Source organism: Nitrospira sp. (assembly GCA_037045225.1).
Classification (GTDB): domain Bacteria; phylum Nitrospirota; class Nitrospiria; order Nitrospirales; family Nitrospiraceae; genus Nitrospira_A.
This window is the reverse complement of sequence record JBAOHZ010000009.1, coordinates 1,438,815-1,552,919: the sequence shown is the minus strand read 5'-3', so window position 1 is coordinate 1,552,919 and position 114,105 is coordinate 1,438,815. Positions and strand designations below refer to the sequence as shown.

General features: G+C 59.3%; 111 protein-coding genes and 1 pseudogene. 83 read left to right on the top strand and 29 right to left on the bottom strand.

Going from position 1 to position 114,105, the window contains the following annotated elements:
• Positions 1 to 18: 18 nt before the first annotated feature.
• From V9G17_07955 to V9G17_07935, 5 genes are all read right to left on the bottom strand, one after another.
• Entirely contained in the window at positions 19 to 777 is a 759-nt protein-coding gene (locus tag V9G17_07955) for an MCP four helix bundle domain-containing protein (protein MEI2752525.1), read from the bottom strand.
• A gap of 99 nt (positions 778 to 876) precedes the next feature.
• Positions 877 to 2,547 (bottom strand): ABC transporter ATP-binding protein, encoded by a 1,671-nt coding sequence (locus tag V9G17_07950; protein ID MEI2752524.1) that lies wholly within the window; start codon positions 2,545 to 2,547, stop codon positions 877 to 879.
• 139 nt (positions 2,548 to 2,686) lie between these two features.
• Entirely contained in the window at positions 2,687 to 4,354 is a 1,668-nt protein-coding gene (locus tag V9G17_07945) for an ABC transporter ATP-binding protein (protein MEI2752523.1), read from the bottom strand.
• A 134-nt stretch (positions 4,355 to 4,488) separates the two neighbouring features.
• The gene (locus tag V9G17_07940) at positions 4,489 to 5,979 is read right to left on the bottom strand and encodes a TolC family protein (GenBank protein ID MEI2752522.1); all 1,491 of its coding nucleotides are present in this window, start codon (positions 5,977 to 5,979) and stop codon (positions 4,489 to 4,491) included.
• 91 nt (positions 5,980 to 6,070) lie between these two features.
• A complete protein-coding gene (locus tag V9G17_07935) occupies positions 6,071 to 7,507 on the bottom strand; it encodes a biotin/lipoyl-binding protein (protein MEI2752521.1) in 1,437 nt (478 codons plus the stop codon).
• A 176-nt stretch (positions 7,508 to 7,683) separates the two neighbouring features.
• On the opposite strand from V9G17_07935, the gene purE reads away from it, so the two are divergent.
• The 3 genes from purE to V9G17_07920 all read left to right on the top strand — a co-directional run bounded on the left by purE (position 7,684) and on the right by V9G17_07920 (position 11,520).
• On the top strand, positions 7,684 to 8,238 hold the full coding sequence (purE, locus tag V9G17_07930) for a 5-(carboxyamino)imidazole ribonucleotide mutase (protein ID MEI2752520.1): 555 nt from the start codon (positions 7,684 to 7,686) through the stop codon (positions 8,236 to 8,238).
• The gene (locus tag V9G17_07925; GenBank protein MEI2752519.1) at positions 8,235 to 9,401 is read left to right on the top strand and encodes a 5-(carboxyamino)imidazole ribonucleotide synthase; all 1,167 of its coding nucleotides are present in this window, start codon (positions 8,235 to 8,237) and stop codon (positions 9,399 to 9,401) included. The genes purE and V9G17_07925 overlap by 4 nt, the downstream gene beginning before the upstream one ends.
• A gap of 256 nt (positions 9,402 to 9,657) precedes the next feature.
• Complete coding sequence (locus V9G17_07920; GenBank protein ID MEI2752518.1) at positions 9,658 to 11,520, top strand: ATP-binding protein; 1,863 nt, start codon at positions 9,658 to 9,660, stop codon at positions 11,518 to 11,520.
• 18 nt (positions 11,521 to 11,538) lie between these two features.
• Here V9G17_07920 and V9G17_07915 read toward each other — a convergent pair whose 3' ends face one another.
• The 4 genes from V9G17_07915 to V9G17_07900 all read right to left on the bottom strand — a co-directional run bounded on the left by V9G17_07915 (position 11,539) and on the right by V9G17_07900 (position 15,091).
• Positions 11,539 to 12,240, bottom strand: a complete 702-nt coding sequence (locus V9G17_07915; protein MEI2752517.1) for a rhomboid family intramembrane serine protease — start codon at positions 12,238 to 12,240, stop codon at positions 11,539 to 11,541.
• Between the two features lie 24 nt (positions 12,241 to 12,264).
• Positions 12,265 to 13,119, bottom strand: coding sequence for a phosphohydrolase (locus V9G17_07910; GenBank protein ID MEI2752516.1), 855 nt, complete (start codon positions 13,117 to 13,119; stop codon positions 12,265 to 12,267).
• Positions 13,120 to 13,214: 95 nt separating this feature from the next.
• Positions 13,215 to 14,270, bottom strand: coding sequence for a TIGR00730 family Rossman fold protein (locus tag V9G17_07905; protein ID MEI2752515.1), 1,056 nt, complete (start codon positions 14,268 to 14,270; stop codon positions 13,215 to 13,217).
• Between the two features lie 110 nt (positions 14,271 to 14,380).
• On the bottom strand, positions 14,381 to 15,091 hold the full coding sequence (locus V9G17_07900) for a CBS domain-containing protein (GenBank protein MEI2752514.1): 711 nt from the start codon (positions 15,089 to 15,091) through the stop codon (positions 14,381 to 14,383).
• A 226-nt stretch (positions 15,092 to 15,317) separates the two neighbouring features.
• Between V9G17_07900 and V9G17_07895 the strand changes: the two genes are divergently transcribed.
• The 4 genes from V9G17_07895 (at position 15,318) to V9G17_07880 (ending at position 19,105) form a co-directional block, all read left to right on the top strand.
• Positions 15,318 to 16,826 (top strand): DUF692 family multinuclear iron-containing protein, encoded by a 1,509-nt coding sequence (locus V9G17_07895; protein MEI2752513.1) that lies wholly within the window; start codon positions 15,318 to 15,320, stop codon positions 16,824 to 16,826.
• On the top strand, positions 16,823 to 18,007 hold the full coding sequence (locus tag V9G17_07890; protein MEI2752512.1) for a tRNA-dihydrouridine synthase: 1,185 nt from the start codon (positions 16,823 to 16,825) through the stop codon (positions 18,005 to 18,007). Before V9G17_07895 ends, V9G17_07890 begins: the two co-directional genes overlap by 4 nt.
• Positions 18,008 to 18,012: 5 nt before the next feature.
• Positions 18,013 to 18,645 carry a Maf family protein gene (locus tag V9G17_07885; protein MEI2752511.1) on the top strand — a complete coding sequence of 211 codons (633 nt, stop codon included), beginning with the start codon at positions 18,013 to 18,015 and terminating at the stop codon, positions 18,643 to 18,645.
• A gap of 181 nt (positions 18,646 to 18,826) precedes the next feature.
• On the top strand, positions 18,827 to 19,105 hold the full coding sequence (locus tag V9G17_07880; GenBank protein MEI2752510.1) for a hypothetical protein: 279 nt from the start codon (positions 18,827 to 18,829) through the stop codon (positions 19,103 to 19,105).
• A gap of 225 nt (positions 19,106 to 19,330) precedes the next feature.
• Here the strand turns inward: V9G17_07880 and V9G17_07875 are convergent, their stop codons facing one another.
• A complete protein-coding gene (locus tag V9G17_07875) occupies positions 19,331 to 19,534 on the bottom strand; it encodes a hypothetical protein (GenBank protein ID MEI2752509.1) in 204 nt (67 codons plus the stop codon).
• 348 nt (positions 19,535 to 19,882) lie between these two features.
• Between V9G17_07875 and V9G17_07870 the strand changes: the two genes are divergently transcribed.
• The 16 genes from V9G17_07870 to V9G17_07795 all read left to right on the top strand — a co-directional run bounded on the left by V9G17_07870 (position 19,883) and on the right by V9G17_07795 (position 42,416).
• Positions 19,883 to 20,557: a hypothetical protein gene (locus tag V9G17_07870; protein MEI2752508.1), complete on the top strand. Its 675-nt coding sequence runs from the start codon at positions 19,883 to 19,885 to the stop codon at positions 20,555 to 20,557.
• Between the two features lie 157 nt (positions 20,558 to 20,714).
• The gene (gene pdhA, locus V9G17_07865) at positions 20,715 to 21,683 is read left to right on the top strand and encodes a pyruvate dehydrogenase (acetyl-transferring) E1 component subunit alpha (GenBank protein ID MEI2752507.1); all 969 of its coding nucleotides are present in this window, start codon (positions 20,715 to 20,717) and stop codon (positions 21,681 to 21,683) included.
• A gap of 8 nt (positions 21,684 to 21,691) precedes the next feature.
• Entirely contained in the window at positions 21,692 to 22,669 is a 978-nt protein-coding gene (locus V9G17_07860; protein MEI2752506.1) for a pyruvate dehydrogenase complex E1 component subunit beta, read from the top strand.
• Between the two features lie 63 nt (positions 22,670 to 22,732).
• A complete protein-coding gene (locus V9G17_07855) occupies positions 22,733 to 23,935 on the top strand; it encodes a dihydrolipoamide acetyltransferase family protein (protein ID MEI2752505.1) in 1,203 nt (400 codons plus the stop codon).
• The gene (gene lipA, locus V9G17_07850; protein MEI2752504.1) at positions 23,932 to 24,840 is read left to right on the top strand and encodes a lipoyl synthase; all 909 of its coding nucleotides are present in this window, start codon (positions 23,932 to 23,934) and stop codon (positions 24,838 to 24,840) included. Before V9G17_07855 ends, lipA begins: the two co-directional genes overlap by 4 nt.
• 568 nt (positions 24,841 to 25,408) lie before the next feature.
• Positions 25,409 to 26,788, top strand: coding sequence for a sigma-54 dependent transcriptional regulator (locus tag V9G17_07845; GenBank protein MEI2752503.1), 1,380 nt, complete (start codon positions 25,409 to 25,411; stop codon positions 26,786 to 26,788).
• Entirely contained in the window at positions 26,789 to 29,515 is a 2,727-nt protein-coding gene (locus V9G17_07840) for a PAS domain S-box protein (protein MEI2752502.1), read from the top strand. It abuts the gene before it with no gap.
• 193 nt (positions 29,516 to 29,708) lie between these two features.
• A complete protein-coding gene (locus V9G17_07835; protein MEI2752501.1) occupies positions 29,709 to 30,170 on the top strand; it encodes a response regulator in 462 nt (153 codons plus the stop codon).
• Between the two features lie 145 nt (positions 30,171 to 30,315).
• Positions 30,316 to 31,722: a sigma-54 dependent transcriptional regulator gene (locus tag V9G17_07830; protein MEI2752500.1), complete on the top strand. Its 1,407-nt coding sequence runs from the start codon at positions 30,316 to 30,318 to the stop codon at positions 31,720 to 31,722.
• Between the two features lie 575 nt (positions 31,723 to 32,297).
• Positions 32,298 to 37,238, top strand: a complete 4,941-nt coding sequence (locus V9G17_07825) for a hypothetical protein (GenBank protein ID MEI2752499.1) — start codon at positions 32,298 to 32,300, stop codon at positions 37,236 to 37,238.
• A gap of 159 nt (positions 37,239 to 37,397) precedes the next feature.
• Positions 37,398 to 38,387 (top strand): carboxypeptidase regulatory-like domain-containing protein, encoded by a 990-nt coding sequence (locus V9G17_07820; GenBank protein ID MEI2752498.1) that lies wholly within the window; start codon positions 37,398 to 37,400, stop codon positions 38,385 to 38,387.
• An 80-nt stretch (positions 38,388 to 38,467) separates the two neighbouring features.
• Positions 38,468 to 39,391 carry a formylglycine-generating enzyme family protein gene (locus tag V9G17_07815; protein ID MEI2752497.1) on the top strand — a complete coding sequence of 308 codons (924 nt, stop codon included), beginning with the start codon at positions 38,468 to 38,470 and terminating at the stop codon, positions 39,389 to 39,391.
• A gap of 32 nt (positions 39,392 to 39,423) precedes the next feature.
• Complete coding sequence (locus V9G17_07810) at positions 39,424 to 40,395, top strand: SUMF1/EgtB/PvdO family nonheme iron enzyme (protein ID MEI2752496.1); 972 nt, start codon at positions 39,424 to 39,426, stop codon at positions 40,393 to 40,395.
• A 122-nt stretch (positions 40,396 to 40,517) separates the two neighbouring features.
• The gene (locus tag V9G17_07805; protein MEI2752495.1) at positions 40,518 to 41,216 is read left to right on the top strand and encodes a hypothetical protein; all 699 of its coding nucleotides are present in this window, start codon (positions 40,518 to 40,520) and stop codon (positions 41,214 to 41,216) included.
• Positions 41,217 to 41,366: 150 nt separating this feature from the next.
• Positions 41,367 to 41,873 (top strand): hypothetical protein, encoded by a 507-nt coding sequence (locus V9G17_07800; protein ID MEI2752494.1) that lies wholly within the window; start codon positions 41,367 to 41,369, stop codon positions 41,871 to 41,873.
• Between the two features lie 69 nt (positions 41,874 to 41,942).
• The gene (locus V9G17_07795; GenBank protein ID MEI2752493.1) at positions 41,943 to 42,416 is read left to right on the top strand and encodes a CopD family protein; all 474 of its coding nucleotides are present in this window, start codon (positions 41,943 to 41,945) and stop codon (positions 42,414 to 42,416) included.
• A 282-nt stretch (positions 42,417 to 42,698) separates the two neighbouring features.
• On the opposite strand, the gene V9G17_07790 is transcribed toward V9G17_07795, so the two are convergent.
• Positions 42,699 to 43,379, bottom strand: a complete 681-nt coding sequence (locus V9G17_07790; GenBank protein ID MEI2752492.1) for a CHASE3 domain-containing protein — start codon at positions 43,377 to 43,379, stop codon at positions 42,699 to 42,701.
• A 283-nt stretch (positions 43,380 to 43,662) separates the two neighbouring features.
• On the opposite strand from V9G17_07790, the gene V9G17_07785 reads away from it, so the two are divergent.
• From V9G17_07785 to V9G17_07700, 18 genes are all read left to right on the top strand, one after another.
• A complete protein-coding gene (locus V9G17_07785; GenBank protein ID MEI2752491.1) occupies positions 43,663 to 44,910 on the top strand; it encodes an FAD/NAD(P)-binding oxidoreductase in 1,248 nt (415 codons plus the stop codon).
• A 49-nt stretch (positions 44,911 to 44,959) separates the two neighbouring features.
• Positions 44,960 to 45,757 carry a sulfite exporter TauE/SafE family protein gene (locus V9G17_07780; GenBank protein ID MEI2752490.1) on the top strand — a complete coding sequence of 266 codons (798 nt, stop codon included), beginning with the start codon at positions 44,960 to 44,962 and terminating at the stop codon, positions 45,755 to 45,757.
• A gap of 57 nt (positions 45,758 to 45,814) precedes the next feature.
• Positions 45,815 to 46,003, top strand: coding sequence for a DUF2892 domain-containing protein (locus V9G17_07775; protein ID MEI2752489.1), 189 nt, complete (start codon positions 45,815 to 45,817; stop codon positions 46,001 to 46,003).
• Positions 45,990 to 47,078 (top strand): efflux RND transporter periplasmic adaptor subunit, encoded by a 1,089-nt coding sequence (locus tag V9G17_07770; GenBank protein ID MEI2752488.1) that lies wholly within the window; start codon positions 45,990 to 45,992, stop codon positions 47,076 to 47,078. The genes V9G17_07775 and V9G17_07770 overlap by 14 nt, the downstream gene beginning before the upstream one ends.
• Positions 47,079 to 47,175: 97 nt before the next feature.
• Positions 47,176 to 50,457, top strand: a complete 3,282-nt coding sequence (locus V9G17_07765; protein ID MEI2752487.1) for an efflux RND transporter permease subunit — start codon at positions 47,176 to 47,178, stop codon at positions 50,455 to 50,457.
• Positions 50,458 to 50,826: 369 nt separating this feature from the next.
• Positions 50,827 to 52,518, top strand: coding sequence for a glycosyltransferase family 39 protein (locus tag V9G17_07760; GenBank protein MEI2752486.1), 1,692 nt, complete (start codon positions 50,827 to 50,829; stop codon positions 52,516 to 52,518).
• A 315-nt stretch (positions 52,519 to 52,833) separates the two neighbouring features.
• A complete protein-coding gene (locus tag V9G17_07755; GenBank protein MEI2752485.1) occupies positions 52,834 to 53,259 on the top strand; it encodes a DUF2231 domain-containing protein in 426 nt (141 codons plus the stop codon).
• A gap of 51 nt (positions 53,260 to 53,310) precedes the next feature.
• Complete coding sequence (locus V9G17_07750) at positions 53,311 to 54,465, top strand: hypothetical protein (GenBank protein ID MEI2752484.1); 1,155 nt, start codon at positions 53,311 to 53,313, stop codon at positions 54,463 to 54,465.
• Positions 54,466 to 54,485: 20 nt separating this feature from the next.
• On the top strand, positions 54,486 to 55,625 hold the full coding sequence (locus tag V9G17_07745; GenBank protein MEI2752483.1) for an MlaE family lipid ABC transporter permease subunit: 1,140 nt from the start codon (positions 54,486 to 54,488) through the stop codon (positions 55,623 to 55,625).
• 150 nt (positions 55,626 to 55,775) lie between these two features.
• Positions 55,776 to 56,603 (top strand): ATP-binding cassette domain-containing protein, encoded by an 828-nt coding sequence (locus V9G17_07740; protein MEI2752482.1) that lies wholly within the window; start codon positions 55,776 to 55,778, stop codon positions 56,601 to 56,603.
• A gap of 10 nt (positions 56,604 to 56,613) precedes the next feature.
• Positions 56,614 to 57,576: an MlaD family protein gene (locus V9G17_07735; protein ID MEI2752481.1), complete on the top strand. Its 963-nt coding sequence runs from the start codon at positions 56,614 to 56,616 to the stop codon at positions 57,574 to 57,576.
• A 7-nt stretch (positions 57,577 to 57,583) separates the two neighbouring features.
• Positions 57,584 to 58,234 carry an ABC-type transport auxiliary lipoprotein family protein gene (locus tag V9G17_07730; GenBank protein ID MEI2752480.1) on the top strand — a complete coding sequence of 217 codons (651 nt, stop codon included), beginning with the start codon at positions 57,584 to 57,586 and terminating at the stop codon, positions 58,232 to 58,234.
• A gap of 61 nt (positions 58,235 to 58,295) precedes the next feature.
• Positions 58,296 to 58,772 (top strand): hypothetical protein, encoded by a 477-nt coding sequence (locus tag V9G17_07725; protein MEI2752479.1) that lies wholly within the window; start codon positions 58,296 to 58,298, stop codon positions 58,770 to 58,772.
• 173 nt (positions 58,773 to 58,945) lie between these two features.
• Positions 58,946 to 59,494 carry a hypothetical protein gene (locus V9G17_07720; GenBank protein ID MEI2752478.1) on the top strand — a complete coding sequence of 183 codons (549 nt, stop codon included), beginning with the start codon at positions 58,946 to 58,948 and terminating at the stop codon, positions 59,492 to 59,494.
• Positions 59,495 to 60,089: 595 nt separating this feature from the next.
• Positions 60,090 to 60,884 carry a sugar phosphate nucleotidyltransferase gene (locus tag V9G17_07715; protein MEI2752477.1) on the top strand — a complete coding sequence of 265 codons (795 nt, stop codon included), beginning with the start codon at positions 60,090 to 60,092 and terminating at the stop codon, positions 60,882 to 60,884.
• Between the two features lie 401 nt (positions 60,885 to 61,285).
• Entirely contained in the window at positions 61,286 to 62,260 is a 975-nt protein-coding gene (locus V9G17_07710) for a universal stress protein (protein MEI2752476.1), read from the top strand.
• Entirely contained in the window at positions 62,257 to 62,673 is a 417-nt protein-coding gene (gene rnk / locus V9G17_07705; protein ID MEI2752475.1) for a nucleoside diphosphate kinase regulator, read from the top strand. The genes V9G17_07710 and rnk overlap by 4 nt, the downstream gene beginning before the upstream one ends.
• 326 nt (positions 62,674 to 62,999) lie before the next feature.
• Complete coding sequence (locus V9G17_07700; GenBank protein MEI2752474.1) at positions 63,000 to 63,434, top strand: OsmC family protein; 435 nt, start codon at positions 63,000 to 63,002, stop codon at positions 63,432 to 63,434.
• A gap of 149 nt (positions 63,435 to 63,583) precedes the next feature.
• Here the strand turns inward: V9G17_07700 and V9G17_07695 are convergent, their stop codons facing one another.
• Positions 63,584 to 64,066, bottom strand: coding sequence for a YbaK/EbsC family protein (locus V9G17_07695; protein ID MEI2752473.1), 483 nt, complete (start codon positions 64,064 to 64,066; stop codon positions 63,584 to 63,586).
• Positions 64,067 to 64,792: 726 nt separating this feature from the next.
• On the opposite strand from V9G17_07695, the gene V9G17_07690 reads away from it, so the two are divergent.
• The 30 genes and pseudogenes from V9G17_07690 (at position 64,793) to V9G17_07545 (ending at position 86,731) form a co-directional block, all read left to right on the top strand.
• Positions 64,793 to 65,161, top strand: a complete 369-nt coding sequence (locus tag V9G17_07690; GenBank protein MEI2752472.1) for a cytochrome c — start codon at positions 64,793 to 64,795, stop codon at positions 65,159 to 65,161.
• Positions 65,162 to 65,182: 21 nt separating this feature from the next.
• On the top strand, positions 65,183 to 65,653 hold the full coding sequence (locus tag V9G17_07685) for a hypothetical protein (protein MEI2752471.1): 471 nt from the start codon (positions 65,183 to 65,185) through the stop codon (positions 65,651 to 65,653).
• Positions 65,654 to 65,924: 271 nt separating this feature from the next.
• Entirely contained in the window at positions 65,925 to 66,146 is a 222-nt protein-coding gene (locus tag V9G17_07680) for a DUF2892 domain-containing protein (GenBank protein MEI2752470.1), read from the top strand.
• A 114-nt stretch (positions 66,147 to 66,260) separates the two neighbouring features.
• Entirely contained in the window at positions 66,261 to 66,704 is a 444-nt protein-coding gene (locus V9G17_07675; protein MEI2752469.1) for a CBS domain-containing protein, read from the top strand.
• Positions 66,705 to 66,805: 101 nt separating this feature from the next.
• Positions 66,806 to 67,225 (top strand): annotated as a pseudogene (locus V9G17_07670) (hypothetical protein).
• Positions 67,226 to 67,531: 306 nt separating this feature from the next.
• Positions 67,532 to 68,701, top strand: a complete 1,170-nt coding sequence (locus tag V9G17_07665) for a cytochrome b N-terminal domain-containing protein (GenBank protein ID MEI2752468.1) — start codon at positions 67,532 to 67,534, stop codon at positions 68,699 to 68,701.
• Positions 68,702 to 68,751: 50 nt separating this feature from the next.
• Positions 68,752 to 69,102: a cytochrome c gene (locus tag V9G17_07660; protein MEI2752467.1), complete on the top strand. Its 351-nt coding sequence runs from the start codon at positions 68,752 to 68,754 to the stop codon at positions 69,100 to 69,102.
• A 188-nt stretch (positions 69,103 to 69,290) separates the two neighbouring features.
• Positions 69,291 to 69,872 carry a DUF3365 domain-containing protein gene (locus tag V9G17_07655; protein ID MEI2752466.1) on the top strand — a complete coding sequence of 194 codons (582 nt, stop codon included), beginning with the start codon at positions 69,291 to 69,293 and terminating at the stop codon, positions 69,870 to 69,872.
• 122 nt (positions 69,873 to 69,994) lie between these two features.
• The gene (gene soxC, locus V9G17_07650; GenBank protein ID MEI2752465.1) at positions 69,995 to 71,269 is read left to right on the top strand and encodes a sulfite dehydrogenase; all 1,275 of its coding nucleotides are present in this window, start codon (positions 69,995 to 69,997) and stop codon (positions 71,267 to 71,269) included.
• Entirely contained in the window at positions 71,262 to 71,822 is a 561-nt protein-coding gene (locus V9G17_07645; GenBank protein MEI2752464.1) for a c-type cytochrome, read from the top strand. The genes soxC and V9G17_07645 overlap by 8 nt, the downstream gene beginning before the upstream one ends.
• 390 nt (positions 71,823 to 72,212) lie before the next feature.
• Positions 72,213 to 73,058 carry a c-type cytochrome gene (locus V9G17_07640; GenBank protein MEI2752463.1) on the top strand — a complete coding sequence of 282 codons (846 nt, stop codon included), beginning with the start codon at positions 72,213 to 72,215 and terminating at the stop codon, positions 73,056 to 73,058.
• A 98-nt stretch (positions 73,059 to 73,156) separates the two neighbouring features.
• The gene (locus V9G17_07635; GenBank protein MEI2752462.1) at positions 73,157 to 73,573 is read left to right on the top strand and encodes an OsmC family protein; all 417 of its coding nucleotides are present in this window, start codon (positions 73,157 to 73,159) and stop codon (positions 73,571 to 73,573) included.
• Between the two features lie 9 nt (positions 73,574 to 73,582).
• Positions 73,583 to 74,752, top strand: a complete 1,170-nt coding sequence (locus V9G17_07630) for a sulfite oxidase (protein MEI2752461.1) — start codon at positions 73,583 to 73,585, stop codon at positions 74,750 to 74,752.
• Positions 74,749 to 75,384: a c-type cytochrome gene (locus V9G17_07625; protein MEI2752460.1), complete on the top strand. Its 636-nt coding sequence runs from the start codon at positions 74,749 to 74,751 to the stop codon at positions 75,382 to 75,384. Before V9G17_07630 ends, V9G17_07625 begins: the two co-directional genes overlap by 4 nt.
• A gap of 38 nt (positions 75,385 to 75,422) precedes the next feature.
• Positions 75,423 to 76,835, top strand: coding sequence for a c-type cytochrome (locus V9G17_07620; protein MEI2752459.1), 1,413 nt, complete (start codon positions 75,423 to 75,425; stop codon positions 76,833 to 76,835).
• A gap of 74 nt (positions 76,836 to 76,909) precedes the next feature.
• A complete protein-coding gene (locus tag V9G17_07615; protein ID MEI2752458.1) occupies positions 76,910 to 77,269 on the top strand; it encodes a DsrE family protein in 360 nt (119 codons plus the stop codon).
• Between the two features lie 27 nt (positions 77,270 to 77,296).
• The gene (ppk2, locus tag V9G17_07610) at positions 77,297 to 78,358 is read left to right on the top strand and encodes a polyphosphate kinase 2 (GenBank protein MEI2752457.1); all 1,062 of its coding nucleotides are present in this window, start codon (positions 77,297 to 77,299) and stop codon (positions 78,356 to 78,358) included.
• Positions 78,358 to 78,945: a c-type cytochrome gene (locus V9G17_07605; GenBank protein ID MEI2752456.1), complete on the top strand. Its 588-nt coding sequence runs from the start codon at positions 78,358 to 78,360 to the stop codon at positions 78,943 to 78,945. The genes ppk2 and V9G17_07605 overlap by 1 nt, the downstream gene beginning before the upstream one ends.
• 33 nt (positions 78,946 to 78,978) lie before the next feature.
• A complete protein-coding gene (gene trxC / locus V9G17_07600) occupies positions 78,979 to 79,413 on the top strand; it encodes a thioredoxin TrxC (GenBank protein MEI2752455.1) in 435 nt (144 codons plus the stop codon).
• Positions 79,414 to 79,737: 324 nt separating this feature from the next.
• Positions 79,738 to 80,046, top strand: coding sequence for a YtxH domain-containing protein (locus V9G17_07595; GenBank protein MEI2752454.1), 309 nt, complete (start codon positions 79,738 to 79,740; stop codon positions 80,044 to 80,046).
• 71 nt (positions 80,047 to 80,117) lie between these two features.
• Positions 80,118 to 80,273, top strand: coding sequence for a hypothetical protein (locus V9G17_07590; GenBank protein ID MEI2752453.1), 156 nt, complete (start codon positions 80,118 to 80,120; stop codon positions 80,271 to 80,273).
• Positions 80,274 to 80,559: 286 nt separating this feature from the next.
• Complete coding sequence (locus V9G17_07585) at positions 80,560 to 81,036, top strand: arsenate reductase ArsC (GenBank protein ID MEI2752452.1); 477 nt, start codon at positions 80,560 to 80,562, stop codon at positions 81,034 to 81,036.
• A 47-nt stretch (positions 81,037 to 81,083) separates the two neighbouring features.
• Positions 81,084 to 81,446 (top strand): arsenite efflux transporter metallochaperone ArsD, encoded by a 363-nt coding sequence (arsD, locus tag V9G17_07580; GenBank protein MEI2752451.1) that lies wholly within the window; start codon positions 81,084 to 81,086, stop codon positions 81,444 to 81,446.
• 26 nt (positions 81,447 to 81,472) lie between these two features.
• Positions 81,473 to 83,266 (top strand): arsenical pump-driving ATPase, encoded by a 1,794-nt coding sequence (gene arsA, locus V9G17_07575; protein MEI2752450.1) that lies wholly within the window; start codon positions 81,473 to 81,475, stop codon positions 83,264 to 83,266.
• Positions 83,267 to 83,625: 359 nt separating this feature from the next.
• Positions 83,626 to 84,108, top strand: a complete 483-nt coding sequence (locus tag V9G17_07570; protein MEI2752449.1) for a hemerythrin domain-containing protein — start codon at positions 83,626 to 83,628, stop codon at positions 84,106 to 84,108.
• Positions 84,105 to 84,491, top strand: a complete 387-nt coding sequence (locus V9G17_07565; protein ID MEI2752448.1) for a hypothetical protein — start codon at positions 84,105 to 84,107, stop codon at positions 84,489 to 84,491. The genes V9G17_07570 and V9G17_07565 overlap by 4 nt, the downstream gene beginning before the upstream one ends.
• Positions 84,492 to 84,606: 115 nt before the next feature.
• The gene (locus tag V9G17_07560) at positions 84,607 to 85,194 is read left to right on the top strand and encodes a hypothetical protein (GenBank protein MEI2752447.1); all 588 of its coding nucleotides are present in this window, start codon (positions 84,607 to 84,609) and stop codon (positions 85,192 to 85,194) included.
• Between the two features lie 3 nt (positions 85,195 to 85,197).
• Entirely contained in the window at positions 85,198 to 85,746 is a 549-nt protein-coding gene (locus V9G17_07555; GenBank protein MEI2752446.1) for a hypothetical protein, read from the top strand.
• Positions 85,747 to 85,769: 23 nt separating this feature from the next.
• Complete coding sequence (locus tag V9G17_07550; GenBank protein MEI2752445.1) at positions 85,770 to 86,291, top strand: hypothetical protein; 522 nt, start codon at positions 85,770 to 85,772, stop codon at positions 86,289 to 86,291.
• A 143-nt stretch (positions 86,292 to 86,434) separates the two neighbouring features.
• Positions 86,435 to 86,731 carry a hypothetical protein gene (locus V9G17_07545; GenBank protein MEI2752444.1) on the top strand — a complete coding sequence of 99 codons (297 nt, stop codon included), beginning with the start codon at positions 86,435 to 86,437 and terminating at the stop codon, positions 86,729 to 86,731.
• A gap of 137 nt (positions 86,732 to 86,868) precedes the next feature.
• On the opposite strand, the gene V9G17_07540 is transcribed toward V9G17_07545, so the two are convergent.
• From V9G17_07540 to V9G17_07490, 11 genes are all read right to left on the bottom strand, one after another.
• Positions 86,869 to 89,586 carry a GNAT family N-acetyltransferase gene (locus tag V9G17_07540; protein MEI2752443.1) on the bottom strand — a complete coding sequence of 906 codons (2,718 nt, stop codon included), beginning with the start codon at positions 89,584 to 89,586 and terminating at the stop codon, positions 86,869 to 86,871.
• Between the two features lie 419 nt (positions 89,587 to 90,005).
• Positions 90,006 to 90,368 carry a cytochrome c gene (locus V9G17_07535; protein MEI2752442.1) on the bottom strand — a complete coding sequence of 121 codons (363 nt, stop codon included), beginning with the start codon at positions 90,366 to 90,368 and terminating at the stop codon, positions 90,006 to 90,008.
• Between the two features lie 49 nt (positions 90,369 to 90,417).
• Positions 90,418 to 91,275 (bottom strand): universal stress protein, encoded by an 858-nt coding sequence (locus V9G17_07530; protein ID MEI2752441.1) that lies wholly within the window; start codon positions 91,273 to 91,275, stop codon positions 90,418 to 90,420.
• Between the two features lie 236 nt (positions 91,276 to 91,511).
• Positions 91,512 to 92,045 (bottom strand): nuclear transport factor 2 family protein, encoded by a 534-nt coding sequence (locus tag V9G17_07525; protein MEI2752440.1) that lies wholly within the window; start codon positions 92,043 to 92,045, stop codon positions 91,512 to 91,514.
• A 49-nt stretch (positions 92,046 to 92,094) separates the two neighbouring features.
• A complete protein-coding gene (locus V9G17_07520; protein ID MEI2752439.1) occupies positions 92,095 to 92,589 on the bottom strand; it encodes a BCAM0308 family protein in 495 nt (164 codons plus the stop codon).
• Between the two features lie 54 nt (positions 92,590 to 92,643).
• Entirely contained in the window at positions 92,644 to 93,297 is a 654-nt protein-coding gene (locus V9G17_07515) for a phosphoribosyltransferase (protein ID MEI2752438.1), read from the bottom strand.
• Positions 93,298 to 93,348: 51 nt separating this feature from the next.
• Positions 93,349 to 93,498 (bottom strand): hypothetical protein, encoded by a 150-nt coding sequence (locus V9G17_07510; protein ID MEI2752437.1) that lies wholly within the window; start codon positions 93,496 to 93,498, stop codon positions 93,349 to 93,351.
• 16 nt (positions 93,499 to 93,514) lie between these two features.
• Positions 93,515 to 93,646, bottom strand: coding sequence for an Hsp20 family protein (locus V9G17_07505; GenBank protein MEI2752436.1), 132 nt, complete (start codon positions 93,644 to 93,646; stop codon positions 93,515 to 93,517).
• Between the two features lie 629 nt (positions 93,647 to 94,275).
• Positions 94,276 to 94,956 carry a nucleotidyltransferase domain-containing protein gene (locus tag V9G17_07500; GenBank protein MEI2752435.1) on the bottom strand — a complete coding sequence of 227 codons (681 nt, stop codon included), beginning with the start codon at positions 94,954 to 94,956 and terminating at the stop codon, positions 94,276 to 94,278.
• A 74-nt stretch (positions 94,957 to 95,030) separates the two neighbouring features.
• Entirely contained in the window at positions 95,031 to 95,375 is a 345-nt protein-coding gene (locus V9G17_07495; protein ID MEI2752434.1) for a chaperone modulator CbpM, read from the bottom strand.
• Positions 95,376 to 96,308 (bottom strand): DnaJ C-terminal domain-containing protein, encoded by a 933-nt coding sequence (locus tag V9G17_07490; GenBank protein ID MEI2752433.1) that lies wholly within the window; start codon positions 96,306 to 96,308, stop codon positions 95,376 to 95,378.
• Positions 96,309 to 96,733: 425 nt separating this feature from the next.
• On the opposite strand from V9G17_07490, the gene V9G17_07485 reads away from it, so the two are divergent.
• Positions 96,734 to 96,952, top strand: a complete 219-nt coding sequence (locus V9G17_07485; GenBank protein MEI2752432.1) for a hypothetical protein — start codon at positions 96,734 to 96,736, stop codon at positions 96,950 to 96,952.
• Between the two features lie 13 nt (positions 96,953 to 96,965).
• Here V9G17_07485 and V9G17_07480 read toward each other — a convergent pair whose 3' ends face one another.
• Both V9G17_07480 and V9G17_07475 read right to left on the bottom strand, forming a co-directional pair.
• Positions 96,966 to 97,886, bottom strand: a complete 921-nt coding sequence (locus V9G17_07480) for a serine protease (protein MEI2752431.1) — start codon at positions 97,884 to 97,886, stop codon at positions 96,966 to 96,968.
• Positions 97,887 to 98,517: 631 nt separating this feature from the next.
• Positions 98,518 to 100,380 carry an AAA family ATPase gene (locus tag V9G17_07475; protein MEI2752430.1) on the bottom strand — a complete coding sequence of 621 codons (1,863 nt, stop codon included), beginning with the start codon at positions 100,378 to 100,380 and terminating at the stop codon, positions 98,518 to 98,520.
• A gap of 1,134 nt (positions 100,381 to 101,514) precedes the next feature.
• Between V9G17_07475 and V9G17_07470 the strand changes: the two genes are divergently transcribed.
• Together V9G17_07470 and V9G17_07465 are read left to right on the top strand one after the other, a co-directional pair.
• Positions 101,515 to 101,937 (top strand): hypothetical protein, encoded by a 423-nt coding sequence (locus V9G17_07470; protein ID MEI2752429.1) that lies wholly within the window; start codon positions 101,515 to 101,517, stop codon positions 101,935 to 101,937.
• A 169-nt stretch (positions 101,938 to 102,106) separates the two neighbouring features.
• Positions 102,107 to 102,568: a YbhB/YbcL family Raf kinase inhibitor-like protein gene (locus V9G17_07465; GenBank protein MEI2752428.1), complete on the top strand. Its 462-nt coding sequence runs from the start codon at positions 102,107 to 102,109 to the stop codon at positions 102,566 to 102,568.
• Positions 102,569 to 102,802: 234 nt separating this feature from the next.
• Here the strand turns inward: V9G17_07465 and V9G17_07460 are convergent, their stop codons facing one another.
• Positions 102,803 to 103,195, bottom strand: a complete 393-nt coding sequence (locus V9G17_07460; GenBank protein MEI2752427.1) for a cytochrome c — start codon at positions 103,193 to 103,195, stop codon at positions 102,803 to 102,805.
• Positions 103,196 to 103,648: 453 nt separating this feature from the next.
• Here V9G17_07460 and V9G17_07455 point away from each other — a divergent pair, with 453 nt between their 5' ends.
• The 4 genes from V9G17_07455 (at position 103,649) to V9G17_07440 (ending at position 106,667) form a co-directional block, all read left to right on the top strand.
• The gene (locus V9G17_07455) at positions 103,649 to 104,050 is read left to right on the top strand and encodes a hypothetical protein (GenBank protein MEI2752426.1); all 402 of its coding nucleotides are present in this window, start codon (positions 103,649 to 103,651) and stop codon (positions 104,048 to 104,050) included.
• A gap of 1,060 nt (positions 104,051 to 105,110) precedes the next feature.
• Entirely contained in the window at positions 105,111 to 105,749 is a 639-nt protein-coding gene (locus V9G17_07450; GenBank protein MEI2752425.1) for a DUF2238 domain-containing protein, read from the top strand.
• Positions 105,750 to 105,759: 10 nt separating this feature from the next.
• The gene (locus tag V9G17_07445; protein MEI2752424.1) at positions 105,760 to 106,401 is read left to right on the top strand and encodes a DUF2238 domain-containing protein; all 642 of its coding nucleotides are present in this window, start codon (positions 105,760 to 105,762) and stop codon (positions 106,399 to 106,401) included.
• An 89-nt stretch (positions 106,402 to 106,490) separates the two neighbouring features.
• Entirely contained in the window at positions 106,491 to 106,667 is a 177-nt protein-coding gene (locus tag V9G17_07440; protein ID MEI2752423.1) for a hypothetical protein, read from the top strand.
• Positions 106,668 to 106,767: 100 nt separating this feature from the next.
• Here the strand turns inward: V9G17_07440 and V9G17_07435 are convergent, their stop codons facing one another.
• Positions 106,768 to 107,205 carry a CBS domain-containing protein gene (locus V9G17_07435; GenBank protein MEI2752422.1) on the bottom strand — a complete coding sequence of 146 codons (438 nt, stop codon included), beginning with the start codon at positions 107,203 to 107,205 and terminating at the stop codon, positions 106,768 to 106,770.
• A gap of 263 nt (positions 107,206 to 107,468) precedes the next feature.
• Here V9G17_07435 and V9G17_07430 point away from each other — a divergent pair, with 263 nt between their 5' ends.
• The 3 genes from V9G17_07430 to V9G17_07420 are packed head-to-tail and all read left to right on the top strand — an operon-like array spanning position 107,469 to position 109,047.
• Positions 107,469 to 107,720, top strand: a complete 252-nt coding sequence (locus V9G17_07430; GenBank protein ID MEI2752421.1) for a hypothetical protein — start codon at positions 107,469 to 107,471, stop codon at positions 107,718 to 107,720.
• A 43-nt stretch (positions 107,721 to 107,763) separates the two neighbouring features.
• Complete coding sequence (locus V9G17_07425; GenBank protein MEI2752420.1) at positions 107,764 to 108,351, top strand: NAD(P)H-dependent oxidoreductase; 588 nt, start codon at positions 107,764 to 107,766, stop codon at positions 108,349 to 108,351.
• A gap of 60 nt (positions 108,352 to 108,411) precedes the next feature.
• Positions 108,412 to 109,047: a hypothetical protein gene (locus V9G17_07420; protein MEI2752419.1), complete on the top strand. Its 636-nt coding sequence runs from the start codon at positions 108,412 to 108,414 to the stop codon at positions 109,045 to 109,047.
• Between the two features lie 196 nt (positions 109,048 to 109,243).
• Here V9G17_07420 and V9G17_07415 read toward each other — a convergent pair whose 3' ends face one another.
• Complete coding sequence (locus tag V9G17_07415) at positions 109,244 to 110,179, bottom strand: hypothetical protein (protein ID MEI2752418.1); 936 nt, start codon at positions 110,177 to 110,179, stop codon at positions 109,244 to 109,246.
• A gap of 30 nt (positions 110,180 to 110,209) precedes the next feature.
• The gene (locus V9G17_07410) at positions 110,210 to 110,959 is read right to left on the bottom strand and encodes a hypothetical protein (protein MEI2752417.1); all 750 of its coding nucleotides are present in this window, start codon (positions 110,957 to 110,959) and stop codon (positions 110,210 to 110,212) included.
• A 656-nt stretch (positions 110,960 to 111,615) separates the two neighbouring features.
• Here V9G17_07410 and V9G17_07405 point away from each other — a divergent pair.
• Positions 111,616 to 112,482 (top strand): carboxypeptidase-like regulatory domain-containing protein, encoded by an 867-nt coding sequence (locus V9G17_07405; GenBank protein ID MEI2752416.1) that lies wholly within the window; start codon positions 111,616 to 111,618, stop codon positions 112,480 to 112,482.
• A 51-nt stretch (positions 112,483 to 112,533) separates the two neighbouring features.
• A complete protein-coding gene (locus tag V9G17_07400; GenBank protein MEI2752415.1) occupies positions 112,534 to 114,000 on the top strand; it encodes a hypothetical protein in 1,467 nt (488 codons plus the stop codon).
• The last annotated feature ends 105 nt before the right edge of the window (positions 114,001 to 114,105 follow it).

Below are 114,105 nucleotides of genomic sequence, written 5' to 3'. Positions count from 1 at the left end.
GCTCTGGAGGGCTTGTCGTTATCCCTCGCTCGGAAGGCTCCGTGGTGATTCCGGATGGGGCGATTCTTCAGAGCTTGAAGAGGGCCGTTCTTGTACGCGTGCTGGTCGGATGAGAACCAGGTTCAACAACGCAATGAAGAAACTCCCGCCGACGATCCAATACCCTGTCGAGAGGATCGTCTTGGTGCCTTCGTCGCGCATGTCTTTGGCGACCTCCGCGACCGTCTCCAGGAGTCGATCCAGCGCGAGACTGACCTGCATGACTTTCGGCCCACCATTGTCGGCGGCATGAATTTCGGCTTTGCGCCGGAGTTCCGCGGCTTCAGCTGCGGAGCCGGCCCTCCATTCCTGCGACAGCAAGTCCGTCGTTTGGCTGGCCACGTGGAAGTATTGATCGAGGCTTTCGCGAACCGCTTGAATGTCTTTTTCTTCGCTCCGCCCGCTCCGTGACACGCGCAGGCCGGCTGCGGCGTATCGATCCACCGCATGTTGAATGCGTGCGCGCTGGGCCGGCAACGATTCGGTAATCCGTTCGAAGGTGGTCTGGTTCTCGGCTTCCAACGACCGGATGATGGTGTTGCGATATCGAATGACGTCCGCCGAGATATGGGCGAGGTCCGCCGCACCCAGCGTGTACTCGGTGTACATGATGCGCAGATCCTGATCGATACGGCTGAGGGCCTGCCCGCTGACCCACCCCAACCCCGCAATCAGGAGGCTGATAATCAATTGGTTCGTGCTGGGAAAGGACAGTTTGAGGCGCGATGCCAGTGACACGAGCGTTCCTTTCGTCAGGCCGGAGGCAACACCTCGGCTCAGTCTAGCAGATCGCCACGGAAGAAAGAAGCGGCGTCGTGATGACGGTAGCCCGGATGATCAGTCCAGCAGCACGCGGCGTTCGACCAGTTGGCTGACTTCCGGATCGTTGGAGACAAAGACCACCGACCAGGGCTCTTCCTTGGAGCAGAGCCGACGGAGCAAGGTCAATCGGAGCCCCGGCTCGATATTGTGGAGACTGCCGTTGAAGATCAGCAGTTCCGGCCGGGTGACGATCATTCTGGCCAGGAGAATGCGAAGCACCTGGCTTCGAGTCAGGTTGGCACCGTTGCCGTGCACCAGGGTTTCCAGTCCCATGGGCATGGCGTCGATTTCTTCTTCAAGCTCCACGAAGCGGAGTGCCCAGCTGAGGTCTTCAAACCGGATCGAGGGGCGCTGCAACGTCATATTTTCTTCCAGCGTCCCATCGAACAGTGTGGGATGGGAATCCAGCATCAAGCCTCGGTGGCGGTTCACATAATTCAGCGAGACATCGCGCAGATCGACGTCGTTGTAGCGGATGACGCCGCTGGTCGGATGGTACAGCCCGGCCAGGATGAGCGCGAGCGATGTCTTGCTTCTGCTGGTTCCCGAGAGCACGCTGATCTTCTCTCTCGGGATAACTTCCAGGTTGAACCGTTCGAAGAGGAGCGCTCCGTCCGGGGCGGCGAACGAGACATCCTTACACGTCAGGCGCACTCCCCGTAGCGAGGGATTGGGGAGCCAGGCCGCCACTGGGCCGGACACATCTTCCTTCGGCATCTCGAAGAGCGTGGAGAGTTCCTGGAGTGAGGTGGCGACAGAGATGGCGGCATACATGCGCCGGGCGACAGTGTCGAGATTGAGCAACAGGGTTCCGACGATCACCTCCGCCCCGACGAACTGCCCGAGGGTGATGTCGCCGATCGACAGCAACCAGCCGCCGAGCCCGATCATGCCGCTGTGCGCCGTAGCCTGAAAAATGACCGCGCTCTTGTATTGCGCGCCGGTCAGGATATCGGAACGCGTTTTTCGCGCCATGACATAGGCCTGGACGAGCGCGTCGGTCTTCTTCAGGAGCAGCGGGAGGCTATCCGTGGATTTGAAGTGCAGTCGATTGATGCCGATGTCTTGGAGCCAATGAAATGTTTGGTAATGCAGCCGGGAGACTCGTTGTGTGATGCGGAGCCCGCCTCGGCCGAAAAACGTCAGCAGGAAAGCAAAGCCCGTGATGAGCAGCGTGTTATATCCCAGGAAATAGGGATGGTACATGATCAGGATCGCCATCCCGATGATCCCCGATACCGACACGTTGATGATGTCGACCAGCATGGCGACCAACGCCCGCGGCAACAACTCTGCTTCGATGAACGTATTGGTATGTTGAGGAAGAAAGACGTTCTCGCGGAAGCGGGGTAAGGCCTCGGTGAAGGCGAAGGCTAACCGTGCATAGAGACGCTGAACCAGGATCTCCACCGCCCGCGCCTGCAGGACGCGGAACGCGCCCATGCAGAGGAGCGCCCCGAACATGGTCGCCACCAACGTCACGATCATAACCGGCTGAATGGCAAATGCGAAGGTGTTCACCAGCTCCTGCACGGTGAGCGGGACGATCAACGCAAACAGGCCGATCACGATCGCATAGGATCCCACGATGGCGAGAATGCGGCGTTCAAGCCCGATCAGGAGATTCAGACGAGCAAGGATGGTCCACGCGGAGGGGGTTGAAATGGGTGGTTCGCTGGCGTTCACGCAATGACTCGTATCGGTCGACGGTGGGCTGCAGTGTGGGCGATTGGTGAATGCCTGTCAAGCAGATCGGGTTCGATGGTGAGAAGGGTCAGAACATGAAATCGGAGGGAACAGAACGTTGAGCAACGGCGGCATCCACCTAGTTCAGCATGATTCGGCGGTCGACGTGCGGAGTCAGGTTGGGATCGTTCGACACGAAGATCACTGACCAGGGCTCCTCTTTGCTGCAGAGGCGCCGAAGAATCGTCTCGCGCATTGCGGGGTGCATGTTGTGGAGGATGCCCTCGAAAATGAGGAGTTGCGGCCGGCCCAAGATCGCCCGTGCGACCAGGATGCGAACAATGTGAGTCGGGGCGAAGATTTTTCCTGCCGAGCGGACGTGAGTCTTCAGGCCCTGGGGTAAGGCATCGACTTCCTCTTCGAGCTCGGTGAAACGAAGCGCCCACCGCACGTCACTATAGGGGATATAGTCCCGCCCGAGCACAATGTTCTCTTCCAGAGTCCCTTCAAAGAGCGACAATTGCGAATCCAGGATAAACCCTCGGAATCGATTGACGGAGTCGAGGTTGAGGTGCCGAAGGTCGACGCCGTTGTAGCGAATCACGCCGGACGTGGGTGACTCCAATCCGCCCAAGACACGGGCCAACGCCGTTTTGGCCACCGTCGTATCCGCATAGATGCCGATTTTTTCACCGGGCGTGACTTCCATATTGAAACGTTCGAAGATGGGCGGGCCGCCGGCAGGGGCAAATGTCAGATCTTTGCAGGTGACTCGAATCCCGTGGACGGTCGGGTCCGGAAGGGGGATCGAGAGCGTTGCGGTATCCTGGTCCTTCGGGAGCGAGAAGAAGAAGCTCAGCTCCGTCAGCGCGGTGAGAAAATAATAGATATGGCCCATTCGTTTCACGACCCCGTCGAAGCTCGACAAGATGCCGCTGACGACCACTTCGGCGGCGACAAATTGTCCGAGCGTCAACTGCCCAATACCCAACAGCCAGCCTGCCGTGGCAATGAGGCCGCTATGCGCGATGGCCTGCCAGCCGAGTGAGCCCAGATACTGTCGGATCAAAATCCCGAATCGGGTTCGGCGTATGTCGATGTAGGTGTCCACCAGCTGGTCAGTCTTTTTCACCAGCAGTGTCTGGCTGTCCGTCGACTTGAAATGGAGCAAGTTGTAGGCAATCTCTTGAAACCAGTGCAGCGTGTCGTACTTGGCGTGGGAAAGCTCCATATCGGCCTTCAGGCCGCCATGGCTCATGAGGAAAAAGACCACGTTGAAGCCGACCAGCAGAATCGCGTTATACAACAGAAAGTACGGGTGGTAGAACACCAAGATGGTCATGCCGACGGCTCCGCCGACGATGACGTTGATCAAGTCCACCAGCAGGACTGAGACTGCCCGCTGCATGAGAATGGTCTCAACGAAAAAATTGGCAAAGCGGGGTTTGAATCCCTGGTACCGCAGATAGGGGAGTTGCTGGGCCATCGCGATGGCGACCCGGGCGAAAATGCGGCGCTCCAACACTTCCACGGCGTAATACTGCAATGCGCGGAACGCGCCGACGAATAACAGGGCGGCCACCATGACGGCTGCCAGGGTGACGATTGTAATGGGTTGCAAGGCAAAGGCGAAGGTGTTGACGAGCTCTTGAACCGTGAGGGGAACAATCAGGGAGAACAGCCCGATGGCGATCGAATAGGAAACGATGAGCCCGAGGATGCGCCGTTCCAGGCGGAAGAGGACCCCGAGATGGCCGATGACTGCCTGGAACAGATTGGTTTGATTATCGGAATGGTCCTGGGCCATCGTGGTACCTCTGCAACAGCTGACTGGGCCCCTGACTGCGTCCCTGCGAGAACAGTTCTTGGTCGGTACGAGGGCCAGCTTCTGCCGGCCCTCGTCGCTGGCTAAAACCTATCAGAGCAGACCGCAAAATGCCACTATTTGGAGAAGCTCGCGCCGACTCGATAATTGACCGGTGTGGCGGATGGTTGACTGCGTGCCCACGTGCCGGTAGCCCATTGGTAGAGGGCCAGTGCCTTCTGATAGTCCGCCTTGGCCCGCACCAACTGCATTTCCGAATCCACGGAGTTTCGCTCGCGCAGGTTCACGAACAATACGCTCGTGGCACCCAGGCTGAAACGGAACCGTTCGCCTTCCTCCAACATCTTGGCCATGCGGAGTGATTCGGCAGCGGCGGTCACCCGTTCCTTCGCGCGTTCGATGGCCGAAAAGGCATTGTCGACGTCCACGACCACTTGTTGCTCGCGGTATTTCTGGACAAGAACCAGCCGATCGGCCTGCGCTTGTGCTTCCATGACTTCACCTCGGCTCCTGCGCTGCAGGATCGGCATGCGTAACTCCACACCGAACCGGTAGCCCAACCCGAGCACGAACTTTTCCGGTGCCCGCGCCGGGGCCGCTTCGAGGTCGAGGCTGGGTAGCAGGTTGTTTTTGGCCAGTTCCAAGTCGATATTGTTGACCTTGGCTTCGATGTCGACCTCGCGGATCTCCGGCCGATCAGTCTTGGCCTGCAACTTGTCGGCTCGAACGATTTCAGCCGTGGGGACGGCGGCCGGCGGAGGGAAATCAGGAGCTCGCTCCAGTTGCGGCGCGGTCGGCGTCTGGTTTTCCCAGAGGAACATCGACATTCTGTACTGCTCCTGCTCCACAGCTCGTTGTGCGCCGATGGCAACCTCGCGCCGGCGCTGGACTTCTTGACCGGCCTCCACGACATCGAGAGGGGCCACGGCTCCGGCTTTGGCTCTCCCTTCGACTTGCCGCAAGCGTTCTTCGGACACTGCGACCGCCCGGCGCTGCACGTCGACATACTTGGCTGCAGAGACCCAATCCCAGAATTGGGTGGCGGCGGCCAGGAACAGGTCCTGTCGGGTTTGGGAAATTTTGACATCGGCGCGCGGGTCAGCCAACTCCGACCGCTGGAGTTCGGCATTTTCCGGATTGATCATGAGCCCCTTGAGGAGCGGCATAAAGCCGCCGAGGATCACCTGCTGGTTGCCGTTGCCGAAGGAGAGGTCGGGAATCTTTGCGTCGCCGATCGCTTGGCGGAACCCCGCGCTACCACGGAATCCCCACGGAGTGCGTGCTTCGACCAGGGTATCGTTGAAGCCGACGCTTTGCGTCTTGTTGGTTCCCTTTTCGATGAATCGTTCGACTTCGGTATCATTGACCAGGATCGGTTCGAAGGCGCCCAGTGCTTTCAGCATTTTCCCGCGGGCCGAGGTTTTTTCGGTGCCGGCTCCCTTCAGCAGCGGATGAGAGCGGTCGATCCAGGCGTGGACTTCGTTCAAAGACAGGGGGATCGGCGGGAGCGCCCGTGATTTGGCCGTCTCGTCCGCGGACAGGCCGGTTTCCGGCAGCCAGCTCAACGCACAGGCGGTGAGGACAAGGACCCAGACATAGTGTTTCATGCGGCGCACTCCTTTCTGATTCCGATACAAAGAGAATGGGTGTCGAAGGATCTGTGCGCTCCGGGTCGAATGCCGTGGGGAAAGGACTGAGTTACTTGGCCCCTCGACCGGCTTTCGGCAAGAGCGTATCGATCAAGCTCGGAGGCCGTTCCTGGTAGTCCGGTGGAAACAGATTGAAGCGGCGCCACAGCTCGTACCAGAGCGGGACTCGATTGAGAATGACCCACCCCATGGCTTTGGTGCCCTGGCGGACGTGTTCTTGCGGGGGCCAGGGACGTTCCTCCAAGTCGGGAACGACCCAGAAGCGAAAATTGCCTTTTCCGTCGTCCACCTGGTCGATGACTTTCACCACACCCGAGTACGTTCCGGCCATCAGTTCCGGCCAGGCCGGCAGCGGGATGGCGGGAATGCCGTAGAAAAGAATCTTGACCTTCCGGCCGACATTCAGCAACGGCGCGTCAATGCCGTCGGCGACCATTTCAATGGCCTTGTCCGTCGTGTTCGGGGAAATTCTGACCAGTTTATCTCCAGGCCGTACCGTTTCACCTGCGCCGGCCTGCGCCATTTTCACCACGGTGCCGTCGATGGGGGAGAGGATGCGGCTGGCCACGCGTCGTTGGTTGGCGTTGGAGAGCCGCAACGAGACGTCTGCGACTTGGTCGGCGGCGCGCGCCGCCTCTCCGATGGATGCGTCGCGGGCCGCTTCCGCGTCCAGGAGACGTTGCAGGACTTCAGCGCTCACTTGCTCTCGTCCGAAACTCAATGCTTTCATGCTCTGTTCGGCGGCACTCAAATTGGCTTGTGCGCCTTGCAGGTCGGCTTTGCTGGCGAGGGCGGATTGAATCGTCAGTTCCAATTCGCGTTGGGAGACCAGGCCTTGTTGTGCCAGTTGCTGGTGCCGTTCGACGTTGAGTTCGGCCGTGGAGACGGCGATCTTGGAGGCTTCGATTTTCTGCCTCGCTTCCCGTACCTTGCTTTCGGCCTCGAGGACGCGGGCGCCTGCGGAAGGGACGGCGGCCTTCACGAGGTTTTGCATTTCCTTGATCCGCTTATCGAGTTGATCGGCGCGACTCAACGCGGCTTTGCGAGTGTCCTCTAGCGCTTTCTTGCGTTGATCGAGCAGGCTCAAGAGGTCCGGAGCCATGAAGTTCGGGTCGTAGTCATCCAGTTCGAGAATCACATCGCCGGTTTTCACCCGCACGCCTTCGTAGATGTGCCATTTCCTGATGCGGCCGGTGATTTGTGCTTCGACGTCCTGAGGTCGTTCAAAGGGGGTATAGGCCGACAACTGGCCGGTCACCGTGATGGTCTGGGTCCAGGGCACGAAGGCGACGATGAGAATGAAGAAGACCACGAGAAGAATGGCCAGTCGGGACGAAAACCGCAGCCGCTCGGGAATTTGGACCGCTTCCCACGACTGAAGCTTGGTCGAGGTCGCGAGATCGTCGACCGCCATTTCATCCAGGCCGGTGCGCTGGGTGACGAGCGAGCGAAGTCTACTCTTGAGCCCTTCACGAATACGCTGCACGTGTTCTCTCCAAGGCCCGGTCAATTATGACACCGGGGACAGCGTATCATAGTGGATTGCGAAGGACTTGGTCAATTCAATGACGGGTTCCGACGGGGCGCGGCTTGACCCTGTCACAGGAGAAGGGCTAAGGTTCGCCGCATCATTCTTTCCTTCAGCCAAAGGTGGCCTCGCGCATGTCAAAAAACAGCTCGGCAGTCCGCGCGTCCGTCGGAGTGTTAGGCGGCAGTAAGTCGGATTTTCCCATCCTTGAGAAAGCAGTGGCTATGCTGAACGAGCTCGGAATTCCCAACGAACTGCTCGTGGTTTCCGCGCATCGCACGCCGGATCGTCTCTTTGCCTATGCGGAGCAGGCGATTGATCGAGGGATTCAAGTGATTATTGCCGGCGCCGGCGGTGCCGCTCATCTTCCCGGCATGCTGGCGGCGAAGACCACTCTACCGGTGATCGGCGTGCCCATCCCCACGGAGAACCTCCGGGGGTTGGACTCCTTGTTGTCGATCGTGCAGATGCCTCGGGGCATTCCGGTTGCGACGGTGGCCATCGGGGGCGCTGAAAATGCCGCTATCCTGGCCGCGCAAATACTCGGGCTCCGGTCGGCCGCCATCAGACAACGTGTCGAACGGTTTCGCGCCAATCAAACCCAGTCGGTGCTCGACTCACAGGACGATGCCCGATTGTCTCCTCCCTTGCGGATGAGCCGAAGCTCCCGAATGAGCCGCCGATCGTGAACGTGACGGTCATCGATCCCGGCGCGACGTTGGGTGTGCTGGGAGGCGGTCAACTCGGGGCCATGTTCGCCACCACGGCCCGGCGTCTCGGATATGCCATTGCGGTCTGGGACCCTGACCCTGACGCGCCCGCTCATCGGCTGGCCGATCATTCCTTCCTGCAACCATTTACAGACTCTTCCGCGCGTCAGGATTTCGTCCGGCGCGTTCGTGCTGTAACCTATGAATGGGAAAATGTCCCGGCTGAATTGTGCGAGCAATTGGAGCGCGAGGTGCCGGTTCGACCATCGAGCCAAGTCCTTCGTGTGATTCAGGATCGAATCGAACAGAAGACCTTTCTTCAGACTCATGGATTGTCTGTTCCGACGTTTCATGCGATCTCGTCTCCGGAGGAACTCGGTCGCCAGACGGTGCTCGGATACCCGCTCATCTGCAAGACCGCGACGGCCGGGTATGACGGCAAGGGACAATGGAAGATTGCTCGTGCCGAGGAGTGTGCTGTGGTGCAGCAGGACTTGGTGCGGATCATGCGTCCCGGGTTGCGATGGATTTTGGAGGCTTGGCTTCCGTTCGAACGCGAAGTGTCGATTTTGGTCGTGCGCAGTCTGGAGGGCACGATGCGGACGTATCCGGTCGTCGAGAATGTTCATGAAGGCGGCATTCTCCGACAGAGTACGATCCCCGCGGATGTGTCGGCGACGGTGGCCGATCAGGCTGCGACGATGGCGTGTCGTGCGGTCGAGGTCTTGGGCGGCATAGGGGTGTTTTGTGTGGAGTTATTTCTCATGGCCGACGGCCGATTGTTGATCAACGAAGTGGCACCCAGGCCCCATAATTCAGGCCACTATTCGTTGGACGCCTGTACGGTGTCGCAGTTTGAACAGCAGGTCCGTACGCTCTGTGGCTTGCCACTGGGGGAGGTGCGGCTGCTGACTCCTGCGGTCATGGTCAACTTGATCGGTGATGACGTGCGACTCGCCACGGAATCGCCCGGAGTGCAGGAGGTGCTCCGTGAATCCGGAGCGGTAGTGCATCTCTATGGAAAACGCACGATCCGGGCGAAACGAAAAATGGGACACATCAGCTTTCTTGCCCCGACCCGCGATGAGGCTCTGATGAAAGCGTCGGCCTTCCGGTCGCACCTTTCCGGCACGTGCCTCTAGCTAGGTGGCCTAGATTCCGTTCGTCTTACACGTGTTGTGCTCCTGCCGATACTGCTCATTGACCTCCGTTCTCGCGGCGCCGTCGATGTGCGCCTGTTCGTTTTTGTGAGGCGATGAGATCGTTCCGGCCGTTCATGGCCACCCTCGAATCTGCCGTCCTTGAATTTGCGAAGATTTGTCCGGGTGAACGCAGGGTATAGGACTTGCTGATGTCCTAGCCGGCTTCACATTCTTCCACTGAAGGCGGGTACGGGTTGTGAGCGTTCCACTTTCCTCTTCCGAACTTGATCAAACCGGGCGGCACCCGACCACGCAGGGACTGGGCCGGTTCCTCAACCATTCGCGCATACGCACGATGTTCCTGCAGAGTCTGGTTGCGGGGATTCTTGCGTACGAATTGTTGGTGAGCAGCGAGACGATTTATGGACAGGCCGTGAGCCGTCTGGTGGCGATCGGGTTGATCCTGATCAGCTGCGGCATCATGCTGTTGCCGCGCACGCTGCTCGAGAGTACCTGGTTTCCCGGTGCGTTGATCAGCCTGAATACGTTGTTGGTGACGGGAACGATTTATCTGTCGGGGACGGCCAGCTCGGAACTCTATCTCACCTATTTTCTCCTCCTCTTGATCGCCTCCTCGGCACCCTCGCTCCGGCAGCTGTTGGGCCTGTCGGTGATCATCTGTGGCGGATATGGCGTGTTGGTCTATGAGCATGCGATGCAGTCGGGCATGCTGGCGGTGAAACATCTGCTTGGCATTCCCGTGTTGCTGATCATGTCAGTCTTTTATGGAGTCACGTTGGAGACGGTCGCCGCTGAGCGCCGACGGAATCGTCTGTTGCGTGAAAATGTGCAGGGATTGAAACAGTCTGAGCAGGTGTTGGAGGAACGACGGACACAACTCGAAACCCGGGTGCAGGGACTGAAGCAGGGGCTTTCCCGCGCGAATCAGGAAATTCGGCAGGGCGTGGTGGAACGGACCGGACTAGAGCGACAGCTTCGGGAAGCTCAAAAGCTTGAGGCGGTCGGCCGTCTGGCATCCAAACTGGCCAACGAGTTCAACCAGGTCTTGGCGGTGATCGGCAATCAGACGGGGGTAATTGGCTCCAAGCTGAAACCGGATGATCCGTTGCAGCGTCCTGTGGAAGAGATTTTTCGAAGCGGGGAACGGGCGGCAACCCTGACCGCGCAACTGTTGGCGCTCCGCGTTCACGAGACGTCGATCAGAGACACCCTGTCGCTGGGTGCCGCGATTGAATCGATGCGGGAGACGTTTCAAGCGGTGCTGCCCGGTCGTATCGACATCCGGGTGGCGAACGATTCGGCCCCGGTGTTGGTAGAAATCGGGCACGATCGGCTGGAGCAAGTGTTGCTGCACCTGGTGGCCAATGCGCGTGATGCGATGCCAAAGACGGGGCGCGTGGAGATCGTCCTGGAAGTCGTCACTGGGGAATTACTTCCGGTCGAGCAACTGGAAAAGAATCCCCGCAAGCGCATGGCACGCATTGCCGTGAGCGATAGCGGCGGCGGGATGAATTTGGATGTGCAATCGCAGATGTTCGAGCCGTTCTTCTCCACCAAGGAAACTCACACTGGACTGGGGCTGACATTGGTATACGGGATCGTTCGGCAGTACGGGGGGACGGTGGAGGTGCAGAGTCAGCCTGGGCAAGGCACGACGGTGCGTGTCTACTTCCCCTTGGTTGAGCGGAACGGGGTGGTGCGGGACACGAGAGTGCTCAGCGAAGCGCTGTCGAAGGGCGCGGAGACCGTGTTGTTGGTGGAGGAAGACGAGATCACCCGAAGGCTGGCCACCTCCACGCTGCAGAGTCATCGGTACCATGTGTTGGAGGCGGGATCGGCCGTCGAGGCCCTGCTGGTGGCTCAGCAGCATCATGGACAGATCCACCTCACGGTCAGCCATCTCTCCATGCCGGAAATCAGCGGTCGAGAATTGGCCAAGCGTCTGGTGCTCCAACATCCCAAGATGAAGGCGCTCTTCGTGTCCGGATTTTCGGACGACACGATCGCCAGTCATCGGGTCAATAAGAAATACTTCCTGCAGCAGCCCTACCGACAGCATGACCTGGCTGGAAAAATCCGTGAGTTGCTGGACGTGTGAGCCGCTGAGTGGGCCGTACTAGTGCCAGGATCTCGTCCTGGCCGGCGTGAAGAACCGCACTTCCGGCCGTTTGAATAGGCCGATCAGGAGCATCCCCGCAATGAATCCGCCGATGTGCGCGAAGAAGGCCACCCCTCCCCCTTTCGAGCCGAGGGTCGCCCCACCGTTCAAGAGCTGCATCACGATCCAGAATCCCAGGACGATGCCGGCCGGCACATAGGTCGTGCCCACCACCGGAGCGAGCAGCAACACCCGGGCGTGGGGAAACAGTAACAGGTACGCGCCCAACACGCCGGAAATCGCTCCGCTTGCCCCCACCATCGGCACCGTGGACATCGGGTCGATCAGGGCGTGGCTCAATGCCGCCAGGACGCCGCACATGGCGTAGAACACGATAAATCTGGCATGGCCCATGATGTCTTCAATGTTGTTGCCGAAGACCCAGAGGTACAACATGTTGCCGATCAAGTGCATCCAACTGCCGTGCAGGAACATGCTGGTCAGGATTGTCGCGAACGCCGGAACCGCGACGACCTCCGGCGGGAGTGCGGCGTGCCCGAAGACGACGGAGGGGATGGCTCCGTACTGATACACAAAGGCTTCGCCGGGAGCCGGAGCCAGCGAACTTTGGTAGAGGAACACGAGGCAGCAGACGACGATGACGGTGATGGTGATGACCGGGGTGGATTCGGTCGGGTTATCGTCATTGAGGGGCAGCATGGCGATTCCTAACGGTGCGGTTCGTTATGGCGCCGGGTGAGGAAGTCGGGAATTGGAAGGGAGCGAGCCATCGGCTTGCAATGGAATGGAGAATCCAGCCGCATGGGTATGGCCTCCGCCGCCGAATGAGGCGGCGATGGAGCCTACGTCGGTTCCCTCTTCGCGGGAACGCATGCTGTAGTACCGTCGTCCGTTACGGTCATGCCAGATGAGGCAGAATGGGTGCGCGGCGGAGAGTCGCTCGCCGATCTGACTGGTGAGGACGGCGCTTTGAACCGCGGGCACGATCGCCCCTTCAAACTGCACCAGGGTTGCATGTGAGGCCAGCTTCGTGACCAGTTCGTTCTCGTAGCGGAGGATCGCTCGCCCTTCCCGCTCTAACTCCGGTTGCTCGAAACTCGTCCAGAGTTGAAAATCGAACGGGTGCGAAGCCAGTGCCGCGCTGATCTCCCGGCTGTTCGGGAGTGCCCAGTTCCACAAATCCTTGTCCTGAATGTAGCGCAACAGCCAAGGCGCCGGTTCATCATGCGCCCATTCCCATCCAAGCACCGCGCCGGACTTCTTCTGATCAAAGTAGGCGTAGGGCAGGTCGGCCAGCGTGTGCTCGGCGGTGATGTGATGGTCCAGGACCACCAGGCTGGCTGCGTCTTTGGCGATAGCTTCGAGGATCGGCCGGGCGTAACTGAAATCCACGATGACAATATGATGGCCGGCCAGGTCGGCCGGCGGGCCATCGCCATGTTTGACGGGGCGGTATGCGGCATTAGGGTAGCGCCGCCAAATGGCCCAGGCGGCACCGAACCCATCCGCACATTCCGCGTGGTACAGAATCAGTGTGGGAGGAGAAGTGGCACGGCTTCGCATAACGGCGGCGCTCATAGGCCCTCCACCTTAGCATGTCCGTTCATGGAGACTAAAGGGCAATCTGGGGAGAGCGCGTGAGGCCGATCGAGGGACCGGCCTCACGTGGCGACTTATGCCGTCGAAGGAAGCTGATTGAGGTGGTTGATCAGTTGTCGGAGTCGTCCGGCATTTCGGCGGTTGAACGAGAAGGTTAATCGCGCGAGATCCTTCAGCCCCGGTTCATCGATTTCCTCAGCAAGCGATGGTCGTTGTTCAAACGTCCCATCTGTCAGCATATCGCTGAATTGCTTCTGCACCCCTTCGATCTGCGCCTCAGTCAACGGGGTTTTCAGCCTGATCACGAGCTGGCGCCCGACGAATCGCAGCGAGTGATAGCGTCGGTAAAACGTACGAATTTCCGTGACGGCGTCTTCGACGTTATCGACGATGGTGAAGAGAGAGAGGTCCTCCGGGTTGATCAGGCGTCGCTTCAGCAATTGGTCGGTGATGAAGGAATTCCAGTGATTCCAGTAGTCGCAGCCGGGCGCTTGGAGACAGACGATTGGTTTGGGATCGCTTTTACCGGTTTGCACCAGGGTCATGATCTCAAATCCCTCGTCATGGGTCCCGAATCCGCCCGGGAACAGTGCAATCGCGTGCGACTCTTTCTGGAACATCAGTTTGCGGGTGAAGAAGTATTTGAAGGTGACGAGCTTCGGGTCATCGGCAATGACGGCATTGGCACCTTGCTCGAACGGCAGCATGATATTCACGCCGAAACTATGCTCGCGGCCCGCGCCTTCCTGCGAGGCCCGCATGATGCCGTCTGCGCCACCGGTAATCGTCATGTACCCTTCTTCCACCATCCGCCGGGCGAACTGAAAGGCCAGTTGGTAGTTGGGGTCATCGGCAGGCGTACGGGCGGAGCCGAACACACTGATCTTCAGGCGGTGCCGGTAGCCCTGGAACACTCGGAAGGCATGCCGCAGTTCCTTGAGGGCCCGATTGACGATTTTGAGGTCCAGGACGTCCAACTGCGATTCCGACAGACGGATCACCCCGGCGAGAATTTCCTTCATGAGCGCCGCCTGGAGGTCGTCATCCGGACGGTCGAGCAGGGTGCTGAGTTGTGCAAGAATTTCGTCTTTGGTCGGGGTCGGCTTGGAGCGAGCGGCGGGGCTTTTCATGGATTGTCACCTAAGGCACGGTAAACTCCGGACGTGAATCGTCGGAGAAGGAAAGCATGAAAATCATAACAAGCTCATGCGGATGAAGCAAAAGATTCATGGAGCGAAGCTTAGGAGAGGTCGGAGGCACGGGGCAGATTTTGCAGCACCCAGGCGCGAATCTTCGATTCGTCGGAGGAGGGAAGGGGCGCGAATTGGATGTCGATCCCGGGATAGGTCCCGAGCACGCCCCGGTCTTCGTGGAATTCCGGCTCATAATTGCTGTTGAGAATGGTGCCGCGCACGGAGAAACTCTGGTCGGTTCCTGGAAGCATGAATGAGAGGATGACGCTTGTGCCGGGCAGCAGCAACGTGCGGCTCTCAATGAAGGCGCCGACGTGACTCAGCTGTCGAATGGTGGCGATGTGTTTGGCTCCCTCGCCTTCCCCGTTCGTCACGCGAATCGTGGCGGGCAGGCAGGTCTCGCAGCGTTTGGGCGCCAGGGCCAGGTCTCGCGCCGTCAGGATACCGACCGGCTGGCCTTGTTTCGTGACGATCAATAACGAGGCGCCGGTGGAGGCCATTACGCCGGTGGCGTCATCGAGGATCTGATCACATTCGACGGAATGCACGGGCTTCGACATGATGGTCCGGACTTCCACGTCGTGGGGCTCCAGTCCCTGGGCCACGACCTTCTTCACGATATCGGCGGAGGTCATGATGCCGAATGTGGTTTCGCTATCTTTCACCAGCAGGCAGGGAATCCGTTCCCGGTCGAGGAGCAGGGCGGCTTCGCTGACAGAGACATCCCCGGGAACCTGTACCACGCCGGGTGTCATCATGTGGGCCACCATAGGGGTTGAGTAATGCCTCGGTTTGTCGCGGAGCATGAAGCCGGTTTTTGTCATCGGTAAGCCTGTTTCTCGCCGTGAGAGGGGCTGACGCGTCGGCCCGGCGACCACCACGTCGAAAGGAAGTATATCAGATCGATTTGCCGGGTTAGGTTCCCCATCTTTCCTTGTCAACCAAGAGGTTAGGCGCTTAGACTGCACATAAACCATAGTCACTATGGTTGCTTCAAAATATGCCAAACGCGATCTGATGCAAAGCGAATTCACAGAACGTGCGAACGCCGTTGCCGCACATGGTTTAGGACTGTCGGTAGATGTCTATTCTCCTGATCTGCTGCACCTCGTCCAATCATTGCGGGACGAAGGCCTGCAGCCCGGGTATTTGGAAGTCTTCAAGGCGACCACGTCAGCCATGCAGTGGGTGCGGGGGCACCTGCCGGAGATGCAGCTGCCCTATCATGGCGAAGGTCTGTGGGTCACACAGCCTGATTTTCCACACAGTGCCTCCGGAAGGCAAGGGGTTGCGGAGGCCTGCGCGCAAATTTTGGCCCTGGGGAGTGCTTGGCTGAATCACGAATGTGCGACGAAGCAGATGGTTGGATATGCCTTCGGGACCTATCTGCCGCCGTTGTATACGGAGTTATCCGCCAGGATGACGGCCCAGAATCTGGCATTTCTCCAGGAACAGGTGGACGCGCAGGCTCGTCGCCATGGGATTGATCCCGCGCTCGTCCTCTTGGAAATGCCGCCGCTGACCTATTTTGGCTGCGGTTCTCTCGCGATTCCTGCGTTCTTTCGATCTGTGACAGACCGAGTGGCCTGCGGACTGGTCCTGGACATCGGGCATTTGTGGACGGTGTATCGGTACACTGGAGCCTGGCGCCGTCAGACACTGGAGGCCTTTGCCGGTGAATTTTTAGATGCGTTCCCGATGGAACGGGTGATCGAAATTCATGTCGCCGGCTTGGCCGAATTCTTGGTGTCGGAGCCTTCCCGGCAGGCGGCCGATGGCGGCGCGTTGCCGCATTGGATCGATGCCCACGGGGTTCCGATTCCGGAAGTGCTGTTTGATCTGTTGGCTCAGGTCTTGGCGCATCCACGGTTGACGGCTGTAAAAGGCGTGGCGTTGGAGGTCGATACGAAGCCGGTGGACACGATCGTCACAGAGTTCAGGCGGTTTTGTGATCGATTTGAAGCACGAGTCACCAAGGTGGAGCAGGCCGGCTCGGCGCATTCTCTTGCGCAACCCGTGGCGGGCCAACGCGCTGACATGCAGCAGCTTCTGACAATGGATGAGCAGGCGGCGCTACGCAGTCAGTACCAGGCCTATGTGCAATTCGTGACAACCGGGCCGCCGCTGTCGATGGCAGAGCCTCTGTCTTTGCTCGGTGGATTGCTCACGGACCTGGAGCGATATCGTGACACCTATCTGCCTCACGAGCTGCTGCACTGGGGCGGTGAGCTGCAGGACATGTTTCCACGGACCTGCAGCGTATTGGCTGCAGCCCAACTCCCGTTGAAACGGTTCGTGTCCTTCTGGTTCAGTCGGTCGAGGCCTGACGAGCAAGACTATGACTTCTTCCTGCTGAAGATCGATCGGTTCATCGAATTCGTCGCCCATGACTGTCCCTCGGCGGCCGTGACCGTGCGGGAAGAGGCAGAGGAACTGCGGGCGGCCTACCAGGCGGCAAATGAACCAATTGGATCGGCCGAGATGCGCGCATGAGTATCTGGTCGACGCTGCCACAGCCTATTCTCGGATTGGCGCCGATGGATGGAGTGACCGATGCCGCCTTCCGGCGCGTGGTGGCGTCGCAGGGGCGGCCCGACATCACCTTCACCGAGTTTACCAACGTCAATGAGATTTGTCGTGGACCGGACCATCTGCTGGAGTCGTTGATTTACAGCGAGGCGGAACGGCCGATTGTCGCGCAGCTCTACGGCAAGGATCCGGATCAGTTTTATCGCGCCGCGCAGGTGGTCTGCGAACTTGGCTTTGATGGGCTCGATATCAATATGGGTTGCCCGTCGAAAAGTGTGGCGGCGTCAGGATCCGGCGCCGCGTTGATCAAGACACCCGATCTGGCCCATGCCATCTTGCGGGCTGCTCAGCAGGGGTTAGAGGATTGGGCTGCCGGTCAGTCCATCCACAGCCAGGGGTTTAAACCCTCACGCATCGAATTTATTCATACGCTGAACCATCGCCGTTCCGGCGTGCCGGTCGTTCAGCGTCGGCTCCTGCCGTTGTCCATCAAGACCAGGCTGGGGTTTGATTGCGTTGTGGTTGAGCGCTGGGTCGAACATTTATTGGCGGCTCGCCCTGCGGCTATCACCGTGCATGGCCGAACCCTCCAGCAGATGTACCGGGGGACGGCTGACTGGTCGGCCATCGCCGAAGCCGCCAAGCTGGCCCGTGGTACCGGCACGCTGATGCTGGGAAACGGAGATCTCACGACGTTAGTCGAGGCGATTCGACGCGCGGCCGAGAGCAAGGTGCAGGGCGTATTGGTCGGGCGAGGCACCTTGGGGTCGCCCTGGTTCTTTCGCGAAAAAGAGCAGGCCCGGCGGGCGTTCAGCGAGCAGGATGATTTGTCCACCTTGCCTGCCACGGCGTGGGAGCCATCGGTCTCAGTAAGCCATCGCATGCAGGTCATGCTCGATCATGCCAGGCAGTATGAGGCGATTGCCGGACTGGAACGGTTTCGGTCCATTCGTAAACATCTGGGTTGGTACTGCAAAGGATTCCCCCATGCCGCGGCGATGCGCGGCAAGATGTTCGGGGCGTCCAACGTACAGGATGTCGAGCAGATCGTCGCCGAGTTTTGTCAGGACCTCATGCAGGCGGAGCACGACGCGTCTGTTCCCACTTCGCTCGTGACGCAGGTACCGTCTATCTCCACGGTGTAATCCCCATGCGATTGATTCTCGCCTCCACCTCGCCGAGACGGCAGGAATTGTTGACGCTCCTGGGATTGCCCTTCGACGTTGTTGCCCCGCCGTTTGTCGAGCGGGTGATGCCGAATGTGTCTGCCGAGCAGCAGGTGATCGAATTTGCCACGGGCAAGGCCCGATCCTGCGTGAAGCACTGTCCCGCTGCGCTCATTCTCGGCAGTGACACCCTGATCAGCCTTGGATCGGACGTGTTGGGGAAGCCGGTCGATCTAGCCGATGCTGCCTCCATGCTCCGGCGTATGGCCGGACAGCGACACAAGATTTTCACGGCCGTTGCGCTGGTAGGCTCTGAGACGGAATCGTGCGAGGTTCAGACCGCTACGGTGCTGGTCACGATGAAACCCTTGAATGAAGAGGCGTTGGCCGCCTACCTACGGACTGAGGATAGTCTGGGCAAGGCCGGCGCTTATTCTATTCAGGGCGGAGGTGCTGAGCTGATTGAGCGGATTGAGGGCGATTATACGGCGGCGGTAGGCTTCCCGCTTCGGATAGTCGCTGAGATGCTGTCCCGACGTGGCATGGCCTGTCCGATCGATATCAATCAACTCTATGCTCGCAAGCCCTACCCCAACTGGGCTCGGTTCAATTCCTAGCCCGTAGTATTCACGAAGACTTCTCCTGCAGCCGGTGCAGGCCGCTCGTCTCGGTGGCCTGGTTTGCCTTAGTCCGCTTGCGATGGGCGCCCCCGCTCACCCCTCCAACAGTGGCGACATGATAAGATCGGGCATCTGCGACGAGTTCCGCTGGCCACAAATCATCTAAAGGAGTGCCATTATGAATGGACGAGCAGTGCTGATCGGTGCAGCGTTCCTAGTTCTCCCTGGCTGTTTGTCCCATACGATACCGGTGGCGTACCCCAATGCCTCTATCTCCGATGCGAAACAAGGTCAGGACTGCACCACCATCATCTTCGGACTTGGTGGTCCCAGCCCTGATGTGACTCTTGCCCAAGCCATACGCGTGGGCGGCATCACCAAACTACGGAGCGCCGAATATCGAACGAACACATTTCAGGGGGTAGGCAAAGAGTGCGTGGTGGCCCATGGAGAATAGATGGCAGGGTGTCGCTCTGTTAGCCCCTCGGTGCCTTCTTTTGAAAGCACATACGTTTGGAGAACAATCTGTGAGGGCACACGCATTGGGCGGAGCTCGCGTTTCCCCCATACCCCTCGCGCAAAGAGAAGCTGAGGGGTCGCCTACACGCGCACAGAATGACACGAGCGCCCGCGCGTCACATCACGCGTCACGCGCACGTGCAGGCAGAGGGACGAAGAATGCTCAGGTGCGAGGGGCACACTTTTCCGTCAACTCTCTCTTTCCATTCAAGTAGGCGGCGCGGATGGTTCCGCCAACCGCATTGATCGTTTTAATCTCATCCTCGTACCCCGCGTAGATCTTGGTGGCTATCTCCCTGTGCCGCTTGATGTATTCAACGGCAACATCGAGCACACGGGCCTCTTCGAGCGTTAAATCCAGCTTCATAGATAGTTCCTCCTTCTCCGGTGGAATATCCGCGAATATAGCTTAGGAAAATCGAGAAGGTTGATCAAGAGGGAGGAAAGCCAACACCTCGGACCTTTCATCCGTCCAGCCTCTTGTACACAGCGCGCAACGTTGGTGTTGCTGGAGGGCTTCCGCAGCCGCTGCTCGCTGGGTGCGTTGAATGTCCTTCATGTCCTGATAGTTGTCTGCGTCACGGACAGCGTTGTCGATCACGTTCAACCGCGTAACGCCAGGACAGGCTTGCGCATCGTGGGCTTTCTCCTTGAAGTAGCCTTCGCAATCCTTTTACAATGCGCCCTTGTTCAGTGACTCGTCAGGGAGGTACTCATGTGCGCTAATCATGACAGTGTCAGTCGGCGTTGGCGGTCCCACGGGATGATCGGGCTGGTTGTTGGAGCGATGGTGTGGGCGGTCGGCGGGCCAGTGTGGGCGATCGACATCAAGTTGTCCCCCGAAGAGGCGAAAAAAGCCCTGGAAGCCGGGCGGGCGCCGATGGAAAAAGCGAATTCACCGGAAGATGTGAAGAAGGTCTTGCAGCAGGCCTCGATGGTTACGCGGGTGGGAGCGGATCCCGAGAAAGATCAATGCGGCGCGAGTGCCATCCTGCGCACCAAGCGGTATCGGCTGGAGGCGTTCGGTCGGCAGGAAGCGGCGGAATCGAAGAAGCAGAAGAAAGACGTCCGCATGCCCGAGGAATTCATCCAGAAAGTCGTGGACATGCCGAACATGGAAGTGGAAGTACAGCTCTGCGGCGACGATGAATACTTCGCAGAGAAGGCCGACATCGTATTTCAGCAAAAGGGAAAGAATATCCGGCCGGTGGATATCAGTCCGGCCGATCGGGGCAGAAAAAACGAGGTCGCAGGCCCGGCGTACCGGTCGCGGTTTACGGCCCGATTTGGATACGAGTCGTTTGACCCGAATGCCAAGACGACGGTGATCGTGACCTTGCAGGACGGTCAGACCATGCAGTTCGATGCCGACTTTTCCAAGGTGAAGTAAACTTCTATCGCTCCGGTGCAGGCATCGCGCCCGCACCGGAGTCGACTGGCCCCTCACCTGTATTTCCCCGCCGTGTTCTCCCTCACATTCTTCTCAGCTCAGACCTCCGCGAACTTCGGGGTTGAGCCCACCTGTCTTGCCATGCATAATGGCCCACATGGACAGAGACGATCTCCTCTCGCTCTATCGCCAGATGTTGCTGATTCGCCGATTTGAAGAAAAGTCGGCGGAGATGTATGCGCTCGCCAAGATCGCCGGGTTTCTCCATCTCTATATCGGCGAAGAAGCCATTGCCGTCGGGGCGATCGCCGCGCTGCGGCCGGAGGATTATGCGATCAGTGCCTATCGCGACCACGGACATTGTCTGGCTCGCGGCTCTGATCCGGGCAAGGTGATGGCTGAACTCTTCGGGAAAGCGACCGGATTGTGCCAGGGCAAGGGCGGCTCCATGCATCTGGTGGATCTTGCGCACCGTTTCATGGGCGGCTATGCCATTGTCGGCGGGCACATTCCATTGGCCACAGGGTTGGCCTTCGCGACGAAATATCAGAAGCAGGACCTGGTGACCGTCTGTTTCTTCGGGGAAGGCGCGGTGCCCAGCGGCCAGGCGCATGAAGCCTTCAATCTGGCGGCCTTGTGGAAACTTCCTGTGATCTTCATCTGTGAAAATAATCGATACGGGATGGGCACGCCGGTGCATCGGGCGGTGGCGTTGTACGAGAACGTGGCGGAGGCCGCGCGTTCCTACGGCATCAAGGCCGAACGTGTGGACGGCATGGATGTGCTCGCGATGCGGGCGTTGATGCGGACCGTGGTGGATCAGGTGCGTGCCGGGCAGGGGCCGTTTTTTATCGAGGCGATGACCTATCGCTTCATGGGCCACTCAATGGCCGATCCTTCGCACGGCCATTACCGGAGCAAGGATGAAGTCGAGGAACATCGCAAACGGGATCCCCTGGTGCTGTTGAAACAGCAGATCCTGGATCAGGCGCTCTGCGTGGAAGCCGACTTCAAACCGCTTGAGCAGGAGGTCGGTGAGATCGTCGCGGCGGCGGTGAAATTCGCCGACGAGAGCCCGTTTCCCGATCCCGCCACGCTCCATGACGATGTGATGGCGGAGGACTAGAATTACCCATGCTGTTGTCCTATCGAGAAGCCCTCAACCAGGCCATGCGAGAAGAAATGCGCCGCGATCCGCGCATCTTTTTGATCGGCGAAGAAGTGGGCTATTACCAAGGCGCGTTCAAGGTGACCAAGGGGTTCGTCGAGGAGTTCGGCCCGCAGCGGGTGGTCGATACGCCGATCACCGAAGCGGGCTTTACCGGTTTAGCCATCGGGGCTGCCATGGCGGGATTGCAGCCGATCGTCGAGCTGATGACCATGAATTTCGGCATCGTGGCGCTGGATCAGATCGTGAATAACGCCGCCAAAATCCGCTATATGTCGGGCGGTCAACTGTCCGTTCCCATCGTGATCCGCGGTCCCGGCAGTGCCGCGCATCAACTGGGGGCGCAACATTCCCAAAGCCTGGAAGCCTGGTTCTGTCACGTGCCGGGCTTGAAGGTGGTCGCGCCGTCGACACCTCAGGATGCGAAGGGGTTGCTGAAGAGCGCGATCCGTGATCAGAATCCCGTGATCTTTATTGAGGCACAACTGTTGTACGGCACGAAGGGCGAAGTGGCGGAAGGGGAGTACACGATTCCGCTCGGTCAGGCCGAGGTCAAGCGGGCGGGGGACGATGTGACCCTCGTGGCCTACTCCAAGATGTTGCTGGTGGCGCTGGAGGCAGCGGAGCAGCTGAGTCGTGACGGGCTCAACGTCGAGGTGATCGACCCGCGCACGCTCAAACCCTTGGATCTCGACACGATCGTGACCTCGGTCAAGAAAACCGGGCGCCTGGTGATCGTCGAGGAAGGATGGCGCTTTTGCGGGCTGGGCGCGCAGATTGCCGACAGTATCTACACGGCGGCGTTCGACTACCTGGATGGCCCCATTGTCCGTGTGACCGGTGAGGAGGTGCCGATGCCCTACAGCCGCCCGCTGGAAGACGCTGCCATTCCGGATGTGCCGCGCGTGGTCGCTGCCGTCAAATCAGTCTGTGGTGCAGCATGAGAAACGGTCGCCGCATCGTCCGCGCCGGACTTCGACGATGGTCTGCCTCCTGGAGGGGAATCCATGGCTAGTCGTGTGGTCATGCCCAAATTGACGGATACGATGGAAGAGGGTGTGTTGCTGGCCTGGAAGAAGCGCGAAGGTGAGCCGGTGCATGCGGGCGAAGTGATCGCCGAGATCGAAACCGATAAGGCGGTCATGGATCTGGAAGCGTTTGCCCCCGGTATCCTGCGCAAGATTCTCGTGCGAGACGGTGAAACGGTGCAGTCCGGCACGTTGATCGCGGTCATCGCCGAGGCGGATGAAGACATTACCTCGGCCTTGTCCGACGGCGTGACGGCCGCGCCATCGATCGGCAATGGTGCGAAGACCGGTGCCGCGCCAGGAGCGGTCTCTGCCCCAGCTACAGCGGCTCGTCCGGATGGCGCGCGCCCATTTGCTTCGCCGCGGGCCAAGGCGCTGGCATCTGAACGGGGTATCGATCTCACTACCCTCACCGGCACCGGCCCGGGCGGGCGAATTATTGAAGAAGATGTGATCCAGGCCTCGGCTCTACCCGCGCAGGCATTGCCTGCCGGTACCGATCAGCCCTTGAGCCAGATGCGAAAAGCCATCGCAAGGGCGACGGTGCAGAGCAAGGCGCCGGTTCCCCATTTTTATCTGACCGTCGAAATCGACATGGAGCAGGCGGAGCAGGTTCGCGGCCAATTCAAACAGAGCCGTCAGACCCATCCGTCCATTACCGATCTGCTCATCAAGGCATCGGCGCTGGCGTTGCGTCGGCACCCGGAGATCAACGTTTCCTTTGCCGGTGACGCGATCAGACGGTACGAACAGATTGATATCGGGGTCGCGGTCGGCATGGAAGACGGTCTGATCACGCCGGTGATTCGAGACTGCGGCGCAAAAACGCTGGCCGAGATTTCTGCGGAGACCAAAACGTTGATCGATCGGGCCAGGCAAAAGCGCTTGCAGCCGCAGGAATATACAGGGGCGACCTTTGCCATCTCCAACCTGGGGATGTTCGACGTGGATACCTTTATCGCGCTGCTCATGCCGCCGCAGGCCGCGGCGATCGCCGTGGGGGCGATTCGGGATGTGCCGGTCGTGACCAAAGGGACCGTGACCGTCGGGCGGCGCATGAAGGTCACCTTGTCGTGCGATCACCGGGCGCTCGATGGCTTGATGGGTGCGCAGTTCCTGAAGGAGTTCAAACGTGTGCTGGAGCATCCGCAGGAACTGGTGGCGCCGGTGGTGGAACCATGAGCGTCATACACATCGATCCCAGGCCGACGGTTGACGGGACCCAGCCATCAGCGTCTCACCCTCGCCGCCTACCGCCTTGGTTCAAGGTAAAGCTTCAGACCGGCCCGGATTATCACGATATTCGCACAACCATGGATCGGCTCAACCTGCACACGATTTGTGAAGAGGCCCGTTGTCCGAACATGTGGGAATGCTGGAACGCCCGCACGGCGACCTTTTTGATTCTCGGCGATATCTGCACGCGGAGATGCCACTACTGCTCGGTTGCCACCGGTCGGCCGCATGAGGTCGATGGCGAGGAGCCGTTACGGGTCGCGGAGGCCGTCCAGGCTCTCAACTTGAGACACGCCGTGATTACGTCGGTGAACCGCGATGAATTGGACGACGGCGGCGCGTCGGTCTTTGCCGAGACGATTCAGCATATCCGGCGGTTGATTCCCAGTTGCACCATTGAGGTGCTTATTCCGGATTTTGAAGGCAATGCAGCCGCGCTGGCCCTGGTCGCCGCAGAGAAACCGGACATTTTGAATCACAACATCGAAACGGTGCGGCGCTTGTTCCCATCGATCCGGCCGCAGGGGAAATATCAGCGGTCGATCGAGCTGCTGGGCCGGGCGAAACAGATGGGGATGACGACGAAGTCGGGATTGATCGTCGGTATGGGCGAAACGACGGAGGAGGCTCGCGATGTGATGCGCGACCTGCGCGCGGTCGACTGCGACATCATGACCATCGGTCAATATCTGCAACCTACCAAAGAACATCTTCCCGTAGCCCGCTTCTACCACCCGGACGAATTCGCCGCCTTGAAAGCGGAAGGCCTCGCCCTCGGGTTTCGTCACGTCGAATCGGGGCCGTTAGTCCGCAGTTCCTACCACGCGGAACAGCAGGTTGCCGGATACTGAGAATGGCCCCCGACGTCGTTCTTGCGTCTTTCTAGATCTCAACCCGCGGCTCACATGGACGTCTTGCCCTTTCCCTCGCTCCGGCCTAGCCGGGCGACCATGGTGAACGTCCTGCCCCGTGCCAAGCATCCATTCATGTCATGGCCATTCGCTATCAGCCATAGGCTCTTCGCGGAGGAAGGGCTCTCGCCCCGCTTATGGCAGGTGCCCGATCATGGCCTTGACCTTGCACCACCGGAATGGGAGCCAGTACGGCCGGTGTCGGGTGGGTGGTCTGCCGCGGGCCCTGTGCCGGGTGATCTGCTGCCATAAATGACCTCCTGCCTCGTCAGGGAAGACGCAAGAGAAATGCCGTTGCGGGGTGGGTTTACAGCTCGATGACGTGGCGTGTTGGCCTCGTGGGTGTAGCGCGGGAGCGCTGGTCTGCGAGGGAAGATGGGGCAATTGGCGACAGTCGTCCATACAGGCCTGCGGCACGACGCCCCTTGACCGCCCGGGAGAAAGCCGATTAGTCTGTGCCCGTGCTCGCTGCAGGCCGGTCCGCTGAGGGATCAAGTGAGGGACCCGTATGACTGAAGAATGGGGCGCGGTATTGGTGGTCGACGATGATGCGGAGATGCGCAGCCTGCTGTGCGATGTCTTGCAGGGCCGTGGGCATCAGTGCACAGGGGTCGGGAGCGGCGACGAGGCGCTTCAGCAGCTGAGCGAGGAAGATTATGCCGTGGTCCTCACCGATCTCCGGATGAAAGGCATGCTGGGCACCGAGCTGCTGGCGGAAGTGAAACATCGGTATTCCGATATCGGCGTGATCTTGATGACGGCCTTTGGATCTGTGGAAACGGCGGTGGAGGCGATGCGGCATGGCGCCAGCGACTATCTGACCAAACCGGTGAAAACCGAGGAACTGGTGCGGGTGGTCGAGCGCGCGATTCGGGAGGCAGCACTCCGACGGGAAGTTAGCCGCCTACGAAAAGAGGTCCACAAGGAGTACAGCTTCCATCAGATTCTCGGCAAGAGCAAGCCGATGCAAGCGGTCTTTGATCTCATTCGACGCGTGGCCGACAGCCCGACCAACGTGTTGATCACCGGCGAGAGCGGGACGGGAAAAGAACTGGTCGCCAAGGCCATTCATTACAATAGCGACCGGCGGGATGCTCCGTTTGTCCCGGTCAACTGCGCGGCCATCCCAGAACAGCTGCTGGAAAGCGAACTCTTCGGGCACATGCGCGGTTCGTTTACAGATGCCAAGATGGACAAGCGCGGGCTCTTTGAAGAGGCTCAGAAGGGCACGTTGTTTCTGGATGAAATCAGTGAACTGCCGCTCATGCTTCAGGCCAAACTCCTGCGCGCGATTCAGGAACGAGAGATCCGCCGCGTGGGGGCGACCAAATCCATTCCTGTGGACGTGCGCATCATCGCCGCCACGAACTTGAACCTCGCCGAGGAAGTGAAGCACAAGCGGTTCCGTGAAGACTTCTACTACCGACTCAATGTCATTGAGTTGCGGCTTCCGCCGCTACGGGAACGTCGGGAGGATATTCCGATCCTGGTGGATGCGTTTTTGAAGAAGTGCGCCGGCAGCAGAGGCAAGCAGGTCAAGGGACTCAGCGAATCCGCGCTCGCCATGTTGGCCGATTATGCCTGGCCGGGGAATGTGCGGGAGTTGGAGAACGTGATAGAGCGGGCCGTGACCCTGAGCCACGGGGACGTGATCGGTGCAGACGATTTGCCGGTGCAGGTGCAAGGTTCGCGCGGCGATCGCCGGATTCTCGATGAAGCCGCGGAGCACACCCTGCCGCTGCACGAGGTGGAGAAAGAGTACATCGTGAAAATTTTGGAAAAGACGGGCGGCAATAAGTATCAGGCCGCACATGTCCTGGGTATCGATCGAAAGACCCTGTACCGGAAACTCGCTGAGATCGAAGGCAAACCACACTCAGACGCGTAGATGCATCGTCTCACCCTCGCGCTGGGAGCCATCGGCGTGCAGTCCCCTCATCAGAAATCTCCCCTGCGCCAATACGGCGTTCCGCTGCTGCTGACGATCGGGATCTTCGCCCTGGATCTGTCGGCGCCCACCGGGATCGACCTGTGGTTGCTCTATGCGATTCCGGTGACTCTGATTGCCGCATCCTCCCTCGGGCCGGTGCCCCGCTCTTGTATGGGGGCGGTGGTGTTGCTGGCGCTCATCGGTCCTCTTGCGTCATCTGCCGAGTCCCTGCCGCTCCTCACATGGCTCAATCGTCTCTTCGGCATCGGGATCATGGGGATCGTGGCCGCGTTGATCGTCGGCCGTCGGTCTTCTCTTCTGAGCCCGGATACGAGATCCGGCCTGTCGGACGGGACGTTCGCGACGGCACAGACTGAGCGACATCGAACGGAGGCCGCCGACGCGCTGGCCACGGACGCGCGTGCCCTGGCTGAAGAAGCGGAGGTCGGTGCAGCGCTCGGAGAACGCCGTGTCGAAGCAGAACTGCATCAAGACAAGCTCCGTTTCGAAGGCATCGTGCACTCGGCGATGGATGCCATCGTGACGGTCGACGACGCGCACAAGATCGTGCTGTTCAACCAGGCGGCGGAAAAGATGTTTCAGTGGGGCGCCGAGGAAGTATTGGGACGGCCGCTGGATCGCTTGCTTCCCGAGCGTTTCCGTAGTGTCCATAATGAACACATCCGGGAGTTCGGCCGCTCCGGTATCACGGCGCGGCAAATGGGCGCGTTGGGCATGGTGACGGGGGTCCGGGCCAACGGGGAGGAATTTCCGATCGAAGCCGCGATCTCGCAGATCGGGACGGATGGGACGCGGTACTACACCGTCATCCTCCGTGATATGACCGAACGGAAACGGCTCGAACAGGAATTGGCGGAACGCGAGGCCCTCTTACGGGCGATCATCGAGACCGAGCCTGACTGTGTGAAACTGCTCAATCTGGATGGCACGGTCCGGACCATCAATGCGGCAGGGCTTGCCATGCTCGAGGCGACGAGCAGTGCCGAGGTCGTCGGCCGGGACATGTGTTTTCTGGTCACCGCCGAGTGTCGATCGCGCGTCCGTGAAGTGGTCGGTCAGGCCGGACGGGGAGAAGTGGGGCGATTGGAGGTTCAGATCGTCGGTCTCCTGGGGACTCCCCGGTGGCTGGATATGCACGTGGTGCCTCTGCGTTCAGCCGATGGCACTGTCACCGCGATCTTGGGAGTGACGCGCGATGTGACCGAGTGGAAAAAAACGGAAACGCGACTGCGCCAAAGCGAAGACCGGTATCGCCGGCTCCTGGCGGTCTTGCCGGATGCCATCCTGGTCAACCGTGAGGACCGGATCATTTTGATCAACGAACAGGGGCTTCGGTTGTTCGGAGCCCGGTCCGGAGAGGAGATCCTCGGAAAGTCGCTCTACGACTTGGCGCACCCCGACTACCACGAGTTGGTCGGTGCACGTATCCGGCATCTCCTGGAGCCAGGCAACACGGTGCCGGAAGTCGAGGAAAAGATTGTGCGGCTGGATGGGGTGAGTGTGGATGTGGCCGTCCGGGCCGCTCGGTTCCAAGACGAGGATGGGGTGGGGATACTGGTCGTCTTGCGGGACATTTCAATGCGCAAAGCGGCGGAGCAGAAGTTGCGGGAGAGCGAAGAGCGGCTTCAAAGTTTATTGGGGGCGATGGAGGATGTGATCTGGTCCTCGTCGCTGGATCAATCCACGATGTTTTATGTCAGTCCGTCCGTCAGGGAGATCTACGGCCGCTCCACCGACGCGTTTTGGGCCCGACCCTCGTTATGGCTGGAGGTCGTTCATCCTGATGATCGCGTGATTGCCGAACAGGCGCGACAGGCTCTTCTGACGACGGGTGAGTTCGATGTGGAGTATCGCATCGTCAGGCTCGACGGCGACCTGCGGTGGTTGCATGACCGCGGACGGATCATCAAGGATGCAGAGGGCCGTCCGTTGCGGATCGATGGCATTGCCAGTGACATCACGGAGCGGAAGCGCCTCCAAGCGCAACTGCGTCGGACGGAGCGAGTGGCTGAGCTTGGAACGGTGGCTTCCGGCATGGCGCACGAGATCGGCACGCCCATGAACGTGATTCTGGGCCGGGCCGAATACCTGATGGAGCGCACGAAGGAGGAGCCGGTCAGGAAGGGGCTCCAGACCATCGTCAGTCAGGTCGAGCGAATTACGCGGGTGATGAATCAGTTGCTGGCGTTTGCCCGTCGGCGTCCGATCGAACACCGTGCCTTGGACTTGCGCCGGACCATCGAGGACAACCTGGAAATTTTCCAAGAACGCCTGTCCCATAGCCGCATCAGCGTCGAAACCTCATTTGCCGACGCCTGCCCATTCGTGCACGCCGATGCCGATCAGATGAGCCAGGTCCTGATCAATCTGGTGATGAATGCGATTCATGCGATGCCTGAGGGAGGGGTCCTGAAGCTGGCATTGGCGCCGGACCGTGGGATGGTCCGGTTTACGGTGGCGGACAGCGGTCACGGGATGTCCCGCGACGTGATTGCCAAGGTGTTCGACCCGTTTTTCACCACCAAGGAGTTCGGAAAGGGAACCGGCTTGGGTCTGACGGTGGTGAAGGGCATCATTGAGGAGCACAGCGGTACGATCGAGGTGGAGAGTGAGCCTGGACAGGGCACGACCTTCACCATATGCCTGCCGGTCGATAAGAGCTGATAGCCTATCGCATATGGCATCGGCTCTTCGCCATGAGCTCCGCCCCTCCCGCTGTGGCGCTTCGGGACAGGGCCTTTTCGGGGGTGGGGCCTTTCTCGCCAGAACCCGATTCCTGTGCCCCCTGTTTGGTAAACCATTCATAGATTTTAGTATTTAAATTCAAGTATTTGGGACCTATTGTGAATTGCCGGAAATGGCACATCGTTTGCGTTATTTTGTGCTCATGGTGACGTATTCTGAAGGATCGCGTGCGGAAGGGCCCACACCAGCGGTGTTGCTGGTGGTGGAGGATGACAAGGATATGCGGAGCCTGCTCTGCGATGAGTTGTGGGGAGAGGGCTATCACTTGCGTGAAGCGAGCAATGGTGAAGAAGGGCTGGCTGCGGTCATGCGGGCGGCCCCTGATTTGATCGTGACCGATTTAAAGATGCCGGATGGGGGTTTCGAATATGTCCATCGATTGAGGCGCTGTGTGCCTGAGTGCCCCATTATCGTGATGACTGCCTTTGGTGATGCCCAGACAAAAGACGAGGCGCTGAAAAACGGTGCCACGGCCTATTTCGACAAGCCGGTTCGGCTGTCGGAATTGAAAGCCACGGTGAAGCAACTGTTGCAGCATCCCGGAGGCCGACCGGCGGATGGACTGGTACATTGAACATCGGCGGTGGCGGATACGTGTTTTCGCGAGGTCTCCCCCCAACGGGGGAGGGTTGTCTTCGTCGTGGCAGGCGTAGTACAAAGGGGGCCTCGCTAGTGTAGAGAGGCCCCGCGTGGTTCCCATCGAAACGAGGAGTGATGAGATGGCCGGATCTCAATCACAGGCAACGTCCCATTCTCCCTTTACCGATCCGATTCTGGCTGCTCGTTTAGAGGCTCTGAAGCAATTGGCTGGTGGGCTGACTGACCGTGTCGTCGTGATGGATCGGGAACTCAATGTCGTGTACGCGAATGACGCCGCTTGGGCCGAATCCGGGGCCTCGCCCGCAGTCACCAAGCCAGCCAAGTGTTATCAAGCGTTTGTCCAAATGACCGATCCTTGCGGGACCTGTCCCGCTGAGTCGGTGTTTACGACGGGAGAGGTGCTCACGGTTTCCTGCAACACATCCGGCGATGGGACGGCCTGTGGTATGCACCAGGCATTTCCATTGGTATCGTCTTCAGGGGAGGTCGCCTCGGTCCTCGTGTTGTTTCATAAGCGGCCGGAGTTGCTCAACATTCCAACGTCGCTGTCGCAGCAAAGGCTCGGGCGGTCGCGCCCGGAACGGACCGAATCGAGATTGGGCGATCTGGTCGGCGCGAGTCAGGCCATGCATCAGTTGTTTGAGATGATCCGGTTGGTGGCCGACAGTTCGGCCACGGTGTTGATCCAGGGGGAAAGCGGCACGGGAAAAGAACTAGTGGCCCGGACGATTCACCAGACCAGTTATCGTCGCGATAAGCCCTTTGTGGTGGTTGATTGCGGGGCGCTCCCGGAAACGTTGTTGGAGAGTGAACTGTTCGGCCATGTGAAGGGGGCATTTACAGGGGCGGCAGGGGCCAAGCCAGGGCTATTCGAAGAGGCTGACGGGGGCACGATTTTTTTAGATGAGATCGCCGATACGTCTCCGACCTTCCAGGCTAAGCTCCTGCGAGTCTTGCAGGAAGGGGAGATCAAGCGAGTCGGCGGAACGCAGCCGATCAAAATCGATGTCCGCGTCATTTCGGCTACCAACAAGGATTTGACGGATCTTGTAAAGGCCAAGGTGTTTCGTCAAGACCTCTACTATCGGTTGGCCGTGTTGCCCGTTCATCTGCCGCCTTTGCGTGACCGGAGAGGCGATATTCCTTTGTTAGTGTACAAGTTTATCGAGGATTCCTGCCAGCGGCATCGTCAGGAATTGCGTCAGGTGAGCGAAGAAGCCATGCGCGCCTTGACTGCAGCGCCTTGGCCGGGAAATGTGCGAGAACTGCAGCATTACATTGAGCGCGCGGTGGTGACAACGACTCACAGGGAGCTGACGTGTGCGGATCTGGTCGCGGTGGGATCTGCTCCTGCTGATGGTGGCGACCTCCGGACGGTTGGCCGTGGTGCAGCGCGGCAGGCTGAGCGGGTTCGTATCCTTCAGGCGCTGCAACAGACCTCAGGGAATCGGCTGCAAGCGGCCCGGTTACTCAAGATCAGTCGGGCGAGTCTCTATAACAAGCTACACGACCTGGGCATTCAATAGCTCAGGTGCGTACCAGGATTTTCTGTCGCCTCTCCTCTCGTAATTCACTCAATTCTTCTTTCTAATCAGCCAGATCCTTCTTCATTTCCAGCTCGTGTTAATGAGCGTCTGCCCCTTCTTGCCCCAAAAAGCATGATCGACCGTCCATCATTTTGGACAGTGTAAATCATTGTTTTATAAGCGTTATCGTTGGTGGCGTGATCGGCTGTCTAATAGCCTGGAAAACTGTAGCATTTCACGCCTGTTCCGTTATTCCTACGAGAGCGTTCAACATATTGTAAATATAGAATAAAGTCTGTTGATAGTGATTTTGCCTTCTGGGCATATCAATTGCGTTGTAGCCGCAGTGCTGGTGAAGGTGCGGGTGATTAGGACCGGCCTCCGAATAACCTGCTCCCTCAAACTTTGAGGACATCCTTCACCAGCCCTTTTTCCTTTTGGAGCGTTTCGTGGAGGGAGCGAGGAGAGGCCGGGGGTAGCCGGGGTCCTGCCTGACGGAGGCCGGTCACACGACCACGTTTTTTAACCACTCCCGCGGAAGGGCGCGGGAATTTATTAAGGAGGGAGGCCGACATATGAGGTCTTCAGTGCATGTGTCACAGCGCAAGCGCATACGCCCTGGGGCGTTGCGTAAGCTGCAGGCGGCGCTGCTAACGGGCAGTTTGCTCGCGGCGCCGTGGGTGTTTGCGGCCGGGCCGGGTGATCAGTCGCATGAGGGACATGCGACGCCGGTTACCATGCCGGGCTGGACCCAGACCCTGAAGGGTCAGACCGTGGTGGAAAACGCCATGGAGGGTCGTGCGGGTAATGCAGAGAAGATGGAGATGCAGCACCACCGCCTGATGGAGAAGTTGGAACAACAGGCGCAGACGGATGCCAAGGCGCAGCAGACCTCCGGTGCATTCAATGAAATGTCGATGATGCACCAATATATGGGGCAAGACGGGAGCAGCTTCCTGTTGGCGTCCGATTCGTCGAAGGGCGAACCGGTGATGACGTCAGGGGGGAAATGTCCCGCCAATGCGCCGGTCAAGAAATTCGACGTCTCGATGATCAACATCGAGATCAGTTTGAATCGGTGGCTCGACTTCTATCCTGGGTATATGTACGTCCACACCGGGGATATCGACAAAGTTCGCGCCGAGGAAACCAAGAACAAAGAGGCACGTGAAAAGGACGGATTCGATCCTGGAGCGGTGACCACTGGAAACCAGGGCGATGCGATTCAGCCGTTGGTGCTTCGTGCCAACCAGGGCGATTGCGTCAAGATGACGCTGCGTAACCAACTGGAGGGCGAGGACGGCAGCTTGGTCATCCAGGCCTCCAGCATGATCGTGAGCGCCACGGGGAAGCCTGCGACGACGACGAATCCGGATACGGTTGTCTCGCCGGGCAAGACGCAGGATTTCGAATGGTATATCCATCCGAACATGCAGGAAGGTGTGCGGCAGTTTCACTCATGGAGCCACGATCGCGAGTTGACGGTGTTGGGCCTCTTCGGTGCCTTCATCGTTGAGCCGAAGGGCTCCAAGTACCTCGATCCGCTCGGCACGGGCGCCGCGCCCGATACGACCAGCGGATGGCAGGTCATGGTCGACAACGGCTCGGGACCGGACTTCCGCGAGTTCGTGTTGTTCTATCACGAAATCGGCGATGAAGCGTTCCGTCCGCTGAACAAGAAGGGTGACTTCTTGCCGCAGCGCGATCCATTGACGGATGCCTATCGTCCGGGTGGCCGTGCGATCAACTATCGCAGCGAGCCGTTCGGCATCGATCAGATGCATTTGCAACATGAATATTTCGGCTTCGAAGATGAGTCGCTGGCCTACAGCGCCTACACCTTCGGTGACCCGCCCACCACGGTGGCCCGTGGCTACCTCGGTGATCCGGTCAAGTGGCGTTTGGTGCACGGTGGATCAGAAGTGTTCCACTCCCACCATCCGCACAGCGGAACGATCCGCTGGCAGCGCAGCCCGCGTGCCGATCAGGAAGAGCATTGGTATAAGGGACAGGACGGACCGGTGAAGTATCCGGTGGTCCGAACGAAGTCCGATCGGGTGGACGTGGAAGTGGTTGGTCCGTCCGAAGCGCTCGACCTGGAACCGGAATGCGGCGGCGGTGGCTGTCAGCATCTGGCCGGTGAATTCCTCTATCACTGCCACGTGGCGCATCACTATGTCGCGGGTATGTGGGGGTACGGCCGGTTCTACAACACCTTGCAGGTGGGCAATGCCCACACTGACACGATGCCGGATATGCGCGAGTTGCCGGATCGTCAGGGCCGTATGAAGCAGGGTGTCTCGTCGGATAAGTTGATCGGTTCGACCGTCGACTGGTTCGGCAAGACCTTCAAGATCGTCGATAAGAGCCAGAAGACGAACTGGAAGTCCGATCCTGTGATCGTGAACATCAAGGATTGGGTCGAGATGTTCGTCCCGGCCCAAGGTCAACCGGGCCACACCAATGATGAGAAGGGCCAGATCATGGCCTACGATTCGACGGTGTGGGACTGGAAGTGGGATGGCAACATCGCCCGTGGCGAGCGGGAAAGCACCGCTCCCAATCCGAAGTATGCATGGGCCGCGAAGTGGGATGACAGCACCAGACCGGCGATCCTGTTCGATCCGACGACAGGGAAAATGGCCTGGCCGTTGTTCAAGCCGCACTTCGGCAAGCGCGTGCCGTTCTCGGCGAACCACAGTGGTGCGCCATGGTTGGAGCCGATTCACCAGGATGCAAACGGTGAGCGGACCTCCGAGCCGGCGATGCCGGGCGAACAGGGTCGTTGGAGCCTGTGCCCTGACAACGCCAATCGGAAGCATTACAACATTCACTTTGTCCGCATGCCGATCACCCTGGCCAAGAAGCAGGGAAAAGAGCCGGCCATGGTGGATAAAGATGGTCTGATCTACGTGCTTCACGAAGAAGAGCGTTTGACCAGAGCCAATGACGATCTGAAACTCCCCGCTGTCATCCGCGCCAACGTGTATGACTGCGTGGACTTGTTGTTGACCAGTGAATGGGACGACGACGATTACACGAACTTCCAGTCGTCCAAAATCAACATCCATCCTCACTTCTTCCAGTTCGACACCGGGAACTCGGACGGTGTGATCTCCGGGATGGAGTATGAAATGTCGGTCCGGCCGTTCACCATGTGGGGGAAGAAGACCAAGCATGGATTGCCGGCTCCGATGGTTGCGAAGCTTGTCGGCGAGGTGAAGGCCGGCGCTTCCTCCGTGAAGATCCAGATGGCGCCCGGCGCCACGGCGTTCCACGTCAACACCGAGTTGATGGTGGGCATGGATTGCTTGGAGAAGGGCAACGATCCGGCGGCCTCATTGCCGCGGGATAAGAGCTGTCAGGAAGTCGCTCGTGTGAAGGACATCAAGGGCGATATGGTCACGTTCTTCAAGCCACTGAAGCACCATCACCCGGCTGGCGATCTCGTGTCGCCGGAGTTTGTGCGCTATCGGTGGTGGGTGGACGTGGATATGGGTACCGTGTTCTGGCATGACCACGCGTTCGGTGCGACGACCTGGCCCCATGGCGGGTTCGGCGTGACGATCGTGGAGCCATTCGGATCCACCTATCATGATCCGAAGAACGGCAAGTTGGTGTATAGCGGTCCGATCGCGGATATTCACAGCAACGAGCCGATCGGTGCAGGTGTGGGCGGCAGCTTCCGTGAGTTGATGGTCTCCATCCACGACACGGTTCCGCACACTGTCAACGTCATCGAAGCCGGCAATCCTCCCGGACAGCCGATCGAAGTGGCGTTGGAAGCAGGAAAGACGGTGTCCTTCCAGATGCCGGACAAGATCCTGAATGCGCCGAACAAGTACATCAACGGCGGTACGCACACGACCGGTAGCGGTTTCAACTTCCGCGCGGCTCCGTTTGCACAACGCCTGTCCAACAATCCGGACACCTCCAAGCTGTTCAGCAGCGCGATCCACGGTGATCCGGGCACCCCGCTCTTGCGGGCGTACACGGGCGACACCATGGTGTTCCGCCTGTTGCATCAGCTGATGAACGAATCCCACGTCTGGACGATCGCCGGACATACCTTCCTCACGGAGCGGTATGCAGCGGATGCCAATCGGAAGAACTCGATTCACGTCGGGATCGCCGAGCGGTATGACCTCGTCACCAAGGCGGGTGGATTCCAGGGGATGCCGGGTGACTACATCCACTTCAATGGCAGAACGTCACACTTCGCCGAAGGTGGATGGGGCATCATCCGGGTGCTCGACAAGGAAGTGGCGGACTTGAAGCCGTTGCCCAGAGGAACCAATCCTCTCGGGATCCCAGCGACTCCCAATTCCGTCTGTCCGTCGGATTCTCCGGTGAAGAGCTTCAACGTCGTGGCGTTGGATCGCCCGATGAAGCTCAATCCGAAGGCGCCGGATGCGATCGAGGTGGACTTCGAGCGGAAGATCGAAATGACCATGCCGGAAGGCAAGATCTTCGCGCTGGAAGAAGAAGCCGCGACCGTTGCGGGCAACGTGATGCCGAATCCGCTCACGCTGCGCGCCAATCTGGGCGATTGCATCAAGGTGAATCTGAAGAACAAGATGAAGGCGAGCCGGGCGTCGTTCTTTGCGCCGGGTCTGGCCTTCGATCCGAAAGACAGCCAGGGCTTGAACGTCGGCAACAATGCCGGCGAGCAGACTGTGGCTCCGGGCGAAAGCCGCACCTATACCTATTACGCGCATCCTTTGAACAAGGAAACGACGTCATTGGTGTGGGACGGTGGCAACATCGTCGTCAATCCGCGTAACGGATTGTACGGCGCGATCGTCATCGGTCCGAAGGGATCGCAGTATCGTGATCCAGTCACCGGTGCCGATGTGTCGCAGAAGAATGCATGGCGGGCCGACGTCATTGTCGACACCACCATTTCCGAAAACGTCGGCAAGCGGAATTACCGTGACGTGGCCCTCTTCTTCCAAGATGAGGACAACATCATTGGAACCGCGTTCATGCCCTATGTGCAGAACGTGGCCGGTTTGACATCGGTGAACTACCGTGCCGAACCGTACAAGTTCCGCGAAGAACAAGGGTGCTCGTTGGGCAAAATCTTCCAGCCTTGCGCGGTAGACAAGCCCGAAGATCCCGTCACGCCTCTGATCGAGGCGCATGCGGGTGATGCGCTCCGTATCCATGTGATCGGGGCGAACAGCGAGCAGAACGGCATGTTCAGTGTCGAAGGCCACGAGTGGCCGATCGAACCGTACATGCCGGGTGCCGACATGATCAGCGTGGTGGAGTATGCCGGGTCTGAGATCCTCGATGTCTTCATCCGTGGCGGTGCGGGCGGACCGTATCGTCAAGTGGGTGACTTCGTGTGGTCGAATGCACGGCTGCCCTACACGCAGTCCGGACAGTGGGGCTATCTGCGCGTCTTGCCGACTGGCGATTCGCGGATTCAGCCTCTCAGCGCAAGTGGCGCAGGTGCACGTCAAGCCGAGGTGCTGCCTGAGCCGCAGGCGATTCCGACTGCCATGAAGTAAGCGGGTCAGTCATGGCGTAACACCGGATGGGGGAGCTGCCTGTATCACGCAGCTCCCCCATCTGTGTTTTGAGTGTCGAGAGGAATTACGTGATGGGTTCCAGGTATGATCGAGCCTGTCTGTTGATCATACCTGGACCAATCATAGAGGAGGCCGGACGTGACACTAGGTACCATCATTCAGAGTAAAGAGCAGACGATGAAAAAGAACTATTTCGGGTGGATGCTAGGACTGGCGACGGTTGCTCTCGCGTCGTCCCTTGCGGGCAGTCCTGCGTCAGCCTATGAAGAAATCACCGTGCCGGACGGGGGGACACTGACGGGAGTCGTGAAGCTGGAGGGCACCGTTCCAAAACCGAAAGGATACAACCTCACGACGCTACCTGACCCCTTCTATTGCGGGCGCATTTCCGACGGGGAAGGCTGGCGCATTCTGCAACCGTTCAACGTCGGACCGGGGGGCGAGTTTCGTGAAGTCGTGGTGTACCTGGAGGGCGTGGATAAAGGGAAGCCGTTCGCTGAAAAAGAGGTGCCTCAAATTGAGGCGAAGGATTGCCTGTTCCTGCCGTTTACGACCGTGGTGCGAGATGATCAGTCGGTGACGGTCGTCAACATGGACCCGGTCATGCACGACATTCAGGCCTACGAAACGTCGAATTTAGGTGCGCGCGTGTTGTTCAACGTTCCGCTTCCCATGAATCCGCAACATCCGCGCAATTTTAAGGATCGTACCGAAGCCGGGATGTATCACAAACACATGGCCGGTCCGCCGATGAAAGAGCTGGTGAAACTCAGCAAAGGCCGCCGGATCTTCGTCATGCAATGCGGTTTCCACGCCTATATGGAAAGCTGGGGTGTGGCTATCACGAATCCGTATTTTGCCAAGACGGACGAGCAGGGCCGGTTCACGATGACCGATGTACCGCCGGGCACCTACAAGCTGGTGGTCTGGCATCCCTATGTCAGGACGGCGACGGAGCAAACTGTCACCATTGGTCCGAAGGGGACCGTTGAGACCACAGTCGGGGTTCCGGCGCCGACAGGGCGGCTCTATGCCAACGAGGTGCTGGACCATGCCTATACCCGCTACAACGTGACCGAGGAAGCGAAGAAGGAAATCGATCCGCTGCTCCAAAAGCAGGGGCATTGAAAGAGGACGGAAGCGGTCGACCCACGCGATCAGGAGCTGATCGCGTGGGTTGACGGCTGATAGCTGAAAGTCGAGCGGCCATGACCAGAACAGTGGGAATCAACATCGTGCTGGCAGTGGTACTCCTGATGGGCTTCCAGGCTCAGGGGCTAGTCCACGCCGACCATGAATTGCCGAAGCCGCCGCCGCTCTGGTCTCCGCTTGATGATGTGGAGTGGCTGGCGCTGATCGAGGTGCCAAATGGGATGGCTGAGGTGCCGGCCGGCCCGTTCCTGATGGGAAGCGATCCGAAGTTTGATCGGGCAGCGGGGCCGCAGGAACTGCCTCAGCATCAGGTCTATGTGGATGCCTTCAACATCGACCGGTACGAGGTCAGCAACGTGCACTACCTCCGGTACGTGCTGGCGACGGGCGCGGCCTGGCCGCATTACTGGCGTGCGCAGCCGTTTCCGGAGAAGATGGCCAAACATCCGGTGATCGGCGTGTCCTGGCGGGAAGCCGATGCCTATTGCCGGTGGCGCGGGGCTCGTCTGCCGACCGAAGCCGAATGGGAAAAGGCGGCGCGAGGTGAAGACGGGCGGATGTTTCCCTGGGGTAATGAGCCGGCAGGTTGGATCAAGAGCAACATCGCCCATCCAGGTTCGAAGCGCGGGGCCAAATATCCGCCGCTGGCGAATGTCGATCGCTACGACAATGGCGTAAGCCCGTACGGGGTGCATCAGCTGGCCGGCAATGTGAGTGAGTGGGTCTCCGATTGGTTCGATCCGGAGTATTACCGACGCCAGGAGAACCGCAATCCCCAGGGGCCTGCGTCGGGCCAAGACAAAGTGTTTCGCGGAGGATCATGGAATGAAGATCCTGAGGTGGCCCGTTCCGCCGGACGTAACTCCGGGGGGCTGGACCACTGGAGTTATTTGACGGGGTTTCGCTGCGCAATATCGGGTGAGAGTGGTCGTCAGCTCTCGTCCATCGATTCAGCCAGTGTGAGGAATGCGGATCGATGAGGTTTGACGGCAGGACAACAAGGAGGCCAGAGATGAGACGACAACGAATCGGCATATTGAAGAAACGGGTACGGTTGGCACAGGCGCTTGTGATCGGGGCGGCGCTCTTTGCACTGGCCCCAGCCGCACGAGCGTTGGATACGCAGGACATCGTCATCGAGTGGACTGCGGAAGGTAAGAAGATTGCACAGGAGCGGGTCGCAAAGTGGAAGACCAAAGAAGAAATGGTCCTCATTCCGGCCGGCGAATTCCTCATGGGGAGCAATAAGAAGACGGATCGTCTGGCCTATCGGAGCGAGATTCCCCAGCGCTCGGTGTACCTGGATGCGTTCATGATCGGTAAGTATGAAGTGACCGCGCTTGAATACCTCAAGTTTGTGCTGGCCACGGATCGACTGCCGCAGCTGGATTGGCGGTACGACGGAGGAAACTTCCAGGATACGATGGCGCACCATCCCATTATGCATGTCAACTGGTACGACGCGGATGCGTATTGCAAATGGGCGGGAAAGCGGTTGCCGACCGAGGCTGAGTGGGAGAAGGCGGCGCGTGGGGTAGACGGGAGATTGTTTCCGTGGGGCAGCGAATATGCGGGTCCGACCCGGGCCAATTTCGGCAGAACCGGATTGTCCGGGCCGGTGCGGGATCGTCCGGAGCGGTTGCTGCTCTATCCGCCGATCATTTCCGTCGACAAGTATGAGAATGCGCTGAGCCCGTACGGTTTGTATCAAACAATCGGGAATGTGGCCGAGTGGGTTTCCGATTGGTACGACCAGGATTATTACAAGACGGCACCGGGCCGAAACCCGAAGGGGCCGGAGACCGGCTCGCAGAAAGCGTTTCGCGGCGGTGGGTGGATGGACAGCACCACCACGATGCGGGCAGCGATGCGGAACGGGACTGATCCGAAGACGAAGATCAATTGGATGGGCTTCCGTTGCGCGCAGGACGTGAAAGAAGGAGCCGCGAGCCCCGTGTCCTACTCGGGGTCGGTGGAAAAATAGTCGAGACAGAATGGGACGATTACGTAACATGCTGATGCCTCGGGCCGGCGAGCGCTATGCAGCAAGCCAACGGGAGAGCCATGATGGCTCTCCCGTCACCACAGCCCAAGGAGGGGGGCATTATGCAGAAACGGATGAGACGTGGGATCGGTGGAGTTGTTTGTGCGGCACTTGCGATCGCCGCGGTGCTCGGTGTTTCTTGTGCGCAGCCGGCATCGGCTGAGGAAGGCACCGGGAACATGGTGTTCTTCAGGGGCGGGTTCATGAATTTGAACCAGGACCGGGGCGGGCAGATTTTTACGGATACCACCGGGATCGCGGGCGCCAACGGAGGTAATGCCGGATGGTATGCCGGTGCGGGGTTGGATCTGGTCATGTCGAAGGATGTCTGGGGCGGAATGGACAAAACCTGGGTCATCGGTGAAATCGGGGTTCAATTTAACAGCATCAATTCATCCCGCGTGAATAATGCATCCGGGAGCATTGTGAATCGGACATTGAACGACACCCTCGTCACAGATGTCCGGGATGTACAGCTCACCATGGTGACGATCGACGTGGCGCCGAAGATCAAGTTTATGGAAGGCAGCGCGTTCAGGCCCTGGATCATTCCGGTCGGGTTGGACATCCATGTGATCAGTCCCCCGTCGAACCGGACGCAGTATCTCGACCTTGGTGTGCAATTCGGTGGAGGATTTGAATACGCCGTCTGGAAGGCGTTTAAAGTCGGCGTCGATGCGCGGTATCACCTGACGGCGCGTCTGACCGGCACAAACAACGACTACTTCCAGGTCGGGCCGTATGTCGGGATTTCGTTCTAGGAGGGAATGGAGAGGATAGCCACGACACCCTGTTTCAGGATTGCGAATTCGGCTGTAGGCAAAGGACTGCCACGCTGCCATGCCGGTCGGCGTCGAGCGACCCGATCGGTATGGCAGCGGTCCTAGACGCAGGACTCACGAGGTCTGGCTTTGGTGAAGATCGCGGTGTATCTTCCGGTCGACTGTTCCTTGCCCTGCCCCCTGGGTGAAGAGGCGTGGCGACATACGTTCATCCACAGCCTCGAGCAGAGCGAATCCGGGCGCTCACAGGTCGTCACCTTTGCGAGGTTGCCTGAGTACATTGAGGTCGCGTTACAGGTGATCGGAGAATCCGTACGGATTCCAGGATCCTGGGCCACGGTGAATGGACAACGCATGTCCAGTCTGGTGGCGCTATGGAATCGATTGGATTGTTATCGACAGAGCCTCGCCGTCGCAGACAGGCCGTCGTTTTGTGCGAGCCAGGTCGGTACGCTCCGGGCCAAGCTGAACTGCAGCGTGGAGTTGTGTTCGGCTCCCTGTCAGTTTCTGTGTCGTCAGTGCACCCCGATCGGTAGGCATCCATCGACTGCGATGGTCCATCCAGAGGCACAGGTGTTGGCCGTGTTGGGTGAAATAGACTGGTGTCCGAATCTGCGCCGTCCTGCCCACCTCTGACGCCCCCTGCCGTGCCGCTTCGTTCTCTCCTCGGTCATAGGTTACTCATTCATGAGAAAGGACAATCCTGTGTTTGCACTGGTGTGGATTCATCTGTTGGCCGCTGTGGTGTGGGTAGGAGGCATGGTGTTTTTGTCCGTCGTGTTGGTGCCGGTGTTGAGGCGGGATGGCGCTTTCGCTCAGCATGCCCTGCTTTTCCGGACGGTCGCCTATCGGTTCAGGGCTGTCGTGTGGGGAGCGATGGGAATATTGGTTGCCACCGGGCTCACGCTGGCCGTGGGCCGATCGATTCCGCTGACCGAACCGTCGCATTGGCCGACGATTTTTGTCGCCAAGATTGGATTAGTGACCCTCCTGTTTACGTTGACGCTGCTGCACGATCTCGTCGTCGGGCCGCAGGTGCGACGAAGTCTGGGAACCCCTGAAGCCGAGAGGACTGCGCGGGACCGCATGCTGCTCCGCTATTCGGTACTCGTGCCGCGTATGTCGTTACTGATTGCGCTGCTGGTGCTCCTACTGGCCGTCGTTCTTGCCCGCACGTAGCCGAATGACCACATGAGTCATTCTCGTCGTTGGTGAAGTGTCGTTCCTTGCTCGTCGAAGAGCGTCTAGGGTATGGACCACAGCTTTGGCCGAGGAGGAGCGATGGTCCTCTCGTTGCCCGTGCCATGAGCCATCGGCCCGGTCTCCAGCGGGGGACGCTGTACGTGACGGGTGTCAGTGGACAGCGACGCAGCCACTCTTGTAGCCTGTCGCGCTGCTGCGCCGCCGTCCGTATCGAGTTGCTGAAGCCGTGTAGCCAGGAGTATGGATGAATACTCCGGACTAGTGGCGCTGGAGCGAGTGGAGGAGGCGTTCAGCCTGGGCCTGGCTGGTGAGAGCCATTTTGATCATGACGCCGCAGAGCGTGAACACCACTGCATTGAGCAGGAAGAACACCGCTGCGAACGAGCCGGTTGTAAACGCCCAGGCGTCGGAGTTTGCCCGGTGACGTTGCAGCACCCTGGTTTCCTCTTCCCTGATTTGAGCGGTGAGATCCTGGATCGTATCCATCGTCCGGTTCTGCTGATTGACCGCCACGACGGATTTGGCAAAGGGAAGCCCTTGTGTGCGGCGTGTGACGATGGCATGGTCCATTTCTTCTGATCGTTGCTCAACTTGCGTGGCAAGATAGGCGACCCGATCCTGCTGGACAGCATTGTCCCTGGTCAGGCCTCCGATCCGGCTGACTTGGCTCTCCAGGGTCGTCAGCGCGTCGCGATAGGGCGTGAGGTAGTCATCGGATCCGGTAATGAGGTACCCGCGTTGGCTGGTTTCAGCCCCGGTTACAGTGCTCAGCATGCGTTCCAATTCAAGCAGCACTTGCTCGCTTTTGGTGGCCCAGTTATTGGAAGTCTTGAAATGCACTAGGCTGAGAAAGCAGGCCGCGACGATGGACTCAACGGCTATAAATCCTACGACAAGGGCAACAATCAGGCCTTTGCCGGCGAAGATTCGACGGAGCATAGGGACACCTCCCGACTGAGACTAATACGTCCATTATAGGAGTAACGACTGCTGAGGGACGATGTCAACCCGACACATGCTCCTAGGTGTCCCGAGCTCTGTCCGAATGTTCCGTTGAGGACCGGATTGAATGTTCGGGAGATGCGAGGGGCCATCGAATGGTCGTCGCGTGCCACTTGCCCATGCGCTCGGTTGTTCGTCTTTTTCTGAATCCAATGTATCCCTGCGTGGCTCTTAACAACTGAGGATGGAGCGGCGCATGACTTTGACAGGGGGGTGAAGCATGGCAAGGGTGGTCATTATCGGGGCGTCCATCGGCGGGTTACCGGCAGCCTATGAAGCCCGGGAATTGCTGGCGAAGAAACATACGGTGACGGTGATCTCGAATGTAGAGTCCTTCCACTTCGTCCCGTCCAATCCGTGGGTGGCCGTCGGCTGGCGAACCCGAAAGGATATCAGCTTTGCGCTAGGCCCGGTGCTGGAGAAAAAGGGGGTCGACTACATTCACGCCATGGCCGAGCGGATTGAGCCGGAACAGAATCGTGTGATCACTTCAAAGGGTGACGTGCCCTATGACTACCTGATCATTGCCACCGGACCGAAACTCAACTTCGGCGCGGTGCACGGACTGGGGCCGAGCGGATACACACAATCCGTGTGCAGTGTCGACCATGCCGAGCAGGCCTGGGGAAGCTACCAAGCCTTTCTCAAAGATCCCGGCCCGATTGTGGTGGGGGCGGCCCAAGGCGCCTCCTGTTTCGGCCCGGCCTATGAAATGGCCTTCATCCTGGATGCCGATCTCCGCAAAAAACGACTCCGTAAAAAGGTGCCGATCTATTTTGTGACGCCGGAACCCTATCTCGGTCATATGGGGCTCGCAGGGGTGGGCGCATCCCGCCGCATAATGGAGGATGAGTTTGCCGAGCATTCGATCACGCCGCTCTCCAATACCGCGATCAAAGAGGTGCAGCCGGGTAAAGTCCTGCTGGAAGGAGGGCAGGAGGTCCCTTTCCGGTACTCGATGATCATCCCGCCGTTCGCCGGTGTCGATGCGGTGGCGGGGACCCCGGGGCTGTGCAACCCCAAAGGATTTGTGAATATCGATGCCTACCAAGCGAATCCCAAGTATAAGAATATCTATTCGGTCGGGGTCTGTGTGGCCATTCCGCCGGTGGAGCAGACTCCGATTCCGACCGGTGCGCCCAAGACCGGCTACATGATCGAGTCGATGGTGTCGGCGGCGGTGCACAACATCAAGGCCGACATCGACAATGATCCGAAACGCGAAACCGCAACATGGAATGCGATCTGTCTCGCCGACATGGGGGACACCGGCGTGGCCTTTGTCGCGTTGCCGCAAATGGCACCGCGCAATGTGACGTGGGCGAAGAAGGGCAAGTGGGTGCATCTGGCCAAAATTGCGCTGGAGAAGTATTTCTTGCGCAAGATGAAAAAAGGCGTGAGTGAGCCCTACTACGAGAAGGTGCTTCTAAAAGCCCTGGGGATCGCTAAGTTGGAAGGGCCGGCGTAATCGGGAGCGAGAGGGGACATCGCGTGGCCACGGTCACGAAGGGCGTGACATGATCGACCAGGGGTTGCGTGCGGTGTTGGCAGGCATACCTGTCGGCTTGCAACTTGGCGCGACGGGGACAGGCGGCGCGATTCTGGGTTTTCCGCTGATGGTCTATCTCGTCGGGATCCCCGTGCAGCAGGCCGCGGCGATGTCGCTTATGATTGTGGCCACCTCGTCGATGTTCGGGGCGTGGGAGTATGGTCGACAGGGGTTGGTGAGGGCCAAGGCTGCGGCAGCCTTCAGCTGGACCGGCGCGATCGGCTCGTGGGGCGGCGCGTTCGGGCATCGCGTGGTTCGCGAGGAAGTCCTGTTGCTGCTGTTCGGACTCTTATTATTGTCGGTCAGAATCGTGATGATGCGGCGCGGGTCGGTGTCCTCGGAGGCCGGCAGGGAAGAAACGTGTGCGACGCAGTTCCCGCGCACCTGCTGGCTGAAGGTCGGTGGGATCGGGTTGGCGGTGGGAATCATGAACGGATTATTCGGGGTGGGCGGCGGATTCATGGTTGTTCCGGCGTTGATCTTATTCCTGGGATTTCCCAATCGATCGGCCGTCGGTACGTCTCTGAGCATCATCGCGCTGATTTCTATCGGCGGGGTGGTGGGGCATCTGCAGTTCGGATCCGTCAACTGGCCGCTCACGGCCTATGCGCTTTTGGGGAGCTTGACCGGCATGGTGCTGGGCGTGCGCCTCGGGGCGTGGTTGCCGGCGACCGTCATGGGGCGAGTCACTGCTTCGATCACGGTCATGATCGCAGTCAGTCTGATCGTGATCAATCTGGCCAAGTTGTTCGGGCTGCAAGGCTGAGGAATCCTTTTCCATCCGTCCGCCTCTTACCCGGTAACGGAGAGGAGGTGAGAAGCGATGACGATCAATCAATGGCTTCGGTTCATCGCCGGGGGCGTGGTGCTTCTCGCGGTTGTGCTGGGCGCCACGGTCCATCCCTACTATAATTATCTTACGGCGTTCGTGGCGGTGAATTTGATTCAGTCGGCCTTTACCGGCTGGTGTCCGATGATGGCTCTCTTGCGGAGGCTGGGTGTTCAGGAATAACAAAGCGTCTGTGAAGGCCGGATGGTTGGGGCTCGTGCTCCTGGTCCTGTCGGGCTGCGGACAGTCGCAGGAGCCGTCTCGGCCGGGAGAGACCCCGTCCGCGACGGCGATTCAGCCCGCCATTCAGGTGCCGGTGATCGAAGTGAAGACCAGTCAAGTTCCCGTGACCGTCGAGGTGACCGGGCAGGTGACGGCGGTCTATCAAGCGACGCTGAGCAGCCGTATTCAGGGCACCATCGACAATCTACTGGTCCGCGAGGGCAGTGTCGTGCGGAAAGGGCAGACGTTGCTGGTGCTCGACAATCGGGATCTCCAAGCGGAATTGTCTCGTGTGTCGGCGGAGCTCGAGAATGCTCAAGCGCACAGCCACCGTATGGAGGATCTTTACCGGAAGGATGCGGTGTCTAAGCAGGAGTTAGAGAATGCCACGCGCGGGCTGCGGGTGGCCGAGGCCGCGCGCAAGGCCGTGTTGGCACAATTGAGTTATACGATCGTGAAGGCACCGTTCGACGGTGTCATCACGGAGAAAAAGGTTGAGATCGGTGAACTGGCCTCCCCCGGGCAGCCGCTGCTCAAGATGGAAGACCCTGAACAACTGCGGCTGGAAGCGACCGTAGCTGAGAGCGACGTGCGGGTGGTGTCGGTCGGGTTCTTGGTCCCGGTGGTCATCGATGCCCTGGGGACCGATCCCCTCAAGGGGAAGGTCTCGCAAATTCTTCCCGCCGGTGATCCCCAGACTCACACCTTCACGATGAAGGTGGAGCTTCCTAAAACGGCTGGTCTCAAGTCAGGAATGTTCGGCCGGCTCCGCCTTGAAAAAGGGATGACCACGACGCTGCTCCTCCCAAAATCGGCCTTCATCGAGCGGGGCGAGCTGGCGAGTTTGTTCGTCGTCGGCAGCGACCGAGTCGCACGTCTTCGATGGGTCAAGATCGGGCGCACCTTTGAGCAGGGGATTGAGATTCTGTCCGGTGTCGATGCCGGCGAGCGAGTCATCGTGGACGGAACAAAGGGGCGGGACGGGGCGTTGGTGCAGGAGATGACGGCAGTCGCATCGCCGTCTCCGGGATCGTGACTCGGCCTCAGAGCGTATCGCTCATGGCGTATGGCAGAAGCGAAAACAGGCTGATCCGTCGAAGGGCGTCAACTCCCATCCATACGCTATAAGCCATATGCTCTCAGCTCCCCTACACTCCCCGGCTCCCCTCGGCGTGAGCGGCCGCCTCGCGGCACTCTTTGTCGACAGCAAACTCACTCCCTTGATCATCATTGCCAGTCTTCTGCTCGGACTGTTCGCCGTCATCCTGACGCCGCGCGAAGAAGAGCCGCAGATCGTCGTGCCCATGGCCGACGTGTGGCTGTCGTTCCCTGGGGCTTCCGCGAAGGTAGTCGAAGAGCAGCTCACCAAGCCCATTGAGCGCAAACTCTCGGAAATCAAGACCGTCGAGTACGTCTACTCAATTTCCCGCCCGGGCGGGGCGTTGATCATCGTCCGTTTTTATGTCGGTGAGCCGATGGAGCAGAGCCTGGTTGATCTCTACGACAAATTGATGTCGAACCAAGATCTCCTGCCCCCGGGCGCCCAACCGTTTCAAGTGAAGCCGAGAGATGTCAACGATGTCCCGATCATTACCTTGACCCTGTCCAGTGATCGGTACACGGATTTCCAGTTGCGGCAACTGGGCGATCGGGTGTTGGAGGATGCGAAGAAAGTCCCCGGCACCGCAAGCGGGTTTGTGGTGGGCGGCCGCGGCCGCGAGTTGCGTGTGCAGATCGATCCATCACGACTGAAAGCCTATGGCCTGACGCCATTGGGAGTGGCGAGTGTCATCCAGGGCGAAAACCTCGCGCTGCCCACCGGCCGCTTCGAAAGCCGCAACGAGAGTTTTCTCGTGGAGACCGGCCGGTTCATCCACTCGAAGGAGGATCTGGAGGGAGTGGTCGTCGGCGTGAATGAACAACGGCCGGTGTATCTTCGCCAAGTGGCAGAGGTGACCGACGGACCGACTGAAGCGACGAGTTATGTGTGGCATGGCGAGGGTCCCGGAGAAGGTCGCTCGTCCCGCGTGGAAGGGGAAGCCCCTGCTGTGACGGTGGCTGTAGCCAAGCAGGCCGGCACCAACGCGGTGACGATCGCGCGGGGCGTCATTCGAAAAGTCGAAGAACTGAAGGGGACCCTGATCCCGGACGATGTCCGGGTGACGGTGACGCGCGATTACGGGGACACCGCCGATGAAAAGGCCAATGAGCTGCTGTGGCATCTCCTGATCGCCGTCGTCGCCGTCGTGGTATTTCTTGGCTTGGCGCTGGGGTTCCGTCCCGCACTGGTGGTCTCACTCGCGATTCCGCTCACGCTTGCGCTGACCCTTTTTATCTCGATGCTGATCGGATACAGCATCAACCGCGTCACGCTGTTTGCGTTGATCTTTTCCATCGGCATTCTCGTGGATGACGCCATCGTGGTGGTGGAGAACACGTATCGGCATCTCACGCTGCGGCTTCGACCGCACCGCGAGGCCTCGCTGTTTGCGGTGGATGAGGTCGGGAACCCGACGATTCTCGCCACCCTCACCGTCATTGCCGCACTCCTGCCTATGGCATTCGTCTCCGGCCTGATGGGCCCCTACATGCGGCCTATTCCGGTGAACGCCTCGATTGCCATGTTCGTCTCCCTGCTGGTGGCATTCATCGTCATTCCCTGGTTGTGCGGGACCTGTTACCGGCCCGGTGTGCACATGGCCGGAGTCGATCACGAATCGTTCGAGGGCAGCCGCAGTTATCGCCTCTATCAACGACTGCTGGGCCCGGTGTTGTCGCATCCGGTCATGGCCTACCTGGTGTTGGCGGTCGTGGCGCTGTTGCTGGCCGGTTCGGTTGCGTTGTTCTATACCCGGGCGGTGGTGGTGAAGATGCTGCCGTTCGACAACAAGAGCGAGTTGCAGCTGGTGATCGATATGCCGGAGGGCACGACGCTGGAAGAGACGGCCCGGGTGACGAAGGCGCTGACGCAGTACGTGCGCACGATTCCAGAGGCGCGTGACTACCAGGCCTATGTCGGCACAGCCTCGCCGTTCAATTTTAATGGGTTGGTGCGGCACTACTATTTGCGGGACCAACCATATGAGGCGGATATTCAAATCAATCTGGTTGCCAAGGAACAACGCCACACGCAAAGCCACGACATTGCTCAACGCATTCGATCTGCGGTGCAGGAGATCGGCCGCCCATTCGGGGCGAATGTGAAAGTGGTGGAGGTTCCACCGGGCCCTCCTGTGCAGTCCGTGCTGGTGGCTGAGATCTATGGCCCTGAGTATGAGCGGCAGATTGAGATTGCGCGGGACGTGCGCCGACTATTCGAAACAACGGCCGGCGTCGTCGACGTCGATGATTACCTCGAAGCCGATCAGGTGAAGTATATGTTCACTGTGGATCGTGCGAAGGCGGCGTTGGCCGGGATTCCGTCGGAGGAAATCGTGCGGACGTTGCGGTTGGCACTGGAAGGCGCCGACGTGGGCCTGGTACATCTTCCGAAGGAGAATCGGCCGGTGCAGGTGCGCCTTCGCCTGCCGATCATTGGCCGAACCGGTTTGGGGCATCTCGGAGAGATTGCACTGCGAACCACCGCCGGCCATATGGTCCCGCTGTCCGAGCTTATTCGAGTGGAACAGACGGTGCTCGATAAGGCGATCTATCACAAGAATCAAAAACCGGTCGTCTACGTGATCGCGGATGTGGGCGGCGCGGGACCGGACAAGGGGGAGAGCCCTGTGTATGGCGTCATGGGGATCGGGAAGAAGCTCGAACAGGTCGTGTTGCCGGAAGGTTATGCGTTGACGCAGTACTATGCGGTGCAACCTTGGTCGGAGCAGCGCTTCGCGATGAAGTGGGACGGCGAGTGGCACATCACCTATGAAACGTTTCGTGATATGGGTATCGCGTTTGGGGTGGCCCTGTTGCTGATCTATTTGCTGATCGTGGCGCAGTTCCAATCGTTTCTCACGCCGGTGGTGATCATGGCGCCCATCCCGTTGACCCTGATCGGGATTCTGCCCGGTCACTGGCTGACCGGGTCTTATTTCACCGCCACCTCGATGATCGGATTCATCGCACTCGCCGGCATCATCGTGCGTAATTCGATTCTGTTGGTCGATTTCATCCAGCACCAGGAGGCCGAGGGTATTCCGCGGCTTGAGGCGGTGATTCGTGCGGGAGCGATCCGGACCCGCCCCATTCTCTTGACGGCTGCGGCGCTGATGGTCGGCGCCTTCGTGATTATTCTTGATCCGATCTTTCAGGGGTTGGCCGTCTCGCTATTATTCGGCGTCGGCGCGTCGACGATTCTGACGCTCGTTGTGATTCCGGTGCTCTACTATCTGTGGAGTGGCGGACGACGGACCACGCCCACGTCGGTTGTGCCGAACCAAGAGCGTGCCGAACTTCCACGGCCGGCATGAACGACTGATCCGAATCATCGGAATCTGGTGTGCCTGCGCTCCCTTGCCTTCCGTCTCAATCCCCTCGATGCCGCTGGTGTAGAGTTTCACAAGTCAGCGGCCTGTCCACATAATGCGATGACACTCGGCTCGTATTGTTGAGAGCGATGGGTTTGAAGGTTGTCGTGTCGACGTGGTGTCGGCTCCGCACCTCGACAGGTTGTGACGTGTGTGAAGGGGCAGTCGAACAAAGTCTTCTCAAGAGGCTCATCACACTTTATAAGAGGCGCATGACAATTTATACTGCGTCACGTGCGGCGTCGGACGGATCGTAACGGAGATCCATTCACTTGAAGGGGAGGTCGGGGAGATATGTCGGTGGGAAGGGTGATGAGCCAGGATGTTGTGGAGCAAGAGCAGCCGTGGAGTTTCGCCAGTCGTCAGCATCTTGAAATGTTGGTGTTGGCGCTGGTCGGAGGCTGGGCCTATTTTGCCAATCTCCATCTGTCGTTATTGGAAGGTAGCGAAGGTCTCTATGCCGGTATTGCGGGAGAAATGGGACGCCGCCGGGAATTTTTCGACCTGACCTATCACGATACGCCGTATTTCAATAAGCCGCCGCTGTTCTTTTGGCTGCTCAATCTTTCAACGTCGATTTGGGGCGACCACGAAATTGCCTTACGGTTGCCTGGCTCCCTGGCGGCCGCGGGAACTATCGTCCTGACGTATGTGCTTGGGGTCAGGCTGGTGTCGCCGACGGCGGGATTTTGGGCGGCGCTCGTCGTTGCCACCAGCCATGTCTTTCTGTGGTACGGCCGTCGTGTGCTGTTCGATTCGACCCTCACATTTCTGGTCACGCTCGCCCTCTTTGCCTGGATTCAGGTGCAATTGCTGGGACGAAGCTCGCGATGGTATCTGCTGGCCTTCGTGAGCATGGCCCTCGGGTCAATGTTGAAAGAGATGCATGGGTTTTTCTTGCCATTGCTGGTCATGGCGCTCTATGCCGCCATCCAGCGCGATACGCGGATGTTGAAGGACGGCTATTTCTGGGCCGGTTTGGCGTTGGCCGTCGCGATGATGGCGGGATATGCGCAGATGCTGGGTCCCGGTTATCAGCATCATTTCAAGCTCGGTAGTGCCATCCAGTCTGTGTGGAATACCGGGTGGGGCCGCTCGTCCGGCGCGGCGACAGACGGGCATCCTCTCTATTGGTATCTGGGGATGATGTGGGCCGACTTTTTCCCCTGGTGTGCGGTGCTTCCGTCAGCGCTCCTGTTGCTGTGGGCGCAACGGCCGTTTCGTTCTCACCCCACGGAGTTGCTCTTGCTGGTCTGGGTGTTGGGCCTCTTCACAGCCTTCAGCCTGGCCACGCTCAAACGTGAGCCCTATCTCACGACGGTCGTGCCCGGTATCGGCTTGATGATCGGATACTACTATCACCGGGTCTTCTCCTCAGCCGAGGAGCCCGGCGCGATGGCTCCGCTCCTGAGAGTTTTGCTGGCGGTGTTGGCGGTGACCTTTGCCGCCGGGATGTTCTTCGGCGCCGCGCCGCTTCGCCGCCGCTGGCTGGTGTCTACTGCCGTGGTGTCGCCGACGTTCATTGCGACGATTGTCTCATTGGCTGGGTTGTTGCTCTATGCTGTCGTCAGATCACGCGTCCGCGTGGCGCTCACGGTGGTCGGAGCGCTGGCGGTTGCCTATGTAGTGCTGGTGGTGAACTACGTGTTTCCCGCGATCGATCAGGCCGCGTCGCCCCGGAAGGCCGTGGAGGAAATCAAAGCCCTGGCGCTGGGAACGCAGCCCATCCTGTTCATGTATATCCCCGGATGGCCGAAGAATGAAGATGCGCTGTATTACCTGAAGCGGGACACAGTGGTACCGGATCTGTCGAGTCAGGATGCGGTGCTGGAAGCCGTGCGCAAACATGGGGCTATCCGGGTGGTGACTGAAGAACAACATGCCGCTGCGCTACAGGCGAACGCGGGGCTGGTCGTGGGAAGACTGCAGGAGTTTCGGCAACCTGGTCGCAAGCATTTGTTCCTGCTCTCCGTGCAGGAGCAGACCTCCGCCCGGGTGCTGTGAGCTGAAGGAGCGACTCGCTGGTTGCATGCGAAGTAGATGCGGTGTTTTGTTCTGATCCCTCGCCTCTGGTGCATTCTGCCACAGGGGCGAGGAGTCTCTCTGTAGCAGTCCTCCCCGATTCTGACTCGCCTTGTCAGGTTCTCTTCTTTTCCTCTCCGGTCTTGCTGTAAGCTTTCAGCTGCCGTTGCGCCTGCAAGGAGTAGGGCTCCATCCTTGCACTTCTGATCCGGAAGGCGCCGATCATGAGGAGGCCTCTGTGCGTGGCGATACTGAAAAAGACTGCGTTGAGTCACCCGGTTGAAGGAAGGAGAAGGCATGCATCCAATCCATCCGATGGTCGTCCATTTTCCAATCGCGTTGTTGTTGGCGAGCATTCTGTTTGATGTCTTGGCGTTTCGATGGCGGAGCCAGCAGTTTCGAGACACTAGTTTCTCTCTGCTGGTGCTCGGGATCCTGGCGGCCGGAGTCGCGGTGATCACCGGACATTTTGCCGAAGAGGCGGCTGAACGCATCGGGATTCCGAAAGAGGCCATCGAAATTCACGAGGAGCTCGGGGGCTCGGTATTCTGGGTCTTTCTCGGTCTGCTCGGGTTGCGTGTGGCATCCTCCATGGGTTGGATACGGGAGCAGCCGAAGCTGGCGCTGGTGATCGGCCTGAGCGGCGGGCTGCTCCTGTTGATTGCGAGTTATTTCGGCGGAGATCTGGTCTATCGATTCGGCGCAGGTGTTCTGCCACGATGAAGGCGGGTCCCGAGTTGGGTTCATGCTGTGAGCATTCAGGAGGCCATCCACATGACGACACGTAGGGTAATGTTGTTGATCCTGTGCATGCTGCCGGCTGTTGTCCAGGCCGATGAACCGGCGCCTCGCGCGCCATGGAAGGAGCGGGCCGTTTTACGCGCCGGGCAGGTCGTGCAGGGGGATTATTTTGCCTTCGGTCCGCATGTGGAAATTTCCGGCATCATCAACGGTGACCTGTATGCCGCCGGTGGTGAGGTGCTTGTGGATGGAGTGGTCAACGGAGATGTGATCGTGGCAGGGGCCAAAGTGATCCTGTCCGGCACCGTGGCCCAGGATGCCAGGGTCGTAGGTGCGCAGGTGACCGTGAGTGGAACGATCGGGAGGAATGCCACCCTTGGCGGCGCGGATGTACATGTGAGCGAGACGGCGAAGGTGCGGGAGAACCTCCTCGCCGGCGGCGGTCATGTGCAACTTGCCGGATCTGTCGGTCGAGACGCAAGGGTCGGGGCCTGGACCGCGACGGTCTCGAACCAGATTGAGCGCGATTTGGTTGTGGCGGCGGGGTCGGTACGTCTCACCTCGAAGGCCATGGTCGGAGGCAGGCTGCGGTACTGGGGGGAAGCGGCCCCCTCTATCGATGAAGAGGCGACCGTTCGCGGTGAGATGACGCAACGGCCGTTACCCGAAGGCTGGAGTATCGAACGGGCGCGCAAGGGGATCGTCGGCATCTGGCTCATGGCTGCGTTCACCAGCTTTGTCTCGACGTTGATCCTGGGGTTGGTACTCTTGCGGGTCTATCCGATGTTTGCCCGGCGGGTCACCGCGACGATCCGCGAGCGTCCGGCCCCGTCCCTTGGTTGGGGCACGGTCGCGCTGGTTGCCACGCCCGTGGTCGCGTTGAGTTTCGTCGTCACCTTGTTCGCGCTGCCGATCGGCCTGTTCCTGCTCGCGTTGTACGGTGCGACCGTCTATCTGGCGAGAGTGTATGCGATGACCTATGTGGGGCAAATGCTGATTCGCCGGCAGGACGACTCGTCGTCGCTCGCCTGGCCCTTCGTGGCGGGGCTGGTCCTCTATTCAGGGCTGTCGCTTCTTCCGGTGATCGGCGGATTGGTGACGCTGTCGACAGTACTGTTCGGGCTGGGCGCGTTGTTGATTAGCAAGAAGGAGCTTGTCGGGTCCTTGCGGGAACACAATCAAGTGTAAGGCGTGCTGCGAAGCATCGGATGAACGGCGATCGATCCATAGCGAACCACATCCATCCGGCTGGCGTGACGCTGGTGGAGGGACGGACCCTCCGCTGTCGAGGCGCCTGGACCATGTCCGATGTGGCGCCGGTCGAACGTGCGCTCAAAGGAATGGCCTGGCCCGCTCGAAGCGCGCTGGTCTTTGACGCGAGCGGCATCGAGGCGCTCGATACCGGTGGGGCGGTCGTGTTGTTTCGCGCCCTGATGGAGGCCAAACGCCGGGGGTGCGAAGTCTCGATCGAAGGCCTCCGGTCGGACTATGCGCAGCTGATGAGCCTGGTGTCGTCCAATTGGGAGGCGATCGTCGCCGAGGTCGCTCCGCGACCGAACGGGGGCGAGCGGCTCAAGACGGCGATCAGCACTCATCTTGCGCGGATGATTCAGGGGCTGCAGTTTCTCGGAGAGAGTACGACCGCGCTGGTTCATTTGGTGGCGGCGCCTCGTCGGATGCGTTGGCGCAGTTGCCTGAATAGTCTCCGGCTGGATGGGGTCAATGCGTTGCCGATTACCGGACTGCTGACGTTTCTCATCGGCGTGGTGATTGCGTACCAGGGTGCCGAGCAGCTTCGGAAGTTCGGGACGAACATTTTCATCGTGGACCTGGTGGGCATCTCGCTGCTGCGAGAAATCGCCCCGCTGATTGCGGCGATTCTGATCGCCGGGCGGTCGGGGTCGGCCTATGCGGCGCAGATCGGCACGATGAAAGTGACCGAGGAGCTGGATGCGCTGCAAACATTCGGCCTGTCGCCGATCGAGCTGTTGGTATTGCCACGGGTCCTGGCGCTGGTCGTGGCGCTGCCGCTTCTGACGGCGTATGCCGATGTGTTGGGTGTTTTTGGCGGTATGTTGATTGCGTCGAATCAACTCAACGTGAGTTTCACGGCCTTTCTTTCGCGCTTCGACGAAGCCGTGGCCTTGCGGCATTTGCTGATTGGTCTCGGCAAGGCGCCTTTCTTTGCGGTCATCATCGCGCTGGTCGGATGTTATCAGGGGTTCCAGATCCGCGGCGGGGTGGACGATGTGGGGCGGCACACGACGATCAGCGTGGTGCAAAGCACGTTTCTCGTCATTATCTTCGATGCGATCTGTAGCATCTTGCTCAACTGGTGGAACCTGTAGCTACAGGATGTTGAAAATGGCTCCCAGCTTCGTTCTCGCGTCGCGCAGAGCCTCAGCGTACCACAAGAGTACGCCTCGGCTCTTTGCTTGCTGCGGCCTCGTAGGAAACCATTGTGAACATCCCGTGGAGCTGAAGGTTTGAGGCCGCGTATGCATGAGTTGCCTCCGACGCTCGCAACAGCAGAGCAGGTTGGCGTTTCCGTGATCGAGGTCTGCCATGTCTCGACGCAGTTCGGCCAGGCGATGGTGCATCGAGATGTGAGTCTCACCGTTCTGCGTGGAGAGGTATTCGCCATCGCGGGCGGCAATGGGTGCGGGAAATCGACGCTGTTGCGGGAGATCATCGGGTTATTGACTCCGACGACAGGGACGATTCGCCTCTTGGGCACAGACAGCCGTGAGTTGACCCAGTCGAACGGTCGTGCGCTGTATCGACGGTTCGGCGTGATGTTTCAGCATGGCGCCCTCTTCAGTTCCATGACCCTGGCCGAAAACGTGGCGGTACCGCTTCGCGAGCATACGTCGTTGAGCGCGGACGTCATTCGGGATATCGTGGCGCTCAAGATTGCCCTGGTTGGATTGCCGCCGGACAGCGCGATCAAATTTCCGAGTGAGCTCAGCGGTGGTATGAGGCGACGCGCGGCGCTGGCCCGTGCGATCGTCATGGATCCGGAGCTATTGTTTCTCGATGAACCGACGGCCGGTCTCGATCCGATGATTGCCGCCGGATTCGACGATCTGGTGTTGAATCTAAAACGGTTGTTGGGGTTGACCGTGGTGATGGTGACCCACGATCTGGATTCCTTGTGGCGCATTGCCACTCGCGTCGCGGTGTTGGGAGATGGGCAGGTGATGGGGGTAGGGACCATGGAAGAGTTGGCACGCTCCGAGGAGCCGGTGGTGCGGAGTTATTTCCACGGGCCCCGCGGGCGCGCGGCCAGCCTGACTCATGCCGGGACGGCGTCGCAACGGGACTGAGAGGTATCGCATGGAGCCGAAGGTCAACTATGCCTTGGTCGGCGCGTTCGTCGTACTGTTGGGTCTGACCATCCTCGGTGCGATTTTGTGGCTGGGGAAAACCGACTATCGTGGAATCTATGATCGGTATTACGTCTATACCCGCGAGTCCGTCGCCGGACTCAGTGTGGATTCGACGGTAAAGTATCGTGGCGTGGATGTCGGGCGGGTGAAGGAAGTGATCCTGAATCCTGAGAATGCGGAAGAGGTCCGGGTGACGTTGGACATCGTCGGCGGGACCCCCATTAAGATCGATACCCAGGCCGTGTTGGTGACGCAGGGACTCACGGGATTAGTGACGCTCAATTTGACCGGTGGGGGCCGAGAATCGCCTCCCTTGACGCCGGTCTCCGGGCAGGCCTATCCGGTCATCACGAGCGTGCCCTCGTTACTCGGTCGACTGGATGGGACGCTGGCGAACCTCTTGTCGGAGCAAGGCCTGTCGACTCTCGTGGCCAATCTGAACGGACTGGCCCACAATGCGTCTTCTACGCTGGATGAAGACAATCGCAAGGTTCTGAAGCAGATCCTGAAAGATCTGTCGGCGGTCACAAAGGTGCTGGCGGAACGCAGCGGCCAGATTGACCGCGGAGTTCAGCAGGCAGTGCAGGCGGCCGACCAGTCGGTGCGTGTGACGGAGCAACTCGGCAAGCAGCTTCCGACATTGGTGGATCGTCTGAGCAGAAGTGCAGCCGGATTACAGCAGATGACGGAGGATTTGTCTCGGACCAGCCGCTCGGTGGGAGAGATGGTCGGCGCCAGTCGGCCCGGTATCGAACAGTTTTCTCGGCAGACGCTGGCCGACGCCGGGTCGCTCGTCACGGAGCTCCGGCAACTGACGGCCACGTTGAATCGCGTGGCGCAACAAGTCGAACGACAACCGAATGTCCTGGTTCTTGGCCGATCCTCCCAAACGAAGGGGCCCGGCGAGTGAGGAAGCAATGGGGGTAAACCGGCGCGTTCTGCAATGGGTTGGCGTCCTGCTAGGGGCCTGTGTGCTGACGGCTTGTGTCGTGCCGCGATCAGCCGACAATCCGGTTCATACGTTTGTGCTGGCAGTGGACGAGTCTGTGTTGAGGACGAACCCTCGCGCGAAGCCGCCGGGCATCCATGGCGTCCTGGTCGTGGGGGCGCCGCAGGCGGAGGCGGGATTCGAACAGCCGCGTATGGCCTACCTCCAGCGACCGTATGAAGTGAGCTATTACGCCACGAATGTGTGGGTTGATACCCCGGCTCGCATGGTGGCCCCGGTGCTCCTTCAGTCGCTGGAGCGGACGAACTTCTGGCGTGTGGTGGTACCGATGCCGACTGCGGTCCGGGGGGATTACCGGCTGGATATTTCCGGACTGGTGTTGCAGCAGGAGTTCCTGCAGCGCGCAAGCGGCACCAGGGTACGGTTACGCGCCCAACTGACGGAGACGAAGGAACAGCGGATCCTGGGTGTTAGGAGTCTAGAATCGTTCGAGCCGGCTCCGAGTGAGGATGCCTATGGCGGTGTGCTGGCGGCCAATCGTGCGGTGACCCGGGTGCTTGAATCGTTGAACGACTGGCTCTCATCCTGTCTGCAAGGTGCGGGGAAGGAGTCCTGTTGAGCGTCCACATCGAGGGGCCGCACTCTGTCGATCGACAGGCTACGTCGACAAGGCATGGAGTATGCGCACATCGCTGAAGATCGGGTTCAGCTTCGGGCTCACGTCCGGTGTGATTACGACCCTGGGGTTGATGGTGGGGCTGCATGCAGGCACCCACTCGAAGTCCGTGGTCCTGGGCGGGCTGCTCACCATTGCGGTGGCTGACGCCATGTCCGATGCGTTGGGGATCCACGTCGCCGAAGAATCCAAGAACCATGGGAATACGAATGAGATTTGGGAGTCGACGCTGGCGACCTTCGTGGCGAAGTTCGTGATTGCCGCGACCTTTGCCGTTCCCGTGTTGTTCGTGCCGTTAGATCTGGCTGTGACGGCGAGTCTCATCTGGGGGTTGTCGCTGTTGGCGGTGCTCAGTTATGCGCTGGCGCGCGCGCAACGAGTGCCGCCCTGGAAGGTGATCGGGGAGCATGTGGTGATCGGACTCTGCGTGGTGGCGATCACGCACTATCTCGGTGGATGGGTGCGCACGACATTCGGGTAGCAGTGTAGCGGTAGACGGTTGGAGACGGATTCATGAGGACGATTGATACACAAGGGACGTGAAGATGCAGTGACCGAAAGGCGGGAAAGGGCGACGCTGCGGAGCGATATAGGCCAATCTGGATGGGGACTGCACGCTGAATACGGCGTATCGATTCGTGGAGCCGTCCGCCCATGGCGCGTAATTTCATGAATCAAGACTCCATGCAGTCCGACTACAATCACCTGCTGACGCTCTGGACCTCCGGCGTCCGGGACTATCACACCATGTTGTCGGATTACTTGACCGCTAATTCAATCGTTGTTGCGGTGATCGGGCTCCTCGTGTCGCGAGAATCGCTCGCGCTTCCTTTTACGATTGTCATCGTGTTGTTGAGCATGATCGGGATCCTCATGAGCGCGCAGATGGCGATCGTGCTCGGCCGGTTCTCCGGACAAAATGCCTTGTGGGAGTGGCAATTGCGAGGGATCGAAACGATGCCGGAGTGGCGGGACCGGAAGCCGGTGAGCAGTCTCTATCGATTGCGCGAGCATCGTGAAACGATTGTGGATGAGACGAATGAACCGCGCCTGTTCGAGCCGTCCTGGGCGTTTCGGCAACATCGTCAATGGTGGGCACATCGAGCGATCAGTTTTCCCTGGTTCTTCGGTACGGTGTATGGACTGTTTCTGCTGTGGGGGCTGACGCAGGTGGTGCGGTCGAGCCTGGTGACATTCGGATAGCCGATCGATCACACACCAAGGAATGGAGGGCTTGTGCTCAGCAAGTTGTCCGACCACTCATGCGCTGTTCGAGCATCTCTTCCTAACCGATCCGGCTTGCGCCCGTCATTCAGCCGGCCGCAATCGTGGCCGTACCATCTCCCTTTTCTCCACAAGTGATCCGGTCGGGACATTTCTTCATCTATCCTTCGTCATCTTTTCATATCGCCGGCCTACATTGCCGTTATGATAGGAGGCATACAGGACGATTTGGCCACGGATCGATTGAGCGACGGTGTCTGAGATGAAGGCTGTACAAACCATTGCACCGGTCACGCTGCTGGTGTTGTTGGTCATTACCGCGTTAGGAATCGTCGTCTTCCGGGGCCTATCCCTTCTGGATCATTCCGACTAGGGAGCCGCACTTTCGACCGTCAGGCTGATGTCGATGTGACGCAAGCTGGGCGAGGCATGGGTGCGGAACGCCTGAGGGCCATCGGGTCGTGTTGCCTCGGAAGGAACTCATCATGCAGGGACGACCGGAATTGGGTGGACGGCGCTGGTCCATCGTGCTGGCGGGGGACGAGCGCGTTCGGATGCGGCCGACAATCTGGCGGTGGTTGGGTTGGGCGACTCCCCCAACAAGACAGTCGATTCGTGGGCCCTCAATCCGCTGTTCCAGCATACGCTCGATCGCACGATGCGATTCACGCATCCGGCGCGCACGCTGGTGGTCGTCAGCCGAGGACACCGTGGGGCTGGGCGGAGATCGGCGCGCGGGACCCCGGGATGGGCGTTGGTGCAGCCACGCGACGTAGACACGGCGCCAGGAATTTTTCTGCCGTTGACCTACATCCGGGCGCGTGATCCTCATGGGAGGGTCGCGATCTCTTCCTCCGATCATTTTGTCTTTCCCGAGGAACGGTTTCTCGGAGAAGTCATCTTTGCCATCCGGGCTGCGGAGAAGGTGCCTACACGTCTGCTGTTGCTCGCGGCACGCCCTACCGGGCCGGAGACGGATTCTGGGTGGATTAAGCCAGGCGGCGATCTGGCCCATTTCATCACTCGTCCGATCCGGGCTGTCGCAAGGTTTGTGGAGAAACCGGAGCCGGCGTTGGCGCAGTTGGCCTATCTCTCCGGCGCCTTGTGGAACACGTCCCTGATGGCGGGGAATGTGGAGACCATCTGGAGTCTTGGCCGGCGGGTACTGCCGGACATGATGGCCCACTTCGAACGGCTTGGTGACGCGATTAATACACCCAAGGAGCCGGAAGTGCTGCGCGCGATTTATGAACGCATGCCGACCCTGAATTTTTCCCGGGATCTCCTGGCGCATGTGCCAGGCGATACGGCGGTAATGGAAATGCGGGGCCTCACGTTCCACGTCGGTCGCCCGGCCTCTGAGTGCTGAGGCAGCGGAGCATCGTTCTACACGTATTTCGAGCATTGGCCGAGGGCGTGCGGAAAAGGATTGGGCTTGAGAATTGCGCACCATCCGGTAAGGGAACATGAACGCATCGTTACGGAGGGGATATTGCCTCACCGCAAGATGACATGCTGAGGCAAATGGCAACAGAGAGGGCGGTGCAGGGGTTTTGTCCGCTTCCCGGGTAAGGAGACTATTCACCGGTTTACCGTATGCACGAGTCTGAGAGCGGATGGCACCGGTCTTGCTGCATTCAGACGGTATCAGCTGTTCACCGCCGGTATTTCCTATCACCAACATCCACTGAGGCCATTGCCTGCTGCGCGACGTGATGGTTCAGTCATCCGTGTAGGAGGGAGTCGCCCAACCGTTGCACAGGAGCTACCATGACTACTCCGCTGGTGACACGGATTCTCTTTGCGACCGACTTTTCGGATGACGCGGGATGGGCGCAGGAGTATGCGAGGTATCTCGCGACGATGTGGAATGCCACGCTGGATGTCATCCATGTGATCGAGGGGCCTCACTGGTCGAGTGCAGAGGCGGAGATGTTCGCTGCGACTGCGCAGGCGAGAGCACAGGCTGCGCGGCAGCTGGACCAGGTACGTGATGACTTGGCGCGAGATGGTGTGGCTGCGAAGGCTCGATTGGTGCTAGGGAATCCGACCGAGCATATTTGTCTCGCCGCCAAGGATACGGGGGTGGAGCTGCTCGTTCTTGGGCTTCAGGGACAAACCAACTTGCTGCACGGGCTCATCGGCAGTACGACGGAATGGCTTGTGAAGGAAGGGCCATGTCCGGTGTTTGCTGTACCGGGGCAGCGTGAAGGAACAGGTGGGACATCATCGGCAAGCGGACGATTGATCCGGCATATCCTCGCCCCACTGGATTTTTCGAGCCCTTCGTTGGATGCTGTCGAATATGCCATTCATCTGGCCAAGGGGCTTGGTGCCGCGTTGACGTTGATGCATGTGTTGGAGCCGGTGGGCTACGACTTGGATTGCGGACTTGGCTTGATTGAAGAGGAAACGCGCAAGCGTGACTATTGGAACAGGCAACTGATGGACCTCAGAGACGTCATCACATCGTTTGGGCTGCCGACGGACCTTGAAATTTCAGGCGGCCTGCCGTCCGATGCGATTCTGGCCTGCGCGTTGCGGCGTCACTCGGATCTCATCGTCATGGGGACGCATGGTCGCCGCGAGGTGTCCGAAGCGCAGTTTGGAAGCGTGGCGCAGGCGGTGTTGCGCCGGGCGACCTGTCCGATTGTGACGGTGAAAACGCACACATTCGCAGAGGGACACCGTCGGGTGTTGCCGTCAGCGATGAGAGAGACCGACAGTAAGGGAGTAGAACTATGAAACAGCGCGATATCTATATTACGGAATTCGATGTGACTCGTCTCAGAGATGTCCTGAAGGCTCGCCTCCGTGTTGGGGCGCGAGACCGGGATCACTTGGATACGTTAGAACATGAGCTCGATCGTGCCCATGTCGTCGATCCATCCGCCATTCCCAAGGATGTGGTGACGATGAACTCACAAGTCCGGATACAAGACGTCGATACAGGTACGGAGACTGTCTATACGTTGGTGTTTCCTTCCGATGCCAGCATCCCGGAGAAGAAGCTCTCCATCCTTGCGCCGATCGGGACGGCCCTGTTGGGGGTGCGGGCGGGCGAGACAGTGGATTGGCCCGTGCCGGCCGGGGTGCGAACTGTGCGTATCAGTGAGATCCTGTACCAACCCGAAGCCGCAGGCGATTACCATCTCTAGGGTAGGTGGTGCCGAAGATATCCGGATCACTCATTCGCTGTTGCGATCACGTTGGGTGACGTCCGGTTTAGGTGTGGCGAGCGAAGCCCTTGATGTTCTGGATGGCCTTGTCCGGTTCGTCCGATCGGTTTATGGTAACGTGAGGCGCGCAAGGCGTCGCCGTCACATGGCCGAGGTGAATGGTTGCTTCAAGGGTGAGACCGGCTTCAGCGTCTTCGCGTGAGGTCTGGTCCCGGGAGTCCTCTCGTGTTCCGCTGGTTTCGCTGAAGGGCACGTCTCATCGTCGGTCACTGACTCACAATCCACAAGCTAATCCGGAGGGAGCGATGGAAGTTCGCAGCAAGGTCTATACGTATCGAACGGCGGTGAAGTGGACAGGACAGAAAAAGGGCACGATCACGTGTGAGGGAAAGCCGGATATCCAGGTCGCGACCCCTCCGGAGTTCAAGGGGCATGACGGCATCTGGTCGCCGGAAGACTTGTATGTGGCGGCGGCCAATATTTGCCTGATGACCACATTTCTGGCCGTCGCCGAACGGGCCGGGTTGGCGTTCACGTCCTATCAGTGCGAGGCGGAGGGGCGTCTGGAACTCGTGGACGGAAAGTTTCAGGTCACGGTGATTACGTTACGCCCACACATCGCGCTGCAGTCAGGGAGCGATGCCGCAAAAGCGAAGGAGCTCATTGAAAAGGCGGAAGCCAACTGCCTGATCTCCAACTCGATGAAAACGCGTGTGAGTTTGGAAGCGACCATCAATTAGGAGCGACGCGCGATGAGCGGATTGTCTGGAACGGGTCCGGGCCACAGCTCGCTCATTCCGACTTCGGTACCCTGCGCCGTGTGACAGCGCCCGAGGAGGAAGGCGGGAAAACAAACCGCGCATTACGGTCGATGCCAGGCACTACATGATCACGCGACCTCTGAGGACATCTGGTGAAATTCCGTCACCACCGGGAACACGAGGGCCGCGAAGTCCCAATAGCGCATGCGAATGGCGTCGGAATGGGTGCCGGCCTGAAAGGTGATTTCCTCGTCCTCCGTCAGTGATTGATCCACATAGACATGAAGCCCATACAGATTTCCGAAGGGAGGCATCGCACCCAACTCGCAATCGGGGAATAGGTTTTTGATCTCATCCTCGGTCGCGAGCCGTACATGCTGGGACATCAAGAGATCGCGGAGTCGGGGGAGATTCACGTTCCAACTGGCCGGCAGGACTGTCATCACGAAACGGGTATCCGCCTTGACCACCACCACTTTGGCGATTTCCTTCATCGGGGTACGAAGTGTCTGTGCGACGAGCGCGGCGCGAAACGCTTCCGGGTGAGGCAACACATCATAGTGAACATGTTCGTGATCGAGATACGCTTTGAGAACCTCTGAGATGGCCATCGACGCACCCCTTTCTTGGCGGACCGCCAGTGGGAAGTTGTATGTCGTGAGTCCCGGATATGGTCGTCGGTTCAAGCGACGCTTATGATTCACCCCTCACCAGGTTACAACCCGTCGCGTAGTGCGTGAGTAGAAGGCGGAAGCATAACACCCTCCTCGGACCGTTTCGGTTCTAATGGCCGACCAGCGCGGCTTTTTACCTCTTGACAGATTCTGTGTCGCTCCCAGCGGACATTCAGATCGCGAGTAGGACGTTACGTCCGCACATCGCGTGATCCTCGAATCCACCATCACCTCGCGCTCCGGCAGGCTGCGGAAATGCTCGGTGTGTGCACAAAAGGTCGCGATCAACTCAGGTGCCGTGTCGGCGTCAGCGTCGCCCGCAGGATGCGCAAAGAGCCGTCTTTCTCGTTCGTCACGCGTTGCAGAACCGGCTGCGGGATGTTCGCGAGAGACGCCTCATGACGCATGCTTCATGGGAGGCACGTCGCTGGCGGCCTGTTCCGACGCCTGCTAGATTGGGGCATCTTGCACCAGCCGGGATCGGGGGGGTGGGGTGATTCTCTCCACGACTTTCGGCTATGCGTTCGCTTTTTTCGTGAATCGGTGGTTCTCACTGCAGGTTCCTCCGTGGCCCCTTGTCGTCCAACTGGCACGAGGATCGCACTCGTATGGCTTGATGTGGAGGCTGCAACAGGTGCACGGCCGTTGTTTGCCAAGGAGAAAATGATGAACGCCAGACTCGCTGGTCCGGTTCTCCTGTCGATGTTCCTCGTGGCGGCGGTCGGCAGTGGTTCGTTTGCCGCCGGGGGGAATGCGGCGAAAGGGAAGGTGCTCTACACCAATCTATGTATCCGCTGCCACGGGGTCGAGGGAAAGGGCGACGCGCATATGAAATTCAGCCCGCCGGTCGCCGATCTCAGTGCTCCTGCGACACAGGAGAAGTTGGATGCCGCCCTCATGAAGGCTATTCACGACGGACGGAAAGACACCGCCATGGGGGCCTGGAAGTTTGTTCTTTCCGACGAAGAGATTCGTGACGTCACGGCCTACGTACGGGTGCTTGGGAGTAGCGCGATCCGCACGCTCCCGTAATCAAATAGAAAGGATGATCTGATGAACTGGCGTGTGATCGGTTTGGGAACGGCGGCGTTGTGGATCGTTACGATGGGTGTGGTGGTGGCGTTATTTGTTCAAGGGCATACGAGGCCTGGGACCGATGGGCGTACGGAAATTGTCCTGGCGCAGGCGGAGCGGGATCTGATCCTGGCAGAGATGCGACAATTACTCAAGACGGTGCATGGCGTGGTGACGGTGTTAGGGAGTCCAGATCAAAACCTCAAGGCCGCTGAATCCACAGCCCGCTCGGCTGGCATGGCAATGGCGGCCGATGTGAACCCCGCTGTGATGTTGAAACTGCCGCTGACATTTAAGCAAATGGGCATGTCGATTCACAAGGATATGGATCGGCTGGCGGATGGCATCGCGCAGGGTGAGACCTCCCTTCAAATCCTCAATCGTCTGTCCAGTATGACGGCGCGATGCACCGCTTGTCACGACATGTATCGGTTTGCGATAGTCAGGTAGCGGTCCGCGATCAGTCTGCAGGTGTCGGCAGGAGGGGGGCATCGGAGAATCGAGAGCAACCAGTTGAGAATAAATTGAATCCATTTCCGATGCGATGACTTATACCCACTAGGCGAGCGATGAGCGGATTGAGAAAAAAATGAGAAAAAGATGAATCCTTTCCCCATGTGGTGACTCATACCCATCGAGTGAACGATGAGCCGACACTTTTTGAATCAGGACGCTCATGGCTGGAAGCTGGTAGCGTCGTCTCAGGGAGGGGGGGCAGATTATGTCATGCAATGTAGGCGGGATTGAACGACCGGTCCGGATTGTGCTCGGAGTGTTGTTGATCGGCATCGGCGCCTTTGCAGGCCTTCCGCCGGTCGGTACGGGAATTGCGCTGACGATGGGAACGATTGCGCTGGTCACAGGCGCATTGGGCTTCTGTCCGGTATGGACGCTGTTGGGGATCAATACCTGTTCGATGGAGAGGTCGGGAAAGAAATCCTAATCCGGTACGAGCGATATTGCGAGAGGACGTTTGGGCTGCGGAGTGGACAGGGCAGCGTATGGAAGTGGGGCCGGTGACAATTCCGTCACTGGAGTATCGGAGGGGGAGCGAACGATGACGACGATAGCAAGACCAGGTGTTCCTGTGGGTGGTTTTAAGGCGGTTGGGCAGATCGTAGGGACCAACACGATGCGGGTTCGTCGAAACCAAAATGCGCTGGGGGTTGCTGTGGATCTGTTGACGACCCACACGCCAGGTGCGCCTGTGGTCGACGATGCCGGTCAGTATGTCGGGTTTATCAGTGAGTTCGATTTATTGAAAGCGCTCCAGTCGGGCAAGGACTTAAATCAGCTGACGGTGGAAGCGGTCATGGTCACGAATCGAATCACGGTCACGGCCGAGACATCGATCGATGACGCCGTGCAGCTCATGGAAGACAAGCGGTTGCTCAATCTTCCCGTCGAGAAGGATGGGATTATTCAATATACCTTGACGCGCCATGATTTGCTTCGGGCCTGGGTCGGGTTAGGGCTGGATATCGAGAACCCGGCGTCCTAAGAGCCCGATTGCACAGTTTGGATTTCGGAGGAGGGGAGGGGAGCCGCAGGGCCGCTCCCCTCCTTTCACTCCGGGCGCAAGCGAGACGATGGAGTGCGAACGTGAGTGATCCGGACGAATTGCAAGAGGGTGAAGGGGCGGGGTTTTCCACACCGGTCGGGTCGCGGCGGACATTTTTTCACTGGGTGACGGTGGCCGCCGCCGCGGTGGTTGGCGTGGGATTGGCTATTCCGCTGCTGGGTTCACTGATTTCACCGGCGTTCACGCGACGCCGACGGGCGTGGGTGGATGTCGGTCCTGTCGATGCCTTGCCTGTCGGGCGTCCCGCACAATTGGACGATGTCACGACAGTTCACGACGGCTGGCTGAAAGCCACGTCGCACAAAGCGGTGTGGGCGGTGAAGCAACCGCAAGGTGATGTGACGGTGTTTTCGCCGATCTGCACACGTTTGGGATGCGGGTATCGCTGGGACAACGACGGAAAAAAAGTTTCTGTGCCCTTGCCACGGCAGTTCGTTTGACGTGAACGGTCACGTGCTGGGCGGTCCCGCCCCGCGTCCGTTGGATAGGCTGCCCGCAAAGGTGGAGGGTGGCCGGCTCCTCGTGATGTATCAAGACTTCAAATCCGGCCTTCCACAGAGTGTGGAGTTGTAGCCCACCCCCACGAGGACTATGTCGTCACGGCTGTATGATTGGCTCGACCGTCGTTTGAACCTGAAACCGGTTCAGCGCACCTTGCTCGATGAGCCGATTCCCGGTGGCGCCAGCTGGATTTACGTGTTCGGCTCCGTGACGTTGTTTCTGTTCGTCCTCAAGCCGCCACCGGCATGTTCCTCGCGCTGTATTACGCGCCGACGCCCGACCACGCCTACGACAGCATCAGATTCATTGAAACCGAGATCACGTTTGGCTGGTTTGTGCGAGGACTTCACCATTGGGGCGCGTCGACGATGGTAGTGGCGATCGGGCTCCACATGCTTCAGACGTTTCTCTACGGCGCCTATAAAACGCCACGCGAAGTGATGTGGATGGTCGGGGTGGTGCTGTTCCTCGTCGTCATGACCTTTGCGTTTACCGGCTACTTATTGCCGTGGGATCAAACCGCCTATTGGGCGACGCAGATCGGCATCAATATGGCGGGTACCGTTCCGCTCATCGGCGATTTTGTGTCGCGTGTCCTGCGCGGGGGTGAAATCCTGGGCGCGTTGACGCTCTCACGGTTCTTCGCGATTCACGTGTTATTCCTTCCGGCGATTCTGATCGGCGGGATCGCCCTGCATCTGTTCGTGCTGCGGCGAGTCGGGCCGGCCGGACCGTGGACAGACGATCGGGCGTCGCTCGGCAGTAAGACCTTCGCGCCGCGCCAGGTCTACATGGATGCAGTTGTGATTGCTGCGGTGTTTCTTATCGTCGCCGCGCTGGCGTTCAGCATTCCCTTGCCTCTGACGGATAAAGCCAATCCGTCCGATACGAGCTTCGTGCCGGTACCAGAATGGTATTTCCTCTTCTATTATGAACTCCTGAAATACGTGCATGGACCGCTGGAGCCGCTTGCGACCTGGGTCCTGCCTCTCTGCGTAATCCTGATCATGTTGTGTTGGCCGTTCATCGATCGCAATTCCGTGCGCAATCCCATTCGGCGACCGGTTGCTCTGGGTAGCGGACTGTTATTTCTGCTGGTCGTGTTCGGTCTCCTGGGTATCTCGATGAAGAACCTCTATGCCGTGCCGAGGACCGATCCCGCCGTCGTACAAGGTCGAGCGATCTATGCTCAGTTGGGTTGTGTCGGCTGTCATCGCATTCATGGAGAAGGGGGTGCCGTCGCTCCGGACCTGTCCACGATCGGGGACACGAGACCGGACCGAGCCTGGCATCTGAAGCATTTTCGCGATCCGCAGTCCGTGTCGCCGGGATCGTTCATGCCGAAGTTCCCGCTCACGGATCAACAGCTCAATGACCTGACCAGTTACATGTTGAGTTTGAAGCGCGCCACGTAAGGCGTGAGTCGATGCGTCTGTTCCTGGACATCCGAATAGGGAGAAGCATTATGCAAACAATAGTGAAGGTGAGCCTCACGATGCTGATCGTGCTGGGGGGGATTCCAATCAGCCTGGCCGCATCCGAAAAGGGGAATCCTCAGGCAGGTCAGAAGTTATATCTCGAGAGTTGTCAGAACTGCCACGGACCGACGGGCAAGGGCGACAGCGACATGGCGGCGTATCTGACTCCCCCGCCCGCCAATCTCACTGCCAAGGCGGCTCAAGCGAAGACCGATGTACAACTGCGCAAGATTATCCTGGAGGGGCGGCCCGGTACGGCCATGGTCGGGTATGCGGGTGCGTTCGAAGAGGCTCAGCTGGCCGACTTGATCGCGTATATCCGCTCCCTTCAATCGTGAGGCTCGATGAGGGGAATTCTGTCGAGGATCGGCATCCACCGGTGGCTTGAAGGGGCGACCCGCGAGCCTCGAATCCGATCCTCAAGAAGGAGTTCTCCCTGTTTCGAACGAGGGGCGGAGGGGAAGTCGGCAGATTTCATCCTGTATAGGTCTCCGGGCCGGAGAGGCCGTCTCGAAGGAGGGCTATCATGTCGATCAAGAAGGGGCTCGCCGGAGTGGGGGTTGCGCTGGCTTTGTTCGGAATGTGGGGGACCGTGTCGGCCGAGGCGCCATCGGCGGGCAGCGTCCCGCTGGAAGCTGTGGTGGACTATCTCCATTCGGTGCTGGAGGCAGACCGGACGTTTTATACCGTCCACGTCGTAGAGCGGATGCAGCGGAGAGGTGTGATCGAAGCGTCGGAGAAATGGCGTGAAATCAGTGCCCTTCCGCTTCCGGTCCAATTCTTTCAAGAAGCATCGAGCCTGGCCACGTTGACGGGAAGTTCCGTACGATATCGATTGATCAGTCTGAATCCGATCAGCAAACAAAACGGGCCTCGCAGCGACTTCGAGCGCAAGGCGCTGGAGGCGGTCATGGCACATCCCGACCAGCCGTATAAGGGCCCGGTCACGGAGGGAGGTGCGCGATACTTCCAGGCCGTGTATGCGGATTTGGCGGTCTCGTCTGTCTGCGTGAGTTGTCACAACGCCGATGCCCGTAGCCCGAAGCGGGATTATAAACTTCGGGATGTGCTCGGCGCGGTGCTGATCTCGATTCCGATGCCGGAGTGACCGTCGGGCGTCATCGTAAGGATCTGTGTGTCGTGGCGGATTGGCGACCTCCGCGGCGGCGGACCATGTCGAGTGAACATTGCGACGGATTGATTGTTCGCCACCGGTTCAAGGAGACATCCATGGCGAAGTCTGGACAACCGAACAAGCCGAACAACCCTCCTGCCCCAGCCGAGACGCACGAGACGCTGTCGATCAATCGCCGGAGTCTTCTTGCCGGTACCGTCGGGATGGTCGGCGCGATGATGATGCGGACGGCTGCGCAATCCGCCGAGGTGGTCGTTCCGGCTGTGCCGGATGATGCCACTCGAGTGCCCGGGGCCGCTCCCACGGCCTATGGGCAACGCTCACCGTTTGAGCAGGCTGTCCGCGTCCCGCGTTCGTGGTGGGCGTCTTTGACGCCCCTGCAAGCGTCGCACGGCATGCTCACCCCATCAGCCTTGCATTTCGAACGGCATCACAACGGGGTACCGGTCATTCATCCGACGGCCCACCGGCTTATGATTCATGGGTTGGTAGAACGGCCATGGGTCTTCACGCTCGACGAATTACAGCGATTCCCTTCCGTCTCACGGCTGGCATTTATCGAATGTTCGGGCAATTCCGCGATCGAATGGCGGGCACCGACCGGACAGACGGTGCAACAAACCCATGGCCTGACGAGTACCAGTGAATGGACGGGCGTGGCCTTGAAGACCGTGCTCGGAGCACTTGGGGTCAACCCCGACGCGTCCTGGGTCTTGGCTGAAGGCGGCGATGCGGCGGCCATGACTCGTAGTCTTCCACTGGCGCCGCTCCTGGAGGAAGCGCTGCTTTGTTATGCGCAAAATGGAGAACCGCTCCGCCCTGAACAGGGCTATCCCTTACGTTTGCTTGTGCCCGGCTGGGAAGGGAATACCTGCATCAAATGGCTCAGACGGCTCAAGCTTGGCACCGCGCCCTTCATGACTCGCGAAGAAACGTCGCAATATACGGATCTGATGCCGGATGGCACGGCGCGACAATTCACGATGGTCATGGAGGCGAAATCGGTGATCACGTCACCGTCCGGCGGGCAGCGAATACACCCCGGATCGATCGAGATCAGCGGGTTGGCCTGGAGCGGTCGAGGCCGTGTCGCGCAGGTGGAGGTGAGTACCGATGGGGGCCGCTCCTGGCAGGAGGCGGTTCTGCAAGACCCGATCCTTCCGAAATGCCATACCCGATTCCGTTTACCATGGAGATGGAACGGCCACGAGGCGATTGTGCAGAGTCGCTGTCGTGATGAAACCGGCTATCGGCAACCCAGCCGGATGGAATTAATTGCGGTGCGCGGAGTGAACTCTGTCTACCACTACAATGCGATTCAGAGTTGGCAGATTGCGGCGGACGGGCAGGTGACCAATGTCCATGCGTAACGTCTTGATCGCGGGGGTGCTGACCATTCTGAGTGCGCAAGGGATCTGGAACAGTGACGCGGCGGATCGCAGCGAATCGACCCATGCCCCTGAGTGGGGTCGGGCCGCTACGGACCGGGACATTCAGCCGTGGAACATCGATATTGCGCCGACGGGGGAGGGGTTACCGAGTGGTCGTGGCACCGCCAAGCAGGGGGCGGCGATCTTTGCCGCTCAGTGTGCCTCCTGTCATGGGCCGACCGGTCAGGAAGGCCCGATGGACCGCCTGGTCGGAGGCATCGGCACGTTGCGCGACCCGAAGCCGGTGAAAACCATCGGCAGTTATTGGCCCTATGCCACGACGTTGTACGACTATGTGCATCGCGCCATGCCCTTGTCCGCGCCGCAAAGCCTCTTGCCGGACGAGGTGTACTCGGTGGTGGCCTGGCTGCTGTATCAGAATGGAATTATTGCCGAAGAGTTTGTGGTGGATGCGCGGGCCCTCCCGGAAATCCGTATGCCGAACCGCAATGGTTTTGTTCAGGACCCCCGGCCCGATGTCCGGCAGAACTAAACCCTTGTGCGCCGTCTGCGCCTTTGTCGACGGCAAGCGCGGAGCGGGACGTGATTCGGTACATTCGGACCGGGGCGCCTGAGAGCGATGTCATCCGCGCGCGACGCCGGTCTCGGGTCCCCTGGCTGCTCGTCGTCCAAGGCTGATGGCGCCTCAGAAGCATACGTTTAATATTCTGAATCCTTTCCACTCAATCTGGCCCTAATCCTACAGTTCTAGGAGGATCTGTCTGCAGCGTTCGCTGTAGCACGATGCCGCAGAGAGCCGAGTGGACTGTAGCCTTTCTCGCCAAGTGTAGAGGCCTACACGCTTCTGTCATGCAGTCCAAAAGCCAATTCTTTTCGACGATTTGATGTCGGTGTGGTATGTAGTTTGCGTGACCATCTGAGTATGAGAGTCATATTGTTGAGTGCCATGGTGATCGTCGGAGTCATCGCAGGTTGCGTCGAATCGAAGGACACCCGAAGCGGCGCACAGTCTGCGGTGAATCACGCTGGGCCTGACGGGTTGGAGGCCCTCTTCAGCCACCCCTCGCCCGATTCCATCCCCGGCGGGCAGCGCGGGGAGCAGATCCGGCTGGGGTATGAGCTCGTCGTCCGTACGCAGGAATTCGCCGCCCCCTACGTAGGGAATCGACTTACCTGCGCCAATTGTCATTTGGACGCGGGGCTCGATCCCAATTCGTCCTCCTATGTCGGTCTCGCGCGGGCCTATCCGGAATATCGTGCCCGGACCGGTCGCGTGGTGACGTTGGCCGACCGTATCAATGAATGTTTTGAGCGCAACCTGAACGGCAAGCCGATCCCGCAAGAGAGTCACAAGCTCCAAGCGATCGTGGCCTATATCGAGTGGTTATCGAAGGATGTCCCGCCCGGCAGCCGGATGGCCTGGCGCGGTATCTCGAGGATTCAATCCCCCAAGCCGCCGGATGGGGTCAACGGGGGCAAAGTCTTCACTGCCCGTTGCGCGTTTTGTCACGGGGCTGATGGGCAGGGCACGATGGCGGCGCCGCCTTTGTGGGGACCACAGTCCTATACGGTCGGGGCGGAAATGGCGCGAGTGCCGGTGGCCGCCTCCTTCATCAAATCAAACATGCCGCGGACCAGGGGGTGGGCCCTGTCTGATCAGGATGCCTATGATGTGGCGGCGTATGTGAACTCCCAACCGCGTCCGGACTTTCAGGAGAAGGGCCATGATTCGCCGAAGGGGGAAAAACCGGCGGATGTGCCCTATTAGACGCGCGAAACGCGCCTGGAATGCGTATCTCGTGACGCATCCGTATTGGCAAAGAATACCGAGAGGTGGCGTGTGCGATACGAGCGGAGGAGGACGAGATGAAACTGAGCGTGGCGTACCAGGGGGGCACGCGCTATGACATCCTCAGCGACCGGCACAGGATTGTGACGGATCAGCCGGTTGAGGATGGGGGAGGCGATGCCGGGATGAGTCCCGTGGAATTGTTTGTCGGCTCCGTCGCCAGTTGCGTCGGGTATTTTGTCGGCCAGTTCTGTGCGCGGCACGATATTTCACGCGAAGGGCTGAAGGTGGAGGCCGAATGGGCGATGGCGGAATCGCCGCATCGAGTCGGGCAGATCATGCTGGCTATTCGCCTGCCCCATCGAGTGACACCGGAGCTGAGAGACCGGCTGCTGAAGGTGGCGCACGGCTGCACCGTGCATCAATCCCTCGCCCTGCCGATCAATATCGCCATTGACCTGAACCCACACAGTCATGTGGAGACGTCGACGTAAGGGTTACCTATGAAGCTTTCCCGTCGCGCGTTGTTACGCACATTATTGCAAGGGGCTGGGGCTGCGTTGGTTCTGGGTGGTAAGGGCCAGGCGGTTGAAGTCGGGTCGGGCGAGGCGTCCGGTCCCCTCACGGTGCGGGTCACGCGGCCCTTCGATGCGGAAACGCCTGTCCGGGAATTTGCCTCCTGGTTGACACCGAACGAACGGTTTTTTGTGCGCAGTCATTTCGGCCCTCCTTCCGCCGAGTCGATACAGCCCGACGCCTGGCGACTGACGGTCAAAGGACTGGTCAAAGAAGAGCTGACGCTCAGCCTGAAAGACCTCCAGCAATTTGAAGCCGCCACCCTGACGGCCGTGCTCCAATGCAGCGGGAACGGGCGTGCACACCATCGTCCCAAAGTGCCGGGAGTCCAGTGGGAACGCGGCGCGGTCGGCAACGCACAATGGACCGGGGTACGTCTGCGTGATGTGTTGCAGCGAGCCGGAGTGAAACTTCAAGGACTGCACGTGCAGTTGCAAGGGGCGGATCGACCGGTGCTGGCCACGGTGCCGCTGTTTACACGAAGTATTCCCCTGGCCAAGGCGCTTCATCCCGACACGCTCTTGGCGTATGAAATGAATGGGCGGCCGCTGCCGTTGCTGCATGGTGCGCCGTTGCGAGTGATCACTCCCGGTTGGATGGCGGAATCCTGCATGAAGTGGCTGACCGAGATTACGGTTCGAGCGGATGAAACGCCTGGTTATTACATGCAGCAAGCCTATCGCATTCCGGAAACGGCCGTTCGGCTGTCATCCGGGCTGCCGGGAAGTGCGATGGTGCCCGTGGAACGAATGCTCGTGAAATCGCTCATCGCCGCACCGGCGGAGGGCGAGACGGTGAGGCCCGGTCCGGTGACGATCCGGGGAGTCGCATGGGCCGGTGAGGCGGCGGTGGCCAACGTCGAGGTGTCCTGCGACGACGGCCGTACCTGGGAGACGGCACGCCTGCTGGGAGAGGAGCAGCCCTACGCCTGGCGGCAATGGCAATTCGTGTGGCAGGCTCGCGCCCTGGGGCCTACCGCCATTCTCTGCCGCGCCAGGGATGCGCAAGGAGAGGAGCAACCGGTGACGAGTCCGTGGAATCCGGGCGGATTTCTCTGGAATGGGTGGGATCGCTTGACCGTCACGGTGGCGGCATGAGACTGGTACCAACGTCCTCCGGCTTTGCGTTCTCTGCACTCATTGTGCTGCTGGTTATGCTTGGCGCGTTTGCCGTCGCACCTGCCCAGGAAGAGGAGCGCGCTACCGTCGACCCTGCCCTGGCACGCCAAGCGGCCACGTTGATCCTCGCCCGCTGCGCGGTGTGCCATACCACCGACCTGATCGCTCAGCAACGGTTGCCGCAGGATCGCTGGACGGTCACGGTGGAGAAGATGGTGCATTGGGGCGCCGACCTTTCCCCGGACGATGCGGCATTGCTGGTGCGATATCTCGCTGGGCGAAATCACCCCGGCGCGCCGGACCAGTTGCCGTCCTTTGAGCACGAGTTGGCGACCATGGAACCGTCTCGTGCGCAAAGTGCCACGACTGATGGTCCATTGACCGGTGTGGCGGCGAGAGGGGCGAGGCTGTTTGCACATAATTGCCAAGCCTGCCATGGCGAAGGCGCGGTCGGCGGTGCGGGACCGAAACTGGCGCGTAATACGATCTTGAAGAACGAAGGAGCATTTTGGGAAACGGTACTCCATGGTCGTGGTCCTATGCCGGCCTGGGGCGCAGTGTTGAATCACCAGGAGATCGCGGATATTCATGCTTGGCTTGTCACACGATAAGCCGGCGAATCCACAGTCGCATACGAAAGGAGTGCCTCATGGGTGGAAGACGGACGGTGCTGATCGGATGTGCCTTGGTGTTTGTGGTGGGGTTGTTGTCGTTCCCCAGACTTTTGTTGGGCAGTGATCAGACTCGTGTCAAAGAGCTGATTCAGAATAACTGCGCCGGATGTCACCGCCTCGAAGGGAAAGAGGATTCGCGCTTCAAGTTAAAGGCCCCTGATCTGATCTGGGCCGGGAGCAAGTATCAGCGCACGTGGCTGCTTCGATACCTGACAGGGAAAGAGGCTCCGCTGTACCCCAAAGGGTATCGATGGGATTTGTCTGAGGGGCCGACGCGACACCCGGTGGTCAGCGAGGAAGAAGCGCAGGGTCTCGCCGAGTATTTTGAGCAGCACAACAAGGATCCTCGGGTGAAGGTCGGCGCCTTTGATCTCTCGAAGGTCAGTAAGTTCGATGCCACGTTCGGCGGTATGGCTTATAAGGCCCACGCGTGTCTTGGCTGTCACCTGATCGAGGAGAATGGTAAACTCATCGGCGGACCGCAGAGCGCCTCGCTGGTGGCAGCCGGTCAGCGGTATGACAAGGACTGGCTCTTCCGGTTCGGGCAGAATCCGCAGGACTTTACTCCTCACAGCGGAGAATTTCTGGCCGATGCGACGGAACCGCAGCTTCGGGCCGTCATCGGGTTCCTCATGGTGCAGGGAGTGAAGGACTTCAAATATTACGAGCCTTGGACGGCTCCGGAGTTCGGGATGGCGAGTGCGGATCGGGGGAAGGTGTTGTACAAGGAGTATTGTTCGCAATGTCACGGTGCGACTGGAAAGGGCGATGGGCCCGCTGCATCCGGTCTGGAGCCGAAGCCGGCGATCCATGCGAACATCCCCTTCGACAAGGTGCCGACCGATTACCTCTACAATGTGATCAATCATGGCGGTGCGGCGATGGGAAAATCGCCGAATATGCCCTACTGGAATCTGACTTTCGGGCAACAGGGCGTGGCGGACGTGATGGCCTATTTACGAGCCACCTTCAAGGGCGGAGCAGAGGTGGCGCAGGCGGCGGGAAGCGGCGAAGGCCCGACCGGCGTGTGCCCGCAGCCGAGGAAAACGGCGAAGGCGCCGGCTGATTTCCTCTCCAAAACCAATCCGTTGCCACATTCGGACGCGGCTATCCAGGCAGGGAAAACGCTGTTTCTTCAGACGGCCCAGCCGGTGGCCTGTGCGATGTGTCATGGAGAGAAGGGCAATGGGCAGGGCTTCATGGGGGCGGCATTGATTCCTCCGCCGCGAAACTTTACGTGCGGCTCGATGATGAAAGATCTTCCGGACGGGCAACTGTTCTGGATCATCAAGAACGGCTCGCCGGGAACCGGTATGATGTCGTTCGCCGGGTTGCCGGATGACCAGGTGTGGCAGTTGATCGCCTACGTAAGAAGTTTGGCGAAGTAGCGAGCAGCGAAGAGGACTCTCGTGGCGCACCGTCATCGGGCGGTGCGCCACGTCTATTGATGGAGGACGATCGAATGGCGATGTTTATCATTTCAGGGAGTCGGGGCACGGACGATCCGACAATGGCATCTCTTCCCTTCATGGCCGCCAAGACCGCCAAGGAGCAGGGCCACGATGTGGTATTGTGGTTGTGGAACGAGGCGGTGACTTCAGCGCGCAAAGGGTCGGCGGATCATATCGTGGGCGTGAATTTGACGCCGCTAAAAGATGTGCTGGCAGCCGTCCAAGCCGCTCAGATTCCAATTTGGGTCTGCGCAGCCTGTGCCGTCGCCCGGCAGATCGGTCCGGGTGATCTCGTGACAGGGGCCGTTATTAAAGGTATGCCGGATTACATCAAGGCCGTGGCCGAACGTGACCGGAACGTGGCGTTTTAATTCGCCGGGAAGGAGATGGGTACTCGTATGGCAGTCGACGGACAATCGGGTGGGAAAACAAAGGGGCGGAAAGATCGCGCCAATGCAGACGCGATCGCCGCGGTCGCGCAGAACAACGGGCAACTGGAAACGGATGAATTGGAGATTATTGCCACGGCGGTGCCGCGCGAAGGAGATGGCTATCAGCCCCCCACCCAACCCGCAGGGGAAGTAACCGCTGGATTGATCGGTGAGGCGGGGCGCACCTTGACGGAGGAAGATCTCCGACGCGTCAACACGCGAAAGGGCCTCCTCCAGTTGATCAAGAATAAGAATATCGATCTCGACGAGGTGCGCAAGACACTGCTGTATGAGCAGGAGCTGCGGCAGCTGCAGGTTGAACTGGTCCGGCTTCAGCGTTGGGTGCAGACGGATGGCCAGCGTATCGCCATTCTTGTCGAGGGACGGGATGCGGCCGGGAAGGGTGGCACGATCCGCCGATTTACCGAGCATTTGAATCCGCGCGCGATGCGTGTGGTGGCGTTGCCGAAGCCGACGGATGATGAGCGTGGACAGTGGTACTTCCAGCGGTATATCCGGCAATTGCCCAACAAAGGCGAAATCGTGTTTTTCGACCGCAGTTGGTATAACCGCGCGGTCGTCGAACCGGTGATGGGATTTTGCAGCAAGAAAGAGCATCAGCGGTTCTTGCAGCAGGTCACGGAATTCGAGCATATGCTCTACGAGGACGGCGTCACGATCATTAAGTTCTGGTTCTCGATTTCTAAAGAGGAGCAGGCCAATCGATTCGAAGCGCGCCGGCAGAATCCGCTCAAGCAGTGGAAGCTCAGCCCTGTCGATGAGAAGGCGCAAGAGATGTGGGATTCCTACACTCGATATAAAGAAGAAATGTTCAGCAAGACGCATACGACCTTCAGCCCCTGGATTATCGTCAAGGCGAACGACAAGCAGGCGGCACGGCTGGAAAGTTTGCGCTATGTGTTGAACCTGTTGCCCTACAAAGGGAAGGAGGAAGCCGCGATCAGGCTGACGCCCGACCCCAATGTGATTACACGCTTCCATCGCAAGATGGTGGAATTGGATTTCTGATGCAGAGGAGGTCGAACCGGCTGTGGGCCGCGCTTGCGGTCGTGGTGGTTGTAGAGGCGACGGTCATGCCCATGGGTTCGACCGCCCAGCAACATATGCTCCAGCCCAGGGTACCGGCCGACAAACTGGCCGAGGCGAGGGCGCTCACGAGTCCATTGGCTGATGCGCCTGCTATCGTTGAACAAGGCAAGGCCCTCTATCACGGGAAAGGGACGTGCGCCAACTGTCATGGACCGGAGGGAGCGGGCGATGGGCCGGTGGCGTCCCAGCTGAATCCATCCCCCCGCAATTTTCAGCACCCTGGATTTTGGCGCCATCGCACGGAGGGAGAAATTTTCTGGGTGATCAAGCACGGATCGCCCGGCACCAGCATGATCGGGTTCGCCGGGCAACTCACCGACGAGGAAATTTGGGTCTTGATCCAGTATGAACGCACGTTTGCCGAAGGACATGGCCACGGTGAAGGGATGATGGGCCCGCGTGGAGGGATGGGACACAGGGGGCGGCGAGAAGGCATGGGCGGCATGGGGCATGGAGGGATGGGAGGCGGTGGCGGGAGTTGTGAAGGAGAACAGTGCAATCGGTAATCGGGCTGGGTCCTGCATGGAGCCAGTAACGCTGTGACGGAGACGCTCCATCTGGTCTGTCCGCATTGCCGGAGTATCAATCGGGTTCCGACAACTCGCCTGACGGAGCAGCCCAATTGCGGCCAGTGCCACGCGCCCCTCTTTCCCGGGCACCCGATCGCGTTGACCGCGGCGGATTTTGAACTTCATGCGCAGCGCGCGGAAATTCCTCTGGTGGTGGATTTCTGGGCGCCCTGGTGCGGTCCCTGCCGGATGATGGCCCCGGCCTATGAACAGGCCGCGAAGATGCTGGAGCCTCAGGTTCGCTTGGCCAAAGTGAACACGGAGGAAGAACAGGCGCTGGCCGCGAGGTTTGGCATCGTCAGTATCCCGACGATGGTGCTCCTGCGTGGCGGGCGTGAACTGGCGCGACAGCCCGGCGCGTTGGGGCTTCAAGATATTGTGCGGTGGGTCCGCAGCAAGATCTGACAGGCCACTCTCTCGCTAGAATGGATCGTTCCTGTTCCTGTCTCTTCTTTCACGGTGTCCGTCGGGCCGCAGGACGGAGCGATCTCCTCACAACTGGCGCGTTTTGCGTCAGTGTCGGGTCCGGACCGGTTCTGGAATTCCCCAATGAAATGCCTGCTCGGCCGGTACGTGTGGCCGTCTCCCGAAAATACTTGCCAAAACAGTGGCTTGTTCGCGCTATCACTACTGTTTCCTGGCACGTCCTCTGCTTTCTAGAAGCAAGGAATTATCTCGGAGGCAGGCCGAGGTCTACAAAAAACAAGCAGTTGAGAAGGAGAGGTCATCATGGCTGATCAGCATCAGGGGTGTTCGGGGGTAGGGGTGTCGATTGCGTTTCTGAGCGGCGCCCTCATCGGCGCGGTGGCGGCGATTCTCTATACTCCGAAATCCGGAGCGGAGACTCGTACCGCGCTGCGAGGGTATGTGCGCCGGACAGAGGATGAAGTATTGGAAAAGGCCAAAGAGATCCGTGCGGACCTCTCCCGCACGGTTGATGAAGCCAAGCGATATTTGAAGGAAACCGAGGCGACGATTGCCGCAGCGTTAGCGGCGGGGAAGGAAGCGTTCAAGAAAGAGAAGCCGGATCGCGCCTGACATGTACGCCGTCCCAGGAGAAGCTGTTCAAGAAACTCATTCGCGCAACCGGTTTCAATGAGAAGCATGGTGTGTCGGTCGACATCCGGGGCACCGACAACGCGGGCATTCTGCGTCGATTGCAGCAGGCCGTCGAAGGGATTCTCAAGCCGTCGGAAGCCCCGGCTGATCCTGCGACATCACGAAAGCCACATGTGGGAAGCAGAGTCGCGAACAATGGTGGATAGGAGCGATATGAGGGACAGCTTGCCGAAGCCTCAGCGCAGAGGGCGAACGGCAGGCTGGTTGCAGAATTGGACGGCCAGCTGATTTCTCCAGCCTACTCGCGGGATGTGAACGTCGGCGTTTCCACTTTGGTCACCCGGAAGCCCACCAGCATCTTCTGCTGTCTATGGCATAGATCTCTGTCGCGTCTCTCTTGATATATCAATAAATCTTGTTATGATCAGATGGTGATAATTGCCATAACGGTGATCGCGCGACGGCTGATTATATTCGATAGGAGAAAAGACCGTGAAGATCCTGTTCCTCTGTACCGGCAACTCCTGCCGCTCTGTGTTAGCTGAGGCCACGTTCAATGCTATGGCAGGGCATGGATGGCGCGCCATGAGCGCGGGAAGCCATCCGACCGGGACGGTCCATCCGCGTTCACTCGCGCTCCTGCGGCGCGAAGGCATCTCGACCGAAGGCTTACACAGCAAGTCGTGGACCAGCCTTCCGGCGATTCCGGATATCGTTATCACGGTGTGCGGCAACGCGGCGGGTGAAACCTGCCCCGCCTATCTTGGTCCGGTGTTGCGTGCCCATTGGGGTGTGGAAGATCCGGCCACAGCGACCGGGAGCGACGCCGACATTGACGCGAAGTTCGAGCAGGCCTATCGCATCTTGCGCGTCCGTATCGAAGCATTCTTGAAATTGCCGCTCGACCGGCTCAAGTATGATCGTGAGCAGCTCACGGTTGAACTCGACCGCATTGCGCAGCTGTCGTAATAGGCATTGGTGTTCACTCGTGTTTCACGATTTCATGGAGGTTCCACATGACGAAGATTGAGGTGTACGACGGAGTAATGTGCTGCAGCACCGGTGTGTGCGGAGTCGATGTGGATCAGGCGTTGGTAGCCTTCGCGGCCGATGTTGAGTGGGCGAAGCAGCAAGGTGTCACGATCGAACGCTTTAACCTGGGGCAACAACCGATGCAGTTCGCGAACAATCCCAGAGTGAAAAGTTTTTTAGAGCGATCGGGGGAGGGTTCGCTCCCGCTGATTCTCGTGGACGGTGAAGTGGCCTTGGCGGGGCGGTATCCCAACCGGGCTGAGTTGACCCGTTGGGCTCGTTTAGTCGCTGTCCCAACGGTCAGTCAGGCAGAGGGTAGCTGCTGCAGTGGCGACTCCTGCTGCTGAGTTCATCCTGTCATAAGGAGCGCAGCATGCGGTTTCTAGAGCACGCACCCATCTTCCTGTTTTTCACCGGCAAGGGTGGCGTGGGGAAAACATCGATTTCCTGCGCCACTGCGATTCGTCTGGCTCGAGAGGGCAAGAAGGTCCTCTTGGTCAGTACTGATCCGGCCTCTAACGTTGGTCAGGTGTTCAGGCAGACCATCGGCAACAGCATCACCGCGATTGCCACGGTTGCCGGACTCTCCGCTCTGGAAATCGATCCGCAACTGGCGGCACAGCAGTACCGCGAACGCATCGTCGGCCCGGTTCGTGGACAATTGCCGGACTCCGTGGTGAAGAGCATTGAGGAACAGCTCTCCGGAGCCTGCACGACAGAAATCGCCGCCTTCGACGAATTTACTGCCCTGCTGACCGATGAGACGCTGATCAGCTCCTACGACCATATCATCTTCGACACGGCGCCGACCGGTCACACCATTCGCCTGCTACAACTCCCGGGCGCTTGGAGCGGCTTTATCGACACCAACCCGGGGGGCGCATCCTGTCTCGGTCCATTGTCAGGACTGGATAAGCAACGGCAGCGTTACGCGGATGCAGTCGCGGCGTTATCCGATCCCAACCGTACCCGTTTGATTCTGGTGGCTCGCGCACAGAAGGGCACGTTGGCCGAGGTCGCCCGTACGTATCATGAATTAGCCGCCATCGGTCTGGCCAGGCAACATCTGGTGATCAATGGCGTCTTGCCGGAACACGACGCGGCGCATGACACATTGGCCTCCGCCATCCGTCGCCATGAGCAAGAGGCGCTCGCCGCAATGCCTGCCGTCCTGCAAGCACTGCCGACGGATTGTCTCCCGCTCAAGGCCGCCAATCTCGTCGGAGTCGAGGCGCTGAGCAGTCTCTTCTCCGATCGAAACGAAGCCATTCCTGTGACCACTGCTCCGGCCGCTCAGTCCCTTGATCTACCGCGGTTATCGGCCCTGGTCGATGAGATCGCGAAAACCGGCCACGGCCTCATCCTGATGATGGGCAAGGGCGGGGTCGGCAAAACCACGCTCGCCGCTGCGGTGGCGGTAGCATTGGCCCAACGCGGACTTCCCGTCCATTTGACCACGTCCGATCCCGCCGCCCACTTGGCCGAGACATTGTCCGGATCCCTTGAAAACCTGGAAGTCAGCCGAATCGACCCGCACGCGGAGATCATGCGCTATCGGCAACATGTTCTCGACACCAAGGGCAAGGACCTCGATGAGCAGGGCCGTGCCATGCTGGAGGAGGATCTGCGCTCGCCCTGCACCGAGGAAATCGCGGTCTTCCAGGCGTTCTCCAGGATCATTCGCGAGGCCGGCAAGAAATTCGTCGTCATGGACACGGCGCCGACCGGGCACACTCTGTTGCTGCTTGATGCCACCGGGGCCTATCACCGCGAGGCCACCCGCCATATCGATCCGCTTCTGCACCACACCACGCCGATGATGCGGCTACGGGACCCTGACCGGACGAAGGTGATGATTGTGACCTTGGCGGAAACCACGCCCATGTTGGAGGCTGCAGGTTTACAGAACGAACTGCGTCGCGCCGGTATTGAGCCGTGGGCCTGGCTTATCAACAACAGCCTGGCCGCTGCTCCAACATCGGCACCCCTGTTGAGGCAGCGGGCTGGGTTCGAACTGGCCCAGATTGAGGCGGTGCGGACCAGCTACGCTACGCGCGTCGCGCTGGTTCCAATGCAAGCCGAGGAGCCCATCGGCATCGAACGGCTGCTCCGACTCGTGGAACCGCAGCGCGCGTCGGACCGTATCGGCGCAACTCAAGATTCATAGACGGTTATGATGACGTTTCGATACCGATCTGTTTCCGAGATCAGGACGAGACCGAATCAGGCGGGTGGTCGCTTTCCATCGACCACTGGAAAAAGACGAACCGCGTTGAATGGAAGCATCTGGATCTTATTTCTGGCCGTAATCATATCTATCGGAGGTTGCATGGACGGTGGTGCAGGATCGCATAGGCGGGATCCTCTTTCCGTTCACTTTCCGGACGTGCGTACCCCGGTTCATCTCGATGCCGATACCCGTCGGGAGCATCGCGCCGTCATGCCGCAATGAAACCATGTGCTGAAAGCCTGTGTCGCCTGCCATCTGGAATACACATTGCACAGTTCATAACCAAGGAGAGCCGCATGTCCGAAGGAAAGATCAGTGTCACGTTCGAGCAAGACCACGACCGTCTCGATGCCCTGTTCACCACGTTTCAGGAACAGAAACGACAGGATGTTGCCAAGGCGAAGGAGGCGTTCGCTGCCTTCAAGTTCGGCCTGCAACGCCACATTGTCTGGGAAGAGGATGTGCTGTTTCCAAAGTGGGAGGAAAATTCAGGCATGGCGGAAGGCGGTCCGACGCAGGTCATGCGAAGCGAGCACCGGATGATCGGCGATTGCCTGGAGGCGATTCACCGGAAGGTTCAGGCACAGGATCCGGAGAGCGACCGGGACGAGCAGCTGCTCCTGGATATTTTAAAATCCCACAATATGAAGGAAGAGCGCATTCTCTACCCATCGATCGATCAGGTGATCAGTGACCAGGAACGAGCGGAGTTGTACCAGGCGATGAAGGACATTCCCGAAGAGCGATATCGGGCCTGTTGTGGGAACGGGCACTCATGAGTCGGCTGAGCGTGGGGGCTGCTGTGTGTATCCTGGGAATCTTGGTCGTCGCGTCCGTGCCGCGATGGACCCACGCGGTGCCGTATGGTGGCGTGATGGCGTCGAAAGCGGAGGGGCCGGCGGTCGCGTGGGCCATGGCTGATACCGGTGGCATGGTGGCGAATCCGCATAGCGATTTGATCTTTCGGGCGACGGGGGCCGCTGCCTGTCTGGATTGTCATCGAGCCGGCAGGGACGGGACGATGAGTCCGCATGTCCTGGACAACGCGTTGGTTCAAGAACTCAAGGCCAAGGCCAAAGGTGTTCATGGCCCCGGACGATTCGCCGATTGTCTGCGGTGCCATGCCGGGGGCAATAAAGGCGTGGAGAAGTATCGGAAGTAAGCCAGGGAACGAATGGCTGATGGCCATGGTCGATGATGTCCTGCTGTGAGTCGGTGACGCTAAGTCCTACGCTATCAGCGCGCCTCTTCTTCTGATTGTTCTGAGCGAGCGAGGTATGCGATCTGTCCGGCAGCGTATCCTTGTCGTAAGTGCCGTCGTGGTTGTGGCGGTGGCAGGCGCCCTGCTGTTCGAGGCTTTGTTGAGCCTCGGCGAGGCCACCCCCTTTGGGCATACGCAGTACGGCCATGTAGCCGGCTGGATCGGCTTTGCCGTGACTCTGCTGGTATTTGTGTATCCGTTGCGCAAGCGAATCAGTCCGGCCCGTCGGTGGCCGCGCGGCTGGTTTCGAGTTCACATGGTGGCGGGGGTGGTGGGTCCGCTGTTCATCTTTCTCCACTCCGGCGCACATTATCACGCGTTGGTTCCGGTCCTGGCGATGTTGTCCATGGTGATTGTGGTCCTCAGCGGAATCATCGGGCAGGCGGTGCACGCATTCAGCCTGAGAGCCCTCAACGATCAACGCCGCCGACTCCAGCGCGAAGGATTATCCGACGGCGATATCGACGCGCAGTTGCATGGCATGGCTTCTCAGGAAGAAGCGTTCCGTGTGTGGCAGGCGATCCATGCGCCGATGACGCTCATGTTTCTCGTGCTTGCGGTGTTGCATGTGGCGGGCGCACTGTTCTTTGCCGGAATCTCGTGACGGATGCGATACCATCCGCTGCCAAGAACTGCGGTGCCGGTGGTGGCCCTGGCGACGCTTGTGCTTCTCGTCTGGATCGGTTGGGGATCCGTAAGAAGTCCTGCTTCGTTTTGGGCTCCTGGAGATCTGAGCCGATACCACGTCGACCAGGCCGGGTGCAGTCATTGTCACGAACCGTTCCGTGGACCCAGTCCGGCTCGCTGTGTGGCGTGCCATTCGGAGCGGTATTTCGAGAGTCGGGCGACGCCCGCCGTGGCGACCTGGCATCGCGAACTCGTCACACAACGAACGGCCTGCACGGCCTGCCACACGGAACATCGCGGGGCGCTTGCTCAGATTACCGAGCGAGCCAGGACCAACCCCCACGGTGAATTTGTGTTTCGCGCCACCGGGACCAGTTCCTGTACGGCCTGTCATGAATTCGGCGCGAGGGTCGCGATCCGACCGACGCTCAGGGATGAGCCCATCGTGCGGCGATTGTATGAGCAGGGGCGTGGGGCGCATCGGCCTGGTCGCATCGCCGAGTGCCTGGCCTGTCACGGCGGCGGGTAGCTGGATTGAGGAGGATTAAGCCGATGCAGTTACATCTCGAACAAGCGTTTCCCACGGAGCAAGCGCTGCGCGACATGATCGTCACGCGCAAAATCTGTTTCGATCACGACCCGTTCTATGTGAAAACTGGCGCGGGCAACGTGGTCCAAATCGGGTTCCAGTTAAACCTCTACGCAGCGTTTCACGACCCTACCCAGTTGCCGCTTAATGATGATGCCGAGCATCGTGACATTCTTGGCGACCTGCAACGGCTCTGCCGGGTCTTCTTCCAGACGCTGGACCTCCTCAAACCCTGCGAGCATCCACAGCCGCCCGCGCATCGCATCATCTTTTCCCCGGAACGAAAGAATCGCGCCGAAGTCTGTCTCCAGATCCCGATCTTTGACCTGGCACACTATGCCGATCGCTCCGCCGGTCAGGTGCGGGACCTGCTGGAGACGGCGGAATGTTTACTGATGCATGTCGGCGCAAGACGGCGGGTGTGGGATGAAGCGGGACACAAGTCGGAGTCTTCCACCGGTGATTGCGAATCCCGCGCGGGCTAGGTCTGCGTATGCGTGAGACCCTGCATTGAGGTGAAATCATTCTCTATAATCGACATATGTGGATATGGTAGGAAGTGCTGCCTATCGGGTCTCAATTATTCGGATCATCGGTGCCGGCTATTGGCGAAAGGGAAAGGCCGTCTATGAGTACGAAAATAAGATATCGCGATGAGCCTCTGGGCGAGATTCGTGTCGTTCCAGATTTTCTCCCCTCTCCCGCCGAATTGGCGTTTCGCGATGAGGGGGTCAAAGTGACGTTGGCTCTGAGCAGGAAGAGCGTAGACTTCTTCAAGGCCGAAGTATCCCGGCACCACACGCAATACCAGCGCATGATTCGCCGCTTGCTCGATGCCTATGTCGAGAGGCAGCCTCAGATCTTTCCTTCACGTTCACCGCGGACCGCGCGTGGACGGGCAGCTCGTAAGCGCAGTGTTGCGTAATTCACGCCTACGGGTGACACATGCTGAGGTGGAGGTGCAGATTTCGAAACGGCCAGCTGTGGGAGATAGGCATGGCCCAGAGAAATAACGCTGCGTTTACGCGCAAATATTGATCCGCTCTGTCTCAATCGAACAGTTCATCTCGCAACAGTCTTTTGAACCCTGATCCTCGCATCCACGATCTGACAGCCTTGGCCGGGCGGGAGGGCGAAGATGGGATTCAGGTCCAGCTCCACGATCGCGGGCACTTCTTCGACCAGCCGTGACAACCTGAGCAACAGGGCCTGGATGGCATCGACGTCGGCAGGTGGATGGCCGCGGTAACCCTGCAGGAGGCGATACCCCTTAATACTGCGAATCAAGTCGGCGGCATCCAGCTCCGTCAACGGCGTAATCCGGAATCGCACATCCCCTAAAATTTCGACGTGTATCCCCCCGAGCCCGAAACCGATCAAGGGGCCGAACGAGGGATCTTGAACCATTCCGGCCATGACTTCGACGCCGCCTGCCACCATCGGTTGCACCAGCACGCCTTCCATCGCATCGAGGCTGGCATCCTCAGCCAGTCGTGCCGCGATCTGTTCATAGGCACGGCGCACCGCCGCTTTGTCGATAAGGTTCAAATGCACGCCCCCGATCTCCGTTTTATGGACCAGGGTGTGGGACGCCAGCTTGACGGCGACCGGAAATCCGATCTGTTCGGCCAGCCGGGCGGCTTCTTCGGCGCTGGTCGCGACGCCGCCTGCCGGTAGCGGAATCGACATCGCGCTCAGCAGGGTTCGTGTTTCAGTCGTCGTCAGCCAGCCGTCTCCACGCGTGGCCAGGGCCTCGTGGCAGATGCGGGTCACGGTCGAGAGGTCCAGATCGTCGAAGTCCGGAACCATGCCGGCGGGGCGTTCGCGCCACTGCACGTACCCGGCTATTTTCCCCAGGGTGCGCGCGGGGAGTTCCGGCAAGGCGAAGGTGGGGATGGTTTCGCTCGTGAAGGAAAACCTCCGCTCGCGATCCGTTTCCACCATCCATCCGATGTAGATCGGTTTCTTGAGGGGCGCTGTGGCTCGCGCGGCGAGGATGCCTTTCTTGATGCCCTCGGCGATCGGGTCCACATCGGTGGCTGTGACGGCGATGTAGAGAATGATGAGGGCGTCGATATCGTCGGATTTCAAGAGTGTGGTGATGGATTGGGCGTATTGTTCGGGGTCGGCCGAGGCGATCAGGTCCACCGGGTTGCGCAACGCCGCGGACGGCGGCAGAAATGAGGCCAGGTGCGAGATCGTCGCTTGCGACAATTCAGGAACATCCAAGCCGCTCGCTTCGCAGGCATCGGCGCAGAGGATGGCCGGTCCGCCGGCATTCGTAATGATCCCGACGCGGTGGCCCGTCGGCAGCGGTTGATCCGATAGGCCTGCCGCCAAGGCGAACATATCTTCGAGCGTCTCGGCGCGCAGGATCCCGGTCTGCTGAAACAGGGCTTCCACCCCGACTTCATTGGCGGCCAGCGCGGCCGTATGAGATCCCGCGGCGCGTTTGCCTGAGGACGTGCGACCTGCTTTTAAGACGACGACCGGTTTGTTGCGGCTGACCCGGCGGGCGATCTGCGCAAACTTTCTCGGATTGCCGAAGGATTCCACATACAGCAGGATGACCTGCGTCGCAGGATCGTTTTCCCAGTATTGCAGGAGGTCGTTGATCGACACATCGGCCTTGTTGCCGACGCTGACGAAGGTGGACAGACCGAGCTGCAATCGTTCGGATGCGGCGAGCAGGGCTAACCCCAAGGCGCCGCTTTGTGACGACATAGCGATCGAGCCGGCGAGGGGGAATGTGGACGTGAAGGTGGCGTTGAGCCGCACGGCCGGATCGGTGTTCAGGATGCCAAAGCAATTGGGGCCGACCATGCGCAGGCCCTGTTGACGAACCTTGTTGAGGAGCTGGTCTTGTAGATGGCGTCCATCTGGGCCGGTCTCGGCGAACCCGGCGGTGATGACTACCAGCGCGCGGACACCGGTCGCCGCGCAGTCGTCCACGACAGAGAGCACCGCGTCCTTGTGGACGACGATGACGGCCAGATCGACCGGCTCCGGCAGTGCACGAAGCGACGGATAGGTGTGTAGACCGGCGATGGTGGCGGCATGCGGATTGATGGCGTAACAGCGGCCGTGAAACCCGCTGCTGTTCAGCGCGTCGAGCAGCCGATAGCCGATACTCTGGGGGTCGCGCGAGGCGCCGATGACGGCGACGGCTTGAGGATGGAAGAAGGGTCGGAGCGAAGCCGTGGTGGCGACCCGTTCACGCCACTCGGATTTGAGCACGCTCCGGTCGGTCGGCGTCAGCGAGAGCTCGACCTCCATGTCGCCGCCTTCGACATGTTCTTCCATAGAGAGTCCGGAAGACGCGAACACCTCCCGCATGGCCATATTGTCGGCATGCGTGATGGCCCAGAGTCTGGTGAAGCCGTGACGGATCGCCAACAGTGCCAGTCGCTCCAGGAGCAGCGTGCCCAAGCCATGCCCATGGAGCCGATCGTCTACGGCCATGGCCACTTCGGCCTGATGCGGAGTCCGTGCATGATACGAGCCGGAGGCGATGATATGGAGGGCTCCGTCCTGCCGGCGCAGGGCAATCACCGTGAGGCTGCGCCGCGGGTCGGATGGGTCACAGAGCGTGCGGATCACCTCGGCTGGTGGCGCAGTTTCGGAGAAAAACCGGTGGCGTCTGGCTTCCGGCGACAGGCGCTCGACGAAGCGCTGCAGTTCATCCGCGTCGCCCGGCTGCGCGATGCGTAGGAGGGCCGTCGTGCCGTCGCTGAGGACGACATGGCCGGAGTCGGGACCTTCGTCCCTGGATGGCGGCATGTGGAGTGGGCGAATACGTTGCATGACTTACCCCGAGCGCAGGTTCGGTTTCACGAGCAGCAACATGCCGAGCCCGATCATGCCCGTCTCGCTGATCAGTTTCAACTAAAAGGCGGACACATTGCTGAGACGCACGGCGTGCTGTCTCGCCAATGTTTCCAAACGAGTGAGGGCGGACTGATCCTGACAGAGGTCTCACAACAGAATGTGCCGGGCAGGGTGATGCCGTTGAAGCTCGAGAAGAAATGCTTCGACGGCGTCGCAATGCGGACAGCCGGCTCGGACACAGACATCCACGTCCACAGTCGGTTGGGAGGCGTGAGGAGACACTTCTGAACCGGGTCGCCACAGGCAGGCGAGAGCAGACCTGCGTCAAGACTCCTCTGCCGACTCATCGCGTTGCCTGTGGCGTCTGTCGGCTAGCTGACGAAGTCTGGTGTCGCGACCGATCGGATATACGACAAGACGTCCAGCATTTGTTGGTCGGTCAGCTTCCCGCGATATCCATGCATCGGACTGAAGAGTGCGCCGTTCGCGATTGTGATCAGGAGTTCCCAGTCGGTCTTGGCGCGCGAGTTGACGGATTGAAAATTCGCGGGCCGCACAATGAGGTATTGGCCGTCCGGACCGGCCCCATCCAGTTTGTCTCCATGACAGCGTAGACATTGCTTTTCATAGATGGCCTGTCCCTCGCGCGGATTGCCCCGGTTGGTTTGAGCGGTGGCCCATGTACTGCCCAGGATGACGAGGCAGACGACCGACAGAATGCTGAACGTTTTCATGCGTAGGCTCCTTTATGGTTCGGCGCAGTGCGCCGGATTGAGTCCAGATTCATCGTACGATCAAAACCGGACAGGGTACGTGGTGCAAGAGGGCGTGGGAAATGCTTCCCAAAAGAAATCGCTCCAGTCCCTTCCGTCCATGGGAACCGATGATCAAGAGATCGGCTGACTTGGCGCGCTCCGTGAGGATATCGGTCGGATCGCCGACGGTCACCTGGGTGCCGACTGTATACCGGTGATTCATGACCGAGGCGGCCACGTTCTTCACCAGGTCTTCGGCCGAGCGTACGGCGATTCCGGTCCAATCCTGGAGTGGAAAGAGGCTGAACGGATCGGTGGAAGGAATCTGGCGTACGACGCTGACGATGGTGAGATCGACCGGATTCTTGAACGGATGGTTGAGGAGCCAGGCTTTGATTCGGGCTCCATCCTCATGTCCTTCGATGGCGACCGTCACACGTTTGACCGGCCCCTCTCGTTCTTTCACGATCAAGGTCGTGCAGTCTCCATGGAGCGCGACGCGATGGGAGACGCTGCCCAGCACGAATTCGCCGACGCGGCCTCGTCCGCGCGCTCCGATCACGATCAGGTCTGCATGTGTTTCCCTGGCTTTGTCCAGAACCAGCGAGGCCGGTTTCGCAAATTCGCACACCCGTGTGATGGAGAGGCCATCGGATGGCAGCATCGTGGAGGTATGGTCGAGCAATTGTTGTCCCGCCTTTTCCATGGCTGTCCGGAAGTCATCGTACCCCTGCATGTTGCTCACTTCTGCGACGATCGGATACTGAAACATGCCCAGGTCGATACCGTGCACCAGGATGACCTCTTGCAGATCGTACAGATAGGAGACTTCACGAACGGCTGCGAACGCCTGTTCCGACCAGTCGAGTGCGATGAGGGCGCGCATAAGACTCCTTTCGCTGGCAGGATGCTGAAACAGCCTTCCCGTGTCGTGCTCGTCACCCGTGACGCGTCTCTCGTGAGCCTGTCGCAGCCGGCGCTGCAACGAGAGCCGAACGATGTGTCACGAATGACGGACGAAGAGGCTGAAGTTGTGAGCATCTTGCGAAGATATTCATCTGTCTTTCCACATGTCTGGCCTGTCCGTCACACTGGTTCTGCAGACAGTGTGACGGCAGCCTTCTAGAACAATGGATGCGGTGACGTGCCAAAGGGCATGAAGCGCGGGGACTCGCCGACGTTGCCGCGAATGCGCCACTGCCCTTCTTCAATCGTCATGTAGTGCACTTCTTCATACCAACTGTCGATCGGCACACGTAACCCGCCTGTTTTCGAGAGGCCTGACAAAGTGCCCGTACAGGTCACCTCGATGATGGTCTTGGTTCCGGATCCGACCTTGCTCATCCGGGAAAAATGATGGATGTCGGACAGTGCTCTGAATTCGTCGAACAGGTTGGTCCAGACCTTCCGCATGTCGGCCTTCTTCATCCCGTGATAATCGTACTGTTCCGAATACAGGGCCATGAGTCCGTCCACATTGCCGACCCCTAGCGCCTGTTCGGCTTGTCGGAACGTCGCCAGGACTGCATCGACGGTGGCTTGATCAAGGTCTCCTGCTGCCCCCGGAAGGAGCTGCATTTCGGCTGACGCCGGAGACACCGTCACGGTGATCAGCAGCAATCCGGCGGCGAGGAACCCGTGCCATCGATCTCGCATCCGTTCCGCTCCATCCATGATCACGCTTGCCTGTCGATGGTATGCGCGCTTACCCGATCCATGTGACGCGAACAAAATCTTCATCCTTGTCATATCGCAGTTCCAATTCGCCGTGGTGTGCGTGTTTCAGCGCTTCGCCGATGCGCCGGGGCAAGTGGGTATCGGTGGTGAGAACGACAAGCCCCTCCGCGCGGTTCTCGATGGTCATGATGCGAGCCAGCGGGTACTCCTTTTTTTCCTGCGCCTCCGCGTTGTGGATCAGGCCCATGACTTGGTCCCGGTGTTGGTCTTTGAAGAGTCCCTTGAGCGTGACGAATCCCTTCGGATTTTTGTCCTGGATGCGCAGACAAGCCGGGCAGACGATCTCATCGGCCCCCGTCGGTTTAGCGCCCCAGGTCCAACGCCCCTTATGGAACAGCGCTCCGCAGGTCTTGCAGACCGTCGGTTCCTTCAGTTTGCCCGGCATTTTGTACGAGTCGTGCTGGTATTCTTCTACGAATCGATCGTGGCGCGCTGCGTGGCCGCCTTCTGTTGGTGTGTTCATCGGGGTGATTCCTTTTCTGTGTCCGGGCTCCGGCCTACGGTCGGCGCTCTGAGGTTATGATTTGTTGATGAATGCTTCTTCCGCCAGATTGAGATATTGCAGTACCTCCCGGTCTTCGACCTGTCCGAAGTCCCGGTAGAAGTTCCCCACGGCATAAAAGGGATCCGGTATCCGCAGCACGACCAATTGGTCAACCAGCTTCCGCGCCACTTCAACCGTCGAGCGCGGGCCGACCGGAATGGCTCCGATGACGCGGCGCGGGTTTGCCTGACGGACGGTCGCCACAGAGGCGAAGAATGTCGCGCCTGTGGCGAGGCCGTCATCCACGAGAATCACGGTCCGGTCGTGCAGGTCGGGGAACGATCGTCCCTGCCGGTACAGGGCCACACGCCTGACGACTTCCTTTTGCTGCGCCTGCACGGCGGCTGAGAGTTGTCGTTCGGTGAGCGATAAGCCGGATAGCGCCTCACGATTCCAGTACACCGCCCCCGTTTCGCCGACGGCTCCCAGGGCATATTCAGGATTGTCCGGTGCCCCGATTTTTCGCGTGATCAGCACATCGAGCGGCAACCGCAGGGCCAGGCTCAATTGATACGCCACCGCCACACCTCCGCGGGGCAGCGCGAGCAGGATGGCGCTCGGATCGTTGCGAAACGGGAGCAGTTCCTCAGCGAGGAGTTCGCCGGCTTCTTGACGGTTCCTAAACATCACGACCCGCTCCCCCTGCCGTTTGCCGGATAGACCGAGACTCGAACGGAGTTACCACCATCCGCTCGTGACCCCCACACCGATCAGCATGAGCACCGCGACGATCACGAGCACCATCAGCCACCGGTGATGGTGCGATGCTCCCTCGGGGTGCCAATGGATCTCCCAGGGGATGTCCAGGTATCGAGGATGTCGGAACATGATGGGCTCCTTCCGCTTAGGCCACCGTCACTTCAATCGATGTGGGCTGGGCGTTCTCCAATTTCGGTAGGTGTACGTTGAGAATCCCGTCTTTGTAGTCCGCCGCGACCTTGCTGCCGTCGGCATCGGAGTGAACTGTCCCCGAAATGGTTCCCAGCGGGTGAGTCCACTCATGATCATGCCTCCTTTGCGGTGTGAGTCAGTGTCGCGTAAACAGGAGTCTTGTCATGCATGCGAGAGATGGTGTTGTGAAACCGATCTTCCTGCAAAGGAGATGTTGCAGACTCGATGCCAGAAGAACATGTGGCCGCCATGCCTCGGGGACGTGCGAAAGTTCACTTGCTTAGGAGCATGGGCAAGCAGTGGCGTGCTTCGACCGATCTACGGGGTGGGGCGATACGGGGCAGCAGCCGGGGGCTGCAATGGTGCCAATTACCTCATTGATTGGAGCAAGGGCGTGGTTACCCGATAAATGAAGAGAAATGAAGGGAGGTGGAGCCAGGATAAGGTTGAAACCCCCGCTTCCGTGCCGCGTGAGTGGTTCGGGGGTCGCGCCTGTCGCAATTTCGGGGTCTGGTCCGAAGGGACGCGCTTCCATCTCGGTGCCAGTAGGAGGCACGGCTCGCAGAAGGAGCCCGATGAATGGGGAGCGCGGGACATTCAGGCTGTGTGACTCGCCGGGGTGTTCGGAGGGATCCCGCTCAGTGGGCAGGTCCGATCTCCACACGGGAGCGGGTTTTTTGTGATCGTGGTCCCGAAGTAGAACGGCAGATCGTTCTAGGCGAGAAAGGCTTTTCGAACCTTGAGAAGGAACGCATCGGCCAGTTCCGGACGAGCCTGTTGGGAGCAGGTACGGAGTCGGCGCGTCGCTTCTTCTGTCCAGTATTCCCCCATATCGATGACCTCGCCGGGGCGAAAGTGTCCGGCTTTGATCTTGGCCACGGCTTCACCGACCGGGGTTTCAGAAATCCTGATGCTGAACGTCCCCCGTTCGAGTAATTCGCAGAGGTTGAAGAGCACCCGCACATAGGCCGCCGCGTATTTCGCGGGGCGGCCATCCTTTTTCTCCAACATTTTCTTGCGCTGGTTGTCGCAGTAGTTGAGGAACGACTCATAGGCTGCCTGCGCCGACCAGAGGCGTGGAAACAAGTGGCGGAGTTCTGCGCCCCAGTCATCCATGGTCACCACCGGCGCTACTAGCGTTTCGAGCACCAGCGGATGGCTTTGTAAGGCCAATTGGAGAAAGTGGCCGATTTCCCAGGCCGTCTCGTCGTCTTCCTCCTTCATCATCCTCGTGCCTTGATACTTAAAGCCGACACGAAAGAGTTCGGCGGTGGGTAGGATGAAGACGCTGCGAAAATCCTTGTCGCTCTCGGGCCCGGCCAGTCCGTGGGCGTGCGAACCGACCACCACTTTGAGAATGCAGGAATCGGCCGACGTTGTAGCTGTGTCTGTCATGATCGTGCGGCGGAGAGTCGGGCCAGGCAACCGTACGTGCCGGCGTGTCTGTTAGGACCGGTGTCTCGGCAGTCTCATGTGTCCTTGCCACCGAAGGCTTCATCCATATCGAGGCCAGTCTGCTGCAATCGCGCACGGAGCCGCTCAATCTGGCCGAGCAGATCCAGCATCACTGCAGCGGCATCGAGGCTGGCATCAAAATCCCGTTGGAAACGAGCCACTCGTCGGGCGCAGGTGAGATCTGTCGCATGAAATCGCCAGGTTGAGGTCTCGGGCCCCTCCGGCTCCAAGACCCCGATGGCGACCAATTCGATGACCCATTGGCTCTCGGCTCCGCAAGCCCTGGCCAACTCCTCGATCGACAACACGCTTTCGTCACCGATCACCGTTCCTATTAGAATGTCCTGTGACTTCTCCATTCAGACCCCCAGTGCCTGGCGAGGATTGAATGCCAGCTCCTGCGCCATGGTGTGATAGATTTTCTGCGCGCGTTCGCTGTCCGCCGGCGGAAGCACCACCTCAAGGATGAGATACAGATCCCCCGCGGGTTCGCCGGGAATGCCGCGCCCTTTGAGCCTGAGTTTGCGTCCGTTCTGCGATCCCGGCGGGATTTTGACTTCGACCACTCCGTTCGGAGTGGGTGCCTTGGCCGTTGCCCCAAGCGCCGCTTCCCAGGGGGCAATCGGCAATGAGAGTGAGAGGTCTCGGCCCTGCACCTGATAGAGCTTGTGGGGATGAAAGTGGATTTCAAGGTAGAGGTCGCCGGGAGAGGCCCCTGTGATTCCCGGAGTGCCTTGTCCAGCCAGCCGGATGTGCTGGCCTTCCCGAACCCCTTTGGGGATTTGGACGTTGAGCGATCGCTCCCGAAACTCCGGCCGGCCTTGCGCATTCAGCTGCGGCGTGCGGAGGGTGATTGTCTGTGTTCCGCCGCGAAACGCATCCTCAAGGGGGATGAAGATCTTGGCATAGTGGTCTTCCCCACGAGCACGCGCGGACTCGGCTTGGCGGGAGTAGTTGCCGAATAGGGATGAGAAGAAGTCGCTGTAGTCGGCCGCTTCTGTTGCGGACGCTCCGCCCTGGGTGGATTCGAATCCGGCACCCCATTCAGGTGGCGGCGTGAAATCCTGTCCCTCGCGCCAGCGATTGCCGAGGTCGTCATAGGCGGCGCGTTTTTCCGTGTCCTTGAGCACCTCGTACGCCTCGCCGATTTCTTTGAAGCGCGCTTCTGCTCCGGGTTCTTTGTTCACATCCGGGTGGTGCTTGCGCGCGAGTTTTCGATAGGCGCTTTTAATGTCGTCGGCTGTCGCGGTGCGTTCCACGCCGAGGGTCTTGTAGTAGTCCTTAAATTCCATGCCGCCGTGCTCCTGGTTGCTCAGCTACGCACGTCCATCCGTTTCCAGACAGTCGTGCTGCTACTGAAGGGTCGTTTATCATATCGGTGCTACGCGTTCAATGTCGAGGTATCGCCCTCCGGCAAGCCGAGCTCACACGCCTTCAACAGCCGTCGCATGATGTTTCCGCTTCTTGTTTTCGGCAGGGTCGGAAGAAGCGCGATCTGTTTCGGCGCGATGATGGATGTACGGCGACTCATTCGGAAGACGAAGCCGACGGGACGCGTGAGTGATGACGTGGAAGCCCGGGTGCCTCGACGTTAACGGATGCCTTGCAGGGCGCCATCGGCAGGGCGAAACAAGCATGAATCCTTTTCACGGCGAACGACTCCAATAAGGACAGGGGACAAAAGGCCGCTTCGGCGGAAAAATAAAAGGAGAGCGATATGGTGACGCACCCAACACAGATTGCTCATGATCGATGCGATCGCTGCGGAGGGCTGATGGTGCGTGAGGAGATTCGCGAGGTCAACCAGGTGGGGTGGCGGTGCGTGATGTGCGGGGAGCACATCGATCCGCTCATCCTTGAGCATCGCCGGAAGATGCGTACGCCTGAAGGCGCACGGCAACTTTTGGCCAGGAGCGCAAGCGCCGGAATGAACTAAGCTTCCTGCATCATCACGAAGCCGGTTTCTTGCGTCGGTGGTGGCGGCGAGTCGCAGAAACCAGCAGTTGTTTGATGCGATAGGCCGGTTCAACCAGCCCGAGGCCCAGAAAGCTGGGGGTGAGCAGGGGCTCGGGGCGTGTCTTGCCCTGAAGGTACAAGTCGACGTGGTTGCCTCCCGCCAGCAGGGGCAAGCTCTGGATCCTGGCCTGGGTGACGATGCCGAGGAGCGTGACCGCCCCTCCCGTAGTGAGATGTCCTTCCCGATCTATGGTGGTGGGAAGCCGGAAGACCGGTCCCCCGCTATTGCCTGGAAACACGTGGCTATCGATGAGAAAGACTTCTGAGCCAGGGCGGGTCGGCGAGACCCATGAGACGATGCCCTGCCGGACAATTGCGCGTGGTGAATCGGGAATGTCGAACGCCGCAGGATATCCGAGCACCATGATGGGGACGCCTTCATAGAGCTCCGCCGTCGTGGCAATGTCCATCCAGGCAATGGAAGAGGAGGTGCCCGATTTCGGCTGTCGCATGGTTGAGGCGCCAGGTTTCGGCTGGCGCATGGTTAAGGAGAGCGGAAGGCAGGCAAGATCGACGGCTTTGTCAGGGTGAGGGTACCAGCAACGCCGACCTGTTTCGGTCAGTTGAAGCGGAATCTCCAGCCCCTGTTTCATCCCCCGGCCAGGCGTCTGGGGGAATACGATCGCGAGCGTGGAGGGCTGCCAGTGGTCTGGCGGGTCGAGGAAGACATGTTTTGCGGTGACCAGCCAGGTGTCCTGCCTGCGGGGTCCGTGTAACGAGAAGAGCACGCCGGTGCCGACGACGGCAAAAAACTTCTTGGTTGAAACCCGGCCGGTGCGGGATCGTATGTCGGCTTGTTGAATAGACCCGATTGCCACCGTGGCAGCCCGCCAACGATCGATCCATCCAGCCATCGTGTCGTGCCTCCATCCGTACAGCGGTTCACCGTACGCTCCAGCTTCATCAGCAAGCCCAGTGCCATCCGTCCTTTGACCCAGGTCGGTCGTCTTACAGGTGAAACCTGCGAGGGACTGTGCGCCCGCCGCGTCACGGAATTCAAGAGCTTGGGAGTGGCCAGTTGGGCCGATGTGTTCGGTATTCTGTTCCGCTCGTCGGGTGTTCAGAGAGACACCCTCATGGAGGCGTTCCGCGACAGCGCCGATTCCGCCGCTGGGGAAGAACGCGACGATGCTCCAGCCTGCATGATTTATGAGTGTTTCTGCTGCAATTGCGGATTCGCAGCTGCGACCAGACGTTCACGACGAACCGTCATGAATCATGTAGGCTAGGGCCCCGAAAGGCCGTTCCCGGCCAAGTGCGGAAGTTCGGCGCCGAGATTGCACCGCCATGAAGCGGTAATCAGCGTTGTCGCATTAACGCCCTGCATCACCTGCCGGTGGAAGCGGGCGAAGCCCCCTGTAGTCGGTCAGGTGGACGCGGATGTTATGCGGCATTTGTGTCCGTAGAGGCAAACTGTTTCGACTGCCATTTCACGATATAACAAGGCGGGACATGCCTCCTAAGAGGGACTGGGAAGGTTCCGCCCTACACAATTTGCGTCCGAGTGCCCGCGGGCTGGATCAACGTTGTAGCCCTAAAGCTACGGAAAATTGTCCGTATCTCTATGAATGGATCAGGGTCAGCAGCTTGCGCATGACGAAGATAGAGCGTCTTGAGCCTTCCGACCTGAATCTGTGCTCTGCTGGCGAACCTATTGAGTACCACGCGTCCTGGGATATCCCGCTTCCACTGTCCCGACCCGTCATCGATCGATTGCTCGATCTTCGCATATACCTCTCTGCACAGCGACTCAACAGCCACCACATCTAGGCTATTCTCGAGGCGCATGCGCTCGCGAGAGATTCGCTCACCAAACGCTAGTAGGAGAGTAGCTAGAGAGCCGCCGAGCTGGCTCGGCATGACATCCACGTTCCCTGTGCTTTCGCGAACAGCGCCAGCGACCTTCAGGGCTGTAGCGTAAGGAATGCTCTCCCTTGCCATCTCTCGAAGGGCATCTCCAATCCGATCCTTGGACCGCAACCACGACGCAGGATCTCGCTCCATCTCTGTAAAAACTTCTGCCAAGATGTTCTCATCCAGAAAGTAATTCTCGAGATGATATCTAGGCAATACCTGTAACCGATCAGAGATGTGCGCGTTGATGCTCTTTTGCCCAATCTCACCAACTGCGTCCCCGTCGCAGAGCATAAAGAACTCAACGCCCCAAATGGTCTGATTCAGGACGCTACTACGGATTTCATCGAATGAGCGAATAGCGCTCTTTCCGCCGACCGGAACCAACACTAGTTCGGGGAACTCGTTTCGCAAAATAGCCCCGTAAGTCTGCTTGTCCAGGCTAGCTTCATCACCTTCGATCAGAAGCAGCTTCTTCCCCAGCGAGATTATGCCTATCGACTGGCCGAGGAGGTTCAGGGCGTGGTGTGTCGCATCGTCTCTACTCACCATTACCGCTTGATTAGACCTGTCGGTCTTCCTAGGAGTCACGAAGACCACGGAATTCTCGATGGAGGCAGTGATTATTTCGGGGGAATGAGTGCAGAATACGAACTGGTTGTTCTTGCCAGTCAGAGACAGCGTTTGAAGCAGCTTGTAGCTGAGCTCAGGATGTAGGTGGAGCTCTGGCTCGTCAAAGAACACGATGCAGTCGGAAGGATTGCGAAGGAGAAAATCGAAGACTATGTTGACGACTTCCCGCTCCCCAGAGCTCAGGGTCTCGATAGGCCGTTTCTCCCCGTCCAATTCATAGAGGATCTGCTGCGTCTTTACGTTAATATCAACAAGTATCTTCGGAGCGAGCAACCGTGAGAAGGCATCCTTAAATTTCGCAAGAGGATCCGCGAAATCCAGAGGCATTGTTTCCTTCCCTTCTGCGCGCAGTTGGACTGCCTGTTCAGCGATTTTTCGACGTTGGCTCTCGACCAACTTAAACAAGCTGTGCTGGACATCCTGAAAGCGATCGTGAAGGAAGCTATACGACTGGTCCCAGCCGACATCTTCCTCGTAGGGGTCGGCGAAATCCCATGAGAAAGTGAATGGCTTTACCTGCCTTATCGAGCGATCGCTTTCGAAATTAAGCACTGTCGACCGATATCGGTTGCGTCGTTGAGAACGTTGGAGAACTTCTCGAAGTCTCTGGGCGTCATCGCCGTTTGACGTATCGAGGCGGCCGCCTGGCCAGGCGGTACGTTCAATGTCTGAGGTAGGTTCGACAATAAGATGGATGTTGCTGCTGGCTCTGGGATCGCGGAAGAATTGTATTAGCGCGTGAATGAGGCGGGTCTTGCCAACCCCGTTCGGGCCCGCGAAGACCACCACATCTGAAAGGTCGGACACTTCGACGCGGTCGAGTCCGCCGATGTCCCTCACAGTTAAGGCAGCTAAACGCATTCAGTATCCTTGGGACTTATGCGCAAGTATCTTTGAGCGCAGATAAACCATCCAACTCTCGCCGAATGGGACATCACGTAGGCTGGGCGTTGTCCCAATGCCGCCTAACTATGATTAGGCCGATACGCATAAGAACCGGATCTGCCATCTTCTGTCCGTATCACACGCCACAACAGTTCGTGAAGAATACGCCTTGCTCGTTGTCGTTTCAATGAGTTGCGACGGTCGGACCATTTATCACGGATTCTTATGTGGATCGGTGTAAGCCCCCCTCTGATAGCGGTCGGTCGTGGACTTCGGCTTTGGGTCGATAGCTGACACTGACTGCCAGGTCTAGTCTGAAGCACTACAGTTGATTCCTGCTTTTCCGTGCTTTCTTAATACGTAAAAAAAGGAGGCGTACAGCTTCTTGAGGTCGGCAGCCTCGTTTGAGTGTGACTCGCCCTAGTACAGCCAATGTGCAAAGGGCACTGCTTCTGCTTCAGTTGCAGAATGAGGTCGTGGTGCGCCTGTCGTGAGCTCCTGACGGCGGTCACGAGCGTGGTGCTGTGGCTGGATAGGCCGGTCTGGGAATAAAAACCTGGAAGATAAAAAAAGAGGGCGGAGGCAGGTTCAGAGAGCTTTCGAGCAACAGTGGAGATCTTGGAGAGGTTTCAGGCTTCCCGCTTGGCACTTGCGGGCCTGCGCACCACCTCTACGCTCGACCTCGGTTCCGTTTCTGTTCCTCTCACCGAAGCCTCCGCTCACTCTTTAGGTAACGCCCATTCGACGGTCGTCAAGCCCCTTTCCTTGCGGAGGCAGGCCACAGCCGCAGAGGGTGCGCTGTAGCGTTATAGGGCAGCGGCGAAGCGCCGATCGGAAGTCCGGTGACATCATTGTCAGCAAGCCCGTTGTTTCCACGACAATTCTCCAGCTCCGCAAGCGGGCCGGTCTCTCCGTGGGCAAGCCCGGCGCTGGCATAACGTATGCTCGATTATCAGCGGGGCAATGCAGCCTGTCACGGTCGGGAGACGCAAGAGGGAGCAGTGGCGATGCGATGGTTGGTGGCATTCGGAGTTGTGTCGCACGCCGTGGCCTGGTTAGCGACCTGTCCCCTATTGATCGTCGATCAATGAGCGACGCGAGGAGGAGATCATGCGGATCACCAGAGACATCAAATGGGCAGCCGCATTGTTCCTGTTGCTGGCGAGCGTCATTGTTGTTGCCCCCGGCTGGCCGGGCGCAACTCGCGCAGGGGAGGATGACTGGCTCGATGCGATGGTGCAGGCGGTCCTTGTCGAGCAGACGAAGGAGGGGGCGGCAGGAGGCGTATTCACGCCCTATGTTTCGCAACTGGCGATGGTGCGTACGCACTTGATCAACGGCGAGAGCGAAGCGGTGTACCGGGCGATGAATCGGTTCATGGAGATGCTCCAGGCACGCGAAGCGGGGATTTCTGATGAGGCGGCAGATCGGCTTTTCGATTACTGTTATCTCGTGACGCCGGCGCGGTATCACGATGTGTCCCGACACCTTCACCGGTTGAGCGGCCATCAGGCCGGTACGCTCTCGGCCTGAGGCTGCCGCCCGTGCATTGCCTGGGTTGCGCCCCGGCACGCATTCCCTTCTCGATCTGCCAGTAGGCGCCTTGTGGGGAGTGCAGGCGCCGACGGCTGAGCGCGTCTGGTTATAGGTTCGATTCGGGGGCACCGTCATCATCCCGGAGAGAGAACAGAAGGAGTCTGTCATGCCGTTCGAACTGACCTGTAGTGCGTTCAAGGATGGGGAGCTTATTCCAAAGCGACATACCTGTGACGGCGAAGATCTGTCGCCGCCGTTGCGCTGGAACCATCCTCCGGCGGGCACGCGAAGTTTTGTGCTCATTGCCGACGATCCCGATGCGCCTGGTCACATATGGGTGCATTGGGTGCTCTACAACATTCCGTTGGATCTCCGTGGCCTGGCCGAAGGGATTCCGTCTCAAGAGACGTTGCCGAACGAGGCGCGGCAGGGTCTGAACGATAGCCAGGAAATCGGCTATGGCGGCCCCTGTCCACCGCCCGGGAAACCGCACCGGTATTACTTCAAGCTCTATGCGCTGGATGTTGAGTTGGCGCTCGAATCCCGGGCGACGAAGGCACACGTGGTCGATGCAATGAAGGGGCATGTGCTGGCCGAAACGTGCTTGATGGGACAGTTCGCGCGATAAGAACGGGCCGATCATTTCTCATGGCCGCCCGGTCGGTTCGGGGCCCGCGCCTCTCAGGAACCGCATGGAAACGGTTCGCCTCTGTAGCCCTCGCCACCTGCCATGACCTACGGGACATGTGTCGTGGGCGCCTTTCGTGATCCGACGGTGGTGTAGGGAATTTCTCGACAGAGTTGTTGCGTTGGGCTGCAAAGAAGCGAATTGGATTGTCGGCGCAGTTGAACGGGCTGTCCCCTAGTAGGGGCTCTTGCCAGGAGTGGTCTGGCTTTGCCGAAGGCTGGCCAGATAGGCCAGCACGTCCGTGATGTCCTGGTCGCTGAGCGTGGTGTCCGGCAACATGCCACTTCCCGGATGGCCTTCGCGTATCGCTCGAAAGCGGGCTTTGTTGTCCTTCAGCGTGAGCGCGGCGCGATTGCGAAGATCGGGCGCCGTGCCGGAGAGTTTTGCGATGGCGGCCGCAGTGTCCGGCTTGAGGGTGGGCTTTTTGTCGATCACACCGTCTACGCCGTGGCAGTAGTGGCAGATGCCCTTACCGTTGAACAGGGCTTGCCCCTGACTCGCATTCCCCTTCAAGGCCGGACTCTTCTCCCCCGGTTCTGCCCGGCTCACATGTGCTGTTGAGTGCATCAGGGAGATCAAAACGATTCCAACAAGGAGCAGTCGGCGATGCATGGTGTGGTGGCCTCCTCTATGTCAACTCAGTATGCCGAGATGCCCCCGATAACACAATGTCGTCACATCTCCGTCCTCGCTACTTCTCCCAGCGCGCAAGGAGTGTAATCGCTGCGTGGTACGGCAGGCGCTGTTCGATAAGCCTGGAATAGATCGAGCGTCTCGAATAGGATGCCTTAGTATAATGATGCCACTGCTGTCATGATTGCAGGCAGACACTGATCCGCCGGGATTGGGATGAGTCGCGCAGGTGGAACCTGATGACGGACGGAAGGAGGGCGTTTCCGTGGGCCGTCCTCTGCCGGTGTGACTGAAGCAGGCGTACTGAAGAGTGTTGTTGGAAACGTATCAGGACTCCTCAGCGGCATAGAGGGGAGAATCTTAATAAAGACGGGAGGGAGACACGCCATGAACGCACGAAGGAAAGTGTCCAAGGCAGGCGAAGGTAAGAAGAAGACCATTTCTTCCAGCGCACTCGCCCGGAAGGCCTCGGCGGTAACGCGTGAGAAAAAGAAGGCGGCAATTACTGCTGCGATGGAGACCTCTCAACGGAAGGGAGCGAGTGAGAGCCCGTCAGGGATTTCTGCCGCATTGGCTCGAACCGTCGAGGCCGCAAAGCTTGGGCGCAAGAAGCTGAATATCGCAGCAGCCATGGAGGAATCGCAACGGGGAGTCGGAACTTCAACGAGGCCACGATTATCGGAAGCGTTGGAGCGAACGGTTTTCGCGGCCGGACGCCTGCGGAAAAAAGAAGAGATCACCGCGGCCTTGGAAGAATCCCAACGCCGGACGACTTCACGGGGAGGCTGAAGGTGCATGTGCTCTTGCAGGCCCTCTTTTGTGCGACTCTGCCGAAATAGTCTTGTCTGCGGGGGCTCAGTGGAGGATTCAAGAAGGCCTCAGTGCAATATGGCGAGACAATCAGAGAGGGCATTCTGTCTGGGCTGACCGGCTGTGCTTTAGTGAGGTCTTCAAGCAGGTGCTCGAATTCGCGCCGAATAGGGTGTGCAGGCCTCAATTCTTCATGAGCGCCCCTCGTAACATAAGGACAGACAACGCTTGCCATGGGGCACGTATGGTTGGCCGATGGGTTGTTGTCGGGAGGTGATGCCTATATGTAGCGGTACGGAGTAGGTAGACCCTAATTGTTGTGTCGGATATTTCCCTTGATCGCCTCATCAAAATTCCTCGTGTGAAGTCTGGATGGATCTGATAGGGTTGGGCCGCATGCAGCCAGAAATAGGTCGGTTGTTATTGTCCGCTGCGATTCGAGGAGGTCTCTATGCGTAGTCCTCAACTCGATCCAAGCATGACACGGACATTCATCTGTCTCCACATGCGCCTCATCGATCGCATTCGCGGTGAGGATGAAAAAGAGCGTCCTCTCTATCGATGCCTCGAATGCGGAGCCGTCATTCAAGACCCGCATTCTGTCGCCAAGACTTCTGCGTGATCGTGCAGGCGAGGCGATTGGCACAGGACTCCGCCTCACGGAAAATTCCGTTCACAATCCGCTCTCCCCTCTGCTCAGGATTCAGACTCTGGGCTTCAGCGCCGCCAATTCCTTGAAGGATCACCGATTCTTTCAGCGTGAGGCGATTGTTTCTGCCCCAAGAGTTTCGCACTGAGTTCGGCGAATTTGTCTTTCGTCACGTCAACGGTCAATCCCTGAATGTCTCGCACGGATGCTGCGCGTCAGTTCTATCCGCTCGATGCGGCAGAGCGATGTCTCGGGCCATGTCCGGCGGACGGACGGGTGGATCGGTCGGTTGCAGGAAGGGAAGTCATCCAGTAGAGTGAAAGGGTCTGCTCCGCCGCGCCTGTGGCTGGACGCGCCCTCTCTTCACACCATGGACCAGGAGACATACCGGTGGGTCGCAACAAACTGATTTCGATCTGGTTGCTCCTGTGGTATCTGGCGGTGTCTGTTTGGATGGCGCAGGCTCCGGTCGATCCGCAATTCTGGCTGCTGGCGAGCATTCTGCCCGCACTGTTCGTCGTGCTGTTGATTGTGACCCATCGCTATCTTCCCTTATCCCACACCTCCCATGCGCTCATTACGGCGTTTCTGACGCTCCACACGATCGGCGTGCATTACACCTATGCCGAGGTGCCGATCGGTGTGTGGATGGACCAGGTGCTGCATTTCGGGCGGAATCACTTCGACCGGATCGTGCATTTCAGCTTCGGGTTTTTGCTGGCCTATCCGATGGAAGAGCTGTTTCGTCTGACCGCGAGTATCCAGGGGTGGGTGGTGTACTACCTCCCCGTGATGACGGTCCTTGGGCTGAGCGGCCTCTGGGAGATCATCGAATCGTGGGTGGCGCGCGCCGTGCATCCGGAACTGGGCGTCACCTACTTAGGTTCGCAGGGGGATATGTGGGATGCGCAGAAGGATATGGCGGCTGCACTCTACGGTTCGTTGTTGTGTATGACGCTGCTTCTGGTGGTGCGCGCTCTGCGGGGAGCAGACTCGGCGCTGGAATCCGAAGCGGCCCTTTCCGAGTAGGCGGTATGGCATGGGTGAGAGGGCGAGTGACCAGCGTGAAACTGGTGTGGGCGATCGCTCCATCGTGACGGGGCTGCTCATCACCTATGGGCTGTTCTGGGTCGGGCTGGCGATTGCGCCGGTGGATCGGCAGGATTGGTTTCTGGAAAATCTGCTCGCGGTTGCGCTCGTGGCGGTGCTTGTTTTGACCTACCGGCGGCTCGCGTTGTCCTTCCTTTCCTATTGCTTGATTCTGGCCTTCCTTCTGCTCCATGCGATCGGCGCCCATTACACCTATGCGGAAGTTCCCTTCGGGTTTTGGTTGAAAGATGCGTTGGCGTTGAGTCGGAACCCGTTCGATCGTCTCGTGCATTTTGCTTATGGGGCGCTCCTGGTTTATCCCTTGCGTGAAGTGCTCACGCGTCTGGCGGGCGTGCGGGGGATGTGGGCGAGTTATCTGGCGGTCAGCGGCATTCTGGCACAGAGCGGGTGCTTCGAAGTGATCGAGGCGATTGTCGCGATGATCGTCAGCCCCGAGCTGGGCAGCCTCTATCTCGGCACCCAAGGGGACGAATGGGATGCGCAGAAGGATATGGCGGCGGCCTTCGCCGGCGCGCTTCTGGCGATGACTGCTACGATATGTCTGAGTCGGGACAACCGGCAATTTACCTAATGGAATTGGTTGAATGCTTCTGCTATGATCCGGATCGGATTTGGGTCAGAGATGAGATGTTGAGCCTCCGGCTCACGATGGAGGACGCCATGAATACTCCACGACTCGATCTGCTGCCGAAGACTGCCGCCACGAGTTCCCGTTGCCGCCATAGCCGTCTCATCGACCGGGTCCTCACGGCCACAGGTGAGGAGACCGGCACCGTCCGTTGCTTGGAATGCGGCGCAATCATTCCCGATCCGGTCCCTGCTTCGGCGCGACAATGATCCGCACCGATTTCAACGGTAGTCCCTCCCTGTCTGCGCGAGTTCCGGCCGTCCTTCTGCGCAGCCAGAACCATCCGCCGTGCCGCTGGCCCGCTTCTCGTTACGGCCAATAATTGGCGCGTGCTTTGACGTACGCGAAGATGATATCCCGCCGCGCAACCATGCCGATGAGCTTCTGGTCTTTTACGACCGGGAGGCGGATCAGGTGCCGCTCCTGGAGGACATGAATCAGGCTCATCAGCGGCATGTCTTCGGTGGTGGTAATGACGTCGCGGGTCATAATCTCCGAGACGGATACTTCGCGCAAATCTTTTCCCTGTTCGACGGCTTTCAGCAGATCGAACTCTGTGAGCAACCCTCGCAACGTGCCATTTGTCTCGGTGACCGGGACACTCCCGAAATTGTGCTCGCTCAAGAGTTCGGCCACGGCCATGGCGCTGGATGACGGGCTGACCGTGACGACGGCATCCTCCATGATCTGACGGACGATCAGTGTTTTGGGGTCGCAGGCGTGGACGAAATATTCTGTGGCTCTCATAGGACCCTCCTTCCATACCGCCGTACCGTCGGGAGTGAAGTGATAGGACTCTATGATGCGGGTGAGACTTCCCTCTCCGAAGGGGAGCAAGCTTGGTGCCATTGCCGGTCTCGTTGCAACTACCGGTATAGAAGAAAGATCGACCGCGCCGAGTGGGCCGGTTATGTGGATATTTGCACCAGGGCCCAGTGGCGGGGCTGAGGAAATTCTCCGCAATCTTACGAGGCCCTCACACCGCTGGCGATCTGTGATGTCCGTCCGATATGCCGATCACAACTGGAAGGCTGTTGGCACGCCTGTTGCGCCTGATGAGGGCGGATCTCAATGTCAGCCTGATGCATTTGGGAGGCATGATGCGTGTTGCACGGAGCATCGTTGTTCTGTTCGCCCTTCCGGGAGGTTGGTCGGTGGCTGCCTGTGCGCCGCCGACGCCAAAAGCCGAACCGTTTGCGCCGCACACTGTCGAGCGGGAAGGGGTTGCTCCGGCCCGCGATCAGGATTGGTCCTTCCAGTAGAGGGCCTAGGGCCTATGGAGGCAGAAGGTGTCCTTGAGGCGCCATGGGTAAGTTCATCACCATCATTCAGGGCCATCCCGATACGCAGGCTCGCCATTTTTGCCACGCCTTGGCGGACGAATACGCCAAAGGCTGTGAAGATGGCGGGCATGAAGTGAGACGTATCGAGGTGGCCCGGCTGGATTTTCCGTGGTTGCGGACGAAGGAGGAGTTTGAAAAGGGCGTCCCGCCTGATTCAATTAAGCGGGCCCAGGACACCATCCGGTGGGCGGATCATCTGGTGATTATCTATCCCCTCTGGCTCGGGTCGATGCCGGCGCTCCTCAAAGCGTTTTTCGAGCAGGTCTTTCGTCCCGGCGTGGCCTTCGAGTATCCAGCGCACGGGACGATGGCGAAGAAGCTTTTTACGGGCAAGTCGGCGCGCATCGTGGTGACCATGGGCATGCCGGCGTTGGTCTATCGATGGTTCTTTCTGGCCCATAGCCTGAAGAGTCTCGAACGGAACATTCTCGCATTCTGCGGTATCAGGCCGACGCGGGCGACTCTGATCGGTCAGGTGGAAGGCATGAATGAGCACCAGCGGGCAGGCTGGTTGGATGAGCTGAGGGGCTTGGGCGATAGAGGGAAGTGAAAGCGCCCCCATCGATTATCGATATGCGGGCGTATGTCCAGGTGGGCAGGAGGAGGACTCATGTCGCGGATCAAAGCACTGAGAGCATCGATCGAGAGCAAACTTGATGCGTTGGAACAGCAGGCGCTGGCGCTGGAGGCGCAACTTACGCAGGGCAAGGATCAGGCGGTACAGCGGTTGGAGCAGGGTAAACAGCAGTTGCGTGAGGTGGTCACATCGGTGCAAGCCGACCTTCGTGAGTCGAAGGAGCTCGCCGAGCATGTGAAGGCCGATGTGCAAGCCACGCTGGACCATCTGCTGGTGCAGTTGGCCTTGGGCAAGGCAGATGCGCGTGATGCATTTGAGGAACAGCGGAAGCAGATTTTCAAAGCGCTGAACGAGTTTGAAACCATCGCCGACCAGAAATTGACGGGCATGGCATTCGACTCGGGACGGCTGTGGGACGAGCTTGTGAAACGGTCGAATAACCTTGAGGCGGAGTTCAACGCCCTCACATACCGTTTTTGGGCTGAGGGGAAACAGCAGCTCACGATGGTCGAGGCCACCAAGGAAGAGCTGTTGCAGAAATTACGTGCCTATCGAGATGATCTCCGGGTACAGCGTCAGATGGTACGAGCCAAGGCCGATACGTTTGAACTCGACCTGCGGGGAGGGCTGGCGCAGATTCAGACAGCATTTCGTAGATTGTTTGATTAATCGATATGCGTGATGCCTCGTCCATCCTGCCTTTCGGATTTGAAGTGTGCGGGTCTTCAGGTCAAGATCCCGCTCCGTATGATGTGTGCCGGGTGGCCGACGCCATGCGGAGCGAGCGATCTTAGAAGGTACCCTCCGGTCTGATGGTGACGATGCGGCAGGTGGCCTCGAAGTCGTCACGTGAACCCCTATCGCCTTAAGGGTTGTGCAAGAGTTTCCGACACTCGCCCAGAATATAGATCGGCCGCGTGTCGTTCCCTTTCTTGTCCGGATTGTGTCCGATGGCCATGCCGGTCAGCACCATGGTGGGTGGGCACATCCAATCGTAGGTGAGCATGTTGACGAGTGGGATCCCCGGTGGATAGCTGGGAATGATGCCGGTCTCTCGAAAGTAGTTCGTGCTGGAATTGGGTGGATCAGACCGTTCGCCGCTCTCGATGAGCCCGGCAGGGCCGTGCAGGAAGGTAAACCCGGAGAGCGCCTCCCTTGTGTTCGGAGAGTTCTCGTACTCCTTGATTCCGTAGAAGAGTTCTATCTCCGATCCGCTGACCTCGTGAAGAGTGCCTTCACGTTCGTAATCGAAAAGAAAATCGGCCTTCCGAGCCGAGGATGTCAGTTTCCCGTCGGCTCCCAGATCTTTGCAGGAAAAGCGGAACGATTCCCATGTGCGGTTGTTGATTTCCTTGATCGACGCTCCCGAGACCATCCCGTTTCTGAACAGGTCGAGGCACGAAATGAATCTGCTCTCCACGACTTTATCCTTCGCATAATCCAGATCGTTACACGCCACCCAAACCGACCCTGCCGGGCTTGAAAAAATAGGAAGGTTCTTTGGCACACATCCGGCGACGATGAACGCGCGACCGTCAGTGGAAGTGTATTGCTTGTCCTTCGCGTCGAGCGGGGTCTTATCGATGTAGTATCCGGTGGCTTGATGGATCGTCGCAGTCACGTCCGATCCGGCCTGTGCCCAGAACCCATCGGCAAGTACAATTCCCTCGTGATGGTCGTAAAAAGCCTCGGCGCCTGCGGCCACGGTCTGCTTCAACGTCAGTTCCGTCGCTTCGACTCCTGCCGCAACCCCGAGCGAAGTCACGAGAATGCTGATGAATCTGAAATATGATCGATGCATAGCGGTTCTCTCCATGGCGGCGGTGAGCCTTCAGTGTCGATCCTTGCGAGTCTGCGAAAGGTCGCGATGCTGCTCCACTCGCGCGAGTTGCTGTTGCAGCGACTCAATGGTCTTGTGCTGTTCAATGAGATGCAGGGTCAGCTCCTCGACCTTTCGCAACAGCTTGGCTTGCATATCGCCTAGACCGATGCCCTGCTGCTCCGCTTCCACGGCGCTGGGCATGTCCGGCAGATGACGATGGGTCTTGATGAAGCCCTCCACTTCCGGCAGAGGCTTCAGCTGATAGTCGGGTTGAAATACAAAATCCGCCCAGTCTTTGATCTGCTTGATTCGCACTTCTTCAGCCAGGATCTTCCCGCCCACCACGAGTTTGTAATCGGTGGGAAGGCGTTCGGTAAGATTGTTCACGCCGACGGCCATGCCACGCCCGACGGCGAGGTCGTAGACCCCGTCCGGAACCAGATCGGATCTGCTGGCGGCGCCGCCCAGATACACCCGCTTGGTATCGGCCTGGAGGACCGTGGCGGTTGCATCTCTGAAGGTCGAGCGGAGGCTCAGTAGAATTTCCTCATCGCCGGACAGGGGACGCTGGATTTCCAGAAGCGGTCTCTTGCCTGCGCCCGCCACGGGTTCGAAGCCGAGCGCCACGCTTCCCGGCCGCGAGATGACCCCCGTTGGATTTTGCGGGCCGTTCCATTGTTGTGCGTGGCTGACGGTGCTCACCGATCCGAGTAGCAGGAAGGTGGCGAAGACCGTTTTCAATTGATCAGATGTGCCCATGCGGGACCTCCTCCGTGAGTCGAGATTTGAAGACTGATGTGTCGTCACTGATCGATGATGCCGGTGAATAGCAAAGATCCTGCCGTTCGTCTCGGTACGGGGAATGATGGCCATGTGTGCGTAGTTGAGGTGTGCGCAGCCTGAAACCCCGGCTGATCTGTATCTCTCTCGATACGGTACGAGAAGAAGAGATACGCTTCACACAGGCCGGTGTGGGGCCCGGTTGACTCTGTCTGTTCCACTGCGCAGCTTCTTTTTATGGCTCTCCCGGTCGTGCGTCCGATCTTTGAGGCCTGAACATGCTGATCGAGACGCCGGGTGGATTCGACTTCACCGGCGCGGATTGTATGCAGTGAATGAATAACGCCGGCTTCAAGCGAACCAAGGTGGAAAAACTGGCCGGGCCGGATTCGATGGTGATCGTGATCAAATGATGACGGGGTTCGGCGGGCAGTAGTCAGCGTGCCGCGAGATTCTCCATCCCGACATCTTGACAGGGAGGAACCGAGAAGCGTAGCGTCTCCCCGTTCGACAATCTACGAGGCCAAAGAGCGTTCCGCTCCAGAGCCCGAACGACCCGTTGCTGGGTGGTTCGGGCTTTTTTATTGTCCACAGCCATGGGTGACGCAGTCCCATGCATGTCGATGAGGTACTCCATGTCTCGACAGTTTGTGCTCCGGTATTCCCTACTCCTTGCCGGTTGGTTGGCGCTGTGCGTGCACGCGAGTGATGGCAATGCGGAATATGCCGTCATCGACGTGTCGGACGGGGGCACGATCAAGGGGCAAGCCATCTGGAAAGGGGCGATCCCCGATGTGCCCCCGCTGAAGGTCTTTGCCGACCTCGATACCTGCGGGACGGAGGTGCCGTCGCCGGTCCTCCGGATCGATCCGGCCACCAACGGGCTCCAGGACGTGCTCGTCTACCTCGAGCGGGTGGAGCGGGGGAAAGCGGTCGAGCCGGCCTACCGGCTTGCGATGGGTGCGCATAAGGGAGCGCTCGCATCGAAGTCCTGCCAGTTTCAACGCCCGGTGTTTCCGTTCGTTCGGACCTCCCCCGTTGCGCTGATCAATTTCGAGTCGGTGCTCCACAACCCGCACTTCTTCAACGAGAAGCACAGCAGTCTCTTCAACCTCGCGATGCCGACCCCGGATCGGGAACTGACGACGACGTTGCTCCGCGCGCGCGGCGTCGGGTTGCGATTGCAGTGTGATGTGCACGTTCATATGAACGCCTGGGCAGCGGCATTCGACCATCCCTATTTCACCGTGACCGATGAGCAGGGACGCTTCGAAATCGGCGGTATTCCGCCGGGCTCGTACACACTGGTCGCGTGGCATGCCGGCTACAACATTGTGAAGTTCGCCGCCTCACGTCCGGTGTACGACGAGCCTCATGTCATCAGGCAGACCACGACGATGTCACCCAACGGGCAGGCGGAATACCGGTTTGAGTTTCCTGTCCGGCCGGTGGAAGTCGACTGGAAAATCGCCGGCGGGGACGGAGAACTTTCACCGGAATAACGGACTGCCGGCACGTGGTGCTGCATGACTCGCAGAAGGGAGAGAGATGTGATGAAGATGTCGACGTTTCGTGCAAGGACCGCCATCGTGATGGTCCTCGCCCTGATCGCGCTGATGAGTTATGAACTGAGCGGTCTTGTGCCGCGGGCCGATGCAATCCCGGCCTTCGCCCGAAAATACGATTTCAAATGCAACGTGTGTCACGTGCCGGGTTTCCCGAAACTGAACGACTTCGGCAACCTGTTCAGGGATCGTGGCTATCAGTTGGGGTCGGATGCGGACTCGCCGGTCTATGAGGGGATCGGAATGGGCTATTGGCCGGTCTCGCTGAGGACGACCGTCGGGTATCAGGCCGCGAGTGTGCGGACTGATGGAAGCGGCGTGACGACCGGCGGCTTCGGGTTCACCGGACTGGATCTATTGAGTTTCGGCACGCTGGATCGCAATCTGTCCTTCGGCGTCGTCTTTACGCCCGGACTCGGCAGCGCGGGTTTCGGGACGGGCGCATCGGATGGCGATTTGGAGAGCGCGTTTGTCCGTCTCATGCGGCTCGAACGGTTCCTGGGCGTGAAGAGCGCCAGCGGCGATTACCTGTTGAACCTCAAGGTCGGCAAATTCGAACTCGACCTTCCATTCAGTGAGAAACGTAGCCCGACGTTGAACACCACCTTTGCGATGTACCACTATATGCCCGGAACGCCCTACGCGGCGACCATCGGCGGGACTTCCACCAGTTCATATCTCAACCCCAATACCTTTGCCATCGGCGAGAATCAACCCGGCGCAGAACTGTCGGGCATCAAGAAGACTTCCGTCACCGACGGCTATTTTCGATACTCCTTCTCAGCCCTGGCGACAAACAATTTTTCCGGCCCCCTGAGCGGCTGCGCGTCCGGCACCACCTGCGGAACGGGCGGGAGGAACGTCAACTTCTACGGCCATGTCACGCAATCCTTCGGCGGGTACGGCATCGTGACGGGACAGCGGATCGGACTGTTCGGCGCCTACGGTACGGCACCGACGCTGGTCAACCCGACGTGCCCGACCTGCCAGGCCGTGGCCGGGAGCGGGCAACCGTTCAGTCGTCTGGGGGTGGATGTCAGCCTGACGCTGAACGGGGAATGGAACCTCTTCGGTGCCTGGATGTGGGGCAACGACAGCAAGAATATGTTCGTGTCGCAGGGGATTGCCGATGCGCAGAACGCCTCCTGGAGCGGCGCGTTTGTCGAACTGGATTATGCGCCGGCCCTGTTACCATTGTTTGATATGCCGGATTGGTTTTTTGCCTACCGGTATGATCTTATTCGCAACAATCGCCAGGGCGATCCGACGTTTGCCAAGAATTATAACAATGTCGATTCCCATACCGTGTTGGTCCGCTACTTCATTCATCATTCAGCCAGGACCGACTTGGCCATGCATGCCGAGTACAATACCTATCGCACGACCGGCGTGGGAGTGAACGGCGGCGATCTCGCGGGCCAGACGATGTTGGTCGGGTTCGATTTTGCCTACTGAACAGTGAGGCGGCAAGAAAGGTGGTACTCCACATGACAAACCGGGGCGTGCGATGGCCCGGTGCTATTGCGTGCTTGGTTGTGTGCATGGCTCTGGGTTGTTCGA

What these genes read in the sequence shown, in the direction of transcription:
- V9G17_07945 (MEI2752523.1), bottom strand. Translation starts at nt 4,354, where the DNA reads ATGGCCCAGGACCATTCCGATAATCAAACCAATCTGTTCCAGGCAGTC.
- V9G17_07940 (MEI2752522.1), bottom strand. Translation starts at nt 5,979, where the DNA reads ATGAAACACTATGTCTGGGTCCTTGTCCTCACCGCCTGTGCGTTGAGC.
- purE (MEI2752520.1), top strand. Translation starts at nt 7,684, where the DNA reads ATGTCAAAAAACAGCTCGGCAGTCCGCGCGTCCGTCGGAGTGTTAGGC.
- V9G17_07915 (MEI2752517.1), bottom strand. Translation starts at nt 12,240, where the DNA reads ATGCTGCCCCTCAATGACGATAACCCGACCGAATCCACCCCGGTCATC.
- V9G17_07910 (MEI2752516.1), bottom strand. Translation starts at nt 13,119, where the DNA reads ATGAGCGCCGCCGTTATGCGAAGCCGTGCCACTTCTCCTCCCACACTG.
- V9G17_07905 (MEI2752515.1), bottom strand. Translation starts at nt 14,270, where the DNA reads ATGAAAAGCCCCGCCGCTCGCTCCAAGCCGACCCCGACCAAAGACGAA.
- V9G17_07900 (MEI2752514.1), bottom strand. Translation starts at nt 15,091, where the DNA reads ATGATGACACCCGGCGTGGTACAGGTTCCCGGGGATGTCTCTGTCAGC.
- V9G17_07895 (MEI2752513.1), top strand. Translation starts at nt 15,318, where the DNA reads ATGGTTGCTTCAAAATATGCCAAACGCGATCTGATGCAAAGCGAATTC.
- V9G17_07890 (MEI2752512.1), top strand. Translation starts at nt 16,823, where the DNA reads ATGAGTATCTGGTCGACGCTGCCACAGCCTATTCTCGGATTGGCGCCG.
- V9G17_07885 (MEI2752511.1), top strand. Translation starts at nt 18,013, where the DNA reads ATGCGATTGATTCTCGCCTCCACCTCGCCGAGACGGCAGGAATTGTTG.
- V9G17_07880 (MEI2752510.1), top strand. Translation starts at nt 18,827, where the DNA reads ATGAATGGACGAGCAGTGCTGATCGGTGCAGCGTTCCTAGTTCTCCCT.
- V9G17_07875 (MEI2752509.1), bottom strand. Translation starts at nt 19,534, where the DNA reads ATGAAGCTGGATTTAACGCTCGAAGAGGCCCGTGTGCTCGATGTTGCC.
- V9G17_07870 (MEI2752508.1), top strand. Translation starts at nt 19,883, where the DNA reads ATGTGCGCTAATCATGACAGTGTCAGTCGGCGTTGGCGGTCCCACGGG.
- pdhA (MEI2752507.1), top strand. Translation starts at nt 20,715, where the DNA reads ATGGACAGAGACGATCTCCTCTCGCTCTATCGCCAGATGTTGCTGATT.
- V9G17_07860 (MEI2752506.1), top strand. Translation starts at nt 21,692, where the DNA reads ATGCTGTTGTCCTATCGAGAAGCCCTCAACCAGGCCATGCGAGAAGAA.
- V9G17_07855 (MEI2752505.1), top strand. Translation starts at nt 22,733, where the DNA reads ATGGCTAGTCGTGTGGTCATGCCCAAATTGACGGATACGATGGAAGAG.
- lipA (MEI2752504.1), top strand. Translation starts at nt 23,932, where the DNA reads ATGAGCGTCATACACATCGATCCCAGGCCGACGGTTGACGGGACCCAG.
- V9G17_07845 (MEI2752503.1), top strand. Translation starts at nt 25,409, where the DNA reads ATGACTGAAGAATGGGGCGCGGTATTGGTGGTCGACGATGATGCGGAG.
- V9G17_07840 (MEI2752502.1), top strand. Translation starts at nt 26,789, where the DNA reads ATGCATCGTCTCACCCTCGCGCTGGGAGCCATCGGCGTGCAGTCCCCT.
- V9G17_07835 (MEI2752501.1), top strand. Translation starts at nt 29,709, where the DNA reads ATGGCACATCGTTTGCGTTATTTTGTGCTCATGGTGACGTATTCTGAA.
- V9G17_07830 (MEI2752500.1), top strand. Translation starts at nt 30,316, where the DNA reads ATGGCCGGATCTCAATCACAGGCAACGTCCCATTCTCCCTTTACCGAT.
- V9G17_07825 (MEI2752499.1), top strand. Translation starts at nt 32,298, where the DNA reads ATGAGGTCTTCAGTGCATGTGTCACAGCGCAAGCGCATACGCCCTGGG.
- V9G17_07815 (MEI2752497.1), top strand. Translation starts at nt 38,468, where the DNA reads ATGACCAGAACAGTGGGAATCAACATCGTGCTGGCAGTGGTACTCCTG.
- V9G17_07810 (MEI2752496.1), top strand. Translation starts at nt 39,424, where the DNA reads ATGAGACGACAACGAATCGGCATATTGAAGAAACGGGTACGGTTGGCA.
- V9G17_07805 (MEI2752495.1), top strand. Translation starts at nt 40,518, where the DNA reads ATGCAGAAACGGATGAGACGTGGGATCGGTGGAGTTGTTTGTGCGGCA.
- V9G17_07790 (MEI2752492.1), bottom strand. Translation starts at nt 43,379, where the DNA reads ATGCTCCGTCGAATCTTCGCCGGCAAAGGCCTGATTGTTGCCCTTGTC.
- V9G17_07785 (MEI2752491.1), top strand. Translation starts at nt 43,663, where the DNA reads ATGGCAAGGGTGGTCATTATCGGGGCGTCCATCGGCGGGTTACCGGCA.
- V9G17_07780 (MEI2752490.1), top strand. Translation starts at nt 44,960, where the DNA reads ATGATCGACCAGGGGTTGCGTGCGGTGTTGGCAGGCATACCTGTCGGC.
- V9G17_07775 (MEI2752489.1), top strand. Translation starts at nt 45,815, where the DNA reads ATGACGATCAATCAATGGCTTCGGTTCATCGCCGGGGGCGTGGTGCTT.
- V9G17_07765 (MEI2752487.1), top strand. Translation starts at nt 47,176, where the DNA reads ATGCTCTCAGCTCCCCTACACTCCCCGGCTCCCCTCGGCGTGAGCGGC.
- V9G17_07760 (MEI2752486.1), top strand. Translation starts at nt 50,827, where the DNA reads ATGAGCCAGGATGTTGTGGAGCAAGAGCAGCCGTGGAGTTTCGCCAGT.
- V9G17_07755 (MEI2752485.1), top strand. Translation starts at nt 52,834, where the DNA reads ATGCATCCAATCCATCCGATGGTCGTCCATTTTCCAATCGCGTTGTTG.
- V9G17_07750 (MEI2752484.1), top strand. Translation starts at nt 53,311, where the DNA reads ATGACGACACGTAGGGTAATGTTGTTGATCCTGTGCATGCTGCCGGCT.
- V9G17_07745 (MEI2752483.1), top strand. Translation starts at nt 54,486, where the DNA reads ATGAACGGCGATCGATCCATAGCGAACCACATCCATCCGGCTGGCGTG.
- V9G17_07740 (MEI2752482.1), top strand. Translation starts at nt 55,776, where the DNA reads ATGCATGAGTTGCCTCCGACGCTCGCAACAGCAGAGCAGGTTGGCGTT.
- V9G17_07735 (MEI2752481.1), top strand. Translation starts at nt 56,614, where the DNA reads ATGGAGCCGAAGGTCAACTATGCCTTGGTCGGCGCGTTCGTCGTACTG.
- V9G17_07730 (MEI2752480.1), top strand. Translation starts at nt 57,584, where the DNA reads ATGGGGGTAAACCGGCGCGTTCTGCAATGGGTTGGCGTCCTGCTAGGG.
- V9G17_07725 (MEI2752479.1), top strand. Translation starts at nt 58,296, where the DNA reads ATGCGCACATCGCTGAAGATCGGGTTCAGCTTCGGGCTCACGTCCGGT.
- V9G17_07720 (MEI2752478.1), top strand. Translation starts at nt 58,946, where the DNA reads ATGGCGCGTAATTTCATGAATCAAGACTCCATGCAGTCCGACTACAAT.
- V9G17_07710 (MEI2752476.1), top strand. Translation starts at nt 61,286, where the DNA reads ATGACTACTCCGCTGGTGACACGGATTCTCTTTGCGACCGACTTTTCG.
- rnk (MEI2752475.1), top strand. Translation starts at nt 62,257, where the DNA reads ATGAAACAGCGCGATATCTATATTACGGAATTCGATGTGACTCGTCTC.
- V9G17_07700 (MEI2752474.1), top strand. Translation starts at nt 63,000, where the DNA reads ATGGAAGTTCGCAGCAAGGTCTATACGTATCGAACGGCGGTGAAGTGG.
- V9G17_07695 (MEI2752473.1), bottom strand. Translation starts at nt 64,066, where the DNA reads ATGGCCATCTCAGAGGTTCTCAAAGCGTATCTCGATCACGAACATGTT.
- V9G17_07690 (MEI2752472.1), top strand. Translation starts at nt 64,793, where the DNA reads ATGATGAACGCCAGACTCGCTGGTCCGGTTCTCCTGTCGATGTTCCTC.
- V9G17_07685 (MEI2752471.1), top strand. Translation starts at nt 65,183, where the DNA reads ATGAACTGGCGTGTGATCGGTTTGGGAACGGCGGCGTTGTGGATCGTT.
- V9G17_07680 (MEI2752470.1), top strand. Translation starts at nt 65,925, where the DNA reads ATGTCATGCAATGTAGGCGGGATTGAACGACCGGTCCGGATTGTGCTC.
- V9G17_07675 (MEI2752469.1), top strand. Translation starts at nt 66,261, where the DNA reads ATGACGACGATAGCAAGACCAGGTGTTCCTGTGGGTGGTTTTAAGGCG.
- V9G17_07665 (MEI2752468.1), top strand. Translation starts at nt 67,532, where the DNA reads ATGTTCCTCGCGCTGTATTACGCGCCGACGCCCGACCACGCCTACGAC.
- V9G17_07660 (MEI2752467.1), top strand. Translation starts at nt 68,752, where the DNA reads ATGCAAACAATAGTGAAGGTGAGCCTCACGATGCTGATCGTGCTGGGG.
- V9G17_07655 (MEI2752466.1), top strand. Translation starts at nt 69,291, where the DNA reads ATGTCGATCAAGAAGGGGCTCGCCGGAGTGGGGGTTGCGCTGGCTTTG.
- soxC (MEI2752465.1), top strand. Translation starts at nt 69,995, where the DNA reads ATGGCGAAGTCTGGACAACCGAACAAGCCGAACAACCCTCCTGCCCCA.
- V9G17_07645 (MEI2752464.1), top strand. Translation starts at nt 71,262, where the DNA reads ATGCGTAACGTCTTGATCGCGGGGGTGCTGACCATTCTGAGTGCGCAA.
- V9G17_07640 (MEI2752463.1), top strand. Translation starts at nt 72,213, where the DNA reads ATGAGAGTCATATTGTTGAGTGCCATGGTGATCGTCGGAGTCATCGCA.
- V9G17_07635 (MEI2752462.1), top strand. Translation starts at nt 73,157, where the DNA reads ATGAAACTGAGCGTGGCGTACCAGGGGGGCACGCGCTATGACATCCTC.
- V9G17_07630 (MEI2752461.1), top strand. Translation starts at nt 73,583, where the DNA reads ATGAAGCTTTCCCGTCGCGCGTTGTTACGCACATTATTGCAAGGGGCT.
- V9G17_07625 (MEI2752460.1), top strand. Translation starts at nt 74,749, where the DNA reads ATGAGACTGGTACCAACGTCCTCCGGCTTTGCGTTCTCTGCACTCATT.
- V9G17_07620 (MEI2752459.1), top strand. Translation starts at nt 75,423, where the DNA reads ATGGGTGGAAGACGGACGGTGCTGATCGGATGTGCCTTGGTGTTTGTG.
- V9G17_07615 (MEI2752458.1), top strand. Translation starts at nt 76,910, where the DNA reads ATGGCGATGTTTATCATTTCAGGGAGTCGGGGCACGGACGATCCGACA.
- ppk2 (MEI2752457.1), top strand. Translation starts at nt 77,297, where the DNA reads ATGGCAGTCGACGGACAATCGGGTGGGAAAACAAAGGGGCGGAAAGAT.
- V9G17_07605 (MEI2752456.1), top strand. Translation starts at nt 78,358, where the DNA reads ATGCAGAGGAGGTCGAACCGGCTGTGGGCCGCGCTTGCGGTCGTGGTG.
- V9G17_07595 (MEI2752454.1), top strand. Translation starts at nt 79,738, where the DNA reads ATGGCTGATCAGCATCAGGGGTGTTCGGGGGTAGGGGTGTCGATTGCG.
- arsD (MEI2752451.1), top strand. Translation starts at nt 81,084, where the DNA reads ATGACGAAGATTGAGGTGTACGACGGAGTAATGTGCTGCAGCACCGGT.
- arsA (MEI2752450.1), top strand. Translation starts at nt 81,473, where the DNA reads ATGCGGTTTCTAGAGCACGCACCCATCTTCCTGTTTTTCACCGGCAAG.
- V9G17_07570 (MEI2752449.1), top strand. Translation starts at nt 83,626, where the DNA reads ATGTCCGAAGGAAAGATCAGTGTCACGTTCGAGCAAGACCACGACCGT.
- V9G17_07565 (MEI2752448.1), top strand. Translation starts at nt 84,105, where the DNA reads ATGAGTCGGCTGAGCGTGGGGGCTGCTGTGTGTATCCTGGGAATCTTG.
- V9G17_07560 (MEI2752447.1), top strand. Translation starts at nt 84,607, where the DNA reads ATGCGATCTGTCCGGCAGCGTATCCTTGTCGTAAGTGCCGTCGTGGTT.
- V9G17_07555 (MEI2752446.1), top strand. Translation starts at nt 85,198, where the DNA reads ATGCGATACCATCCGCTGCCAAGAACTGCGGTGCCGGTGGTGGCCCTG.
- V9G17_07550 (MEI2752445.1), top strand. Translation starts at nt 85,770, where the DNA reads ATGCAGTTACATCTCGAACAAGCGTTTCCCACGGAGCAAGCGCTGCGC.
- V9G17_07545 (MEI2752444.1), top strand. Translation starts at nt 86,435, where the DNA reads ATGAGTACGAAAATAAGATATCGCGATGAGCCTCTGGGCGAGATTCGT.
- V9G17_07540 (MEI2752443.1), bottom strand. Translation starts at nt 89,586, where the DNA reads ATGCCGCCATCCAGGGACGAAGGTCCCGACTCCGGCCATGTCGTCCTC.
- V9G17_07535 (MEI2752442.1), bottom strand. Translation starts at nt 90,368, where the DNA reads ATGAAAACGTTCAGCATTCTGTCGGTCGTCTGCCTCGTCATCCTGGGC.
- V9G17_07530 (MEI2752441.1), bottom strand. Translation starts at nt 91,275, where the DNA reads ATGCGCGCCCTCATCGCACTCGACTGGTCGGAACAGGCGTTCGCAGCC.
- V9G17_07525 (MEI2752440.1), bottom strand. Translation starts at nt 92,045, where the DNA reads ATGCGAGATCGATGGCACGGGTTCCTCGCCGCCGGATTGCTGCTGATC.
- V9G17_07520 (MEI2752439.1), bottom strand. Translation starts at nt 92,589, where the DNA reads ATGAACACACCAACAGAAGGCGGCCACGCAGCGCGCCACGATCGATTC.
- V9G17_07515 (MEI2752438.1), bottom strand. Translation starts at nt 93,297, where the DNA reads ATGTTTAGGAACCGTCAAGAAGCCGGCGAACTCCTCGCTGAGGAACTG.
- V9G17_07510 (MEI2752437.1), bottom strand. Translation starts at nt 93,498, where the DNA reads ATGTTCCGACATCCTCGATACCTGGACATCCCCTGGGAGATCCATTGG.
- V9G17_07500 (MEI2752435.1), bottom strand. Translation starts at nt 94,956, where the DNA reads ATGACAGACACAGCTACAACGTCGGCCGATTCCTGCATTCTCAAAGTG.
- V9G17_07495 (MEI2752434.1), bottom strand. Translation starts at nt 95,375, where the DNA reads ATGGAGAAGTCACAGGACATTCTAATAGGAACGGTGATCGGTGACGAA.
- V9G17_07490 (MEI2752433.1), bottom strand. Translation starts at nt 96,308, where the DNA reads ATGGAATTTAAGGACTACTACAAGACCCTCGGCGTGGAACGCACCGCG.
- V9G17_07485 (MEI2752432.1), top strand. Translation starts at nt 96,734, where the DNA reads ATGGTGACGCACCCAACACAGATTGCTCATGATCGATGCGATCGCTGC.
- V9G17_07480 (MEI2752431.1), bottom strand. Translation starts at nt 97,886, where the DNA reads ATGGCTGGATGGATCGATCGTTGGCGGGCTGCCACGGTGGCAATCGGG.
- V9G17_07475 (MEI2752430.1), bottom strand. Translation starts at nt 100,380, where the DNA reads ATGCGTTTAGCTGCCTTAACTGTGAGGGACATCGGCGGACTCGACCGC.
- V9G17_07470 (MEI2752429.1), top strand. Translation starts at nt 101,515, where the DNA reads ATGCGGATCACCAGAGACATCAAATGGGCAGCCGCATTGTTCCTGTTG.
- V9G17_07465 (MEI2752428.1), top strand. Translation starts at nt 102,107, where the DNA reads ATGCCGTTCGAACTGACCTGTAGTGCGTTCAAGGATGGGGAGCTTATT.
- V9G17_07460 (MEI2752427.1), bottom strand. Translation starts at nt 103,195, where the DNA reads ATGCACTCAACAGCACATGTGAGCCGGGCAGAACCGGGGGAGAAGAGT.
- V9G17_07455 (MEI2752426.1), top strand. Translation starts at nt 103,649, where the DNA reads ATGAACGCACGAAGGAAAGTGTCCAAGGCAGGCGAAGGTAAGAAGAAG.
- V9G17_07445 (MEI2752424.1), top strand. Translation starts at nt 105,760, where the DNA reads ATGGGTGAGAGGGCGAGTGACCAGCGTGAAACTGGTGTGGGCGATCGC.
- V9G17_07440 (MEI2752423.1), top strand. Translation starts at nt 106,491, where the DNA reads ATGAATACTCCACGACTCGATCTGCTGCCGAAGACTGCCGCCACGAGT.
- V9G17_07435 (MEI2752422.1), bottom strand. Translation starts at nt 107,205, where the DNA reads ATGAGAGCCACAGAATATTTCGTCCACGCCTGCGACCCCAAAACACTG.
- V9G17_07430 (MEI2752421.1), top strand. Translation starts at nt 107,469, where the DNA reads ATGCCGATCACAACTGGAAGGCTGTTGGCACGCCTGTTGCGCCTGATG.
- V9G17_07425 (MEI2752420.1), top strand. Translation starts at nt 107,764, where the DNA reads ATGGGTAAGTTCATCACCATCATTCAGGGCCATCCCGATACGCAGGCT.
- V9G17_07420 (MEI2752419.1), top strand. Translation starts at nt 108,412, where the DNA reads ATGTCGCGGATCAAAGCACTGAGAGCATCGATCGAGAGCAAACTTGAT.
- V9G17_07415 (MEI2752418.1), bottom strand. Translation starts at nt 110,179, where the DNA reads ATGCATCGATCATATTTCAGATTCATCAGCATTCTCGTGACTTCGCTC.
- V9G17_07410 (MEI2752417.1), bottom strand. Translation starts at nt 110,959, where the DNA reads ATGGGCACATCTGATCAATTGAAAACGGTCTTCGCCACCTTCCTGCTA.
- V9G17_07405 (MEI2752416.1), top strand. Translation starts at nt 111,616, where the DNA reads ATGTCTCGACAGTTTGTGCTCCGGTATTCCCTACTCCTTGCCGGTTGG.
- V9G17_07400 (MEI2752415.1), top strand. Translation starts at nt 112,534, where the DNA reads ATGAAGATGTCGACGTTTCGTGCAAGGACCGCCATCGTGATGGTCCTC.